The sequence below is a fragment of the Aeromonas sp. OTU364 genome, from assembly GCF_038440395.1.
Classification (GTDB): Bacteria; Pseudomonadota; Gammaproteobacteria; order Enterobacterales; family Aeromonadaceae; genus Aeromonas.
This window is the reverse complement of the sequence record NZ_JASATR010000012.1, coordinates 54,569-135,502: the sequence shown is the minus strand read 5'-3', so window position 1 is coordinate 135,502 and position 80,934 is coordinate 54,569. Positions and strand designations below refer to the sequence as shown.

The window sequence follows — 80,934 nt, the reverse complement described above, 5'->3', positions numbered from 1 at the left end:
CTGTATCACCACATCCAGACTGGCGCTGGTGTTGTCACCGTCGCTGTCCGTCAGCGCGACGTTGAAACTTTCGGTCAGGGCAGTGTCATTGGCAGGCTGAGTGTGAGCCTCGTTATCGCTCAGGGTGTAGCTGTAAGTCACAGTGCCAGCGCCTGTCACCGGGTTGTAACTGATGCCTGTCACCAACAGTTGATTGCCCAGAGGGCTCGGGATCGCCTGCGGGAAACTGCTGATGACCTGGCCGTTACTGATGAGTACCACGCCCCCCAGAGCCAGGCTCTGGATACCATCTGCCGCATTGAAGGTGAAAACGCCACTCTTGGTCAGGCCTGCAGCATTCGGGCTACTGCCATCGGCCAATGCGGCGTCACTCAGAACAAGCTCGCCCCCTTCGACCTGCAGCCCGCCCAAGGAGACTGTCTCATCCGTGGGGGTAATGGTGATAGTCAGAGTGGAGTTATTGGTGTCGTCGCCATTGGTCACTATGTAGTTGGCCGGCGGTACAGGGCCTGTGTAGTTGAGTGCCGGAGTGAAGGTGTAGGAGCCGTCGGCATTGATGATGAGGGTACCTATCCCGTCCAATGAGCTCTCGACACCGGCCAGAATGCCGATGTTGCTGCCCCAGCTATAGGAAACAATGGATGTGTCTTGAGGACCATCCGAGTTGCTGCTGTTGATCAGCAGGTTGCCACTGATGGCTTGGTCTTCCTGGGTGACTTCAGATTCATCCAGATCATCGAGCTCATTCTCTGGCAGGAGATCGTCTTCCTGCAGCACATTCTGATCGAGCAAGGTTTCATAGCTGGTATCGAATCCGGCCTCGGCTATGGTCGCATCACCGATACGATCGATGACGACAAAGCCGCCGTTGCCACTGGCCCCCGCGACCCCGCCGATGCCGCCGCCCCCACCTGCGGCAGGCGCCCCGCCGGCTGCGGCGGCTTCAAAGTTCTTGGTCGGGTCGACCCCTTGCAGGATGGATTCTTGCAAGGCCGCTATTTCTGGAGGGAGGTTGCTGTTCTCGGCCGATGATGAGGGTTGCCCTTCGGCCGGTGTATCTGTCTCGGCGGGGGCGGCTGCGGCCTGTCCGGGGTTGTCATCGTAGGGTGCCAACATCAATTTCGCATCGTCGGCAATATTGAGCTTGGCGCCCGGTTGCAATATCTCGCCAGGCTGGAGAGGACGGCTGCTGCCATCGGCAAGCAGGATCTGAACATTGCCTTCCACGGAAGAGACGACGACGGTTTTGTCGATGATTTGGGTGCGCATATCCATTGCTCCAGGGTGACAGATCTTGATGCCTACACTCTAGATGCGCGTTCATCGGGCTTCAGTTGCAAAAATGTACAACATTGAATCTGTTTGGCTTCATCCGATGCAGCGAATCGAATGAATAATTTTTACATAGACAAATCAATAAACTAACAACTCGCCTTTCAGGCTTTCTGTATCGCCATTGCAGCAAAGCACCTTCATATATTCTAAATGGATATAAAAAAGGGCCCTCATTGGGGCCCTTTTCAATATGATCGCCTGATTCACGGCAGTGGGAATGCCGGATGAACGAAGCCCTGGTAACCGTCTATGTGCAGGTTGGCCAGCACCTCGACCTGCTGCTGATCTTCCACTCGGGTGGCGATGGTCGTGACACCCGCATTGTGGGCTGCCCGGCAGACCGCAGCCAGGAAGGAGGTATCGGCGCCCGGCTCCATGACCTGGCTGGTATAGCCATGATCCACCTTGACGTAGGCAGGAGCCAGCTCCTCCAGATACCCGAGGGACTGGAAGTGGCGACCATAGTGATCGACCCCCCACAGGAAGTCCTGCTCTCGCAGTACGTCGACCAGGTTGGTCACATGCTGCTTGTGTTTCATGATGGCGGCCTCAGGGATCTCGAACAGCAGTCTCTCCTTCAACTCGCCGTTCACGGCCAGATAGCCTCTCAGCCAGGTCAGGAACTCATCCGAGCAGAGCGACCCGGCGGTGATGTTGACCGCCAGCACCAGCTCGGGTTGCTGCCTGAACAAGGGCACGCAGGCTTCCAGTACGGCCTTGTCAAACTCGGCGCCCATCTGGAACTGCTCTATGGCGGGCAAGAACTGGCCAGCGAAATAGTCGGTACCATCGCGCGAGATGGAAGCAAACAGCTCCGCATGCAGGCGCGTGCCATCATCGAAGCGGCAGGCAGGCTGCGCCTTGAAGCGCCACAGGTTTCGGGCCATTGCATCCTGTACCAGATCACGCCAGGCCAGACGCCCCATCAATCCCTGATCCGAGCCCCCTTCCATGACGACGGCACCCCGCCGCTCGTTGCGCGCCTTGCCCAGCGCATTGTCCGCCTTGGTCAGCAGGGCTGAGAGATCATCATCGCCATCACGGCCGGCGATCCCGACGACCGAGAGCGCTCCGCTCTCACCCATGGGATTGACCACCAGATCGGCGATACGGCTATTGATAAGCTCCGCCAGATCCTTGAGCTGCGACAGATCATCCGTAGGACAGAGCAGGGCATATTCGGTGGCCGAGATCCGGGACAGCGCCGCACCATCCCAGCCGTCCAGCAACTCCCTGAGCACCTGGGCGATGGACTTGACCATGTTGTCCCGCGCGGCATAGCCCTCCTCACGATAGAGATCGTCCAGCATGTCGACGGCCACCAGCATGACGCCCCCCTGTCCCGCCTCGGCGATCCAGGCATTGACCTGCCCCACGAAGTAGGAGCGGTTGCCGAGCCCGGAGACCGCATCCACATAGACGCGGGCGCGCAGGTTTTCGGCTTCATCGGCCTGCTCCTTGAACTGCACCGCCAGCTTGCTCGAGAGGGTGTTGATGGCCTGCACCACCTGTTTCAACTCGCGGCTCTTGGGCTCGGGAATGGCGTGCCCGAAGTGGTGCAGCTCTATCTCGACCGCCTGCTCGCAGATGAGCTTGAGCGGTTTGAGCAGGTAGTTGAGTGCCCGCATCAGCAGTATGGTGGTGATCAGGAAGCCCACCAGAAACCAGGTCGCCAGCTCGCTCATCCCCTTCCAGAGCTCGTAGTAGGCCTGTCCCGGATGGCCCACTATCTTCAGCTTGCCCAGTTGCAGCCAGCCCGAGGTCAGAATGGATTCGTTGGATACCTCAGGGAAGAGACCCAGCCCGATAAACCACTGCGGCACCCCCTGAATGTCGCTGCTGTTTTCCAGCTCGATGACATCCTTGGAAGCCAGCAGATCGAGGCGGACCAGCCGATAGTAGCCACCGTCGAACACGGCCTTCATGACGGATTCGGCACTCACCTTGTCCCCGTTCTCCAGATAAGGCGTCAACGCCAGACCCAGGGCGGTGGAGGTGTTGATGACTGTGGTCTCCTGCTGCTGTGCCAGATAGTTGCGAGTCGAATTGAACTGTACCCAATAGGTGGCGGCAAACAGCAATCCGAACAGTAACAGCATGGTTGCCAATAGTTGTCTGTAGAGCGTCATAGGTTAATCATCCAAATTCACCACAGGCCGAGCCAATCGCCCTGAAGTCATGCGATTGCGTAAGTCAGTCCATAATCCCAAGCGGGATGATTGCCCGGCCAGTTCCCCTTGACCACGCGCCTTCATCAACCACAAGTGACTACCGTTAAAGCTGTAAATTGGCACCAGATCCGCCCGCTGACTGGCCGGGCGAATGGCGCCGACAAGGTTGTCCAGAATGAGAGGCACTGATGCGGGCGTCTCATAATAGGCAACAACCATATGAAACTGGTTATAATCCAATGCCTTGACATATACCATCCGCATTTTTTCATCCGGAATGCCAAGTTCCAGCAGCGTAAAGTATTTGGAAATGCTGAAGTCTTCACAATCTCCGCCAGCCGCCCCCAAAAACTCCAGCGGGGTCGCCCAGTAATCCTTCTTGTGCCACAGCTTGATGTCATCGATAAACCGCATCTGATTGAAAAACTGGTTCACCTTTTCCAGTTTCTGCCGCTCCGTCAGACCCGCAGCCCGGTTCTGCATGGCCAGCGTGCGCCAGCTGGTGACCCGCTTGCCTGCACGAGAGCCGTAGGTCTCCTCCGCCCGCTTGACCAGCTTCAGATCTTCCGACGACAAGGGCTGGCTGGCGCTGAGCAACAGAGGGATAGACAGCAGCACCAGCCACAACAGCTGGAGCCGCCAACGCTGCGCGGGGCGGATGAGCCATGCTGGCCAGAAGAGCCCGCGGCTCCCAGCCTTGCACCACGATGTCACATGTTTCCCCTGCGGCATGCCATTGCAATCTTCAGTTGAGAGCCAAACGCATAAAAGAATGACTGCAGCAAGCTGCAGCCATTTCTTCTGACTGATATGACATCAGCACGATGACCATCAGTTGTTATTGGCCTGCCAGTCAGCGGGCTGCTGTACATTCATGGCATTGAGCAGTCCCCCGGTGGCATTGAGGATACGGTAATCCGCCAGCAGGGCATCATACTCGGCCGTGATGTAGCTGCGGCGAGCCTCGAACAGTTCGTTCTCCGTGTTCAGCACATCCAGCAAGGTCCGTTGTCCCAGACCAAACTGCTTCTTGTACGCCTGTACGGTGTCGTAGCTGGCGTCCACGTGCTCTTTCAGGAAGACTTTCTGCTTGGCCAGCGACTCCTTGGCATTCCAGGCGAGACGGGTCCCCTCTTCCACCTGACGGAAGGCATTCAGGTGAATGTCTTTTGCCTGGGAATAGAGTGCCGAGGTGGCCTTGCTTTCAGCCAGATCGGAGCCGCCACGGAACAGGTTGTAGCGCATCCGGACCATGGCGGTGAGATCGTCGTTGCGTCCCTTGACCGCATCGATGTCCTCGTTCCAGTTCTGATCCACCTCGAAGGCCACGTTCGGGTAGAACCCGGACTTGGAGCCTTCATGCTGATACTTGGCCTCTTCGATGTCTTGCAGGGAGGAGAGCAGGGTCGGGTGAACCTCGGTGGCCGTCTTCAGCGCGTCCTCCAGGGTGGCAGGGATCAACTGGCTGTTGGGGGCCGGTTGTACCAGATCCTTGGGCACCTCATTCACGACCCGGATGAACTCGCTCTCGGCATCCCGATAGTTGTTCTCCGCGGCCGCCTGGTTGGAGTAGGCCCGTGCCACACGACCATCGATCTGGGTCTGGTCCGCCGTCGAACCCAAACCTGAGTCTGTCCGTTTCTGGATGTCACTGCGGATCTGCTCGTGGGTTTCCAGGTTCTGCTTGGACAGCTCCAGGATCTCCTGCTGGCGCAGCATGTTGAGGTACACCTCGGCCACCCGCAGGGCCGTGTTCTCCGCCTCGGAGATCATGGCCAGACGCTGGGCCTGGGCGGCAGCATCGGTCCGGGCCACGTTGCTGCTGACATCGAAGCCGTCAAACAGCATCTGGCGCAAGCTGATCCCGGCCTCCTTACGGGTCATGGAATCATCGATCGTCTGCGAGTTGGCAGGCGCCGCACGGGTCGAGGGGCTGTCGGTCTTCTCGTAGCCAACGCCGCCACGCAGATCGATGGTGGGATAGTAGCCGCCCTTGGCTCCATCATGCTGGTACAGTCGTGCCTGATAGAGATCAAAAGCTTCCTTGATTTTCGGATGGGTAGCCAGTGACTGTGCCACTGACTGTTCCAGTGTCTGTGCCTGGCTCAGGCCCGGGAACAGTATGGTGCCACTAACCAGCATGGCAACAATCGTCTTCTTCATGGTATCTCCAGTCATGTTGTTTTTAGATTGTTGGCTTATCGTTCTCTCAGTGCCGACTGCTTAGCCCGCAGGATGGGCTTGAGCAAGTAGTCTAGGACACTTTTTTTACCAGTAATAATATCTGCACTGGCTAACATACCGGGGATGATGGGAAGTGCGTTAAGCTCATCGCCCAGATAACTCTTCTCGGTACGCACCCGAACCAGATAGAAGGAGTTGCCCTCCTCATCCTGGATCGAGTCGGCGCTTATCTGCTCAACCTTGCCATGTAAACCTCCATAAACAGTGAAATCATAAGCAGTTATCTTGACCACGGCCTCCAGTCCGGGTCGCAGGAAGGCAATGTCCTTGGGGGAGACCTTGGCTTCCACCAGCAGGGTGTCCTCCAGCGGCACGATTTCCATCAGATCCATGCCCGGCTGCACAACGCCCCCCAGGGTATTGATCTTGAGCTTCTTGATGGTGCCCTTGAGAGGCGCTATCACGCTGGTCCGATCGACCCTGTCCCGCAGACCGACCTGGCCCTCGGACAACTGACTCAGCTTGCCCTGGCGTTCATTGAGCTCGGTCTGGGAGTCCGCTCTGAACTTCAAGGCGATGTCATTGCGCTTGGAGATGGTCTCCCGCAGCACCGAGTTGAGTTTGGGGATGAGCAGGCGGTTGGCTTCCAGCTCGCCCTGCATCTCGTTGACCTGCCGCTCCAATTTAATTAGCTCCACTTGAGGAACTATACCCTCTTTTGCGAGAGGCCGGCTGATGTTCAGCTCCTGGCGAGCCAGATCCACGCTGCGACTCACTGTCCTTATCTTGGCATTGAGCTCTATGGTCTCCTGCTCCTTCTGCTCGATCTGCTGACCGAGTATGTAGAGCTGGTTGTTCAAGTTGTTGAGCCGCTCGTCCTGGACCGACTTTTCACGGGCCACGTATTCCGCAAAGACGTTCTCGAACCCTTCGGGGAAGACGATGGGCTGCTTGTCGATGACCACCTGTTCACGCCAGCCGAGGTTGGGTTCTCTCTTGACCACCACACTGCGGATCTCGGCACGCAGACGGGCGATGTCGCCCTTGAGGATCACCAGCTCCTGTTCACGCTCGCGAAAATCCGACTTGAAGCGGGTATCGTCTATGCGCAGCAGAGGCTGCCCCTTTTCGACTATGTCCCCCTCCTTGACGAAGATCTCCTTGACGATCCCCCCTTCCAGGTTCTGGATCACCTGCAGCTGGCGAGATGGAATGACCTTGCCCTGACCGACGGTGACCTCGTCAAGCTCCGCCCAGGCGGCCCAGATGATGGCACTCATGAAGAACAGGAAGCAGGCCCAGAGCAGCACCTTGGCGCGGGTTGGCGTGCTCAGCAAGACGGCGGCGGCACCGTCGTCGACATACTCGAGGTGCTCGGAGGCGGGCAACACTGTGTCTGGTGCCGTTTTCTTGAACCAGTTGTTAGCCATTGGCCGTCTCCTGTACCCGCACCTTGCCTTCCTTCAGTTGTTGCAGCACCGTCTCCTTGGGGCCGTCAGCCACTATCTTCCCCTGCTCCACGACGATGACCCGGGAGGCCACATCCAGCATGGAAGTCTTGTGGGTGATGAGGATCAGCGTGGTTTCAGGCCCCAGCCTGGCCAGCTCCTGCTTCACATGCATCTCTGACTGGTTGTCCATGTTGGATGTTGGCTCATCCATCACCAGGATGGGCGGATCGTTGAGCAGGGCACGGGCCAGCAAAATGGCCTGACGCTGACCACCTGAGAGCTGACGCCCGCCCTCGCCTATCTGCCGGTCCAGCCCATTGGGATCCCGATTGGTAAAGTTGGTGACACCGGCCCGCTTGGCGGCGCGCACGACCCGGGCATCATCCACCAGCGGGTTGCCCAGCATGATGTTGTCCCGTACCGAGCCAAAGAAGAGGGTCACATCCTGCGGCACACAGCCGATGTTGCGGCGAATGGCGGCCGGTGGCAGCTGATCCAGCTCGAAGCCATCGAGGCGCACCAGACCGTCTGTCGGTCGGTAGAGTCCCATCAGCAACTTTTCCAGCGTGGTTTTACCCGCGCCGATGCGGCCTATGATGGCGACCTTTTCGCCCGGCTCGATGCGCAGGTTGATGTTGTGCAGGGTGCTGCTTTCCATGCCCGGGTATTTGAAGGAGACGTTTTCGAACTCGATGCGGCCCTGGATGATGGGGTGGTGAATGTACTGTTTGCCCTCCTCCTGCTCGCCCGGCGTCATCATGATCTTCTCCAGGATCTCCAGGGCGGACTTGGCCTGGTTGTAGCGGGTCGACAGCACGGAGAGCTGCACCATGGGCGCGATGGCGCGGCTGGACAACATGACAGCGGCGATCATGCCCCCCATGGTCACCAGCCCTTCCGATATCTGATAGACACCTACGATCACCAAGCCCACAGTCACCACCTGCTGGATGTAGCTCGCCAGGGAAGACATGGAGTTGGTGATGCGACGGGTCTGCACGCCCCAGGTAGAGATGTGGGACACCGCCTGCTCCCAGCGGTGCTGGAACATGCTCTCGGCGCCGAAGATCTTGACGGTCTCAAGGCCGGAGATGCTTTCGATCAGGTTGGCGTTCTTCTGGGAGGCCAGACGGGAGCCCTCCTCGATGGACTGCTTGAGCGGTGCCTGGATATAGAAGCTGTAGGCCACCAGGATCAGCATGGCGACGATGGGCACCACCACCATGACGCCGGCAAACAGCCAGATGATGAAGAGGAAGAACACCGCAAACGGCAGATCAATCAGGGTCGATACGGTGGCGGAGGTGAAGAACTCCCGCACCGATTCAAACTCCTGCAGATGCTTGGCGAACGCCCCCGTCGAGGCCGGGCGGGACTCCATCTTCATCCCCATCACCTTGGCAAAGATTTTGGCTGACAGCAGCACGTCCGATTTCTTGCCGGCAATGTCGATGAAGTAGCTGCGCAACTGGCGCATCACGAAGTCAAAGGTGAACACTACCATGGCCCCGACCGCCAGCACCCAGAGGGAGTCGAACGCCAGGTTGGGCACGATCTTGTCGTAGACATTCATGGTGAACAGGGGACTGGCCACCGCAAAGAGGTTGATGAGAATGGAGGCAATCAGCACATCGCGATAGATGCCACGGGATTCAAACAGCGTGCTCCAGAACCAGTGACCATCCCGGGTCTCCAGCACCTTGGGGGAACGTTCATCAAACTTGAACTGCTTCTTGACGAAGAACAGCCGGCCGTTGTACTCGTCACCCAGCCGGGCAGTGCTGACCCACTGCGCCGCATCACCGGCCTGGGGGAAGATGACCTTGGCCTGGCTCCTGTCCTTGTTCCACTCCAGCAGGATGCAGGCGCCGCCCTGCCGCGTCTGCAAGACGCAGGGCAGCAGCAGGGGAGAGATGTTTTCGAGTGGCTGGATCACCTCACGGGCGGACAAACCGCCACGCTCGGCAGCGCGGCTGAAGAGCGCCGTACTCAGACGGCCCGAGACCAGTGGCAAGCCCGTGGTGAGGGCATCCTGACTATTGGGTACGCCATAAAAACGGGTCAAAAAGACCAAGCATTCCAATAGTTCATCTATATGGCTGGTTTCTGCTTGCATAGCATCCTGTCAAAACATGATTCAGACGGTTGTCGCAGGGAAATCATCACCCGGAACCTGGTGGCGACCTGTGAATGCAGAGCAGATCCCATCATCGCGAACCGACAACCCAATTAGCGCACTGGGCAGTGGCATCGAATGCCATCGCCAGACTCACACATCGTCAAGCCGGGGAGAGAGGAGCCACGCACGTCATCTGATGACGGCAAGGAGTGCGAGATATCCTGCCCGGTCCATTAATTACTAAAGATTTATTGATAACAATATCTTTTTCAAGCCGACCATCTTATCAAGGTGACTTGAACGAAACTATACTGCAAAGACTGAATTTCATCTAATAACCCTCTGTTTTTTTAATGAAATTAGAGTCGTCACTCATTAAAAGGAGCGAGCGAGAAGGGTCGGCCTAGGGCATGCCCCTGGGGGCCTGAACGAGTCAGCTCAGCGGCGATCTCGGCCATGGCGGTCCAGCGATTCTCGCACCAGGTTGGAGCCAGCAGGGTCGGACGGCGCGCCGACGCCGAGATGCGGTGATAGACCACCTCGGGGGGCGTGTGCTGGATCATGGCCACCGCCGCCTCCACATAGTGTTCCAGGGTCAGCACCTCCAGCCGCCCTGCCTGCCACGCCTTGCCAAGGGTGCTCCCTTCCACCACGTGGAGCGGATGCAGCTTGATCCCCTCGACCCCGGTCGCAACGATGCGATGCAGGGTCTCCAGGCTATCCATGGGCACCTCGCCGGGCAGGCCAACGATCAGATGGGCACAGACCTTGATGCCGCGCCTATGGGCCCGCTCGACCGCATCGGCATAGGCGGCGTAGCCGTGGCCCCGGTTGATGCGCTGCAGCGTCTTGTCATGGGCGCTCTGCAGCCCCAGCTCCAGCCACACCTCGTAGCCACGGGCCTGATAACCCACCAGCAGATCCAGCACCGCATCCGGCACGCAGTCGGGCCGGGTCCCGACACAGAGCCCCACCATGTCGCTGACCGACAACGCCTCCTCATACATGCGTTGCAGGTATTCCACCTCGGCATAGGTGCTGGTATAGGCCTGAAAGTAGGCGAGATAGCGTTTGGCGCGGGTCACTTCGTCCCGGCGTGCCCGCAGCTGTTGCACGACAGAAAGCTGTTGGGTCGATTCGTCGGCAAAAGAGGAGACATTGCAGAAGGTGCAGCCGCCGCGGCCCAGGGTGCCGTCCCGGTTCGGGCAGGTGAAGGCGCCGTGGATGGAGAGTTTGTGGATCTTCTGGCCATGACGCTGCTTGAGATCCTGGCCGAATGTATTGATGAGTTCGTGTAACTGCATGACACCTCCGATATGAGCTGTCATTGTACTGGCAGAGGCCCGCCCCCAGGCTGAGCTGGATCAAGCCACCCCGCCCCCAAAAATCATATAAATATTCACATTGCGTGCGATAAATACCCACAGACAGGGTTTTAAGGTTACTTTTGGAAACCACAAGCCTTCGGCAAAGAGGGAGAAGTGGAGCAATTCCTCCTCTCTAACCGGCTGTTAGCACTGCAAAAATCTCGCTTAGCCCGCATCCGGATAAATGCAAGGCTCAGGATTCTGAAATGTGATCCCCGCCCGCCCCCGACGGAATGGATTGGTAAAATTACTACAGTCAGGTGACGCGAAGCAGTCAACCACCAAAACCACCATTATCAGTTTAATCAACTTAATAAAATTAACTTAATAGGTTTTTATATAGCAAAAACCGAATTGAGTCTCTGAAACCCGCATTTTGTTATGGCGGTGTAACATTGAAAACAAGCGGGATGTCCAATTGACCTTGCTCGAAAATCCCATTAGTTTGGAGATTCGCCACCTCAGGCGGACGGAACCACAAGAGCCAATCGCAATTTATGCAATCTGTTGATGACAGTGCGATGGAAGGCCGAGCAAGGGAGAAATGCAATGTCACTATATGATCCAAAGCTGGAGAGGGATAACTGTGGCTTCGGCCTGTTGGCCCACATGGAAGGGGAAGCCAGCCACAAGCTTGTCCGTCTCGCGATGTCAGCCTTGGCTCGCATGCAGCACCGCGGCGGCATCTCCGCCGACGGCAAGACCGGCGATGGCTGTGGTCTGCTGCTGCAAAAACCGGACAGCTTCTATCGCGCTGTCGCCGAAGAGAAGGGATGGCACCTGGGCCGCAACTACGCGGTGGGCATGCTATTCCTCAACCCGGACCCCGTATTGGCCCAGCAGACCCGCGACATCATCGACGAGGAGCTGGAAAGAGAGACCCTGAGTCTGGTCGGTTGGCGCAAGGTGCCCATCGATACCAATGTGCTCGGTCCCATCGCCAAGGCGTCCCTGCCAAGCATTGAACAGGTCTTTGTCAACGCGCCGCCCGGCTGGGTCGACAAGGATCTCGAGCGCCGCCTCTATATAGTGCGTCGCCGCATCGAGAAACGCATCAGCGACGACTACTTCTATGTGGTCAGCCTCTCCAACCTGGTCACCGTCTATAAAGGGCTGTGCATGCCGGTGGATTTGCCGCGCTTCTATCTGGATCTCGCCGACATCCGCATGCAGGCCGCCATCTGCGTGTTCCACCAGCGTTTCTCCACCAATACCAGCCCGCGCTGGCCGCTGGCGCAGCCATTCCGCTACCTCGCCCACAACGGCGAGATCAACACCATTGCCGGCAACCGCCAGTGGGCCAAGGCGCGTAGCTACAAGTTCGCCACCCCGCTGATCCCCGATCTGCAAGAGGCCGCCCCCTTCGTCAACACCACGGGGTCGGATTCTTCCAGCCTCGACAACATGCTGGATCTCTTCCTGGCTGGCGGCATGGACCTGTTCAGGGCCATGCGTCTGCTGATCCCGCCTGCATGGCAGAAGCACCCGAACATGGATGACGACCTGCGCGCCTTCTATGACTTCAACTCCATGCACATGGAGCCCTGGGACGGCCCGGCCGGCATCGTCATGACCGACGGCCGCTACGCCACCTGCGCGCTCGATCGTAACGGCCTGCGCCCGGCCCGCTACGTCATCACCAAGGACAAGTTCATCACCCTCGCGTCTGAGGTCGGCACCTGGGACTACACCCCGGACGAAGTGCTGGAGAAGGGCCGGGTCGGCCCAGGGGAACTGTTCGTGGTGGATACCAGCAACGGCAAGGTGTGGACCAGCTTCGAAATCGACGACGATCTCAAGAGCCGTCACACCTACAAGCAGTGGATGGACAAGCACTGCAAGCGACTGGTGCCGTTCGAGCAGATGGATGACGCCAGCACAGGCGCCCGCGAGCTCCCGGACGATCAGCTCAAGACCTATCAGAAACTGTTCGGCTACTCCTACGAGGAGCTGGATCAGGTGATCCGCGTGCTCGGCGAGAACGGCCAGGAGGCGGTGGGCTCCATGGGGGATGACACCCCGATGGCGGTGCTCTCCTCCAGCCAGCGTACCCTGTACGACTACTTCCGCCAGATGTTCGCCCAGGTGACCAACCCGCCCATAGACCCGCTGCGGGAAAACCACGTGATGTCGCTGGCCACCTGTATCGGCCGTGAGCAGAACGTCTTCAACGAGACCTTCGGCCACGCCCACCGAGTGCTGTTCCAGTCGCCTATCCTGCTCTACTCCGACTTCCACCAGCTGCTGGCACTGGAAGGGGAGCACTACCGTCACGCAGTGCTGAGCCTCAACTACCAGCCCGCAGAGGGGCTGCAGGCGGCCCTGGAGCGGCTCTGTGCCGACGCGGCCGACAAGGCGCGCAATGGCACAGTGCTGCTGGTGCTGTCTGATCGGGACATCAGTGCCGACACCCTGCCCATCCCGGCCGCCATGGCGGTGGGGGCGGTGCAGCGCACCCTGGTGGACAACAACCTGCGTTGTGACGCCAATATCCTGGTGGAGACAGCGAGCGTGCGCGACCCGCACCACTTCGCGGTGCTGCTGGGCTTTGGCGCCACCGCCATCTACCCCTATCTCGCCTACGAGACCCTGGCCAAACAGGTCGAGGAAGGGGTGCTGAAGATGAGCCTGCGCCAGGCCATGCTCAACTACCGCAACGGCATCAACAAGGGGCTCTACAAGGTGATGTCCAAGATGGGCATCAGCACAGTGGCCAGCTACCGCTGCTCCCAGCTGTTCGAAGCCGTGGGGCTGTCCAGCTCCGTGGTCGAGCTCTGCTTCCGTGGCGTCTCCAGCCGCATTCAGGGGGCCGATTTCACCGACATCCAGCAGGATCAGGTCAATCTGGCGCGCCAGGCCTGGCTCGGTCGCAAGCCGCTGACCCAGGGCGGGCTGCTGAAATTCGTCCACGGCGGCGAGTACCATACCTACAACCCGGATGTGGTGCAGACCCTGCAGGTGGCGGTGCGCTCTGGCAACTATGCCGATTACAAGGAGTACGCCCGCCTGGTGAACGAGCGCCCGGTCGCCACCTTGCGCGATCTGCTCGTCCTCAAGCAGGGCACCACCCCGGTTGCGCTGGAGCAGGTTGAACCCGCGGCCAAGCTGTTCCCCCGCTTCGACTCCGCCGCCATGTCCATCGGTGCCCTCGGCCCCGAGGCCCACGAGGCGCTGGCGGTGGCCATGAACCGCCTCGGCGGTCAGAGCAACTCCGGCGAAGGCGGTGAAGATCCCAAGCGCTTCGGCACCGAGAAGAATTCGCGCATCAAGCAGGTGGCCTCGGGGCGCTTTGGCGTCACCCCCCACTACCTGATGAACGCCGACGTGGTACAGATCAAGGTGGCCCAGGGCGCCAAGCCCGGCGAGGGTGGCCAGCTGCCCGGTGACAAGGTGACGGCCCAGATAGCCAAGCTGCGCTATTCCGTGCCCGGCGTGACCCTGATCTCCCCACCGCCCCACCACGACATCTACTCCATCGAGGATCTGGCCCAGCTCATCTTCGACATCAAGCAGATCAACCCGGACTGCCTGGTGTCGGTGAAACTGGTTTCCGAGCCCGGCGTCGGCACCATCGCCTGCGGCGTGGCCAAGGCCTATGCGGACTTCATCACCGTCTCCGGCTACGACGGCGGCACAGGTGCCAGCCCCCTCACCTCGGTCAAGTACGCCGGCTCCCCCTGGGAGCTGGGGCTTGCCGAGACCCAGCAGGCCCTGGTGGCCAACGGCCTGCGCCACAAGGTGCGCCTGCAGGTGGATGGCGGTCTCAAGACCGGCCTCGACATCATCAAGGCGGCCATCCTCGGCGCCGAGAGCTTCGGCTTCGGCACCGGTCCCATGGTGGCACTCGGCTGCAAATACCTGCGCATCTGCCACCTGAACAACTGCGCCACCGGCGTCGCCACCCAGGATGAGAAGCTGCGCCGCGAGCACTTCACCGGCCTGCCGGAGATGGTGATGAACTACTTCAAGTTCATCGCCGAAGAGACCCGCGAGCTGATGGCAGAGCTCGGCGTCACCCAGCTGACCGACCTCATCGGTCGTACCGATCTGCTGGAAGCCCTGCCCGGCCTCACCGCCCGTCAGGCCAAGCTGGACTTGTCCGGCATTCTGGCAAGCCCTGTGGCACCGGCAGGCTCCAGCCTGTTCAGCCAGCAGCACAACCCCACCTTCGACAAGGGGCCGCTGAACCTCAAGATGGTGGACGACCTGCTGGAGGCGGTAGAAAACATGAGTGGCGGCGAGTTCCGCTACGACATCCGCAACACCGACCGCTCCGTGGGGGCGCGCCTGTCCGGCGAGATAGTCAAACGCCACGGCAACCAGGGCATGGCGGCCGATCCGGTCAAGGTGCACTTCAACGGCACCGCAGGCCAGAGCTTCGGCGTCTGGAACGCCGGCGGCCTCGAGATGATACTCACCGGTGATGCCAACGACTACGTGGGCAAGGGGATGACAGGCGGCAAGCTGGTAGTCAAACCCCACGTCGGCGTGGCGTTCAAGTCCCACGAGGCGGCCATCATAGGCAACACCTGCCTCTATGGCGCCACAGGCGGCAAGCTCTACGCTGCAGGCACCGCGGGCGAGCGCTTCGCGGTGCGCAACTCCGGGGCCCTCGCGGTCGTCGAGGGGATTGGCGACAACGGCTGTGAATACATGACCGGCGGCATCGTCACCGTGCTCGGCACCACTGGCGTCAACTTCGCGGCCGGCATGACTGGGGGCTTTGCCTACGTGCTGGACGAGTGCGGCAACTTTGCCAAGCGTACCAACCCCGAGCTGGTAGAACTGCTGGACGTGGCGGACCTTGCCATCCACCAGGAGCACCTGCGCGGCATCATCACGGCGCACCTCAACGAGACAGGCAGCTCGCGCGCCGAGGAGATCTTGGCCAACTTCGACTCCTATGTGCCCAAGTTCAGGCTGATCAAGCCCAAGTCCAGCGACGTCAAGTCCCTGCTTGGTCACACCAGCCGCTCTAGTGCAGAACTCAGAATCCAGGCGCAATAAGGAGGGAACCCTATGAGCCAGAACGTATTCCAGTTTATCGATGTCCAGCGGGTCGACCCGCCCAAGAAGCCGCTCAAGATCCGCAAGATCCAGTTTGTGGAGATCTACGAGCCCTTCAACCAGGCCCAGGTCGGCATGCAGGCGGATCGCTGCCTCGACTGCGGCAACCCCTATTGCGAGTGGAAGTGCCCGGTTCACAACTACATCCCCAACTGGCTGAAACTGGCCAACGAGGGGCGCATCCTGGAGGCGGTGGAGCTCTCCCACCAGACCAACAGCCTGCCGGAGGTGTGCGGCCGCGTCTGCCCGCAAGACAGACTCTGTGAGGGTGCCTGCACCCTGAACGACAGATTCGGCGCCGTGACCATAGGCAACATCGAAAAATACATCACCGACAAGGCGTTTGAGATGGGCTGGCGCCCGGATCTCTCCAAGGTGGTGAAGACCGGCAAGCGGGTCGCCGTCATCGGCGCCGGCCCCGCCGGCCTCGCCTGTGCCGATGTGCTGGCGCGCAACGGCGTCACCCCGGTGGTGTTCGACAAGTACCCGGAGATCGGCGGTCTTCTGACCTTCGGCATCCCCTCCTTCAAGCTGGAAAAAGAGGTGATGCAACGCCGCCGCGAGATCTTCGAGGGGATGGGGGTGGAGTTCCGTCTCGAGACCGAAGTGGGCCGTGACGTCACCTTCGCCGACCTCCTTGGCGAGTTCGATGCGGTCTTCCTCGGGGTCGGCACCTACAAGTACATGAAGGGCGGCTTTGCCAACGAAGAGGCACCGGGAGTCTATGACGCCCTGCCCTACCTCATCTCCAACGCGAACCGCTTGCTGGGCTTCGAGAAGGCGCAGAGCGATTACATCGACTTCGCCGGCAAGCAGGTGGTGGTGCTGGGTGGCGGCGATACCGCCATGGACTGCGTGCGCACCGCCATCCGCCAGGGGGCCGATCGGGTGATCTGCGCCTACCGCCGCGATGCCGAGAACATGCCGGGCTCCAAGCGGGAGGTGAAGAACGCCCAGGAGGAAGGGGTGGAATTTATGTTCAACCTTCAGCCCATCGGTGTGGAGCTGGACGCCCAGGGCCGCACCTGCGGCATCAAGGTGGTGAGCACAGAGCTTGGCGCCCCGGATGCCAACGGCCGTCGCAATCCCGTGGTGGTCGAGGGCTCCGAACAGGTGCTGGCCGCCGATGCCGTGGTGATGGCCTTCGGCTTCCAGCCCAACCCCCAGCCCTGGATGCGTGATCACGGTATCGAGCTCGACAGCCGGGATCGCATCAAGGCTCCCGAGCAGGCCGAACATGCCTTCCAGACCAGCAACCCCAAGGTGTTTGCCGGTGGCGACGCGGTGCGCGGCTCGGATCTGGTGGTCACCGCCATCTACGAGGGCCGCAAGGCCGCCGAGGGGATCATGGACTATTTGTCGGTGTAAGCTGCCGACCAAGTCTTCCCAGGCAGACAGCCCCGCTTATGCGGGGCTGTTTTTTTATGCCTGACTCTCGGTGATGCGCCCTAGCGTCTCACCACCAGAAACTCACCCTTGCCCACCGGCACCAGCGAGGTCAGAAAATCGGGATCACGCCTCACCTGCGCCATCCAGTCCCTCATCTCGCTCTCATGGGAGATGGCATTGTCCACCACCAGCAGGCCGCGAGGGGCAAGCAGGCGCCGTATTTCGGGCCACCATCCCTGATAGTGCTGGCGATCGGAGTCCAGAAAGATGAGCTGATAAACCGCCGTCGGCAGGCTGGGGAACAGGCTGCCGGCCTCCCCCGCCAGCAGGGTGATCCAGGAGCTCAGTCCCGCACGCTGAAAGTTGGCCTCTGCCAGAGAGATCTTCTTCTCATCCCGTTCTATAGTGGTGACCCGTCCATTCAGTCTCTTCACCGCCTCCGCCAGCCAGAGGGTGGAGTAACCGTTTGAAGTCCCTATCTCAAGCACCGCCTGCGCGCCCCTCGTCTGCACCAGCAGCGCCAGCAGTTCGCCGGTGTCACGGGTGATGTTGAGCATCTTGCCGCCCCGGGATGGCTGCGCCTCGTCATGCTGTTCGCCAAAGCGCTCCAGCTCCCGTTTGAGTTGTTCCAGTTCCATGTTTCCTCCTTGAGAGTCATCCAGGCTGACCCGGCACTGCCCATGGCCTGCGCGGTTCAATCGATGGCGGGGGGCAGATCCCCCAGCAAGTAACGAGGGCCGCTTCCCTGGCCCGCGGCCCTGTCCTCCGGGTTGTAGAGGGCGCAGTGCTCCAGCGACAGACAGCCACAGCCGATGCAGGCTGTGAGCTTGCGCCTCATCAGTTGCAGGGCGGCTATGCGGCTGTCCAGCAGCGCTTGCCACTGACCGGCGATCCACTCCCAGTCGCCGCGATCCGGCGTGCGGCCATCGGGTAACCCGCTGAGGGCCGCCGCTATTTCGTCGAGGCTGAGGCCCATCCCTTGCGCCACCCGGATAAAGGCGATGCGCCGCAGCACATCCTGGGGGTAGAGACGCCGGCCGCCTTCGCTGCGCAGGCTCTGGATCAGCCCCTTCTGCTCGTAGAAGCGCAGGGCGCTGGCGTTCACACCGGCACGTTTGGCTATCTGGCCTATGGCCAGCCATTTGCGATCCATCTTCGTCCTTGATCTCAAGTTAACTTCAACTTGCATAATCCTGTCTCCCCCGACAAAAGGAGTCAAACGCTAATGGATCATCTCTACGCCCTGCTCGATGCCAACCAGACCTTCGCCCTCAATGGTCGCGGCACCACCAACCACTGCCCCATGGCGTTGCACGCCCTGCACGAGATGGGGGCCAGCCCCCGGCAGTTGCAGCACTTCTTTACCCATTGGCAGACCACTCAAGCCTTGCCCGCCGGGGAGAACAACCATGGCGAAGAGGAGGAGACCCGCTTCGTGGCACTGCGCCAGCAACTGCTGGCCCGATTCGCCGAAGAGGGCTGGCTGCCATGCTTCGAAGAGCTGTTGGCGCAGCGTTTCTCCCCGGCAGGAAGTGCCTTTCATCCCCTCATCCGCTTCGCCTGTGCGCTGGAAAACGGCCACTTGGGGGAGCAGGCGGCGGCGCTGGCCGCCTGGCAGTGCAAGGCCCTGATCCTGCCTGTCGGAACGAGTGCCCCCTGCCGGGACGTCACCCACCTGCTGGCGGGGCTGGCGGCCCATTGGGAGGGGTCGCGCTGGGAGGGAGAGTGGATCACCGCCCGCCTGCGGCAGGTGGCGGCCGATCCCCGCTGGCCGGACGCGCTGCCGCAAAGCCTCGATAACGGGGAAGATGGGCTGGCACAGCTGGCCGAGGCCGCCCTGCCCCTCTACTGGCAGACCGGCAATTTCACCGTCTTGCATCTGGTGACCGGCAGCCGGGCCGCCGCCATCGTCGCGCGCCACCTGCCAGCGGTGCTCAAAGCGCCCTGGCAGAGCCTGATGTGGCAGGCGGTGGCCGCCGCCTACATCACCGTCGGGGCGCCAAGGTTGCAGTTCCAGCGCTGGCCGGATATGACCGGGCTGGATTGGGCGCAGGTGCTGCCGCGGGCAATCGAGAGCCTGGACGACCATGTGATCAAGCTGGTGCACTGCTGCTGGCGGGAGCAGGACCGCTCGCCCCATTATCTGGCGATCGCCGCCCGCACTGTGGGGTTGCTGGATGCGGCGTCTCGCCCTCAACGTCCCTAAGGCGCCACTACCCGGGTAAAATCGATGGTGGGACAGCTGGGCGCCAAACCCCGGGTCAGCCTCAGCGGCTGGACACGGTAGCTGAGCCGGTAGCTGCCCGGCTGCGACAGATCGTAGGCCTGCGCCAGATCCGCATCGGCATGGCTCTGCTCCCCCGGTCCCAGCAGGAGGAAGTCGCCATCACCGGGCGCGCCACGCTTGGCAAGCGGTCCCCGGTAAGGCAACGGCCTGCCATCTCGGGTGAGGTCGATGGCATCGGCAAACCACCCCTCGAAGGGGGTGAACCAGGTCAATACCTCGAGTGGCCCCTCCCCCTTGTTGGTCAAGGTCATCACCAGGGGCAGTGGCTCGTTCACCCCGCTCTCGGCGCTGACCGACAGTTCGCACTGCAAGGGGGCCAGCGCCAGGGTGGTGAGCAAGAGTGTCATCATGGTGCCTCCGTCAAAAAAGGGGCCATCCGGCCCCTGCTTACGACTCAGTTTTCGCTCGGGGTATTCTCGGCGAAGTACTCGTGGTTGTCGGCGTTGTTCAGCGCCTTGACCGGGTCCGTGCTCGCCAGATTGCGGGCATTGGCCTGACCGTAACCCAGATCGTCGGTGCCCGCCACCACGTTGAAGTGGCTCAGTTCGTGGACTATGGTGCCGGCGCGGGAATCTGTCCCGGTGACGGGTGCCGTCCAGAAGCTCTTGCACAGGTAGACCTTGTAGGGCTGATCCGGATAGACGTAGGCAAAGTAGCTCTGCTTGCAGCCGCAGTCGAAGGTGAGCGGCTTGTTGTCGATGGCATCCTTGATCTTGCTGAAGTGGGTCTCGGCCTGGTTCCAGCGAGAGGTGTCATAGGCGCCAAACCAGCTGCGGTAACGCTGGCCATCGGGCTTGTCCACCGCCAGATAGCTGCTGGAGTTGTTGGTGATGCCGCTGGCGGCATCGAGCGCGGTGAGGATGTCGCTCTTCTGGGTGTTGCTGCAGCGGCCGCTGAAACTGACCGAGGCGGTCACCGCCTGGGGCTCGGCCACCGCCGCCTTGGCGAGCACCCGCTCGTCAGCCATCCCTTCCACCCACAGGGTCACGACATTGGATTCGCTCCCCTGGGCCTGCTTGGCCTTGGCGGCCTTCGCCTCCTGTGGCAGCGTCGGCAACCGGTAACGGATGCTGTACTGGCCCTGGGCACTCATGTCGTAGAGACCGGAAACCTCCGCCTGCAGCGTCAGGCTCTGGCCAGCCTTGAGCAACTGGAAGTCCTTGTCGGTTGGCGCCGCCCGCTTGATCAGAGCCCCCTCGTAGCCGACCTTCTCGCCGTCGCGCTCCACAAGGAACAGAGGGGCATCTTCGCTGCCCGGCAGCTGCCACTTGAGCAGGCGGATGGGCTTGTCACCCGTGTTGGTCAGGGTCAGGTTGACCCGCACATCGTCGGTGCTGCCATCCACCAGGGTGAGCCTGGCGTCGAGCCCGGCGGCGCAGAGCGGAGAGGCCAGCACGCTGGCCAGCAGCAGGGCAAGGGGGGTTGCTTTCATCATGTTTCCTCATTCATTGAGTAGCGCCATCAGGCGGTTTGCTTCCATATGGCCCTCTTTGGGGCCAAACCACCCTAGAGCAGAACGTCTGCGTCACCATCTCACCATATGGGTGACGTCCCCCATCAGAGGGGGACAGCCGGACAAACCATTCAATTGCGACGAAAATAGCCGAGGCAGCACACCGGAACGGGCCCCCTTCCCGTCGTTCATCCTGCCGACACAGCCATTCTCGCTGGCGGCCGGCCATCAAAAACCCCGGCACTGGGCCGGGGTAATGAGAGAGGCATGAGCCTCAGGGCTCAGATCAGGCTCAGCCTTCGGCCAGGAGCGCCAGGGCGGGCTGGGCATTGCCCGGCACCAGACGGTAGGCCTTGTGGTGCTTGACCAGGGTGCTCTTCTTGTCACCCTGGCTCAGCAGCAACCCCTGCTTGAAGGCCGCCTCGGCCAGCTGTTTTTCATCCCCGCGCACATAGAGGGTAAGAGGCTTCACCAGCTCTCCCCCCTCGATATGGCCCTGATACTCGCTGGCGGAGATGACCAGGCTGGACTGGCCCTGGCTCAGCAGCCGCTGCTTGGCGCTCAGTTCACTGTCGGTAAACACCAGCCAACCCGCGCTCTCCAGCTCGGCGACCAGGGTGGCGAGCCTGGCGCCCAACTGCCCGGGCTCTGCCATGGCCCGGCCATACTGGCAGACGATGCGCGACAGCAGTCCCTTGAGATCGGCCCCGGCCCCCAGGGTGCGACCCAGCTGCACCCAGGTTTTCAAGTCCTCCATCACCAGGCGGGAGAAGCGTTTCTCCTTGAGGGAGTCCGCCATCCAGGTGCAGAGGAAGTGGCTCTCTTGCGCCGGGGTACGCTTGCCCGCCTTCTGCTCTGCAGTGCGGGCCAGCTCGGCCAGGCTCTGGGTGGCCATGTCGAGCAGGGCCTCATTGTAATCTTGCGGGTTCTTGACTGGCGGGGTCATCGCACGTCCTCTGGGTGATCGGTAAACAGCATCAAGGCGCCAACGGCGCCTTGAGTCGGGAGCCAAGGTTCCCCTGCATCATCTTGTCCGCTTACTTCGACTGACGAGGCTTCTTGGCGGCCGCCAGACGCTTGAGACGCTGGCCCTGCAGCTTGGCCTCGGCCATCACCTGGGCGGCGGCGTTGTCTTCCCGCTGCGGGCGCTTGCCGAAACGGCGGCGCTCCTGCAACTGCTTGATCAGCTCGTCACGGCTGCTCACCTCGTAGCCCGGCACCATGATGCGGCGGATCTTCTGGCCGATCAGCGCCTCGATCTCCAGCAGGGTGCGCTCCTCCTCGCGGCTGACGAAGGAGACGGCCATGCCGCTCTTGCCGGCGCGGCCGGTGCGGCCGATGCGGTGGACGTAATCTTCCGCCAGGAAGGGCAGATCGTAGTTGACCACGTACTGCAGATCCGGGATGTCCAGACCACGGGCGGCCACTTCGGTGGCCACCAGCACCCGCACCTTGCCTTCCATGAACTCGCGCAGGGCGCGGCGACGGCTGCCCTGGGCCTTCTCGCCATGGACCACGGCGGACTTGATGCCGTCGAGGTTCAGCTCTTCCACCAGCACGTCACAGCTCTCGCGGGTACTGGCGAACACCAGCACCTGTTGCCAGTTCTGCTTGCCGATGAGCTCGGAGAGCAGCTCGCGCTTGCGCTTCTGCTCCACCGGATAGACGGTGTGGCTGACGGTATCGGCGGTGGAGTTCTGCTTGTTGACGCTGATGATCTGCGGTCTGTCCAGCATCAGGTTGGCCAGCTTCTTCACGGCGTCGGAGAAGGTGGCGGAGAACAGCAGGTTCTGACGGGTCTTGTTCACAGCCTGCAGGATCTGCTGCACATCGGCGCTGAAGCCCATGTCGAGGATGCGATCCGCTTCGTCCAGCACCAGGGTCTCGACACCGGAGAGGCTGAGGTTGCAGGCGGTCAGGTGCTCGAGCAGGCGGCCCGGGGTCGCCACTATGATGTGCGCACCCGCCTTGAGTTTGCGAGCCTGCACATCCTGCTTGCCACCGCCGACCAGGGTCAGCACGCTGATGTCCAGATACTTGGCGAAGTCGTTGATGTTGCTCGCCACCTGGGCGGCCAGCTCACGGGTCGGGGTCAGGATCAGCACCCGGGCGTTGGAAGGCTGGGCCGGGGCCGGGTTATCCACCAGACGTTGCAGTATGGGCAGCGCAAAGGCCGCCGTCTTGCCGGTCCCGGTCTGGGCGCTGGCCAGCACGTCGCTGCCACGGCGAATGGTCGGGATCGCCTGGTGCTGCACAGGGGTCATCTCCTGATAACCGCACTCTGAGACGGCACGCAAAATCTCGGGGGCAAAATCGAACGATTCAAATCTCATAATGGGTTCCTGTGTTCCAGCTGAGCTGTAGTTGGCTTAAGTGGCCTGGGCCGGCGTGTGGCACGGCCTCGGCGAGGCTTGGGGCCAAGGACGGCTGGGTCTGACATGACGTCAGAAGATGAGCCGGAAAATGGCGGGCGCGAAGTGTAACAGATAGGCATCAGGATTTCCGCCTCAAATGGCCTGTATTTTTACGCCACCGGGGCGAGCCGCCTGACCGGGCGGCTCGGGGAGAAGGGACGGGCGGCAGGCCCGTCCCCCTCTCAACTCAGCGCGCTCTCTTGGCCGAGCGCCTGAACAGCCGCATGCCGATGGCGGCCACGGCGATGACGAAGAGGGCGAAGGAGGTCACCAGCAGGCACTTGGTCAGCAGTTCATGGTGGTCAGCCAGCAGCGGCGTCGCCATCATGAACTTGCCGACCATGCTGAGGGCCAGGGCCCAGAGGAAGGCGCTGGCAAAGCTGCTCATGGCCACCCGCAGCAGGTTCAGGCGGGAGATCCCCATCAGCATGGGCGTCAGCACCCTGACGAAGGGGATGAAACGGGAGACGAACATGGCCCAGAAGCCATAGCGATCGAGCAGCCGGGAGGCGCGGGGCAGGCTGCCTTCCGGGATCACCCGCTCCACCTGTCCCATGAAGCGTGTGCCATGGAGCGCATGGCCCTGCCAATACGCCATCACGCTGCCGATGCCGGCGGCCAGGGGTAGATAGAGGAACACCACTTCGGGCCCGAGCACTCCCATGCCCACCAGACCACCGGCCAGCAGCACCAGGCTGTCCCCCGGCAGCGGCAAAAAGACGAAACTCGATTCCAGAAAGAGGATCACCACCAGACAGGTGACGAGCAGACCGACCGCCTGCAGTTGTATTAATTGCTCAAAGTCCTGATGCCATATGGCAAGCAGCATGTCCTGCATCTGGTATGACTCCCATCATCGTAATGCGCATCCGTCATGACGGCCCAAAGGCCCGGTCTGGCCACCCCTCCCTGGTACCACCCCCATAAGTTCCTGCGGGAGGCCCGTTATACACCCGGGGAACTGAACAATAAATTAATGTCTGCCATTTATGTGGATACGCCGTCATCCGGCACCGGCAACCCGGTGCGCTGGCGGCAAGGTTGCCTCGCCACCAGAGCCCCCTCGGGTCTGCACCGTAAAATGGCAAAGAATATAGTCAGTTGGCACCAGGGCGGGCTGCCATGACGGTAGAAAAACCGTTACAGTGTAAGGACTCCTCAGTGGACGAGGAGGTCCATGGAGCTAGGTATGGCGCATCCCCCCTCTTCTCATCTTCATGCAGGCATGCTTCTGCTGAGCGGGCTCGGACTCTTCAGCCAGACCGCCCAGGCCAATGACGGGGCCCTCGTCCAGCAGCGGGCCAATGCGGTCGTCTCTCTGATGAGCTTCACTGTGGTGCCGGACATCACCGCCAGCAACCTGGACATAGGGGGCGGCACCAACGAAAGCTCGGCCCTGACCATCACCCAGCTCGGCGGCGGCGCCACCATGAGCGAGGGCTTCCCCATCTATCTGGAGGGCACCCTGGGCTACAGCCGCTACGATCCCCAGTTCGTGTTTACCGACGGTAACGAGAGCCGCACCATCCCCACCAAATGGAACAGCCTGAGCGCCACCGGCGGCATCGGCTGGGACTTCAGCCTGCACCGCGACCGCTTTGGCGGCAACCTGGTGCTGCGCCCCATCGCCAACTTCACCCTGGGCACGGTGGCAAGCGATCTGCGCATCGGTGCCGCCTTGCTCCAGTACAGGACGGGCAGGAACCTCGACTTCCTCGACGGCGGCCGGCTCAATGTGTATGGCCTGGGGGGATCCCTGATGCTCGACTACGAGCTCTTCTCCAAGCCACAGGACATAGATGTCGAGCTGCGCTACTCCTATCAGCATCTGCAGAGCTTCACCGGCACCGCCGACAGCATCACGGGGCAGGCCGAGGCGGAGAACCTCGGGCTCTACCTGCGTCGCCGGGCTCCACTCTTCACCTGGACCCTGATGGATCGCCCGCTGCGCTATGTGCTGGAGGGCGCCAGAACCGAGTACCTGGGAGAGCAGCGCGGCCTGCTCGGCTTCAACAGCCTCAACTCCCTGGGCCTTGGCCTCGAGCTCGACAGCAGCAAGTACGACATCTTTATCACCCGGACCCGGCTGGTGGCCCGCTATATGTTCAGCCACAACACCAGCGGCTACTCCCTTGGGCTGGCGATGAGTTTCTAATGGCGCAGGATCCCGCGAAGGAGACAGCATGATGAACCTGACCCAGGAGCAGATTGACGACCTGCTCGCCACCTTGCAGGCCCGCTTTGAGCAGCACCCGCAGCGTCACGAGGGGATCCCCTGGTCACAGGTGCGCACCAGGCTGGACACCAACCCGCAGTCGTTGCCCTCGCTCCATGAGATGGAGCGCAGCGGCGGTGAACCCGATGTCATCGGCCAGGACACGCGGACCGGGCAGTTCATCTTCTGTGACTGCAGCGCCGAGAGCCCAACCGGGCGCCGAAGCCTCTGCTATGACAACGCCGCGCTGGAATCCAGGAAGGAGAACAGGCCGGTGGGCTCTGCGACCGAGATGGCCGAGCAGATGGGCATCACGCTGCTGACGGAAGCCGAGTATCGAGCGCTTCAGACGCTCGGCTGCTTCGATGCCAAGACATCGAGCTGGATCGAGACCCCAGAGGCGATAAGGGAACTCGGAGGAGCCCTGTTCTGCGATCGCCGCTACGACAGCGTCTTCCTCTACCACAACGGCGCCCAGTCCTACTATGCCGCCAGGGGCTTTCGCGGCAGCCTGCGGGTCTAGGCATTCCAGATGCTGTGGTGCCTTGGTGTTGCGCACGGCGGGTAAAGGGGACAACAAGGGGAACCGGTTTTGGGGATGCAACCGCTTCCCCAAATACCAGGGCATCATCTCGGTGTGAGCATCAGACTCCCTCCCTAGAAAACCCATCCACCGGTACTCAATCACCGCACAAACAGTTTGGCGACGACTTTCAATCACGAAAAAGGGCGGCCCATTGGCCGCCCTTGTTCTCTCTGATTGTCAGCGAATGGTCGCCATCTTTCTGACGCAGGCCTGTTCCCTGTCATCCACCCGCTTGGCGAACCAGGCGGTGGTGAGGTTTCGGGTGATCTTGGGACTTTTCAGCTGGATGCCGGGCAGTACGGCGCGGGGTTGGCGCTTGCCCGCCTGCTTGTCGGCCAGGGTAAAGACCCTGTGATAGAGGTCGGTCTGGGCAAAGTCGGCACTGTCCCCCTTGAGCAGGCTCTGGTGGATGGCCTGCTTGCTCATGTTGACGCGGCTGGCGATGCTGTGCACCGCGAGCTCGGTCTTGCCGGGCAGGTCGGAGTCGTAGCGAACCAGATCCCCGTCCAGGGCCAGGGGCTTGCCGCTGATCCGGCTCACCGCGGCCTGGAAGGCGGCGTTGCGGCTCGCATACCAGCCTGCATTGAAGTCGGCAAAACGGTAGAGGGTGTCCGGGTAGTCGGCGGGATAGCCGAAGATGTGTTTGGTGCCAAACCAGATGCCGCCGCGACGGGTGAACACCTCGTGGCGGATGGACTCCTTGACCGGATAGGGGTAGCCGCGGGCGTTGGCCTCGGCGAAGGCGATGCTCACCTGCATGGGGCCGCCGGTGCGCACCGGATTGAGGTTGCCAAAGAGCTGCCTGCCCATGGGCACGGCCCCTATCATGTCCTCGAAGATCTCGCTCATCTCCCGCTCGGTGCGAAGGGCATCGATGCGCGCGGCGTAGGATTTGCCAGTAGGAGACTTGATGGAGAGGGCGGTGCGTACCACGAACTCGGGGATGAGCAGCTTGGCCGCCCGGGCATTGATCTCCTTCCAGGCTATCTTGCCAAGGCCGGGCACCACGGGATCCGCCTGATAGGTGGCCTCCTGCTCCGCCACCGCCAGCACCGAGCAGACATTGTGATCGCTCACCGTCAGCCCCTGGGTGCTGAGCGCCGTCACCACGTCGTTGGCCCAGCCCGGCTTGTCTTGTACCTGGCGCGGCAGGAAGCGCACTATGCGGCTCTTCATGTCCGCAGGCTTGCGCGGCTGCATGGCCCTGGGTTGCTTGGCGATGACGGCGGCCTCCTCGGCTGTAGGAGCGGTCGGTTCACTGGCGCAGCCCGCCAGCACGGCGGCAGCCAGCAGTGCACAGAGGCGCCAGGGGGCGAAGGATAAGGGGTGAGAGGGGATCATGAGGGCTTCCGATAAAGTGCGGGTGCGGGCCCCTCATCCCGGATGAGGGGCCCCGAATGCAAACAGGTGGTCATTGTAGTGGATGGCACGGGCAATCTGAAGGCAGCAGGACGGCCGGGGCCCAGCGCTGCGGCACCCTCTGGCGTCATCACGCCAGCTCGACCCGGTTGCGCCCCAGGTGCTTGGCCCGGTAGAGCGCGAGATCGGTGCGCTTGACCAGTGTCTCGACCGTCTCCCCCGCCTGGCCGATGCCGACGGCGATGCTCACGGTGAACCTCACCTCCTCGCAGGCGACCAGGGCCTCGGTGGCGACTCTTATCTGCTCCGCCAGTGCCCGGGCCTTGTCGCTCAGCATGCCGGGCAGCCAGATGGCGAACTCCTCGCCTCCCAGGCGCGCCACCACCCCCTCCGGCGGGCAGTGCTGACACAGCAAGGCGCTGAACTCCTGCAGCACATTGTCACCTATGCCATGGCCGTAGCGATCGTTGATCTGCTTGAAGTGATCGAGATCCAGCAGCAGCAACGGCGTCCCCTGATCCAGATGGGCCTCCAGCACGGCGCGAAACGCACGGCGATTGGAGAGGCCCGTCAGTTCGTCGGACATGGCGAGCGAGGCCAGCCGGGTCTGGACGCCATACATCTGTTGCACCATCAGCAGCACGCCCCAGGCCGTGGCCAGCATGCCGAGGGTGCGCAGGCTGTCCTCGACGGTGGAGAGCCACCAGGGCTGGAAGTAGGCCTCGTCCACCAGATCTATGGTCCCCGACACCAGCCAGCCTCCCAGACCTGCGCAGAGAAACAGGTAGGTACGGTTCGAGATCTGGGCACACTGCACCACCCAGAACATGAACAGCAGGGTCAGTACGTTGATGGCCTCGGCCAGGGCGCCGATGGTGTAGAGGTGATGTTCGGGCAGGCGCGCGAAGCTCGCGGCATCCAGGCCCCCCGTCAGCAGCAGCAGGCAGGGCAGGATCAGCAGGGCGAGGCGGCGGCCAGGGGAGAGCGAGAAGAACCGGGCGGGGTGTACGGATAACCTGAGGGGAGTCTTCATCATTGTTATGGCTCCAAACCTGCACTTCCTCTGTCCCAGACGGCTGCACCCAGCCGCCAGCTCCCGATGAACCGCAAGGCCAATCCTGGTTGCGCGGCGCTCGTATTGTGAACCGACTTTTCCATAAAAAACAATCCCCTCACCACATTGGTGAAGGGATCAAGATATCAATTTGCGCTGTGCGCCGCTGGCTAACTCCCGGCACAGGCTGCGTGGAGGGCGTCCTTCACGGGGCAGACCTCATCCTAGTCCCGCCCGCCCCTCAGGCACTCTGGCGCAGGGCGCGGATCTGGGCGGCGCCATTGATCACCGCCTGCAAGGAGGCGTTGACCACGTCACGGCCTATGGCCACCCCGCACATCCGGGTACCGTCGACGCTCAGCAGCACATAGGCGGCGGCGCGGGATTCGGTGCCGGCGCTTAAGGCATGTTCGGAGTAGTCCAGCACGTCTATGTGCATGCCGGTCTGGCGCTCCCAGCCGTTGACCAGGGCCGTGATGGCCCCCTCCCCCTCACCGCAGAGCTGCAAGCTGCCGTCCGGGGTCTGCAGCTCGAGGCGCAGGGTCTCCTGGCTGTCGTGGCCGAGCTGGAAGCGGCCGATGCGATAACCGTGCAACGGCTCGAGGTAGTGCTGCTCGAACAGGGCGCGGATCTGCTCCGGGCTGATTTCGCTGCTGCTCGCCTCGGCCTGGGCCTGAACCCGGCGGCTGAAGTCAATCTGCAACCAGCGCGGCAGTTGCAGGCCGAGGTCGCGCTCCAGCAGATAGGTGACCCCTCCCTTGCCGGACTGGCTGTTGATGCGGATCACCGCCTCGTAGCTGCGGCCAAGATCGGCGGGATCGATCGGCAGATAGGCCACATCCCAGTAGTGATCGGGCTTCTCTGCCGCCAGGGACTTGCGGATGGCGTCCTGGTGGCTGCCGGAGAACGCCGTGTAGACCAGCTCGCCGGCATAGGGGTGACGCGGGTGCAGGGCAATCTGGGTGCAGGCTCCCACGGTCGCGACTATGGCGTCCATGTCAGAGAGATCCAGCTCGGGATCGATGCCCTGGCTGTAGAGGTTCATGGCCATGGTGACTATGTCCATGTTGCCAGTGCGCTCGCCATTGCCAAGCAGGGTGCCCTCGATGCGATCCGCTCCCGCCAGCACCGCCAGCTCGGCGGCGGCCACCCCGCAGCCCCGATCGTTGTGGGTGTGGATGGAGATGCTCACCTCGGGGCGCGCCTTCAAGTGGCGGCAGAACCACTCCACCTGATCCGCGAACACGTTGGGGGTGCTCACCTCCACAGTAGCGGGGAGGTTGAGGATCATGGGGCGGCAGGCCGATCGCCACTGGTCGATGACGGCGTCACACACCTCCACCGCAAACTCCACCTCTGTGCTGCTGAAGCTCTCCGGCGAGTACTGGAAGCTCCACTCGGTGCCGGGGTTGCGGGCCGCGTACTCCCGTACCCAGCGCGCCCCCTGCACGGCGATGGCCTTGACCCCTTCCCTTCCTGAGTTGAACACATAGTTGCGCTGGGTCGGGTTGACCGAGTTGTAGACGTGGACGATGGCCCGCTTGGCCCCCTTGAGGGATTCGAAGGTGCGGGCGATGAGATCCTCCCGGGCCTGCACCAGCACCTGGATGGTGACGTCGTCGGGAATGAGATTGCGCTCGATGAGTTCGCGCACGAAGTCGAAGTCCGGCTGGGAGGCGGCGGGGAAGCCCACCTCGATGTGCTTGAAGCCGATGTGCACCATCAGCGCCCACATCTGCAGCTTCTGGGCCACCGTCATGGGCTCGACCAGCGCCTGGTTGCCGTCCCGCAGATCCACGGCGCACCAGAGCGGCGCGCGCTCAAGCACCCGGTTCGGCCACTGTCTGTCCGCCAGAGCGATGACGGGGGCCGGGCGGTATTTGCGATGATCGAAGCTCATATTCAGATTCCCTTGGCAGATATGCTGAGGCGCCAGGCGACCGGGCAGGTAACAGAGGGGCAAGGAGGGGGAGCGGGCTGGCGCGATAACGCTGACCCTGACTGGCGGTGCGGCGGTTACCCCACAGCCGGTTTCCATTGGTCCCTATCGGTGGAAGGGGCCTGCCAGGCTGGCGCGATAACGCTGGCCCTGATCCTCTCGCAACCCTCTGGCACTGAATGCTTGCCGGTGCGGACGACCTTGTTTGCTCACGCATGTGATGAGAAACCAGTATAGGGAGGCGTTCGGGGTGAGTGATTGCGAAGATTGTTGTCAATGGCATCAAATAGGAAACTTATGATTACATTTAGCCAATTTAAGGGTGTTAATCACCCTTGCTTCTCGCTGTTTACGCCACCCCGTGCATGAGGTGGTGATGCGCCAGGGATCCGCCGCCCCCACCAAAAGAAACACCCCGCCATCGCTGGCGGGGTGTTGTCAGGCTTGCATCCAGGGCTGGAAGCCGCCCTGGCCGCGCGCACCTTAGCGGTGCTTGACCTTATGGTGCAGCTCCTGCACCGAGTTCACGTTGGCGGTGGCATCGACGCTGATGGCCATGCAGGTGGCGAAGGCCGCGTGCAGCGTGGTGGTGTAGGCCACCTTGTGCTGCAGGGCGCCGCGGCGCAGCTGCTTGGAATCCTGAATCGCCTGACGGCCCTCGGCGGTGTTCACTATGTAGGTGTACTCGCCATTCTTGATGCGATCCAGAATGTGCGGACGGCCTTCATGCACCTTGTTCACCAGACGCGGGTTGATGCTCGCTTCACCTAAGGTCACCGCGGTGCCGTGGGTGGCGTCGAGGTCATAACCCAGCTCCAGCAGCTTGGCGGCCAGGTTGACCACCCGCTCCTTGTCGCCGTGGCGCACGGAGAGCAGGGCGCGGCCTTCGCTCGGCACCTGGTGGCCGGCACCCAGCTGCGCCTTGGCATAGGCCTCGGCGAAGCTGCTGCCCACCCCCATCACCTCGCCGGTGGAGCGCATTTCCGGCCCCAGCAGCGGGTCGACACCCGGGAACTTGGCAAAGGGCAGCACCACCTCTTTCACCGAGTAGTAGGGCGGGATGATCTCGGTGGTGAAACCTTGATCCTGCAGGCTCTGACCGGCCATGACCCGGGCGGCGATCTTCGCCAGCGGCGCGCCGGTGGCCTTGGAGACAAAGGGCACGGTCCGGGCGGCACGGGGGTTCACCTCGATGAGGTAGATCTCGTTGTCCTTGACCGCGAACTGCACGTTCATCAGGCCGACCACGCCGAGCTCCAGGGCCAGCTTGCGCACCTGCTCGCGCATCTCGTCCTGGATGGCCTTGGACAGGGTGTAGGGCGGCAGGGAGCAGGCTGAGTCACCGGAGTGGATACCGGCCTGCTCGATGTGCTCCATGATACCGCCGATGACCACGTCCACGCCGTCACAGATGGCGTCCACGTCCACCTCGGTGGCGTCGTCCAGGAAGCGGTCCAGCAGTACCGGCGATTCGTTGGAGACGCTCACGGCTTCCGCGAAGTAGCGGCGCAGATCCTGCTCGTCATAGACGATTTCCATGGCGCGGCCACCCAGCACGTAGGAGGGGCGAACCACCAGCGGGTAGGTGATGCGGGCGGCTACCTGCACCGCCTGCTCCAGGGCAGTGACGGTGCCGTTTTCCGGCTGCTTGAGGCCGAGGCGCTCGACGGCGGACTGGAAGCGCTCGCGGTCTTCGGCGCGGTCGATGGCGTCCGGGCTGGTGCCGATGACAGGCACGCCGTTCGCTTCCAGGGCACGGGCAAGCTTGAGCGGGGTCTGGCCGCCGTACTGGACGATGACGCCCTTGGGCTGCTCGACCCGCACGATTTCCAGCACGTCCTCCAGGGTCACCGGCTCGAAGTAGAGACGGTCGGAGGTGTCGTAGTCGGTGGAGACGGTCTCCGGGTTGCAGTTGACCATGATGGTCTCGTAACCGTCTTCGCGCAGGGCCAGGGCCGCATGCACGCAGCAGTAGTCGAACTCGATGCCCTGACCGATGCGGTTCGGGCCGCCGCCGATGATCATGATCTTGTCGCGATTGGTCGGCGCCGCTTCGCACTCCTCGTCATAGCTGGAGTACATGTAGGCGGTGTTGGTGGCGAACTCGGCGGCGCAGGTATCGACCCGCTTGTAGACCGGGAAGATGTTGTGGCGGGCACGGGCCTTGCGCACCTCGCCCTCGGCCACGCCGAGGATCTTGGCCAGACGGGCGTCGGCGAAGCCCTTGCGCTTCAGGGTGCGCAGGAAGTCTGCGTCCAGGCCAGCCATGCCGCGCTCTTTCACCTGCTCTTCCAGCTTCACCAGCTCTTCAATCTGCACCAGGAACCAGGGGTCAATCTTGGTCAGCTTGAAGATGCCGTCCATGGAGAGACCGGCGCGGAACGCATCGGCGATGTACCAGATCCGGTCACAACCGGCATCCTGTAGCTCGTGGCGGATGCGGGTCAGGGAGTCGGGGGTATTGAGATCCACCATGGGGTCGAAGCCGGTCTTGCCGGTCTCGAGGCTGCGCAGCGCCTTGTGCAGGGACTCCTGGAAGTTGCGGCCAATGGCCATCACTTCACCCACGGACTTCATCTGGGTGGTGAGACGGTCGTTGGCACCGGCAAACTTCTCGAAGTTGAAGCGCGGGATCTTGGTGACCACGTAGTCGATGGCCGGCTCGAAGGAGGCCGGGGTACGACCGCCGGTGATGTCGTTCATCAGCTCGTCCAGGGTGTAACCGATGGCGAGCTTGGCGGCGATCTTGGCGATGGGGAAACCGGTCGCCTTGGAGGCGAGCGCGGAGGAGCGGGACACCCGCGGGTTCATCTCGATGATGACCATGCGGCCATCTTTCGGGTTGATGCCGAACTGGACGTTGGAGCCGCCGGTCTCGACGCCGATCTCGCGCAGCACCGCCATGGAGGCGTTGCGCATCAGCTGGTACTCCTTGTCGGTCAGCGTCTGGGCTGGCGCGACCGTGATGGAGTCACCGGTGTGGATGCCCATGGGATCGAAGTTTTCGATGGCGCAGACGATGATGCAGTTGTCGTTGCGATCCCGCACCACTTCCATCTCGTACTCTTTCCAGCCGATCAGGGACTCATCGATGAGCAGCTCCTTGGTCGGGGAGAGATCCAGGCCACGCTCGCAGATCTCGACGAACTCTTCGGTGTTGTAGGCGATGCCGCCGCCCGAACCACCCATGGTGAAGGAGGGACGGATGATGCAGGGGAAGCCGACCATCTGCTGTACCTTCCACGCCTCTTCCATGTTGTGGGCGATGCCAGCACGGGGGCACTCCAGGCCGATGCTCTTCATGGCGATGTCGAAGCGACGACGATCTTCCGCCTTGTCGATGGCATCGGCAGTGGCACCTATCATCTCCACACCGAACTCCGCCAGCACGCCGTGCTTCTCCAGATCCAGCGCGCAGTTGAGCGCGGTCTGGCCACCCATGGTGGGCAGCACGGCATCCGGACGCTCTTTCTTGATGATCTCGCGCACCACTTCCCAGGTGATGGGCTCGATGTAGGTGGCGTCCGCCATCTCGGGGTCGGTCATGATGGTGGCCGGGTTGGAGTTCACCAGGATGACGCGGTATCCCTCCTCGCGCAGAGCCTTGCAGGCCTGGGCTCCGGAGTAGTCGAATTCGCAGGCCTGACCGATGACGATGGGGCCGGCGCCGAGGATCAGGATGCTCTGTAGGTCGTTACGTTTTGGCATGGCTCTCTTTATCCTCTTAGGCGCGATACTGCTTAATCAATTCAATAAAGTGGTCGAACAGACCGGCACAATCGTGGGGGCCCGGGCTCGCTTCGGGGTGACCCTGGAAGCTGAAGGCCGGACGATCGGTGCGGTGGATGCCCTGGAGCGACCCGTCGAACAGGGAGACGTGAGTGGCACGCAGGCAATCCGGCAGGCTGTTCTCGTCCACCGCAAAGCCGTGGTTCTGGGCGGTGATCATGACGGTGTTGTCGTCCAGGCTCTTCACCGGGTGGTTGGCACCGTGGTGACCGAACTTCATCTTGACTGTCTTGGCGCCGGAGGCCAGACCCAGCAGCTGGTGACCCAGGCAGATGCCGAACACCGGGGTATTGGTGCCAAGGAAGGTCTTGATGGCCTCGATGGCGTAGTCGCACGGCTCGGGGTCACCGGGGCCGTTGGAGAGGAAGATGCCATCCGGGTTCATCGCCAGCACTTCGGCGGCCGGGGTCTTGGCCGGCACCACGGTCAGGCGGCAGCCACGGTCCACCAGCATGCGCAGGATGTTGCGCTTGACGCCGAAGTCGTAGGCCACCACATGGTACTTGAGCTCATCGGCCGCCGGGGTGACGTGCCCCTTGCCGAGCTGCCAGCTCCCTTCGCTCCAGTTGTAAGACTCGGAAACGGTCACTTCCTTGGCCAGGTCCATCCCCTTCAGACCGGGGAAGGCGCGGGCCTGGCTCAGGGCATGGGCTTCATCGAGTTGCTTGCCGGCCAGGATGCAACCGGCCTGGGCACCCTTCTCCCGCAGGATGCGGGTCAGTTTGCGGGTGTCGATGTCGGCGATGCCAACGATGTTGTGGGACTTGAGGTAATCGGAGAGGGATTGCTGATTGCGGAAATTGGAGGCAAGTATCGGAAGGTCCCGGATGATCAATCCCTGCGCGTGGATTTGACTGGACTCTTCATCTTCGCTGTTGGTGCCGGTGTTGCCTATATGGGGGTAAGTGAGGGTGACTATCTGACGGGAATAAGAGGGATCGGTGAGGATTTCCTGATAGCCCGTCATCGACGTATTGAAAACCACTTCACCAACGGAACATCCCTCGGCGCCTATCGACACGCCTTTGAACACAGTTCCATCTTCCAGCACTAGCAATGCAGTGTGATTCAAGACAACCTCCAGTTATTTAGCTTTAAATTCAGCAATTTACCTGGGTGTTGCGGGTCCGGACGCTGTTTGAAACAGGGCTCAAACCCGGCAGATTTCTGGCAAATTGGGCGCATTCTACTTAAAAACGATCTCATTTCAACGTCTTTATCTCGTTTGAAATGCATCTAAATTCAATAAACAAGCAACATTACCCATTATCTATGCACTAAGGCGCTTTGCAACCCCCTCCCCAAAAAGAAAAGCCAAAACCCGAAACAAAAGCACCCACCCATGCCACCTGGCAGACAAAAATCGATATTTTATCTTTAATAAACAGACGAGTATGAATTTAAAAAACAAACAACGAAAGCCAAAAAGTGCCATTTGGCGATAGAAAGCTGACTCCAAAAAATAGAAAACGTTTTTCTTTGATTGCATTTTTAGTCTGTTTGACCGGGTGTGAAAAAAGCGGGCTACAGGGAAGATTGAGACCCGTTCCCGTTACCCTCTGATGACATTTTTGTCGCAGGAGTGTGGCGAAGAAATGGGAAGGGGGCGATTTAGGCAGGTTCGCCACAAAAGTGGTGCTTAACGCTTGTTTTTACAAAAACCATAAACAAAACCCCGGCGAGCCGGGGTCTGACAACCAGATCGGGGAGAGGAGAGTCCTGGTCGGGCTCCCGCTGTGCCCTATTTGAGGTCGAGTACGTCCTGCATGTTGTAGAGACCCGCCCCCTGCTGGCCGAGCCACTTGCCCGCCCGCACGGCGCCATTGGCAAACGTCAGGCGGCTCGAGGCCTTGTGGCTTATCTCCACCCGCTCGCCGATGTCGGCAAACATGACGGTGTGCTCCCCCACCAGATCCCCGGCGCGGATGGTGGCAAAGCCGATGGTGTTGCGATCCCGCTCCCCGGTGATCCCCTCGCGGCCATAGACGGCGCACTCCTTGAGATCCCGGCCCAGGGTTTTCGCCACCACTTCCCCCATGGAGAGCGCGGTGCCGGACGGCGCATCCACCTTGTGTCTATGGTGCCCCTCGATGATCTCGATGTCGGTGTAATCCCCCATCACCTTGGCGGCCTGCTCCAGCAGCTTGAACACCAGGTTGACGCCAACCGAGTAGTTGGACGCGAACACGATGCCGATCTGCTTGCCCGCCTCGTGCAGCGCGGCCTTGCCTGCGTCATCAAAGCCGGTGGTGCCTATCACCATCTGCTTGCCATGGGCCAGGGCGAAGGCCAGGTTGGCCAGGGTCACCTCGGGGCGGGTGAAGTCGATGATGAGATCAAACTCGTCCCGCACCTTGTCCAGGCTGTCACTGATGATGACCCCAAGCCGGCCCAGGCCATTGAGTTCACCCGCATCCAGGCCTATCACGGCAGAGCCGGGTCGCTCCAGCGCCGCACCGACCACCACGCCCTCGGCGTTGGTGATGGCTTCCAGCAGCACCTTTCCCATACGACCATTACAGCCCATCACGGCCACACGGATCGGATTGTCCATCTCCACCCTCTCATCTCTTTATTATGGAAAGAGACCGTTTTACCAGCCCGCGCCGGCTTTGAAAAGCCCTCCGTGACCGTCGTCTCGGTGCCGCCATATCAACAATAAATTATGATTAACTCCGAATAATTGACGGATTTAATCAGCACATCAGAATCACAAAAGAAAAAGGCCCATCCATCTGGACGTCTATCTTGACCAGATGCCCCCGACTCACTACTGTAAGCCCCCCATAGCGGCAGGATGCCTACCCTGTGTCCGAACATATCCGGGCCAACACAGGCTGCGACAGGAGGTCATTGTTCAAGTTTCGAGGAACACATGATCCAGACCCAACCCAGTGCCAGAGCCCTGCTGCCCCTTCTGGTCTTTCTTGCTCTCTTCATCGGTACCGGCACCTGGCTGACCCTGCAGGGGGTCGAGTTCGCCTTCTACCAGCTGCCCGCCCCCGTGGCCGCCCTGCCCGCCGTCATGCTGGCGCTGATGCTGGGCAAGGAGGGCTTCAACAAGAACCTTGAGACCTTCTTCAAGGGGGTGGGTGACAGCAACATCATGGCCATGTGCCTCATCTATCTGCTGGCGGGCGCCTTCGCCACCGTGGCCAAGGCCACCGGCGGGGTGGATGCCACCGTCGCCCTCGGCCTCTCCCTGATCCCGGGCTGGTTCCTGCTGCCGGGGCTGTTCCTCATCTCCGCCTTCATTGCCACCGCCATGGGCACCTCCATGGGCACCATAGGGGCAGTGGCCCCCGTGGCCCTCGGTGTCGCCCAGGCCACCGGCATCGATCCCGTGCTGATGGCGGGCACCATTCTCTCCGGCGCCATGTTCGGCGACAACCTCTCCATCATCTCGGACACCACCATAGCGGCGACCCGCAGCCAGGGCTGCGAGATGAAGGACAAGTTCCGCGAGAACGTCAAGATTGCCGCCCCCGCCGCCGTGCTGGTGATCCTGCTCTACCTGCTGCTGGGCTCCACCGGTGAGGCCCCCGCCGCCAACGCCAGCGCTGATCTGCTCAAGGTGATGCCCTACCTGCTGATCCTGGTACTGGCACTCGGTGGCATGAACGTCTTCGTGGTGCTCGGTCTTGGCATCCTGGCCGCCGGTGGCGTTGGCATGATCGGAGGCTATCCCCTCGGCCAGTTCAGCAAGGACATCTACCAGGGCTTCACCAGCATGCAGGAGATCTTCCTGCTCTCCATGCTCATCGGCGGTCTCGGCGCCCTGATGGAGCGCCAGGGAGGCCTTGCCTGGATCAGCGCCCGCATCGCCGCCCTCATCGCCCGCTTCACCCGTGCCCACGACGGCGAGCAAAACGAGAAGGCGGCCGAGCTCGGCATCGCCGGCGTGGTGGGACTGACCAACCTCTGCACCGCCAACAACACGGTCGCCATCATAGTGGCGAGCAAGGTGGCCAGGGATCTCGCGGATCATCACGGGGTCACCCCGCGCCGCGCCGCCTCCATGCTAGACATCTTCTCCTGCGTGGTGCAGGGCCTCATCCCCTGGGGCGCCCAGGCGCTGCTGCTGGGCTCCATCTTCGCCCTCTCGCCGCTGGCCGTGGTGAGCATGAGCTTCTACCCCATGGCGCTGGCCCTGGCCGCCATCGTGGCCGTCTTCCTCAAGCACCAGACGGGCGCTGTGGCCCCCGCCGCCCAGCGCGTCTGACATCTGACCTTCGGGGCCGCCTCGCCGGCGGCCCTGCTATCGACTTTTCATCCCGTCAGCCCCTTGCTAAGGTAGCCCCAGCCCATCCTCGCCAAGGAGTCCCCATGCCGGATACCCAACCCGAACGCCAAAGCCTGCGCCAGCTCATACGCCAGCGCAGAAAGAGCCTGAGTCAGGCCGAGCAGCAGGCGGCGGCCCAGCAGCTGGTCCTTCGCTTCCAGCAGCATACCGAGATCCTGGCGGCCAGGCGCATCGCCCTCTATCTGGCCAATGACGGCGAGCTCGATCCCCTGCCCGCCATTCACTGGCTCTGGAGCCAGCGCAAGGAGGTCTACCTGCCGGTGCTGCACCCCTTCACCCCGGGTCACCTGCTCTTCTTGCGCTACACCGCCACCAGCCCCATGACCCGCAACCGCTATGGCATCGCCGAGCCCGAACTCGATGTGCAGCAGGTGCTGCCCCACAGCATGCTGGATCTCATCTGCACCCCGCTGGTGGCCTTCGATGCCGAGGGCAACCGGCTCGGCATGGGGGGCGGCTATTACGATCGCACCCTGGCCTGCTGGCACGAACACGGGCTGGGCCCAAGTCCCCTGGGACTCGCCCACGACTGCCAGCAGGTGGACGCCGTGCCCCAGGCGCAGTGGGACGTGCCGCTGCCCCAGATCATCACCCCCAGCCGCAGCTGGCACTTTGGATGACCCTGACGGGGAGCTCGGCCCCCCTCGGTTCAATAAACAGGCAAACGATTTACATCTTGGGGCTTTTTGCCCCGGAACGTGACCGCCATGGTCGCTCTGGACAGGATGCTTGGATATAATGCGCCCGCTTTTTCCATAAGGATCCATCATGACTCAAGATGAAATGAAGAAGGCGGCCGGTTGGGCTGCGCTCAAATACGTGGTACCCGGCACCATCGTCGGGGTGGGCACCGGCTCTACCGTCAATCACTTCATCGACGCACTGGCGACCATGAAGGACGAGATCAAGGGCGCGGTATCGAGCTCCATCGCCTCCACCGAGCGCCTCAAGGGGTTCGGCATCCCGGTGTTTGATCTCAACGACATCGATGCCCTCTCCGTCTACGTGGATGGTGCCGACGAGATCAACGGGACCCGCGACATGATCAAGGGGGGCGGCGCCGCCCTGACCCGCGAGAAGATAGTCGCCGCCGTGGCCGACCAGTTCATCTGCATCATCGACAACACCAAGACCGTCGAGGTGCTGGGCCAGTTCCCGCTGCCGGTGGAGGTGATCCCCATGGCCCGCGAATACGTGGCCCGCGAGATCAGGAAGCTGGGTGGCAACCCGGTCTGGCGTGAGGGTGTGGTGACCGACAACGGCAACATCATTCTGGACGTTAAGGGCATGGCTATCACAGACGCCAAAGGGCTGGAAGTGCAGCTCAACGCCATCGTCGGCGTGGTCACCAACGGCCTGTTCGCCCACCGCGGCGCCGACGTGGTACTGATCGGCACTCCGGATGGGGTCGTCACCCAATAAGGCATCTGCCATGGTTGGCGTGGTCACCAACGATCTATCTTCCGCCCACCGCGGCGCCGACGTGGTACTGATCGGTACTCCGGATGGGGTCGTCACCCAATAAGGCATCTGCCATGGTTGGCGTGGTCACCAACGATCTATCTTCCGCCCATCGCGGCGTCGATGTGGTGCTGATCGGCACGCCAGAGGGCGTAGTCACGCAATAAGGCTGACTGCGGGGTCACCAGACCCCCATTTTTGCCCCCGCAAATGGACAACGGCGCCTGATGGCGCCGTTTCTATTTATGGCTCAATGGGTTGCACCAAACAGGCTGCAAAAAACGTTGATAACTTCAAAGAATTTGACTTTCGTCACAAATATTCCCTCTCCCAAACGTTTTTGCTACTTTACGGTTTTCTTCACACTGCAAGCCTGAACGCATTTTTCAAACAATAGAGGGAACGTCATGACAGCCAAGTTTTCGCTGGACAAGGATAAGATCAAAGTACTGCTGCTGGAGGGAGTGCATCCCAACACGGTAGAGACCTTTCGGGCAGCCGGCTACACCAATGTTGAGTATCTGAAGACCTCACTGTCGGAAGAGGAGCTGATCGAGCGCATTCGTGACGTGCATTTCGTGGGCCTGCGTTCACGCACCCAGATCACCGAGAAGGTGCTGGATGCCGCCGGCAAGCTGGTGGCCATCGGCTGCTTCTGCATCGGCACCAACCAGGTTTCCCTGGATGCCGCCCATGTGCGCGGCATTCCCGTCTTCAACGCCCCCTTCTCCAACACCCGCTCCGTGGCCGAACTGGTGCTGGGGGAGATACTGCTGCTGCTGCGCGGCATCCCCGAGAAGAACGCCAAATGCCATCGCGGCGTCTGGGAGAAGCTCGCCAACCGCAGCGTCGAAGCTCGCGGCAAGAAGCTCGGCATCATAGGCTACGGCCACATCGGCACCCAGCTTGGCATCATCGCCGAGATGATCGGCATGAAGGTCTACTACTACGACATCGAGAACAAGCTCTCGCTGGGCAACGCCATCCAGGTGCCGAACCTGGTGGAGCTGCTCAACATGTCTGACGTCATCAGCCTGCACGTGCCGGAGACCGCCTCCACCAAGGATCTCATCGGCGCCGAACAGCTGCGCATGATGAAACCGGGCGCCATCTTCATCAACGCCTCCCGCGGTACCGTGGTGGACATCGATGCCCTGGCCGACGTCATCAAGAGCGGTCACCTCTCCGGCGCCGCCATCGACGTCTTCCCGAGCGAGCCCAAGTCCAACGACGAGGAGTTCCTGACCCCGCTGCGCGGCCTGGACAACGTGATCCTGACCCCCCATATCGGCGGTTCGACGCAAGAGGCCCAGGAGAACATAGGTCTGGAAGTGGCCAACAAGCTGGTCAAGTACTCCGACAACGGCTCCACCCTCTCCGCCGTCAACTTCCCGGAAGTCTCCCTGCCGGGCCACAAGGGCTCCAGCCGCCTGCTGCACATCCACCGCAACCAGCCCGGCGTGATGAACCAGATCAACCAGATCTTCGCCGACGAGGGGATCAACATCGCCGGCCAGTACCTGCAGACCAGCAGCGAGATCGGCTATGTGGTGATCGACGTGGAAACCGAGCACAGCGAGAAGGCGCTCTCCCGTCTCAAGGAGATCAACGGCACCATACGTGCCCGGATCCTGCACTGATGCCCTGAGCCCGGCGCCAGGCCAGCAAAAAGCCCGTCTCGATGACGGGCTTTTTTATGTCAGGAGAAAGGTTGCTCTCGCAAGCTACCACCAGCCCAGCAGATTGCGGCCAATCAAGGCGCCCCACACCAGGGCATTGAGGGCCAGGGCGATGAAGACGGCGGCGGAGCCGAGATCCTTGGCGCGCCCCGACAGCTCGTGATGCTCGGAGCCAATGCGATCCACCACTGCCTCGATGGCGGAGTTGAGCACCTCGACGATCACCACCAGCCAGCTGATGCAGATGAGCAGCAGGATCTCGTTGAGGGAGTTGCCGAGCCAGCCGGCCAGCGGCATCAGAGCCAAGACAAGCACCAGCTCCTGACGGAAGGCTGCCTCGTTAATCCAGGCCGATTTGAGACCCTTCATGCTGTAACCGGTTGCGTTGATGATGCGGGTAACCCCGGTCGCGCCTGGCTTTGCCACGATAACTACCTCATTTGAAATGGCTTTTAGGCTCACATCCTATCAGAGCCTCCCAAGGTTTCCATCGGGGGATTTTTGCTTTATTTTATCCCCTTGCATTTTGGCATCCCGCCCCCCTTATTCACTCGAGAATAGAGTCGTATGTCCATTCACACCGATGAATTGCGCACCCGTCGCCTGGAGTCCCTGATCACTCCGAGCGAGCTGGCGCACGCCTTCCCGTTAAACGACACCGTCGCCCAGAACCTGCTGGATGCCCGCCACGATGTAGAAGCCATTCTGGCTGGTGAGGATCAGCGCCTGCTGGTCATCGTCGGCCCCTGCTCCATCCACGATCCGGCCGCCGCCCGCGAATACGCCCAGCGCCTCAATACCCTGCGTGCGCAATACAAGGAGAGTCTGTGCATAGTGATGCGCACCTACTTCGAGAAGCCGCGCACTATCGTCGGCTGGAAGGGGCTGATCAACGATCCGCGCCTCGACGGCAGCTTCGACGTGAATGAAGGGTTGAAGCTGGCCCGCCAGCTGCTGGTGGACATCAACGAGATGGGCATGCCCACCGCCACCGAATTCCTCGACATGGTGACCGGCCAGTACATCAGCGACCTCATCACCTGGGGCGCCATAGGCGCACGCACCACAGAATCCCAAGTGCACCGCGAGATGGCCTCCGCCCTCTCCTGCCCGGTGGGCTTCAAGAACGGCACCGACGGCAACACCCGGATCGCCATCGATGCGGTGCGCGCCGCCCGCCACAGCCACATCTTCTACTCCCCGGACAAGGACGGCAAGATGACCATCTACCGCACCGCCGGCAACCCCTATGGCCATGTGATCCTGCGCGGCGGCCACAGGCCGAACTACGACACCGCCAGCATAGACGAGGCCTGTGAAGCCCTGGCCGACGTGGGCCTGCCCGAGCGCCTGGTGGTGGACTTCAGCCACGGCAACAGCATGAAGGATCACCGTCGCCAGCTGCTGGTGGCGCAGGATATCTGCGATCAGCTGCGCCGCGGCCGCACCGGCATCGCCGGCATCATGGCCGAGAGCTTCCTGGTGGAAGGGCGGCAGGATGTGGAGAACGGCTGCGCCGTCACCTTCGGCCAGAGCATCACGGATGCCTGCCTCTCCTGGGCCGACACCGAGACCCTGCTGGCCATGCTGGCCGAGGCGGCCCAGGTGCGGCTGGACAAGCAGAAAGCCTGAGCCACCGCTCAACGCGCTATCTACCCATTCAAAGAGCCAGGCATCACGGATGCCTGGCTCTTTTCATTTCCACGGTGACTCCCTCGCCCTTGGCTTCACTCAGCCCTGCAGGTTATCAATGCTGTATCCGCAGCATACGGAGCGGCTCCCTTCTCCCACTTATTTTAAAAGAGTGGGAGAAGGGCTGGGGATGAGGGGGAAGCCCGCCTCACAGGCTCGGCATAAACCAGGTGCGGCCGGCCGCCTCGACGCGATCCGTCTTGATCTGGAACACCCGCTCCAGCAAGGCTTCATCGATGACCTCCACGCCCCCCTCGCTCACCACCCGACCCTGTTGCAGGCAGAGGATGCGATCCGCCCAGTCGATGGCCAGGTTGATGTCGTGGATGGCAATCACCACCAGCAACCCCTGCCCGGCCAGCTGCTTGAGCAGCCGCAGCAGGGCCAGCTGATGGTGCAGATCCAGCCCCGCCAGGGGCTCGTCCAGCAGCAGCACCCGCCCATCTGTGTTGAGACCTGGCCACAGTTGCAGCAGGGTGCGGGCGATCAGCACCCGCTGCTGCTCCCCGCCGGAGAGACGGCTGAAGTCCCGCGCCAGCAGGGCATCCAGCTCCAGCGCGGCGCAGATCTCGGCCACCGCCCTGCCCTGTGCCTCGGGCAACCCCTCCTCATCCAGCCCCAGGCTCAGCACCTGGAACACCGGAATATGGAACAGCTGGGGCTGACGCTGGGGCAGCATGGCGCGGCGCCTGGCAAGCTCCGGCCAGCTCAGATCGGTGAGCACGTCCCCTCCCAGCAGCACGGCCCCTTCGGCGGGCAGAATGCCGGCCAGGGCGCCGAGCAGGGTCGACTTGCCGCTGCCGTTGGGGCCGAGCAGGGCCACCAGCTGGCCCCCCGCCCAAGCGAGATCCAGGGGGGCGAGCCGCGCGGGGATCCCGAGGGCCCGCGCCTCCAGCAGCCAGAGGGGATCGGGGGAGGAGTTAACGGGAGACATCGGCATCTTGCCTCAGCAGCAGGTAGATAAAGAGCGGCGCCCCGACCGAGGCGGTGATGACGCCGATGGGCAGCTCACCGGCATGAAGGGCCGAACGCGCCACCAGATCGGCGCCAAGCAGCAGGGCGCCGCCCCCCAGCGCCGAGGCGGGCAGCAGGAAGCGCTGATCGCTGCCGCCGCACAGCCGCAGCAGGTGAGGCACCACCAGGCCGACGAAGCCGATGACACCGCACAGGGACACAGCCACCCCGGTGAGCAGGCAGACCGCCAGCACCAGCCGCACCCGCATGCGGTCCACGTTCATCCCCATCAGCCTGGCCTGGGTCTCCCCCAGCAGCAGCTGTTGCAACGCCCGGCCCTGCCAGCAGAGCCAGCCGAGGGTCAGCGGCAGCACCAGCCACCACCAGGCGAGCTGCTGGCTGCCATAGGAGAGGCTGCCCATCATCCAGAACATGAATTCCCGCAGGGAGCCGTCGTCGGCAAAGTACATCAGCCAGGTCATGGCCGCATTGGTGAGGATGCCGATGGCCACCCCGAACAGCAGCAACCGGGTGTGGCCGAGCCGGGCCCGGCGCGCTAGGTGGATCAGCAGCATGGTCACCACCAGGGCGCCGCCGAAGGCCGCCAGCGACAGCCCCCAGCCCGGCAGGTAGACCCCGAGGGACCTGGCCACCGCCATCGCCACCATGGCGGCGAGGCCAGCCCCGCTCGAGACGCCGAGCAGGCCGGGTTCGGCCACAGGGTTGTGCAGCATCACCTGCAGCACGGCGCCGCCACAGGCGAGTGCCGCACCCGCCAGCAGGGCCAGCAGGGCGCGCGGCAGCCGCAGCTCCAGCAGGATGCGCAGCTCCAGCTCCCCCAGGGGTTGCCAGGGCAGCAGCACGAACTCCCCCAGGGCGAGGGAGAGCAGGAAGAGAGAGAGCACGAGCAGCGACAGGGCGAGCAGCCAGTGGCGCTGCCAGCGCTGCTGGCGGTGGATGAGAGCGAGATACACGCGGGATCCCCGAAATGAGACAGGTGCCGCCCCCGAACCGGGGGCCAGCAGGAAAGCTGCATGATAACAGCGCGTTACCACCCAAGGTCAAGGCTGGTAAGGCTTGGCCAGCGTCGCTATCTCGCCGCTCTCCACCATGGTCTGCAACGCCTGCGCCAGCGCAGGCCCGAGCGCATGATGGGGTGAGTGCTTGCTCATGCCCAGGTAGAGCACCACGGGGTGGGGCGGGCGGTAGTCCGCCTTGATGAGGCCGGCGTCGTTGCGCTGACTCAGGGCGTAATCCACCTGGCAGTCGGTGCCTATCATCAGGGGCAGATGACCCCGCTCCACCATGCGCTGCAACTGATCCTCGGTGGGCACCCCGTGCTTGTCGAGCCGGCCGTCGTCGTCGAAGGGGGCGAAATAGGCGGAGTTGAGCACATAGCCTATCTCCCTGCCGCGCAGATCCTCGTAGGTTTTCAGGGTGGCCACCGCCGCCGCCTTGCCGTAGAAGGCAGGCCTGCACTGGTAATAGGCCGGTTGCAGGTAATCGATGAAGGCCGCCCGCTCTCGCGTGTGGGCCAACCCTATCATCAAGTCCGCCTGACCTGTCTGCATCTGCTTGAGTGCCCGTCCCCAGGGCACCCGCTTGAGGGTGAGCACTATGCCGCTGCGAGCCTGCAACTGGCGCAGAATGTCGATATCCAGACCATGGAACTCGTCGTTCTGCGCGAGCATGCGAAACGGGGGCCAGACATCGGTCACCACCGTCAGGGTTGGCGCTCCGTTCGCCATCGCGGTAACGGGCGTCATACAGGCAAACAACAGACCAAGCACTCCCCAGCTTGTCTTGCCCATCCAGTTTCAACCTTCTGTTGCCACATCCTTGTGGGTTAAAAATACCCTCAAGCCCCACTTATGGAAACCCGTGGAGTCGAGATAAAATGCATTGATTTCAAAGGAGAACCTAATGAACCCTATCATCACCAGTATCGGTCTGCTGATCTGCAGCAACGTCTTCATGACCTTCGCCTGGTATGCCCATCTCAAGAGCATGAACCACAAACCCTGGATCATCGCCGCCCTGGTGAGCTGGGGGATCGCCCTGTTCGAGTACCTGCTGCAGGTGCCCGCCAACCGCATCGGCCACACCGTGCTGACCGTCGGTCAGCTCAAGATCCTGCAGGAGGTGATCACCCTCACCGTGTTCGTCCCCTTCTCCATCTTCTATCTGAAGGAGGACCTGAAGTGGGACTATCTGTGGGCCGGCCTGTGCATCCTGGGCGCGGTGTTTTTTGTTTTTCGCGAGAAACTGACCGGTGCCTGAGGCTGTACACTCAAGCACATTGCTCCCCCTATTTCTTTGAGTGACGAGGCAACACATGGAATTGCGAGACATGCTACAGATCCTGGCCAAGCAGGATGGCTCCGACCTCTATCTCTCCACCGGCGCCCCCCCCTGCGCCAAGTTCAACGGCGCCCTGCGCCCCCTGAACGAGGTGCCGCTCGAGCCGGGCGTGGTGGCCAGGATAGCCGCCGAGCTCATGGACTCGGAGCAGAAGCAGCAGTTCGAGAAGGAGCTGGAGATGAACCTCGCCATCTCCCTGCCCCAGATAGGCCGCTTTCGGGTCAACATCTTCAAGCAGCGCAACGAGGTCTCCCTGGTGGCGCGCAACATCAAGACCGAGATCCCCCGCTTCGAGGACTTGAAGCTCCCCCCCGTGCTGCTCGACACCATCATGGAGAAGCGCGGCCTGGTGCTCTTCGTCGGCGGCACCGGCTCTGGCAAGTCCACCTCGCTCGCGGCCCTCATCGACCATCGCAACCGCAACAGCGGCGGCCACATCATCACCATCGAGGATCCGGTAGAGTTCGTCCATCGCCACCGCAAGAGCATCATCAACCAGCGGGAGGTGGGGGTGGATACCCGCAGCTTCCACGCGGCCCTGAAGAACACCCTGCGCCAGGCGCCGGACGTCATCCTCATCGGGGAAATTCGCGACCGCGAGACCATGGAACATGCCCTGGCCTTCTCCGAGACCGGTCATCTGGCCATCTCCACCCTGCACGCCAACAACGCCAACCAGGCGCTGGATCGCATCATCAACTTCTTCCCCGAGGAGCGCAGACCCCAGCTGCTCAACGATCTTGGCAACAACCTCAAGGCGTTCGTCTCCCAGCGGCTGGTGAAGACCACGGAGGGCGGCCGCCGGGCGGCGGTGGAGGTGATGCTCGGCACCCACACCATTCGCGATCTCATCAAGCGCGGCGAGTTTGGCGGCCTCAAGGAGATCATGGAGAAATCCAGGGCCCTTGGCATGGTCACCTTCGACAGCACCCTGTTCGATCTGGTGGTGGAGGGGGTGATAGACGAAGAAGAGGCGGTCAAGAACGCAGATTCCCAGAACAACCTGCGCCTCAAGATAAAACTCTGGCGCGAGAAGGGGCAGATAGGCAACAGTGCGGCGGCCAGCGGCTGGAGCCTGGAGCCCACCAAGGATGATAACAACGATCTCTTCTAGTCAGGTGCGGCCCTCCCCCGCCACACCCGGCCGCCGTCGCGGCCGGGTGTTCAACAAGAGCACGGCGGGTCCCTCTCCCTTCGCGCAGCCCTCTGCCCTCTGACCTTCATTCGACCACACACCGAGCCCTCCCCTGATTGGCAATGGCGCGCGCTCACATAAATGACAAAAAAATCAGTTTGAATCCCCACCCGGGTTGAAAACCCTTTCAAGAAGGCCTCAAAGGAGGCACCATTGAGGAGGTATATCAATAAAGGGGTATTCAATGTTGTTACAACCAGCCAACACAGCAAGGTCCAGACAGTTATTGAACGAGACCATGGCGTTGGTGTTAGCCGGGGGGCGAGGCAGTCGGCTCCAGCAGTTGACGGACAACAGGGCAAAACCGGCCGTTCATTTTGGCGGCAAGTTCCGCATCATCGACTTCGTCCTCTCCAATTGCATCAACTCCGGGATCCGCCGGATCGGCGTGGTCACCCAGTACAAGTCCCACAGCCTGCTGCGTCACCTGCAGTCGGGCTGGTCCTTCCTGCGCTACCAGATGAACGAATTCATCGAGCTACTGCCGGCCCAGCAGCGCATTGACGAGGTCAGCTGGTATCGCGGCACCGCCGATGCGGTCTACCAGAACATGGACATCATTCGCGAGCACGGCCCCAAATATGTGGTGGTGCTGGCGGGGGATCACATCTACAAGATGGATTACGCCGCCATGCTGCTCGATCACGTCAACCTGGGCAGCCGGGTGACGGTGGCCTGCATCGAAGTGCCGCGCCAGGAGGCCAGCGCCTTCGGCGTGATGGCGGTGGACGAGAGCCGCAAGATCAACGCCTTCGTCGAGAAGCCCGCCGACCCGCCTGCCATCCCGGGCAAACCCGACACAGCGCTGGCCTCCATGGGGGTCTACATCTTCGACGCCGACTACCTCTATCAACTGCTGGAAGAGGATCTCGCCAACCCGCAGTCCCACCACGATTTTGGCATGGACGTGATCCCGCGGGTGGTCAAGGAGGGCACCGCCTATGCCCATCCGTTCAGCCTCTCCTGCGTCGGCTGCTGCCCGCAGAAACGCCCCTACTGGCGCGATGTGGGGACGGTGGACTCCTTCTGGGAGGCGAACATGGATCTCGCCTCGGTGACCCCCGAGCTCGACATCTACGATCAGGACTGGCCCATCTGGACCAGCCAGAAGATGACGGCCCCCGCCAAGTTCGTGCAGGATCAGAACGGCCAGCACGGCATGACCATCAACTCCCTGTTCGCCGGCGGCACCATAGTCAGCGGCTCCTTCATCGTGAGCTCTGTGCTGTTCAACAACGTGCGGGTCGACTCCTTCTGCACCCTGGATCAGGCGGTGATCTTCCCCGGGGTCGAGATAGGGGCCGGTTGCCGGTTGCGCCGGGTGGTGATCGACAAGGGTTGCCGGTTGCCGGAAGGGCTGGTGGTGGGGGAGAACGCCTGCGAGGATGCCCGCCGCTTCTATCGCTCCGAGCAGGGCATAGTGCTGGTCACCCAGGCGATGCTGGCCAGGCTGTGATGGCCCAGCAACCCTCCCGCCATGTCGGCAACAGACAAAAAAAGAGACCCGCACTGGCGGGTCTCTTGTTGTCAGCCGACGCTCTCTGGCGGCAGCGCGCTCAGCGCTGCTGTACCAGGCCGATTCGGCCGGGTTCGCACCACTCGAACATCACCTCCTCGCTCTTGCCGCAGCAACTGCCGCCGCACACCCGGGTCTCCCGCTTGGTGACGCGGCCCTTGCGCATCCAGACGCCGAGCATGGCCTCCACCGCATCCTCCGAGGTGTGGAAGTGGCGGGCCAGCTCCCGCCGGCTCACCCTCTGCTGCGCCGCCAGATAATCACCCAGCTCTCGCAATATCATGGCGTGACCTCCTCTTGATGGGGACATCCCCTCGCTTGAGCCGTCACAGGGTCACCACCTTGCGGGCGACTATGTCCCCGTGGCGGCGACCGAACCACCACAGCAGCGCCAGGGAGAGCCCGTAGCTCAGGGTCCAGAGCAGGCTCTGCTCGGGGTGAGCGGCAAAGGTCGCCAGCTGGTAGAAGAGGGTGGCGCACATGAAGGCCATGTAGTTGCACCAGGCGGCGGTGAACAGGGCCCACTGACGACCGGTCTCCCGCACCAGGGCGCCCATGGCGGCGGCACAGGGCATGTAGAGCAGCACGAACAGCAGGTAGGCGAAGGCACCGGCCGCCCCGTCGAAGTGGGTCTGCATGTTGCCATAGGTGGAGGTATCCACCTCCTGGGCCTCGGCGGCCGCCTGCTGATCGGCCAGCTCCCCGACCTTGAGCCCCATGGGATCGGCGGGGTCGATGTCCGCCAGGTTGGCGGGAATGGTGGCCAGCGCCTCCTTCAGGCTGCCGAGCAGGGAGTATTCACTCTCCTCCTCGTCACCGGTGCTGCCGGCATAAAGGCTGTTGAGGGTGGCGACCACAGCCTCCTTGGCGAAGATGCCGGTGAGGATGCCGACCGTGGCCTGCCAGTTCTCCTCCCGTATCCCGATGGGGTGCAGTACCGGGGTCACCGACTGGCTGATCTTGCTCAGCACCGAGTCTTCCTGATCCTGGTTGCCGAAGCTGCCGTCGGTGCCCAGCGAATTGAGCACGCTCAGCACCGCCACCATCAGCACTATGGTCTTGCCCGCGCCGAAGATGAAGGCCTTGAGTTTTTGCCAGGTACGCAGCCCCACGTCCACAGGACGGGGCCACTCGTAGTCCGGCATCTCCATCACCATGGAATCGCTCTTGCCCGGCAGCAGGGTGCTGCGCAGGAAGAGGCCGGTGAGCACCGCCACCAGTATGCCGAGCAGGTAGAGGCCGAACACCAGGTTCTGGCCCGATTCGGGGAAGAAGGCCACCGCGAACAGGGCATAGACCGGCAGCCGGGCGCCGCAGGACATGAAGGGCGCCATGGCCGAGGTCATCAGCCGCTCGCGCTCCGACCCCAGAGTACGGGTCGCCATCACCGCGGGCACGGTGCAGCCAAAGCCCATCAGCATGGGGACGAAGGCCTTGCCGGGCAACCCGAGGCGGCGCATCAGGGCATCCACCACGAAGGCGGCGCGGGCCAGATAGCCCGAGCTCTCCAGCACGGCGAGGAACAGGAAGAGGCAGCCCACCACGGGGATGAAGGTCGCCACCGTCTGCAGACCGGCGCCGACCCCGTCAGCGAGCACGGCTCCCAGCCAGTCGGGGGCCGACACTAGCCCCAGCAGGTGGTGCACTCCGTCCACGAACAGGGCCCCCCCCAGGATGTCGAAGAAGTCGATGAAGGCGCTGCCCACCTTGATGGCGAACATGAACATCAGGTACATCACCAGCAGGAAGAAGGGGATCCCCACCCAGCGGTTGAGCAGCATCCTGTCCAGCCGCTCGCTCTGGGCGACGGTGAGCTTGCCCTGATGGCGGCACGCCTGCTGGCACCAGTGGTGGATGTGGCCGTAGCGCAGATCTGCCAGTTGCAGATCGATGTCCTGGGCGTGGTGGGCGCGGCTCACCACGTTGTCTGCCGCCGCCTGCTGACCCGCCGCCAGGGTCTCCTGCATGGCAACGTCCTCCTCCAGCAGGCGCAGGGCACGGCCGCGGTCACTGAGGTGGTGAGGGGCGAGCAGGGTCTCGAGCTCGGCGATGTCGGCTTCCAGCGGCTGACCGTAATCGAGCACCAGGGCGGGCTGGGGCTGGCCGATGAACCGGTGGATCTGCTCCTTGAAGGCCGCCACCTGCTGGCGATTGTGGGCCGAGAGCGACACCACAGGGCAACCGAGCGCCTGGCCGAGCAGCCCCTCGTCTATGGTGATGCGGCGCTTTTGCAGCAGATCCATCTTGTTGAGCACCACCACCATGGGCAGGCCCAGCTCCCGCAGTTGCAGGGTGAGATAGAGGGAGCGCTCCAGGTTGGCGGCATCGATGACGTTGAGCAGCAGGTCCGGCTGCTGGCCCTGCACGAAGCGACTGGCGATCTGTTCGTCCAGGCTCGCCTCCTGATTGGCCAGGGAGTAGATACCGGGCAAGTCCATCAGGGTGTAATCCTGCCCCTTGGCGGAAAACTCGCCCATCTTCTTGTCGACGGTGACCCCGCTCCAGTTGCCCACCTGCTGGCGGGCACCGGTCAGGGCGTTGAACAGCGAGGTCTTGCCGCTGTTGGGGTTGCCTACAGTTACCAGGGAGTAGTTCATACCGGTTCGACCTCGATTTGCTGGGCCAGGCTCTTTTGCATGGAGAGGCAGATGCCCTGGCACTGGATCTGGAGCGGATCCCCCAGGGGGGCCGCCCGCAGATAGAGGATCTCGGTCTGGGGCAGGAGCCCCATCACCATCAGCTTGCGTCGCAAGGCGCGGCCAAGCTGGTTCATGTTCTTGATACGAGCACGCTGCCCCGGCGACAACTCTGTGAGTACCATGACGGGCTCCTGAAGTTAAACAAGAATAATTCGCTTTTAGTGGGGAGGATTATAAGCTGTGCCCTCAACATTTATTTGCGTAAAATCAAACTCCGCTTAGCTAACCGACAAAGTATTGCCATGAGTCACGACAACAACAGCCGCCTGGTCTACAGCACGGACGGCGGCATGATCAAGGAATCCGCCCCCACCCAGAGCGCCTCCCCCTTCCCCGCCGACGGGGTCGTGCGCATCCGCCGCGAGACCAAGGGGCGCAAGGGCGCCGGTGTCATCACCATTCACGGCGTGCCGGCCGAACAGCAGAAAACCATCGCCACCCTGCTCAAGAAGAAGTGCGGCACCGGCGGCGGCCTCAAGGAGGGGATCATCGAGATCCAGGGGGACAAACGGGACCTTATCAAGGCCGAGCTGGAGAAGGCCGGCTTTCAAGTCAAGCTGGTGGGCGGCTGATCCCCCTGCCACACGCCTTGCTTCGGAGGACGTTTTTCCCTAGAATGCCGGCTCCCATCGAGGGGGAGTAGTCTCGCCACGGGTGCCAACCCGGTGCGCGATCCTGATCAACATACTTGGTGCCAACTCACCATGGTCAGGGTGATCCGGGCAATGCCGGATTTGACAAGACCTTTGACGGGCCAGTGCCAATACCGGGGACGGATGGCGCAGGCTTGTCTCTGGTTTATAACAATTCCGTCCCCCGGTCATTTTTATGGAAGCCTTGTTAACCTCAACCCTGAGCGTGGCCATCGCCGAAATCGGCGACAAGACCCAGCTCCTGGCGTTGCTGCTCATCTGTCGTTTTCGCAAACCCTGGCCCATCATCGCCGGCATGCTGGTCGCCACCCTGCTCAACCATGCGGGGGCCGCCTGGATAGGGGAGTTCATCAGTCGCTGGATGGATCCCAAGGTGATGACCTGGCTGGTCGCCGGCGCCTTCATCGCCATGGCTGTCTGGATCCTGGTGCCGGACAAGATGGAGGATGAAGAGAGTTCGCTCGACAAATACGGCCCCTTCATGGCCACCTTCGTGCTGTTCTTCATCGCCGAAATCGGCGACAAGACCCAGATAGCCACAGTGCTGCTGGCGGCCAAGTACGACTCACTGACCCAGGTCATCACCGGCACCACCCTCGGCATGATGCTGGCCAACGTGCCCGTGGTGCTGCTTGGCAAGCTGGGAGCCGACAAGCTGCCCCTCCAGGGGATCCGCATCGCCTGCGCCATCCTCTTCGTGGGTCTGGGCGCCAGCACCCTGATCTTCGTCTGACCCACCAGCAACGAGGGGACGGGATGGGCGTGAGCACCCATCCATGTCCCCGTCTGCCCGTCATCAGAGCCCCCTCCTCCCGGTCGGGGCTTTTTTGTTACTCATGCCCTGCCCCTGTCGCATCAGCACCACCGGGGTCTGCCCCGGGACGCGGCGCCGTGCCATAATGCCTTATCTCTCAGGCACGACGGCTTCAGGAGCCTCGCCATGCACCTCACCTCAAGACAGACCCTGCTCGACTGGGTCAGACGCGGTCGTCTCCCCCGGGAGTCATTGCCCGCCGCCCTCACCCTCTGCGATCTGCCCCCGGCCCCCGTGCGCTGGCAGTGGCTGTTCGACAGGCTGCTGCTCTGGCTCGGCTGCCTCTGCCTGGGGGCGGGCCTGGTGTTCTTCGTCGCCTTCAACTGGCAGGCCCTGGGCCGTCTCTCCCGCCTCGCCCTGCTGGAGCTGCCCCTGCTCGCCATGCTGCTGGTGCTCTGGCGCAAGCCCCTGGCCGACACCCCGCGCCAGGCCTTGCTGCTGGCCCTGGCCCTCAACATAGGCGCCCTGCTGGCCCTGGTGGGCCAGACCTACCAGACAGGAGCCGATCCCTGGCAGCTCTTCGCCACCTGGGCCCTGTTGCTGCTGCCCCTGGCGGCGCTCGGCAGGAGCCCCCTGCTCTGGACCCTCGCCTGGCTGCTCGGCCAGCTGGCACTGGTGCTCTACTGGCGCCTCGGCCTCATCGACCTCTTCTTCTCCTTCAACGAGGAGGCCCTCGGCTGGTGCCTGACCCTTTTCAACGCCGCCCTCTGGGGGGCTCTCATCCTGGCCCCAGCCCGGCTCGCGCTCATGCCCTCCTGGCTCCCGGGGCTGGCCGCCGGGCTCGGGGTCACCCTGCTGGCCCTGCTGGCGCTGTTCGATGCCGCCTCCCCCTGGGTCTGGCCCGCCTGGCTCGCCTGGCTGGGCGCCGCCTACCTGCGCTGGCACCACAGATTCATCGCCGGGCTCGCCATGGGGTGCCTGAGCCTTATCGCCGTCACCCTCGCGGCGCTCGGCAAGTGGATGGAGCCGGACATGAACGGCTTTTTGCTGCTATCCCTCATCGCCATAGGTCTCTCCGTGATGGCCAGCCGCTGGCTGCAACAGCAACGGAGGCAGCATGTCTGATCTGATCCCCTGGCAGCACCTGCCAGCCGAGGCCCCTGTCGCCATCGGTCTCTCGGTCTTAACCAACGGCTGGCTGCAACAACAACGGAGGCAGCATGTCTGATCTGAGCCCTTGGGCAGCACCTGCCAGCCGAGGCCTCTGTCGCCACCGGTCTCTCGGTCCTCACCAACGGCTGGCTGCAACAGCAACGGAGGCAGCATGTCTGATCTGAGCCCTTGGGCAGCACCTGCCAGCCGAGGCCCCTGTCGCCACCGGTCTCTCGGTCCTCACCAACGGCTGGCTGCAACAACAACGGAGGCAGCATGTCTGATCTGAGCCCTTGGGAGAGGCTGCGGGCCGCCCATCTGGTGGAGGGCGACGCCCCCCGGGACGAGCAACCGCACTGGTCGAGCCGTTTCCTGCTCGGCATGGTGGGCTGGCTGGCCGCCCTCTTCCTGCTGTTCTTCCTGTTCATGGCCTTCGAGAGCCTGGTCCGCGAGCCGAACCACGCCCTCGTCATGGGCACCCTGCTGATGGCCGCCGCCCTCGGCCTCAACCGCCTGGCCCGGCGCAGCGATCTCTGGGATCAGTTCGTGCTGGCGCTCGCGCTCGCGGCCGATGCCTGGCTGCTCTATGGCCTCATCGACCAGATTGACCCCCACTCGGCCCCGCTCTGGCTGGGACTGGCCCTGCTGTCGCTGGCCATCGCCGCCCTGTTCGAGCACTGGCTGGTTCGCCTCTTCCACAGCTTCGCCGCCGCCATCCTGCTGACCATGGGGCTCGCCTGCCTCGGCCTGCAACTGCTGGCCCTGCCGCTGGTGATGGCCGCCCTCACCTTCTGCTGGCTGCAGGCCGAGCGCGACCCAGAACGCCATTCGCTCTATGAGTCCCTCACCCTGGGGTTGGCGCTCTCCCTGCTGGTGCTGGGGCGACTGCACCATCCCCTCTGGGACGGCGGCACCAGCGCGCTCGACGAGCTCGGGCTCTCCCGCTTGCCACTCTGGCTCAATCCCCTGCTCTGCGCCGCCCTGCTGCTCGCCGTCATGGTGAAACTGAAACTGCCGTTGCTCTATGGCCTGCCCCTGGTGGTGATCAGCGCCATCATCCCCGGCATGGGGGCCGGCGCCCTGGTGCTGGTGCTCGGCTTCTATGCCGGCAGTCTCGGGCTCATGACCCTGGCCGGCCTGCTGCTGCTCGGCTTTGGCTCCCTCTACTACTACGATCTCGGGCTGACCCTGATGACCAAATCCTGGCTGCTGCTGGGCTCGGGCGCCCTGCTGCTCGGCACCCGCCAGCTGTTGAAAATCCTCGGCAAGGAGATCGCCTCATGAGCCGTCTTGAACTCTTGCTGGCCGGCCTCGCCACACAGCCGGGCTCAGGTTCCCTGTTAGTCGGCGACAACCAAGGGCTCAAACACCAGCATGGGAGTATCCCCTTATGAGACGTCTTGCCCTATTGCTGACCGGCCTCGCCATCCTGGTGGGCATCAATGTCACCGTCTGGCGCTTCGAGCACGCCATCAGCAGCGGCGAAACCGTGCTGCTGGAGCTGGCCCCGGTCGATCCCCGCTCCCTGATGCAGGGGGATTACATGCGCCTGAGCTACGCCCTCGCCCGCCAGCTGGGGAGCCCGCACCAGGAGGGCGCCGCCACCCAGACCCTGGTCATCCGCCTCGATGAACAGCAGGTGGCGCAGCGAGTAGAGGGAGGCGCCCCCGACGCCCTGGCTCCGGACCAGCGCCTGCTGCAGGCTCGCTTGCAGCAGGGTCAGTGGTGGATTGGGCCGGATGCCTTCTTCTTCGAGGAGGGGACGGCCGCCCAGTACGAGCAGGCGCGCTATGGTGAATTCAGGCTGCAACCGGACGGCGCAACCCTGCTGGTCGGCCTGCGCGATCAGGCCCTCAAGCCCATAGGCCATACCCGTCCGGCCTGGTGATGGCGCGCGCTGTCGCCCCCCCTGTTGCGCCACGCCCTGGCATGACAACGGCGATTGTCCGCCCCTTCGGCTGGCGAAACCCCGTGGCTTGGCAACACTTGAAGCTGGGCACTCGGCAGCAGGACGGTCAGGATGAGAACAGGGATAGGAAGGATCAGGAACAGAACCGCTCTCCTGGCCACACTTTTAGCCACACTCTGGGGCGGGCCGGGGGAGATGGGGCAGGCCAGCGCCAGCCCGGCCCTTGGCAAGCTTCACTACCTCACCGAAGAGTACAAACCCTATAACTTCACCGGGGAAGATGGCTCCCCCAGCGGCTTTGCCATCGAGCTGCTGCACCAGGTGTGGCAGAAGACCGGCACCCCGCCCCAGGCGATCAGCATCCTCCCCTGGGCCCGGGGCTACTACCTGCTGACCCAGAAGCCCAACGTGGTGCTCTTCACCACCGCCCGCACCGAGGCGCGGGATCCCCTGTTCAAGTGGGCCTGCCCCATCGGCTATGCCGAAATCGTGCTGATGGGGCTGGCCAGCCATCCCCTCAAGCTCGCCCGGCTGGAGGATGCCCAGCAGCACACCATAGGGGCCGTGCGCGCCGACGTGGGGGAGCAGCTGCTGCTCAACAGCGGCTTCGACGAGCAGAAGATAATGACAGCCAACCGCCTCTCCCAGGCCCTGCGGATGCTCACCTCGGGCCGGGTCGACCTCATCTCCAGCAACAAGGCCACCCTGATGGATCTCATCCAGGCCCAGCAGCTGGATCCCGCCCTGTTCGAGGTGCGCTGGGTGCTGAGTTCGGAGCAGTTCTGCTTCGCCTTCAGCCATCCGGTGGACGATGCCCTGGTCAAGGAGTTCCAGCACGGCCTGACCCAGGTGCTGGCCAGCAGCGAGTTCCAGCGGATCCAGCACAAGTACTTCCCGGCGCCCTAGTGCCCTTCGATGCCAGCAGAGAGGCCCGTCATGGGCCTCTCGATTTCAGGGCCCGGCTCCCCTTGCTCAGCCCCTCCCTTGCCCGTCAGCCGCTTGAACTCCCTCACAAACACCATTGAATATCAGGTACTTGTCACCACTAGGGGTGACGCCAAGCCCCCGGCTCCGTAAAATGGCACCGGGAGTCTGTTGGCCCTCACTTCGGGCAAGGGGCTGCGCACCCTGGTGGTCCGGCCTTTACGGCAAGGCCCCTGAAGGCGCGCAGGACGGCAGGCCGCCGGCCCCCCTTCCCCAGGCGCTCTCTCCCAGCACTCCGGCGCCCATGGCACCGGCATCTCGTTTGAACAGCTCAGGATTGAACATGCAAGGCACAGTGAAGTGGTTGATGAGTATCTCGGTTTGCGCCCTGCTGATGGCGTGCGGCGGCGACAAGACCACGGGCAAGGCCTGTCTTGGCGCCAACAATGACTCTCTGGTGGAGGGGATGCAGGACAAATGCAAGGCGGGCGACACTGTGGCCACCAAGCACCCGGCCTATTTCTGCGACTTCAACTACGCCGTCGCCTACAACAGTTACAACTCCGCCATCTGCGTCTACTCGGGGGCATTGAAACCGGAGCGCACCACCGAGAAGTCATGACCCGGGCAACCCCGCCAGGAGTGGCCATCAGGTAGCGGGGTGAGTGGCCCGAACCTTGTGGCTCTGGCCCTTCGGGCCAAAATCGGGACTTTGGCCCGCTATTTGACCCGCATCAGGCGGTGGCACTGCCCACCGAGCTCCAGCTGGACCACCTGGGAGCGGGCCATGGCATCGACCCGGGCCAGCATCTCGGCGCTGTAGCCCTTGCGGTGCATCCACTGCATAGGCTCCTCGAAACTGCCTTCGTTGACGATGAAGGTGTCGGTGTAGGCATCCTTGATGATGCTGACCACCCAGATGCGCTGCTGAAACTCACAGATCTCCGCAAAGAGGGTGGCCACTTTCGCCGCCAGGGCGCGGTAATGGCCGATAACAGGGTTTGCCATGGTAGAGAGTGCCTGTGTTGAGGGAGACGCATCCTAGCATCCCCGGCGCGGGGGCAACAATGCGCGGCATCAAGGGCGCGGCGCCTGGCCTCACTCCCATGAATCGGGGCGCCCTGGATGCCAGGTGCCCCTCACCCCAGCGCGCGGCGCTGGCGCTTGACTTCATACATGCGCGCATCGGCCTGGCGCAGGGCCTCGTCGACGCTGGTGTGCGCCGGGTCGACCGCCACCACTCCCACGCTGGCCCCGGGGTAGTGCAGCACCCGGGACTGGATCGGCAACTGCAGCACGCTCTGCTCGAACAGCCGACGCCCGAAGCGCCGCACCGCCCCCTCGACCGTCTCCTCCCCCGGGATAGGGCCCATGCCCACGGCGACGAACTCATCGCCCCCCATCCGCGCCAACATGTCGCCACTGCGCAGGGCCGAGCCCAGTTGACGCGCCATGGTGGTGAGCAGCCGATCCCCCGCCTCGTGACCGTGGATGTCGTTGATCTGCTTGAAGCCATCGAGATCGATGAAGGCGATGAGCACAGGGTGCCCGGCCCGATCCGAGAGGGAGAACAACCGGGTCAGCTCCTGCATCAGGGCCCGGCGGTTCGGCAACCCGGTCAGGGGGTCGCAGAGGGCCTGGCGCGACAGCTCGTCGTTGGCCCGCTGCAACTGCTGCAGCAACTGCTCCCGCTCCACATGCTCGGCGATCAGCCGGGCGAAGAAGCCGATGAGCTGCTCAGAGCCCGCCACCATGGGCTTGCGCTCGGCGCTGGCGGCACACAGGGTGCCATAGAGGGAGCCGGACGAGGTACGCACCGGGCTGCTCAGATAGGTGCGAATGCCCATGATCCTGGCCGCATCCGAATCGCCCCAGCACTCGGCCACGTTGTCGGTAAACAGGCGCCCCTCATCGATGGCCCGCCGGCACAGGGTATCGCTCCAGTCCACCGCCGCCCCCTCCGGGATCTGCAGCCCGGCCACGTTGCGGGCATAGCGAATATGCTGGGTGCTCTGCCCCTCATCGATCTCGGTGAGATAGGTCGACTCCAGCCCGGTCACCGCCTCCAGCATCTCCAGCAGGGGCCGGGTCAGGCTCTCCAGATCCCGCGCCTGGGTGACCCGCTCCGACAGGGTCTGCAATATCTTGTCCATGCCGCTCTCCACTACCTGCATGTGATGGGCGACCACCTTAGCCAACTCGGGGCACGCCAGACAAGTGCGAGAAAGGGGTAGACCGGGGAAATACCACCCCGTTCACACTTTGGCGCGCCCCCCACCAGGGCCTGTGGCCCCGCACCACCCCGGGCGTGGGGCCATAACTTTGAACCAGCGCAAAAAACCTGTCGATTCTGACACTTGAGTCAGCAATATCCATGGATCGGGCCCCCTCGGCTCCGTAGGATGGGAGTGGGTGCCCGTTGGCCCCTTTTCCTAAGCCAGGGTCAGCGGCGCATTGTGGTAGCGACAGCCAGGGGCGGCAGCGACGGAATTTGGCCGGCTTCCCGGTTCTCGGCGGATGCCAGCCCGGCATCCCGCGCCTCGGCAAGGGGCGAGGATTCCATCCTCGATGGGGTTTCCGACGGCCCCGGGACAAGCAGGGTCGATTAGCGAAGCGTAATCGTCCACGGTAACCATCCCCTCCCCCCAACGGGAGAGGCGTAGGGTGCAATAAGCGGAGCGCATTGCACCAGGGTAACCATCCCCTCGCCCCTTGGGGGAGAGGGCTAGGGTGAGGGGTCGCCAACCTCTTTGGCATGGCTTCACCAGTAGGGTCGAGTAGGGTCGATTAGCGAAGCGTAATCGTCCGCGGTAACCATCCCCTCTCCCCTTGCGGGAGAGGGTTAGGGTGAGGGGTTGGGTAACTTGGGCATGGCTTCGCCATGCAGGACACGAGGGCGCTGCCCTCGACGGGGTTTCGCCCGCCCTTCGGGCTTGGGCGAGTGACTTTTCTTTGCGTGGCCAAAGAAAAGTCACCAAAAGAAAGGCCACCCCGCTTGTTCGCCCTCCTGCGTCGGGTTCCCTCGGTTCAGGCAAAAGGTCTGGCGGAACGACGCAGACGGTACATCCCTGTACCGCCTGCGTCTGCGCCGTCGTCCATGACGGCGCTCCTGACCTTGTGCCTTCACCTCGGCGAACAACAGGGGGGCAACACCCAACCCGCAACCCCGAGGCCAGCTAACCAAACCCAATGTATTCGGGACCATGATCGGGAGGGTTGTTATCTCTGATCCGGCCCCTCACCTACCGTATGGCAAGACCAAATTGTCGCACCTATGCAACAAGCACAATCGACATGGCAAAAATTAATATGAGTACAGCAACAAGCGGTACACCGTCCTATCGAGGAATGACCTTATATTAAAGGCCCGATAGTGAGTGTTTCGCAGTGACATAACCTTATTTGTTTCAAATATCCAATTACGCTTTACTGATTTAATCTCCATCTTTACAGACAATGCTAACAGGATGAAAACAAACAATGATTAACGTAACAGATACAACTAGAGAGCTGATACTTAAGATCTGGGATGATGATTATTACATTGTTGCGGCAGGAGATCAGGCTCCCACAAAAAATGATGTGATAAATCTTGGAGAGAAGTATGGAATTAAATTTCCGGATGACTATATTTCTCATGCTGTTGGAGAGTTGGGTGGATTCTTTATAGAGGTTAAAGAGGAATTGTGGCCATATGCAGAAGCTCTGGCTGTGGCACCATTTTGGGAGTTTTTGCGAGGTGTTTATTCTTACGCTTATAGCGAGGATGCTCCTGAATGGATGAATATTCATATAGCAGCAGAACAGTTCAAAGAATTGGGGCACAATGTAATTCCAGTTCTCAAGGTTTGGGCTGATGCCAATGTCTATTGTTATGATGAAGAGGGCAAAATAGTAAAGTATTTGCATGAAGAGGATGCCTTTGAGCACGTAGATAAAACCTGGTTTGAATTGATCGAACATGAACTTAATGAACTAGCTGAAAGGAAAAATAGAAAGCTTAAGAAATAGACCATCAGCCAGCACGTATTCATAGTCATTAAATTAATTCAATGCCATTTCTGATAACCAGGATTTTGGGACAAGCTTGTTGCCGTTAGTCTTGAACAAGCAATGGCCGTCATCCTTACCTTGTACCCCAATCTCGGAGAACAACAGGGGGACAACACCCAACCCGCAGCACCGAGGCAAATATCAGATATAGGGTGCATGCCGATCAGAGTTAGAGGTGTAATTCACTTCGTTCATTACATCCTACGATATATACCGCTTTCTATGAAATTATTTTCCACCAGCAATAAGTATTTTCTGGATTTATATGAGCAAAAAATTAATTGAAAACCTGAAGTTATTTAACCGTAAAGAGCGGTTTTATTTGGTTGGCCAAATGCTGGGCAATCCTGATTTTCGTATGGATGACAAACAGCTTGATAAAATATCCGAGTTAATAGATACACAAATCACCAGAGAATACTTTGCAGCGATGGATTATCACCTTGACTGGATCTATGCCAGCTTGTTTCTCACCCAAAACCACGACGAAAAACCATTTCCACGTAACTTCATCGATAATAAAAAGGTAGACTTGCAAATATCAGGCACTCAAGAGGATGTCGACTTTCTTATTGCCTTTGTTGACCACGAAAACACAACCCATATTGTGATGGTTGAGGCTAAAGGAGACAGCTACTTTAGCAACTCTCAGTTAGACAGTAAAAACAAACGATTCAAGGCTATTTTCGGCAACGAAAATACATGGCCCAATATCAAACCTCACTTTTTAATTTGCAGTCCTAAAGAGCCACAAAACGTAAGCGTTGAAGATCCCGCCTATTTTATGCTTACCAAAGATCATAATATTATTTGGTTCCCGCTTGTAATGGATACAGGGAAAAATAAAGTGACCCGATGTATGGGGAGCGAGGAAAACAACAAACCATCTAGTGAAGGCGACCATTGGAAGGTTGAAAACCGCTCTTAGAAATTGCGGTAAAATCTTCTTTATTCATTACCCCTGTCCTTTCGAAGTAGCGATTGGGGAAATCCTTATCTCAGAGCCAACCCCTCGCCCATCCCATAGCAAACCAGATTGTCGCACTTAGGCAACTAGGCAACTAGGCAACTAGGCAACTAGGCAACTAGGCAACAGGCATATCGACATGGTTGCATAGGTGAAAAAATCATTGTGAACAGAGCAGCAAGTGGCATGCCGCTCTCTCGTAAAATAACTTTATGTTGAATGGATCACATTAAGCAATTTATCCACGGAAATATTTTCACGAACATCAGAATATGCCCCAAATATAATCAACGCTCCATTTCACATATCAAAAAACCCCTCTCAATATAGATAATTAATATTCTAAAGACAAGGATTATAAATGAACTTTAACAGCAAGGAAGATTTAATAACTGCACTGACATATGACATTAAGCGAAATAAAAATATAACTTTTCTCTTTGGCTCAGCCATTAGCATAGATGGCAATGGTGTTGGTGTCCCATCTGTTAAAGGAGTAATTAATATAATACAAGATTTCATTTCTGAAGTTGGATTAAAAGAACAATATGAGTCTAGATTATCAAATTGCGATTCCACCTCTGTTTATCAAGAAAGCTTTGATTTTCTTTTCAACATTTGTGGTGCTGATGACGTACAAGAAATAATGAAGAGAGTAATGGATAAGGCTAAAGATGAAAATGGTTCTTGGTTAATAACAAAGACTATTCGATCTTTAGCGAAAATAGCAAGCAAGTCTAAAATAAGAAACATTTTTACAACAAACTTCGACCCACTTATTGAAGAATCGTTTAGTGAGATTGGATTAGAGTTTATTTCAATATTTGCCACAAATGACTCTCACATAGACAATTTCACTCATTACAGCAATGACAAGACAAACATTGTTCATCTTCATGGCTTTTGGGATGGTGATACTATGCACACACCAAACCAATTAAACTCTCAAAGAGAAAGACTGAAAGCATCTCTTAAAAAGTTTTTTTCTAAAACCAATTTATATATAATCGGATATGGTGGATGGGATGATATTGTAAACCAAACACTGATAGAACTTGTCAACGAAAGGACAGCACCTGTAAATATAAAATGGTGTTTTTATGAAAGTGATCGAGACCTTATTATAAACCATAACAAGAATATCTTAGATAAATTTAATCCACTTATTTCACAAGGTCGCTTTACTGCTTTTTATGGTATTGATTGCGAAGACACTTTATATCAAGTCTGCAAAGCAACTTCCGAAATACCTGAGGTAAATACAAAACAAACAAAAATAATTCCTCTCGAAGAGATATTCAATAAAAATAAATCCAAGAAAAAGACAGCAGAAATAAAAATTTTTAACAATCCGATTGATATATCACATAAAAATATCAGAGTTAAAGAGCAAGGGTTAGCCTTAGAGTATTTAAACCTTCATGGTGGATTTATATTAAATTGTAAGTGGGGATATGGAAAGCTAGGATTTATTGCATCATTCTTATCCGATGCATTCAAGCATAACTTACTCAGAGTAGATCTCACTGACTCAAAAACTAAGGATGATATTGAGCAAAAATTCAAGTCAGATATTGGTGTTGACTTCACATATCTTGTGGCAGCAGGTTTAAATCAACCAGCAGTAATCATGTTTGACAATATTAATTCACTAGAAGATAGCGGCAAAGTTTATTTAAATGAAATCCACTCTATTTGCAGTGAAAATAAAGAGTTTGTCAGTGCTATTTTTATAACATCTAGTGAATTACACATTAATGCGAAAGAAATCATATTAGACTATTTAACTCCTAATGATGTGTATAACTATATAAATACAGGTGATAGTCCAGCAAAAATTAATGGTGAGCAATTAGAACGTCTACGACACCTGACTTCAGGCTTGCCATTCAAGTTAGATATGATCAAGTCTTACATGAAGGTCACATCAATAGATGAAATACTTGATGATGGCAGCCAAGAAATTAGAGACACATTTGAGCATATTCCTGATGATGTACCTAAAGCATACGTTGCTTCGATTAATGAGCTTGCAGCATCAGAAAACCAAACTAAAAAACGTCAATATGAGCTCTTGAAAATATTGAGTGTCATTGAATACGGAGAAGAAACGAAATCCATAAAAAGAACCTTTTCTCAATACAGGTTTAAAATTAACGACTTTGTTAATCTAGCTGAGCGAGACTTAATCTATAGCGTTCACATTGATGACATCGCAAAAATAATAATTAACAAAATAAATCCATTAATAAGGGATTATGTCTTATCAAAAATACATCATCAACAATTAATTGATATTAGAAAGCAAGCTGTAGGCCTGATTCTTGGTGATACTTGGCATGGAGGAAAAGTTCAAGTAAAACTTCCAGCAATGTCACTACTTAATAATATAGAGTTTCATCCTGGTAATACACATGCCATGTTAGTAAACCTGTTAAAGGAATGCGAATATGATGAGGATGAATGCAATGCAATTATCAGGGCAGCGGTATCATACTGTATGATACTAAATAGAGAGAGCCGATATAAAGAATTGGTTTATTTTTCGAGAAGCATACATGACATCACCTGTAGCATGGGGATATACTCGTCAGATAACAATAAAATAAAATATTATCTTGCAGATGGTTATAGAATGTTAAGCAAACATGATGAGTCGACATCCCTTATAAATGAATACTTAGCTAGTACGCCTTCTTCGTCCTCGCAATACAATAAAGAAATCCACTATGACATGTTATCAACCTTGGCAAGGATTTATTCCAGCAATAATGATGACAGAGCATATTCAATAGTACGCGAAATAAAAAAAGGCTCCGCAAAGAATTCTCATAGACGATTATTAGCCGACTCAATACTGGCAGAGAAATTACCAAGAGAAAAACAAATTGAAAAATTAAAAAGAATAGAGAAAACAGCAAGAGGACATGACTATATAATTCTAGCTAATAATATCACTCTGTCACTATCATCCTTAGAACCAGCAAAAGAAAATGAATATTTAACGAAGGTTCTGGAAACAGAACAAAGTACATATACATTAGTCAGAGCTATGCTAAGAAGACTGAAGATATTTTTAACTAAATCACCAAATGCTACATTAACGGAAAAGGACCTAAGTAAGTTGTTTGATGCATATAACTATCTCTTCTCACAAAGAATTGATGGGTTATTTAATGACTGTCATGATTTAATATGGAAGGTTTTAACAAACAGAGGTGAGGTTGATGACCTATTCATATTTTTTGACAGAAGCTCATTAGTATGGCGAGTCAGTGGCAACCAAGATAAAGAAATAACGTATTTATTGAACATAAAAAATATTATTGATGAGGAACCTCAACGATTTAACAGAATTAGAGTTGAGCATGTTCAAAATCGTTTGGTGCTGTTAAGCCAAAAATAATATATTTTCTTCTTCATTACACCAACTATAAAATGCAGCTTTGAACTGCCAAACAATATTTATGCTCAGATGATAACTGATACCCTAGGCAGGCACGGTATTGGTTCCCCCTGCAAACCGCCGAGTCGAGTTCAACGGGTCAGGAGCGCCATCAGGGATGATGGCGCAGCCGCAGTCGGCATAGGGGCAAAATCGGATCAGGGCGAGCACTGCTCGACCCGATTTGGCGCAAGAACAGGGAGGTTCGAAGCGGGCTTTGGCCAAAGCCAGGGATGGCGTAGGCCAAAGTGCCGTCTGCGGCGCTCCGTCCGACCCATTGGACGAGACGAGGGACCCCGCGAAGCGGGCGATTTGCCGGGGGAGAAGACCTTTGGTGTTATTTGCCAATAAAGAGCGGGTCTTTCCAAAGTCACTCGCCCCAGCCCGAAGGTCGGGCGAAACCCTGTCGAGGGCTGCGCCCTCGCGTCCAGCATGGCGAGGCCATGCCATTCAAGCGTGGGACGACATTCAGCCGAGGAATGACATGAGCTCCCCTCACCCTAACCCTCTCCCCCAAGGGGAGAGGGGATCAGAGCGCAGGCCACCGAGGCTCAAGAGGTGTCGAAGGAAAAGCCACAAACAAAAACCGCAGCCCAAGGCTGCGGTTTTTTTATTGGGTCAAGCTGTTGGCGCGAGCAGCGCCACCGGCCTTAGGCGCGGCGCCAGCTGGTCTTGCCGGCGCTGTCTTCCAGCACGATGCCCATCTCGGTGAGACGGGCTCTAGCGGCGTCGGCCGCGGCCCAGTTCTTGTCGGCACGGGCCTGGTTGCGCTGGGCGATCAGTTGCTCGATCTCGGCCACTTCGTCGTCCGCTTCGTTGCCCTTCAAGAAGGCGTCCGGGTCTTGCTGCAGAATGCCGAGCACGGCGCCCAATTCCCGCAGGCGGGCACCCAGGCCAGCGGCGACCTGGATGTCTTCGGCCTTCTGGCGGTTGATCTCGCGCACCAGGTCGAACAGGGCGGAGTAGGCTTCCGGGGTGTTGAAGTCGTCGTCCATGGCATCGACAAAGCGGGCCACCTGCTCGTCGCCACCGGCGGCGGCAGCCACCGGCAGGTCGCGCAGGGCGGTGTACATCCGCTCCAGGGCGGCGCGGGCCTGCTTCAGGTTCTCTTCCGAGTAGTTGAGCTGGCTGCGGTAGTGGCCGGACATCAGGAAGTAGCGCACGGTTTCGGCGTCAAAATGGGCCAGGACGTCGCGGATGGTGAAGAAGTTGCCAAGGGACTTGGACATCTTCTCCTTGTCCACCATCACCATGCCGCTGTGCATCCAGGTGTTGACGTAGTCGCCACCGTGGGCGCAGCAGGACTGGGCGATCTCGTTCTCGTGGTGGGGGAACTGCAGATCCGAGCCGCCGCCGTGGATGTCGAAGTGGTTGCCAAGGTGCTTGGAGTTCATGGCGGAGCACTCGATGTGCCAGCCGGGACGGCCCGGGCCCCAGGGGCTGTCCCAGGTCGGCTCGCCGGGCTTGGACATCTTCCACAGCACGAAGTCCAGCGGGTTGCGCTTGGCTTCGACCACGTCGACCCGGGCGCCGGCCTGCAGCTGCTCCAGATCCTGACCGGAGAGCTTGCCGTAGTCGGCGAAGGACTCGACGATGAACATGACGTCACCGTTGTCCGCCACGTAGGCGTGCTCTTTCTCCAGCAGGGTTTCCACCAGGGCGATGATTTCACCAATGTGCTGGGTGGCGCGGGGTTCGATGTCCGGGCGCAGCATGCCGAGGGCGTCGAAGTCCTGGTGCATGTCGCCGATCAGGCGCTCGGTGAGGTCGTCACAGGTGACCCGGGTCTCGGCGGCGCGCTTGATGATCTTGTCATCCACGTCGGTGATGTTGCGCACATAGGTGAGATCGTAACCGGCGTAACGCAGGTAACGGGCCACCACGTCGAAGGAGACGAAGGTGCGGCCGTGGCCGATATGACAGTGATCGTAGATGGTGACGCCACACACATACATGCCCACCTTGCCCGGGTGGATAGGTTTGAATTCTTCTTTTTGACGAGTGAGTGTGTTGTATATCTTCAGCATCTTATGACCACTGCCTGTGAGTAAAATGGCCTGACATTCTAACCGCATCCGGTGGAGAAAACGAGGCAGAAAAAGCGCCGGATCCCCCATGCCATCTATGCCGCAGCCCCTCGATGGGCTAGAATTGCCACCACTTTAGGCCATAGCCCATGCAACAGCCGCGAGCGGCTTCGTGCTCGCGCAACATTTGAAAGGACATATCATGGTTACTCTGCACACCAACCACGGCGACATCACCCTGACCCTGAACGCGGAAAAAGCCCCCGAGACCGTGGCCAACTTCCTGCAATACTGCCGTGACGGTCACTACGACAACACCATCTTCCACCGCGTCATCGACGGCTTCATGATCCAGGGCGGCGGCTATGCTCCTGGCTTTGAAGAGAAAGAGACCCGCGCCTCCATCAAGAACGAGGCGGCCAACGGCCTGTCCAACAAGATTGGCACCATCGCCATGGCCCGCACCAGCGAGCCGCACTCCGCCAGCGCCCAGTTCTTCATCAACGTGAACAACAACGACTTCCTGGACTTCAAGTCCCCCACCACCCAGGGCTTCGGCTACTGCGTGTTCGGTGAAGTCACCGCCGGCATGGACGTGGTCAACAAGATCAAGGGCGTCAAGACCGGCAACTACGGCCGCATGCATCAGGACGTGCCGACCGAAGACGTGGTGATCACCAAGGTGACCCTTGCTGAGTGATTGTCGCCTCCTCGGCACTGACACAACTGCGGCCCCGGCCGCAGTTTTTCCATCTGCGCAGGGCACCCCGGTCAACTGGCGCCGCCTCGACTACCTGGCCCGGGGCAATCCCCGTCAGCGCTCCGCCCACGCCCTGCTAAGCAGTGGTATGTGGGATGCACTTGAGCGCCTGTGCCAGGACCTGGCCCTGGTGAGCACAGTCGCCATCGGGCTCGATCGGCCCGGCAGCGATCTCGATGTGCTCTGCCAGCACCCTGAGCCCGCGCGCCTCGCCGCCCTCTTGCGCGAGCAGGGCTGGACGGCCAGCGACAAGGGGAACCAGGTGTGGCTGATGGAGCAGACCCTGACAGGCCCGGACCAGGCGCGCTGGCCGGTGGAGCTCTATGTCACCCCGGCGCGGCTCGAGACGCTCAACGGCTGGCGTCACCTCAGCCTGATGGCCGCCCTGCTGGGGCACTTTGGCCACGACTTCTATCAGGCCGTGCTGCGCCTTCGCCTCGAGGCAGGGCTCAAGGGAGAGGCCGCCATCTGCCGTCTGCTTGGGCTTGGCGGCGATCCTTACGCCGCGCTGCTGACCCTGGAGGGGCGCGACCTTGCCGCGCTCCACTGGCAGGCCCCATCCCAGTGCGACTCGCCCACGCCGGCAGGCTCCCCTGCCCCCCTCAGCCCGGACCCCATCAAGAGCACTCATCCCACATCATGAGCACCCTTTTTATCAGTGACCTTCACCTGTGCGCCCAGCGGCCCGACATGACAGCCGCACTGGTGCGTTTTCTCGAGCGCGACGCCCCCAAGGCCGATGCCCTCTATGTGCTGGGTGATCTGTTCGAATTCTGGATTGGCGACGACGATCCCAACCCGCTCCACCGCCAGGTGGCCGAGGCTTTCCTCGCCCTGAGCCGACAGGACGTGCCCATCTACTTCATCCACGGCAACCGCGACTTCCTGCTGGGCAAGGCCTTCGCCAAACGGGCGGGCATGACGCTGCTCGGCGACCCCTGCGTCATCGATCTCTACGGCGAGCGGGTGCTGCTGAGCCACGGGGACCTGCTCTGCACCCTGGATGAGGGTTATCAGAAGTTTCGCCGCATCACCCAGCTCAAATGGCTGCGCTGGCTCTTCCTGCGCCTGCCGCTGGCCCGCCGCCAGATCATCGCCTGCAGGATGCGGGGCCAGAGCCAGATGGAAAATGCCGGCAAGCCACAGACCATCATGGATGTGACCCCGGCGGCGGTCGATGCCCTGCTGCGCCAGCATGGCTGCCGGCTGCTTATTCATGGCCACACCCACAGGCCCGCCGTCCATGACTTCGTGCTGGACGGCAAACCGGCACGGCGCATCGTGCTGGGAGACTGGTTCGAGCAGGGATCCGTGCTGAGCTGCTCCCCGCAGGGCCAGCGGCTCGAGAGTCGCCCCCTTCCCGAGTGACGCTCGCCCTCAGGATGAGGGATGCCCATATGACAATGTCTGTCCCCTCCCCGGGCAGGATGCAACGCCGAACCCTGCATATACTCTGTGTCTGTGCACACAAATGAGGACGAAATGATGGGATTTCTGACCTGGGTTGTATTGGGATTGATCGTCGGCATCCTGGCCAAATGGATCATGCCGGGCAAGGATGGGGGCGGTTTCTTTATGACGGTGATCCTGGGGGTCATCGGCGCCATGGTGGGTGGCTATGTGAGCACCCTGCTGGGCATGGGGACGGTCACCGGCTTCAACCTGCCGAGCATCCTTATCGCCACCGTGGGTGCCTTGATAGTGCTGTTTGTCTACAACAAGATCCGCAGCTGAGCGGCTGAGCCCGCTTCTTTCAGCACTCTCTGTGTATGCCCCCGGGCCAGGATCCGAAACCTTGGGTTTCGGATTTTTTTATGGGCGAGCCGCGCCTTTCGCCCCAGGCGCCCGCTAACAGGACAAGTCGCCCTGCCAGGCGCCGAAGTTCTGGCGCGAGGCGCTGACCAATCGAGGTCGGCAGCTGCGGCCCTGCGGCCGATCTCGCACTGCCGCCTATGGCATCCCGTTATTGCCATACAGACAGAAACCGGGGCGCTCGCTCAAGCGCGCGTAGTAATCGCTCACCGCCGCGAGTGGCGGGCGATCGAAGGGCGTATGGAACCAGCGATTCACCGACAGGCCGATGGGAATGTCCGCCAGCGAGAAGCGGCTCCCGGCCACATAGCCGCCGGTGGCCTCGAGCTGTCTGTCCAGGATCTGCATGTATCCGGACCACTCGGCACAACTCGCCGCAATCGCCTGACTGTCCTGATGGACGGGGGAGAGCCTCACCAGCGACATGAAGGCGTAGCTCCAGGCGCGGTTCAAATCCGACGACTGCCAATCCATCCATTGATCGACCCTGGCCCTCGCCCGCGCCTCGGCGGGATAGAGCGAGCCGTCACCATAGCGCGTCGCCAGATATCGGATGATGCTGTTGGACTCCCACAGGGTGAAGTCCCCATCCCTCATGACCGGCACCATACCGTTGGGATTCAGCCCCAGAAACTCGGCGCTCCGGGTGGACTGAAAACCGCTCTCCCACTCCTCCCGCTCGAAAGGGAGATCCAGCTCGGCGCAGCTCCACAGCACCTTGCGCACATTGATTGACGACGCCTTGCCCAGGATCCGTACCATATCTTCATCCTTGTGTGAGAAGGGCCCAGCTTCCATCAGGGGGACGGCGCCGGTCAAGGGGCAGAGCCATGACCACGGCAGCCCCATGGAACGAACCAATGGGGCCGCACGGGAACCTGGCACGAGAGGGGTGAGCCACGAATGAAAAAGAGGTGGTGGACTAAACTCATGCTTGCGTGTCCGGTTTGACCGACGCCTTCAGAGCGGCCGCGGGACAGGCGAAGCAGTAAAGGACAACATCATGAAAATATGGAAAATCTGCCTGATAGCAGCGCAGCTCATGCTGGTTGCCTGCGCCTCCTCCAACGGTGCAGGGCCTCCCCCGACCGGGGACGATGGCAGCAACGCCGGCGGCAAGAGCGGGGGTGGCAGCAGCTACCTGACCTATTAGCCGGGCCATCTCCTGCAAACCGAGGCTCAGCCAAGCCCCAACGTCGAATACGACAAGACCAGACAGCGCCGGTAACCCGCCGGCGCTTTTCGTCTCGCCAATCGGTGATGCCCTGCCTGCCAACCACGGGCACTGTGACCCGGGAGGCGCACAACAGCGCCATCTGGATCAAGGGTAAACACGGAGGAAAAACAAAAAGGCCACTATCGCTAGTGGCCTTGGTAACTCTTTGATTGCTTTCTTCAATAACTGGTGCCCGAGATGCCCTGCCCGCCGACCACGGGCACAGTGACCCAGGGAGAGGCAGAACAGCGCCATCTGGATCAAGGGTGGACACGGAGGAAAAACAAAAAGGCCACTATCGCTAGTGGCCTTGGTAACTCTTTGATTGCTTTCTTCAATAACTGGTGCCCGAGGCCGGAATCGAACCGGCACGACGCGAACGTCGAGGGATTTTAAATCTGATATGCCCCCTTGTGAAAACAGTCACTTACATAAAAATCAACGAGTTATAAAACCAATGATGGTTAAAAACGACCACCCATTAAAAAATATGTCGCCACTCTGTCGCCACTTTTATCCCTTCTCCGCCAGCAGCGCCGACAGCCTGCGCCACTCTTCCGCAAACAGCCGCCTCAGATAAAACTGCCTGAGCCTGATGGACAGTTTCTTGGCAAACCCGGCCTTGGCCTCTCTTGCCAGCAAGCTCTGGATCTCTGCCCAAAGTGAGTCACGTTCAAAACCGGTCCAGATCGGCGGCACGGGTGCCAGGGTGTTGGTGTAACAGACCGGCGCCACCCATTCGAACAAGACTCTCTCCACATGAGTAACAGGAAAAGCCCTCGCCACCCTGGCGATGTAGTCGTAATCGACCTCGTTATCGACGAAGAGGTCCGATAGCGCTTCGCACAGATCGATGTCTGACAATAGCTGTTCCACTCTCAAGCTCCACAGGGCCAAGTGGCTTCAATTTACACCACAGACGGCCAACGGGTTCAACCTCACCGCATCTTCCAGATGGTCGGGGGCGAAATGGGCGTAGCGCATGGTCATGGCGATGGTGGAGTGGCCGAGTATCTTCTGCAGCACCAGAATGTTGCCGCCGTTCATCATAAAATGGCTGGCGAAGGTGTGGCGCAGAACGTGGGTATTCTGCCCCGGTGGCAGCTCCAGCCCTGCCCGTTCGACCACCATCTCGAAGGCGCGGTAGCAGTCACCAAACAGGCGGCCTCGCTTTCTCGGCAACTGGGCATACAGCTCGGGGCTGATGGGCACGCTGCGGCTCTTCTTGCTCTTGGTGCGGGTGAAGGTGACGCGATTGGGGGATACCTGGGACTGGGTCAGCTCTTCCACCTCAGACCAGCGGGCGCCGGTAGCGAGGCACAGCTTCACCACCATCAGCAGATCGGGGTTTGGGCTCTCGGCGCAGGCGGCCATTAGGCGCTTGAGTTCGTCAGGGTAGAGAAAGGCCAGCTCGGCCTCTGCCACCTTGTAGGCCCGCAGCCCATCGAGGGGGTTTTCCCCCTGCCACTCCCCTAGCCTTTTCAGCTCGTTGAACACCGCTCGCAGGTAGGCATGTTCGCGATTGACCGTGTTGGGGGTGACGCCCTGCTTCTCTTGGTTGATGGCGCGTCGGTCGGTGATATCACCCGAAAGGCGGGCTTCACGGTAGGCGGCAAAGTCGCGGGCGGAGAAATTGACCGCCAGCGGATCCCCCAAGGCATGGCATATCGTCAGCAGCTTGGACTTGCGGGCCTCGCCATCACGCAGGCTCTGACCATGGCGACCAAACCAGAGTTCGACCAGATCGGAGAGATGCCGTTCATCGCTGGGCGCCATCTGCCCTTCCAGCCAGGGTTTGCTCTTGTCCGGATCCAGCATAAAGCGCTCGAACGCTAGCGCTTCGCCCTTGGTAGCGAACTGTTTGCGGATCCGTGGTGCGCTGGGGTTTGCCTTGCCAGGCCGTCCCTCTGGATAAATTTCGACCAGCCACTTTCCCGATGTTTGTTTTCTTACTGCCATAGTCCCCCTCTCACAGATAACTGTAATTATATACAGCACATAAGCAACTGTTAGCAGGGTTTGAGCGAAGCTGCAATAAACATAAAGGAATGAACTTAGGCCAAACTCTGCATTCAAATCGACCGATCTGTCCAGTCCAGCCGCTGCTCGGCAATACAGCAGAAGACATGGGCCTGAAAATGAGGGCATTACCCTGATACCAGCCCAATTATTGTTGGCCGCTAGTTCACTCCCTAGGAACTCAAGCTCCCACCCAACTGGGGATGGTGGGAGTAATAGAGCAGATAGCGATAATTTATTTATAAAACATTAGATAGGTATCAGTTTTTAACTGATACCATCTCATTTATCAACTGACATAAATTATAATGTTAATATAAGACAACATCTAATATCACTCAGACTTACCAAGCATTGGATTGGACGAACTACTTGGTAGTTCTTCCGCCCTAGCCTGAGTTTTCCAAGCTATTTCAGCAATTTCTTTAATTCTATCTACTATTGGTTTTGCATCAGTACCTAGCTTACCAAGCACAACCCCAGCATCTCCAACCAGTCCCCAGAAACGATCAAGGTCCGATATCCGTTTATGCAGCTCAGATTGTAAATGCTCTAGCCTTTTTAAAAGACGCTGACGATGCTTTTGCTCTAGGCTGTTACTTTCAGATATATGTGTTCTCAACTCATTTATTAACAACTGCACTCTTTCCAAGTCACCTTGAGAGAACTCATATGCGAATACTTTCTTAAAAACATCACTATAACGTTGGGTGTATTCACTTATTTTATCTTTCAGTAAATACTTGTTGTATTTACTTTTTACTTCACCGAGGTAAGATTTAAGATTTACACAATTCTCGTTAATGTCAGATGTAGCTTCAGGAAAAGTAAGCCCTTCATCATCATGCCCTTTTTCTTGTATAACCAAGTTAATAAATGATGCCCCCTCCCATAAGACCTCATGTTCTTCCTCAGTCCAAATTTCAGGATTATTTATTATTTCAAGTTGATTTTCAATTTCCTTACAAGCTTCAGGAATGCCCACATATGGATTATCTAAAACATGTTCAATGAAATCGCCATCAAATAACATACTATCCCCTCAATAATGTAAATATTAATCTACTAGCGATACCCTGATACGTAACCACTCTTCTTCATTAATGATTTGAATATCACATCCTTTTTCCTTCGCCTTGATGGCGGCTTCAATCTTGCGTCCATGGCTGGTGAACATCCAATCACGGCTGGCGAGACTTCCGACGATCAGTACATTAAGATGCGTAGTAACCCCCTTCACTGGTGAAGCGCCAAGCATCTTTGCTTGTTGCTCAAGGTTGTGACGGGTATCGGAGAGGAACTTACCGGTGAAGCAGACTGTTTTTCCTCGAAGACTCATCACACTTCCATCGGCAAAGAACTCGGTCGCCATTCCCGCTGCAAGGCCTGATTCTGTGAAGCGTTGGCCGGAGATCTGCTTGACCAGCTCCAACAGATCTTCGCGCTCGTCTTCAGTGATCTTACCGTCGGCCAGAATATCGTTGAGACGATTGAACAGCAGACTACCCGGCCATGAGGCAAGCAGGTCACGATGCTTGAGCAGCAGCGAACTGAGCGCGAGTATTTCTTGCTCAACAATGTTGCTATCAGCGCTGATGCCCTGCAGGAAACCAAGCAGCATGTTAACCAACGCATCCATGTTGTCGTGCTCAATTTCGTTGTACTGCAACACATCGTTGAGTAGGTTCAGCAGGTCTTCTTTCTCATCTGCAGTGATAACACCGTCTTCGAGAACGTCATGGATGAGATCTTGAATATCGAGGAAATCACCATCTTTTTTGAACTCGGAATCCGATTTCAACCAAGTTGCCATAAAGAGGACTTCAGTATCGTTGAGACGCTGATCGGCAGTGATACCGCTCAAAATGCCGTGAAGGCTGATCAGGGCTTTCTGCTTATTGCGCTTGTAACCAAATGACATCGGCACATCATTGAACTCTGGCATGTTTTCTCCCCAAAACGTTTTTGCAGCCCAAGCATGTCGTCCAATGTTATTTTCGTCTTGGCGTGGCTATAAGCTGGCAACGGATACAAAAACAGGGCGCATTAGCGCCCTGTTTATCTTTTTCTAAAAATTCGGTGTTCTACCATGACGCCGATGATTTCGATGTGCTGCCGGTCGGAGTGCATGGTGGGGAAATCGTCGTTGAGGGGCACCAGTTCGAAGACATCTTGCCCACTCTCATCGATGCCGCGGGGCCGGTACTTCTTGAAGGTGGCTTCTTCGCTGCCGTTCTTGGCGACGACATAGTCGCCCGGCCGTGGTTGTTCATCGGGGTCGATGATGACCAGGTCCCCTTCGTTGAACATCGGGGTCATGGAATGGCCCCGGATCCAGAGACCAAAGCCACAGGGCCCGATATCGACGCTGGCCGTCACATACTCGACATTGCCATCAAAGGTGGTGGCCTGCTCACAAATCTCGCGCCAGTTCCCAGCCTGAACGTAACTGAGGATCGGGATGCGATTCCCCTGGGGAATCACCGCTGGCTCGACGTTGTGATAACCAGCCAGGTTTGTCCCTGCCCCCCCAACTGCATCTCCCCCGAAGAGCAACCATTCTGGCTTTACGCCGAGAATTTCAGCAAGCCTAACCAGGTTGTTACCTTTGGGTGAGGTGTCCCCCCGCTCCCATTGGCTTACAGAGACACGGTTTATCCCCAGCTTTTTAGCCAAGGATTCTTGGGTCAAGCCGTGGACTAGTCGTTGTGATTTTATGCGCGAATGTATGTTCATGTAAGTTATCTTACAGAACGACTCCGGAGTTTTTACTTCCTTTTTTGGTAAGTTTTTGTTGCTTTCGCCAGTAGGCGAGCTTACATTCTCTTCCATTAGGTAAGTCAACTCATCTGGGAACGTAAGAAAATGAAAAAGAATGAAGCCATAAAACACTACGGTGGCGTTGTTCAGTTAGCTGCCGCCCTCGGTATCAAGCCTCAGTCTGTTTCTCAGTGGGGTGACACCATCCCCCAAGGCCGCGCTTACCAGATTGAGCTACTGACCGGCGGCCAGTTGAAAGCCAATCAGCCCCACGCCGCGCAAGGCCGCGCGTAATTCATACCGCAGGAGGCAACCATCCATGATCATCGCCCCCATCCATATCGATACCCCGGTTTGCACGGTCGAGAGCTTCTCCGAGCGCACCGGCCTGACCCAGCGCACGGTGGAGAACTACGTGCGGGCCGGGCGCATTCCCATCATGCCCAAGCAGGGCCGCGCTGAAAAAGTGCTGATCAATCTGGTGCTTTACACCCAGCAGGCCATGAATCAGCCGGGTCTGGAGCCTGTTCCTGCCCCTGTGCGTCGTCCCAGAGTGTCGCGCAAGCAGAAGGATGAACACCATGTTTGAACAGGCAAGCAGCAAACACCCGCACTTCGACTCCGCCTGTTCGCGCTTTGCCGCCAGCCATTCCCTGGCTGAGGTGGCCCGTGCGGCTGGCATCAACGTTCAGATGCTGCGCAACAAGCTCAACCCCGAGCAATCCCATCAGTTGACCGCCCGGGATCTGGTGGCTCTCTTCCACGCCACCGGCGACGAAACCCTGCTCGACGGGTTGCTGTTTGAGTGTGGGCTGACGGCGATTGCCATCCCCGAACGAGAGAAAGCCCCCAGCCTGGCCCATCAGGTGATCGACACCACGGCCAAGGTGGCCGGGCTCGGCGCACAGGCGCTGACAGTGGTGGAGAGCGGCCGCGTGACCAAGGGACAACGCAATGCGTTGGTCGGTGCGGCGACGGCGGCCATGGGCAACCTCGCCATTCTGATCACCGAGATCGAGCACAAATACCAAGCCATCCCCTCTCTGTCTTGTGCGCTGGATATCGCGCGCATGGCGGCCGGGGCTTAGGAGATTTCATGAGACTGATATGCCCCCACTGCGGATCCCGCGCCAGTACGCGTACCTCTACCCGGATGAGCCCGCTGTGCGGGATTGCCACTTACCAGTGCAGCAATGTGGAGTGCGGCCACACCTTCAAGGCGGGGTTCGAGATCATCGCGACCATCAGCCCCAGTGCCATGCCCAACCCGGCCATTGTGCTGCCCATGGTCCCCCGCAGGGTGAAGGCGGTGGCCCAATGAGCAGACTTCGCGCCGAACAAGCGGGGCTGATCCCGCTGCCGTTTTTGCTGTTCACCCGCGCCACTGTCGTTGCCAGCGGCGACGAGCCGGTGATGCGCAACACCACCCGTTTCGACGGCAGTTATCTGGAAGACAGCCAGGGCCGCCGTGGCGCGCTGCGCTTCCAGCCGTGTCGCCAATCTCGCCCGCGCTGGCTGACCAGGCTGCTGCAGGCATAACCGGAGGGCCACTCCATGAACACCGCACAGGTTTTCGAGCTCGTTCAGCAACCCAGCGCCGCAGACCGGGCGCTGGCAGAGATGCGTGCCCAATTCGGCCGCAATGGGACGGCCAGCCGCTGGTCACGCCTGCCGACCCGGGCCCGCGCCGTTATCTGTTACGCCGCCGGGTTATCGACCACCTTGGCCGGGCGCGAGCTGGATCAGTTCGATTTTGAGCAGCAAGAGGCCATCCGCCTTGCCCTGGGGGAGCTGCTGGCGACCCTGCGGGAATTCGACGGGTCTGTGCTGCACCGCCAGGAGTGGCACCGTACCACCCGCCGCAGCGAGGGGCCGACCCGCAGCGAGCAGGAACAGGCAGAACACGAGAACAAGCGCCGGGCCGAGCTCAACGAGCAGGCCGGCATATTGGAGGGCCGCATCGCGGCACTGAGAAAGGCAGCCGGGAACGGCCAATAAAAAAACCCCGCTATCGGTGTTGGCGCACCAGCGGGGCTTTCAATCAATCAGCGAGGAAAACCTCATGAACAATCTTACAGCAGAACAGGCGATCCGCAAAGTCGCGAACAGCCTCATTAATACCCATCGCCCCCAGCTCGGGGCATGTCACAGCCTCGCCATCGAGGCGAGCCTTGAGGCGCTGGCCGAACTGGCCGACGAGCTTGCACTGCTCGACCTCTACGCCGAGCTGACCAAGCGCCTTGAGATCCTGCAGGGTGGCAGTCGTCCGCACATCATCGGCGTGGACATGGCGGCCCCCGGCCATGACGTCACCGTGATATTCCAGCAGTCCTTCGCTGCCGCCCATGAATTGCTGGCAGCACTGGAGGAAATCGCAGGATGTGATCCGTTCCACCAGTCATCGGCAGGAATCATAGCCAGAGCGGCCATCGCCAAGGCCAAGGGAGTAGCCGCATGAGCAACATGAAATGTGAACAGTGCGGACGCTACCGCCTGCCAGACCCCGCCGCCTTTCGCTGCGGGGACAAGGTGACCTTCAAGCGTGTGATCCAGCGCGCCAGAACCACCCAGCTCAAAGCTGTCGATGGCCTCATCGTCGAGGAAGGTGTCGCCACTGTGACAATCCGGGTTCGGGGTGGTGACAGGGTCCAAGTCGCTCGCACCGGCATCACTATGCAGGGCGCGCCGGGTCCGCTGACCTATGAACTGTTCGGCATCTGCCATTGCAACGGAGGTGCCCTGTGACTGACGACCTGTTCGAGCTTGAAGCCCCGCAAGATGCTCTGGGCACCATAGAATGGGGTCCCGCCCATATGCAGCCGCCGGCGCCGGTCAGCCCACTGACCAAGCACTGGGAAGCAGCGCAGGAGGAGTTCAACACCTCGGGCAGTGATGCCCGCCGAAACCGCAACATCGCCCAGGAGCTGCTGGCCCTGGGCGCCATCCGCGCCGTGTATTGGCTGGCGCTGGGTGGCGGTGAAGTCGCGCTGGCCACAGAGATCGCCGAGTGGTGGGCCGAGTGTGAGCCACTCCACGGATTGGGGGAGACCATCAGATGATCCACGACTTCTGGCTCGATGCCTTGTTGAGCGACGCCGCGCGCCGCCGGGAATACCAACTCGAGTTACTGGATGCCCGTCGCCGTCCCTGCCGCCCCCACCGATATATCAAAACCCTGCTGGTCATGGTGCGCGCGGCCCGCCGCTGCGAACACCAATCTGCCGCCCGTCTGCGCCAGTCATACAACGGAGGCGCCATCTAATGACTCACCAAAAACCAGCCGGGCTTGCCCCGGCTTTGGGCGTCGTGCGCCCTGCAAAAAGCAATATCGTGACGCTGGAGCCCTGCACCAAGTGCCGCCAGAACGCGGTTTGCATGCCAGTGGCTGGCCGGCACGGTCGCCGATCCTACCCCTACTGTGTTGAACGCTGCTGGCCGCTGGCCCGCGCCGCCAGTGAAACCGTGGTGAAGGCAGCCCCTGCTGCTCGCCCCTCGATGCGCTGCAGTTGCTGCGGCGAGTTCGGCCATGTGCGCCCGGTCATCCTGGTCGGCAACCGGCTCACCAGCCTGTTTTTCTGCGAGGCCACCTGCTGGTCTGATCGGCTCGCCACCCTCGACATGGTACCGACCTGCTCCACCTGCGGCCGCTACCTGCAACCCAACGAGTATGTGAACGGCAAGTGCGGGGTGTGCAAATAATGGACGCCATCACCAACCTGCACGGGATCCAGCTGCCCCAGCACTATCTGGTCGGGCACCACGCCATCAATATGGCCGGAGCTGCCGAGCAACTGGCACGCATCGAGTGGCATGTCGCCAAGCCGCTGGCCGCGACCTTCCTGCGCCGCTACCCGGCCAACCCCAAGACCGCCAACATCTGGCTGCGCCGCATGGTCGATGCCTGTGCCGCCGCACAGAGCCGGTTTCCGGTACCGGTGATTGATCTTCGCAACGATGTGCGCCGCGAGCTGGTTGCCGCCGAGTGGGCCCGTCGCTGCCAACAATTGCTGACGGCGGTGGGCCATGAGCGCACCGCCGCCGAGCTGCTGGCCGATATCGGGGCCCAGGCCAAGGCCTGGCACTTCTGCCCTCCCCTACCAACTCACCCGCGCACCAAGGTGGAGCGCCTGCTGGGCCGCCCCCTCAGCCAAGAAGAGCGGGACGACCTGGCAGACGAGGTGGACAAGTTCGAAGGGGCCGCCGCCAGCCTGCTGGTGCGCCTGCTCGATGAATCCTGGTGGCTGCGCAAGATCAACCGTGCCTGGGCCATCTACTGTGAGTTGATTGCCATCCTCACCGGCCAGGTGCGAAAGGGGGTTAGCCCCTACGCCAGCGCCCACGCGGTACGTGAGTTCACCCAGCGCAAGGCAGCACAACAGGCATGGATGGCAGGCATGAGCGCCGTCAACGAAGAGCTGGGACAAGAGATCGACTTGGCTGACGC

The 80,934-nt window shown here is 60.2% G+C and carries 76 protein-coding genes (1 of these 76 running past the window's edge); 40 read left to right on the top strand and 36 right to left on the bottom strand.

Annotated features, from left to right (window positions below; genetic code table 11):
• From AAHB08_RS13435 to AAHB08_RS13405, 7 genes are all read right to left on the bottom strand, one after another.
• The coding region (locus AAHB08_RS13435; RefSeq protein WP_342059207.1) for a retention module-containing protein at positions 1-1,269 on the bottom strand (1,269 nt) is incomplete at its 3' end.
• A 269-nt stretch (positions 1,270-1,538) separates the two neighbouring features.
• On the bottom strand, positions 1,539-3,464 hold the full coding sequence (locus tag AAHB08_RS13430) for an EAL domain-containing protein (protein WP_342059206.1): 1,926 nt from the start codon (positions 3,462-3,464) through the stop codon (positions 1,539-1,541).
• A gap of 3 nt (positions 3,465-3,467) precedes the next feature.
• Positions 3,468-4,238 carry a transglutaminase-like cysteine peptidase gene (locus AAHB08_RS13425; RefSeq protein WP_409241611.1) on the bottom strand — a complete coding sequence of 257 codons (771 nt, stop codon included), beginning with the start codon at positions 4,236-4,238 and terminating at the stop codon, positions 3,468-3,470.
• A gap of 99 nt (positions 4,239-4,337) precedes the next feature.
• Positions 4,338-5,669, bottom strand: coding sequence for a TolC family outer membrane protein (locus AAHB08_RS13420; RefSeq protein ID WP_139436708.1), 1,332 nt, complete (start codon positions 5,667-5,669; stop codon positions 4,338-4,340).
• Between the two features lie 35 nt (positions 5,670-5,704).
• Positions 5,705-7,120, bottom strand: coding sequence for an HlyD family type I secretion periplasmic adaptor subunit (locus tag AAHB08_RS13415; protein ID WP_202046047.1), 1,416 nt, complete (start codon positions 7,118-7,120; stop codon positions 5,705-5,707).
• The gene (locus AAHB08_RS13410; RefSeq protein ID WP_342059205.1) at positions 7,113-9,257 is read right to left on the bottom strand and encodes a type I secretion system permease/ATPase; all 2,145 of its coding nucleotides are present in this window, start codon (positions 9,255-9,257) and stop codon (positions 7,113-7,115) included. The genes AAHB08_RS13415 and AAHB08_RS13410 overlap by 8 nt, the downstream gene beginning before the upstream one ends.
• Before the next feature lie 371 nt (positions 9,258-9,628).
• Positions 9,629-10,564, bottom strand: a complete 936-nt coding sequence (locus AAHB08_RS13405) for a TIGR01212 family radical SAM protein (protein WP_342059204.1) — start codon at positions 10,562-10,564, stop codon at positions 9,629-9,631.
• Between the two features lie 612 nt (positions 10,565-11,176).
• Between AAHB08_RS13405 and gltB the strand changes: the two genes are divergently transcribed.
• Positions 11,177-15,634, top strand: a complete 4,458-nt coding sequence (gltB, locus tag AAHB08_RS13400; RefSeq protein ID WP_342059203.1) for a glutamate synthase large subunit — start codon at positions 11,177-11,179, stop codon at positions 15,632-15,634.
• 12 nt (positions 15,635-15,646) lie between these two features.
• Entirely contained in the window at positions 15,647-17,062 is a 1,416-nt protein-coding gene (locus AAHB08_RS13395; RefSeq protein WP_265436280.1) for an FAD-dependent oxidoreductase, read from the top strand.
• Between the two features lie 80 nt (positions 17,063-17,142).
• Here the strand turns inward: AAHB08_RS13395 and AAHB08_RS13390 are convergent, their stop codons facing one another.
• On the bottom strand, positions 17,143-17,721 hold the full coding sequence (locus tag AAHB08_RS13390; protein ID WP_342059202.1) for an O-methyltransferase: 579 nt from the start codon (positions 17,719-17,721) through the stop codon (positions 17,143-17,145).
• A gap of 56 nt (positions 17,722-17,777) precedes the next feature.
• Positions 17,778-18,236, bottom strand: coding sequence for a redox-sensitive transcriptional activator SoxR (gene soxR / locus AAHB08_RS13385; RefSeq protein WP_342059201.1), 459 nt, complete (start codon positions 18,234-18,236; stop codon positions 17,778-17,780).
• Between the two features lie 72 nt (positions 18,237-18,308).
• Between soxR and AAHB08_RS13380 the strand changes: the two genes are divergently transcribed.
• Complete coding sequence (locus AAHB08_RS13380; RefSeq protein WP_342059200.1) at positions 18,309-19,289, top strand: questin oxidase family protein; 981 nt, start codon at positions 18,309-18,311, stop codon at positions 19,287-19,289.
• Here the strand turns inward: AAHB08_RS13380 and AAHB08_RS13375 are convergent.
• The 5 genes from AAHB08_RS13375 to AAHB08_RS13355 form a co-directional block, all read right to left on the bottom strand.
• Positions 19,286-19,720, bottom strand: a complete 435-nt coding sequence (locus tag AAHB08_RS13375) for a protease (protein ID WP_342059199.1) — start codon at positions 19,718-19,720, stop codon at positions 19,286-19,288. The two genes, AAHB08_RS13380 and AAHB08_RS13375, sit on opposite strands and share 4 nt — an antisense overlap.
• A gap of 44 nt (positions 19,721-19,764) precedes the next feature.
• Positions 19,765-20,805, bottom strand: coding sequence for a M35 family metallo-endopeptidase (locus AAHB08_RS13370; protein ID WP_342059198.1), 1,041 nt, complete (start codon positions 20,803-20,805; stop codon positions 19,765-19,767).
• Between the two features lie 310 nt (positions 20,806-21,115).
• Entirely contained in the window at positions 21,116-21,769 is a 654-nt protein-coding gene (locus AAHB08_RS13365) for a DUF2913 family protein (protein WP_342059197.1), read from the bottom strand.
• Between the two features lie 91 nt (positions 21,770-21,860).
• Positions 21,861-23,156 (bottom strand): DEAD/DEAH box helicase, encoded by a 1,296-nt coding sequence (locus AAHB08_RS13360; RefSeq protein WP_342059196.1) that lies wholly within the window; start codon positions 23,154-23,156, stop codon positions 21,861-21,863.
• 268 nt (positions 23,157-23,424) lie between these two features.
• On the bottom strand, positions 23,425-24,075 hold the full coding sequence (locus AAHB08_RS13355) for a DedA family protein (RefSeq protein ID WP_139436690.1): 651 nt from the start codon (positions 24,073-24,075) through the stop codon (positions 23,425-23,427).
• Between the two features lie 351 nt (positions 24,076-24,426).
• On the opposite strand from AAHB08_RS13355, the gene AAHB08_RS13350 reads away from it, so the two are divergent.
• On the top strand, positions 24,427-25,392 hold the full coding sequence (locus AAHB08_RS13350) for a hypothetical protein (protein WP_342059195.1): 966 nt from the start codon (positions 24,427-24,429) through the stop codon (positions 25,390-25,392).
• A 28-nt stretch (positions 25,393-25,420) separates the two neighbouring features.
• On the top strand, positions 25,421-25,975 hold the full coding sequence (locus AAHB08_RS13345) for a DUF4256 domain-containing protein (protein WP_342059194.1): 555 nt from the start codon (positions 25,421-25,423) through the stop codon (positions 25,973-25,975).
• A gap of 240 nt (positions 25,976-26,215) precedes the next feature.
• On the opposite strand, the gene AAHB08_RS13340 is transcribed toward AAHB08_RS13345, so the two are convergent.
• The 6 genes from AAHB08_RS13340 to dapB all read right to left on the bottom strand — a co-directional run bounded on the left by AAHB08_RS13340 (position 26,216) and on the right by dapB (position 36,733).
• Positions 26,216-27,379, bottom strand: coding sequence for a DUF1615 domain-containing protein (locus AAHB08_RS13340; protein ID WP_342059193.1), 1,164 nt, complete (start codon positions 27,377-27,379; stop codon positions 26,216-26,218).
• A gap of 148 nt (positions 27,380-27,527) precedes the next feature.
• Complete coding sequence (locus AAHB08_RS13335) at positions 27,528-28,433, bottom strand: GGDEF domain-containing protein (protein ID WP_202046060.1); 906 nt, start codon at positions 28,431-28,433, stop codon at positions 27,528-27,530.
• 259 nt (positions 28,434-28,692) lie between these two features.
• Entirely contained in the window at positions 28,693-30,351 is a 1,659-nt protein-coding gene (gene leuA, locus AAHB08_RS13330) for a 2-isopropylmalate synthase (RefSeq protein ID WP_342059192.1), read from the bottom strand.
• Between the two features lie 522 nt (positions 30,352-30,873).
• A complete protein-coding gene (gene carB / locus AAHB08_RS13325) occupies positions 30,874-34,098 on the bottom strand; it encodes a carbamoyl-phosphate synthase large subunit (RefSeq protein ID WP_139436677.1) in 3,225 nt (1,074 codons plus the stop codon).
• 16 nt (positions 34,099-34,114) lie between these two features.
• Positions 34,115-35,251: a glutamine-hydrolyzing carbamoyl-phosphate synthase small subunit gene (carA, locus tag AAHB08_RS13320; RefSeq protein ID WP_342059191.1), complete on the bottom strand. Its 1,137-nt coding sequence runs from the start codon at positions 35,249-35,251 to the stop codon at positions 34,115-34,117.
• A 669-nt stretch (positions 35,252-35,920) separates the two neighbouring features.
• Positions 35,921-36,733, bottom strand: coding sequence for a 4-hydroxy-tetrahydrodipicolinate reductase (dapB, locus tag AAHB08_RS13315; protein ID WP_319918091.1), 813 nt, complete (start codon positions 36,731-36,733; stop codon positions 35,921-35,923).
• Between the two features lie 321 nt (positions 36,734-37,054).
• On the opposite strand from dapB, the gene AAHB08_RS13310 reads away from it, so the two are divergent.
• From AAHB08_RS13310 to serA, 4 genes are all read left to right on the top strand, one after another.
• Positions 37,055-38,401 (top strand): Na+/H+ antiporter NhaC family protein, encoded by a 1,347-nt coding sequence (locus AAHB08_RS13310; protein ID WP_139436671.1) that lies wholly within the window; start codon positions 37,055-37,057, stop codon positions 38,399-38,401.
• Positions 38,402-38,505: 104 nt separating this feature from the next.
• Positions 38,506-39,102 carry a 5-formyltetrahydrofolate cyclo-ligase gene (locus AAHB08_RS13305; protein WP_342059190.1) on the top strand — a complete coding sequence of 199 codons (597 nt, stop codon included), beginning with the start codon at positions 38,506-38,508 and terminating at the stop codon, positions 39,100-39,102.
• Positions 39,103-39,250: 148 nt separating this feature from the next.
• Positions 39,251-39,904 (top strand): ribose-5-phosphate isomerase RpiA, encoded by a 654-nt coding sequence (rpiA, locus tag AAHB08_RS13300; RefSeq protein WP_025327396.1) that lies wholly within the window; start codon positions 39,251-39,253, stop codon positions 39,902-39,904.
• 446 nt (positions 39,905-40,350) lie between these two features.
• A complete protein-coding gene (gene serA, locus AAHB08_RS13285) occupies positions 40,351-41,583 on the top strand; it encodes a phosphoglycerate dehydrogenase (protein ID WP_025327397.1) in 1,233 nt (410 codons plus the stop codon).
• Positions 41,584-41,667: 84 nt separating this feature from the next.
• On the opposite strand, the gene AAHB08_RS13280 is transcribed toward serA, so the two are convergent.
• The gene (locus AAHB08_RS13280; protein ID WP_005328065.1) at positions 41,668-42,048 is read right to left on the bottom strand and encodes a diacylglycerol kinase; all 381 of its coding nucleotides are present in this window, start codon (positions 42,046-42,048) and stop codon (positions 41,668-41,670) included.
• 141 nt (positions 42,049-42,189) lie between these two features.
• On the opposite strand from AAHB08_RS13280, the gene AAHB08_RS13275 reads away from it, so the two are divergent.
• Positions 42,190-43,254: a 3-deoxy-7-phosphoheptulonate synthase gene (locus AAHB08_RS13275; RefSeq protein WP_342059189.1), complete on the top strand. Its 1,065-nt coding sequence runs from the start codon at positions 42,190-42,192 to the stop codon at positions 43,252-43,254.
• A gap of 208 nt (positions 43,255-43,462) precedes the next feature.
• Here the strand turns inward: AAHB08_RS13275 and AAHB08_RS13270 are convergent, their stop codons facing one another.
• The 3 genes from AAHB08_RS13270 to AAHB08_RS13260 form a co-directional block, all read right to left on the bottom strand.
• Entirely contained in the window at positions 43,463-44,248 is a 786-nt protein-coding gene (locus tag AAHB08_RS13270) for an ATP-binding cassette domain-containing protein (RefSeq protein ID WP_342059188.1), read from the bottom strand.
• Positions 44,235-45,242, bottom strand: a complete 1,008-nt coding sequence (gene btuC, locus AAHB08_RS13265) for a vitamin B12 ABC transporter permease BtuC (RefSeq protein WP_202046068.1) — start codon at positions 45,240-45,242, stop codon at positions 44,235-44,237. The genes AAHB08_RS13270 and btuC overlap by 14 nt, the downstream gene beginning before the upstream one ends.
• Positions 45,243-45,329: 87 nt before the next feature.
• Entirely contained in the window at positions 45,330-46,079 is a 750-nt protein-coding gene (locus tag AAHB08_RS13260) for a substrate-binding periplasmic protein (protein WP_202046069.1), read from the bottom strand.
• Positions 46,080-46,191: 112 nt separating this feature from the next.
• Between AAHB08_RS13260 and AAHB08_RS13255 the strand changes: the two genes are divergently transcribed.
• The 3 genes from AAHB08_RS13255 (at position 46,192) to glgC (ending at position 49,280) form a co-directional block, all read left to right on the top strand.
• Positions 46,192-46,548 carry a DMT family protein gene (locus tag AAHB08_RS13255; RefSeq protein ID WP_042654692.1) on the top strand — a complete coding sequence of 119 codons (357 nt, stop codon included), beginning with the start codon at positions 46,192-46,194 and terminating at the stop codon, positions 46,546-46,548.
• 55 nt (positions 46,549-46,603) lie between these two features.
• Positions 46,604-47,743, top strand: a complete 1,140-nt coding sequence (gene tapW, locus AAHB08_RS13250) for a type IVa pilus ATPase TapW (protein WP_342059187.1) — start codon at positions 46,604-46,606, stop codon at positions 47,741-47,743.
• Positions 47,744-48,008: 265 nt separating this feature from the next.
• Positions 48,009-49,280 carry a glucose-1-phosphate adenylyltransferase gene (glgC, locus tag AAHB08_RS13245; RefSeq protein WP_342059186.1) on the top strand — a complete coding sequence of 424 codons (1,272 nt, stop codon included), beginning with the start codon at positions 48,009-48,011 and terminating at the stop codon, positions 49,278-49,280.
• Positions 49,281-49,380: 100 nt separating this feature from the next.
• Here the strand turns inward: glgC and AAHB08_RS13240 are convergent, their stop codons facing one another.
• From AAHB08_RS13240 to AAHB08_RS13230, 3 genes are read right to left on the bottom strand one after another with little or no spacing between them, the layout of a single operon-like run.
• Positions 49,381-49,623 carry a FeoC-like transcriptional regulator gene (locus AAHB08_RS13240; protein WP_139436654.1) on the bottom strand — a complete coding sequence of 81 codons (243 nt, stop codon included), beginning with the start codon at positions 49,621-49,623 and terminating at the stop codon, positions 49,381-49,383.
• A gap of 43 nt (positions 49,624-49,666) precedes the next feature.
• Complete coding sequence (gene feoB / locus AAHB08_RS13235; RefSeq protein ID WP_342059185.1) at positions 49,667-51,937, bottom strand: Fe(2+) transporter permease subunit FeoB; 2,271 nt, start codon at positions 51,935-51,937, stop codon at positions 49,667-49,669.
• Positions 51,934-52,161: a FeoA family protein gene (locus tag AAHB08_RS13230; protein WP_171273620.1), complete on the bottom strand. Its 228-nt coding sequence runs from the start codon at positions 52,159-52,161 to the stop codon at positions 51,934-51,936. Before AAHB08_RS13230 ends, feoB begins: the two co-directional genes overlap by 4 nt.
• 120 nt (positions 52,162-52,281) lie before the next feature.
• Between AAHB08_RS13230 and AAHB08_RS13225 the strand changes: the two genes are divergently transcribed.
• From AAHB08_RS13225 to AAHB08_RS13195, 7 genes are all read left to right on the top strand, one after another.
• Positions 52,282-52,611, top strand: a complete 330-nt coding sequence (locus AAHB08_RS13225; protein ID WP_180345012.1) for a translation initiation factor — start codon at positions 52,282-52,284, stop codon at positions 52,609-52,611.
• 256 nt (positions 52,612-52,867) lie between these two features.
• Complete coding sequence (locus tag AAHB08_RS13220; RefSeq protein ID WP_139437384.1) at positions 52,868-53,425, top strand: TMEM165/GDT1 family protein; 558 nt, start codon at positions 52,868-52,870, stop codon at positions 53,423-53,425.
• Positions 53,426-53,632: 207 nt separating this feature from the next.
• Positions 53,633-54,571: a DUF2157 domain-containing protein gene (locus AAHB08_RS13215; RefSeq protein WP_342059184.1), complete on the top strand. Its 939-nt coding sequence runs from the start codon at positions 53,633-53,635 to the stop codon at positions 54,569-54,571.
• A 303-nt stretch (positions 54,572-54,874) separates the two neighbouring features.
• Positions 54,875-55,882 (top strand): DUF4401 domain-containing protein, encoded by a 1,008-nt coding sequence (locus tag AAHB08_RS13210; protein WP_319914223.1) that lies wholly within the window; start codon positions 54,875-54,877, stop codon positions 55,880-55,882.
• A gap of 106 nt (positions 55,883-55,988) precedes the next feature.
• Positions 55,989-56,486: a GDYXXLXY domain-containing protein gene (locus tag AAHB08_RS13205; RefSeq protein ID WP_342059183.1), complete on the top strand. Its 498-nt coding sequence runs from the start codon at positions 55,989-55,991 to the stop codon at positions 56,484-56,486.
• A 153-nt stretch (positions 56,487-56,639) separates the two neighbouring features.
• Positions 56,640-57,413, top strand: a complete 774-nt coding sequence (locus AAHB08_RS13200) for a substrate-binding periplasmic protein (RefSeq protein ID WP_446699533.1) — start codon at positions 56,640-56,642, stop codon at positions 57,411-57,413.
• A gap of 385 nt (positions 57,414-57,798) precedes the next feature.
• Positions 57,799-58,053, top strand: coding sequence for a hypothetical protein (locus AAHB08_RS13195; RefSeq protein WP_041204490.1), 255 nt, complete (start codon positions 57,799-57,801; stop codon positions 58,051-58,053).
• A 98-nt stretch (positions 58,054-58,151) separates the two neighbouring features.
• On the opposite strand, the gene AAHB08_RS13190 is transcribed toward AAHB08_RS13195, so the two are convergent.
• The gene (locus AAHB08_RS13190) at positions 58,152-58,439 is read right to left on the bottom strand and encodes a hypothetical protein (RefSeq protein WP_139437392.1); all 288 of its coding nucleotides are present in this window, start codon (positions 58,437-58,439) and stop codon (positions 58,152-58,154) included.
• Positions 58,440-58,570: 131 nt separating this feature from the next.
• Positions 58,571-59,584 (bottom strand): sensor domain-containing diguanylate cyclase, encoded by a 1,014-nt coding sequence (locus AAHB08_RS13185; RefSeq protein ID WP_202046078.1) that lies wholly within the window; start codon positions 59,582-59,584, stop codon positions 58,571-58,573.
• A gap of 1,327 nt (positions 59,585-60,911) precedes the next feature.
• On the opposite strand from AAHB08_RS13185, the gene AAHB08_RS13180 reads away from it, so the two are divergent.
• The 3 genes from AAHB08_RS13180 to AAHB08_RS13170 all read left to right on the top strand — a co-directional run bounded on the left by AAHB08_RS13180 (position 60,912) and on the right by AAHB08_RS13170 (position 65,857).
• The gene (locus AAHB08_RS13180; RefSeq protein ID WP_342059181.1) at positions 60,912-61,442 is read left to right on the top strand and encodes a hypothetical protein; all 531 of its coding nucleotides are present in this window, start codon (positions 60,912-60,914) and stop codon (positions 61,440-61,442) included.
• A gap of 307 nt (positions 61,443-61,749) precedes the next feature.
• Complete coding sequence (locus AAHB08_RS13175; RefSeq protein WP_342059180.1) at positions 61,750-62,412, top strand: hypothetical protein; 663 nt, start codon at positions 61,750-61,752, stop codon at positions 62,410-62,412.
• A 400-nt stretch (positions 62,413-62,812) separates the two neighbouring features.
• The gene (locus AAHB08_RS13170) at positions 62,813-65,857 is read left to right on the top strand and encodes an SIR2 family protein (RefSeq protein WP_342059179.1); all 3,045 of its coding nucleotides are present in this window, start codon (positions 62,813-62,815) and stop codon (positions 65,855-65,857) included.
• Between the two features lie 689 nt (positions 65,858-66,546).
• Here AAHB08_RS13170 and cysS read toward each other — a convergent pair.
• Positions 66,547-67,923 (bottom strand): cysteine--tRNA ligase, encoded by a 1,377-nt coding sequence (gene cysS, locus AAHB08_RS13165; RefSeq protein WP_319914215.1) that lies wholly within the window; start codon positions 67,921-67,923, stop codon positions 66,547-66,549.
• 202 nt (positions 67,924-68,125) lie between these two features.
• On the opposite strand from cysS, the gene AAHB08_RS13160 reads away from it, so the two are divergent.
• The 4 genes from AAHB08_RS13160 (at position 68,126) to AAHB08_RS13145 (ending at position 70,417) form a co-directional block, all read left to right on the top strand.
• Entirely contained in the window at positions 68,126-68,623 is a 498-nt protein-coding gene (locus tag AAHB08_RS13160) for a peptidylprolyl isomerase (RefSeq protein ID WP_025327420.1), read from the top strand.
• Complete coding sequence (locus tag AAHB08_RS13155; RefSeq protein ID WP_342059178.1) at positions 68,613-69,326, top strand: DUF4269 domain-containing protein; 714 nt, start codon at positions 68,613-68,615, stop codon at positions 69,324-69,326. The genes AAHB08_RS13160 and AAHB08_RS13155 overlap by 11 nt, the downstream gene beginning before the upstream one ends.
• Entirely contained in the window at positions 69,323-70,051 is a 729-nt protein-coding gene (gene lpxH, locus AAHB08_RS13150) for a UDP-2,3-diacylglucosamine diphosphatase (RefSeq protein ID WP_342059177.1), read from the top strand. Before AAHB08_RS13155 ends, lpxH begins: the two co-directional genes overlap by 4 nt.
• Positions 70,052-70,168: 117 nt before the next feature.
• Positions 70,169-70,417 carry a GlsB/YeaQ/YmgE family stress response membrane protein gene (locus AAHB08_RS13145; RefSeq protein ID WP_139437507.1) on the top strand — a complete coding sequence of 83 codons (249 nt, stop codon included), beginning with the start codon at positions 70,169-70,171 and terminating at the stop codon, positions 70,415-70,417.
• Positions 70,418-70,633: 216 nt separating this feature from the next.
• Here the strand turns inward: AAHB08_RS13145 and AAHB08_RS13140 are convergent, their stop codons facing one another.
• A complete protein-coding gene (locus AAHB08_RS13140; protein WP_342059176.1) occupies positions 70,634-71,257 on the bottom strand; it encodes a glutathione S-transferase family protein in 624 nt (207 codons plus the stop codon).
• A gap of 241 nt (positions 71,258-71,498) precedes the next feature.
• On the opposite strand from AAHB08_RS13140, the gene AAHB08_RS13135 reads away from it, so the two are divergent.
• On the top strand, positions 71,499-71,648 hold the full coding sequence (locus AAHB08_RS13135) for a hypothetical protein (RefSeq protein WP_342059175.1): 150 nt from the start codon (positions 71,499-71,501) through the stop codon (positions 71,646-71,648).
• Between the two features lie 576 nt (positions 71,649-72,224).
• Here the strand turns inward: AAHB08_RS13135 and AAHB08_RS13130 are convergent.
• The 5 genes from AAHB08_RS13130 to AAHB08_RS13110 form a co-directional block, all read right to left on the bottom strand.
• On the bottom strand, positions 72,225-72,587 hold the full coding sequence (locus AAHB08_RS13130) for a DUF7079 family protein (protein WP_342059174.1): 363 nt from the start codon (positions 72,585-72,587) through the stop codon (positions 72,225-72,227).
• 27 nt (positions 72,588-72,614) lie between these two features.
• A complete protein-coding gene (locus tag AAHB08_RS13125; RefSeq protein ID WP_342059173.1) occupies positions 72,615-73,670 on the bottom strand; it encodes a site-specific integrase in 1,056 nt (351 codons plus the stop codon).
• 394 nt (positions 73,671-74,064) lie between these two features.
• Positions 74,065-74,763, bottom strand: a complete 699-nt coding sequence (locus AAHB08_RS13120; protein ID WP_342059172.1) for a hypothetical protein — start codon at positions 74,761-74,763, stop codon at positions 74,065-74,067.
• 24 nt (positions 74,764-74,787) lie between these two features.
• Positions 74,788-75,675, bottom strand: coding sequence for a BRCT domain-containing protein (locus AAHB08_RS13115; protein ID WP_342059171.1), 888 nt, complete (start codon positions 75,673-75,675; stop codon positions 74,788-74,790).
• A 113-nt stretch (positions 75,676-75,788) separates the two neighbouring features.
• Positions 75,789-76,466 (bottom strand): LexA family protein, encoded by a 678-nt coding sequence (locus AAHB08_RS13110; protein WP_342059214.1) that lies wholly within the window; start codon positions 76,464-76,466, stop codon positions 75,789-75,791.
• Between the two features lie 129 nt (positions 76,467-76,595).
• Between AAHB08_RS13110 and AAHB08_RS13105 the strand changes: the two genes are divergently transcribed.
• The 12 genes from AAHB08_RS13105 to AAHB08_RS13050 form a co-directional block, all read left to right on the top strand.
• Positions 76,596-76,784 (top strand): Cro/CI family transcriptional regulator, encoded by a 189-nt coding sequence (locus AAHB08_RS13105; RefSeq protein WP_139437422.1) that lies wholly within the window; start codon positions 76,596-76,598, stop codon positions 76,782-76,784.
• A 25-nt stretch (positions 76,785-76,809) separates the two neighbouring features.
• Positions 76,810-77,079: a regulator gene (locus AAHB08_RS13100; RefSeq protein ID WP_139437424.1), complete on the top strand. Its 270-nt coding sequence runs from the start codon at positions 76,810-76,812 to the stop codon at positions 77,077-77,079.
• Positions 77,072-77,578, top strand: coding sequence for a phage regulatory CII family protein (locus tag AAHB08_RS13095; protein WP_342059170.1), 507 nt, complete (start codon positions 77,072-77,074; stop codon positions 77,576-77,578). Before AAHB08_RS13100 ends, AAHB08_RS13095 begins: the two co-directional genes overlap by 8 nt.
• An 8-nt stretch (positions 77,579-77,586) precedes the next feature.
• Entirely contained in the window at positions 77,587-77,811 is a 225-nt protein-coding gene (locus AAHB08_RS13090; protein WP_025327433.1) for an ogr/Delta-like zinc finger family protein, read from the top strand.
• Positions 77,808-78,029 (top strand): hypothetical protein, encoded by a 222-nt coding sequence (locus AAHB08_RS13085; RefSeq protein WP_025327434.1) that lies wholly within the window; start codon positions 77,808-77,810, stop codon positions 78,027-78,029. Before AAHB08_RS13090 ends, AAHB08_RS13085 begins: the two co-directional genes overlap by 4 nt.
• A gap of 15 nt (positions 78,030-78,044) precedes the next feature.
• Complete coding sequence (locus tag AAHB08_RS13080) at positions 78,045-78,488, top strand: hypothetical protein (RefSeq protein WP_342059169.1); 444 nt, start codon at positions 78,045-78,047, stop codon at positions 78,486-78,488.
• Positions 78,489-78,552: 64 nt separating this feature from the next.
• Positions 78,553-78,948: a hypothetical protein gene (locus AAHB08_RS13075; RefSeq protein WP_342059168.1), complete on the top strand. Its 396-nt coding sequence runs from the start codon at positions 78,553-78,555 to the stop codon at positions 78,946-78,948.
• Entirely contained in the window at positions 78,945-79,235 is a 291-nt protein-coding gene (locus tag AAHB08_RS13070; RefSeq protein WP_342059167.1) for a hypothetical protein, read from the top strand. The genes AAHB08_RS13075 and AAHB08_RS13070 overlap by 4 nt, the downstream gene beginning before the upstream one ends.
• Positions 79,232-79,549: a hypothetical protein gene (locus tag AAHB08_RS13065; protein ID WP_342059166.1), complete on the top strand. Its 318-nt coding sequence runs from the start codon at positions 79,232-79,234 to the stop codon at positions 79,547-79,549. Before AAHB08_RS13070 ends, AAHB08_RS13065 begins: the two co-directional genes overlap by 4 nt.
• On the top strand, positions 79,546-79,752 hold the full coding sequence (locus tag AAHB08_RS13060; RefSeq protein ID WP_342059165.1) for a hypothetical protein: 207 nt from the start codon (positions 79,546-79,548) through the stop codon (positions 79,750-79,752). Before AAHB08_RS13065 ends, AAHB08_RS13060 begins: the two co-directional genes overlap by 4 nt.
• A gap of 113 nt (positions 79,753-79,865) precedes the next feature.
• Positions 79,866-80,189 (top strand): hypothetical protein, encoded by a 324-nt coding sequence (locus tag AAHB08_RS13055; RefSeq protein ID WP_342059164.1) that lies wholly within the window; start codon positions 79,866-79,868, stop codon positions 80,187-80,189.
• A protein-coding gene (locus AAHB08_RS13050) for a replication endonuclease (RefSeq protein ID WP_342059213.1) crosses the window boundary here: on the top strand, positions 80,189-80,934 show its start. It continues 1,636 nt past the right edge of the window; only the first 746 of its 2,382 coding nucleotides appear in the window; its start codon is at positions 80,189-80,191; the stop codon falls past the right edge of the window. Before AAHB08_RS13055 ends, AAHB08_RS13050 begins: the two co-directional genes overlap by 1 nt.

What these genes read in the sequence shown, in the direction of transcription:
- AAHB08_RS13080 (WP_342059169.1), top strand. Translation starts at nt 78,045, where the DNA reads ATGAACACCGCACAGGTTTTCGAGCTCGTTCAGCAACCCAGCGCCGCA.
- AAHB08_RS13310 (WP_139436671.1), top strand. Translation starts at nt 37,055, where the DNA reads ATGATCCAGACCCAACCCAGTGCCAGAGCCCTGCTGCCCCTTCTGGTC.
- AAHB08_RS13240 (WP_139436654.1), bottom strand. Translation starts at nt 49,623, where the DNA reads ATGATATTGCGAGAGCTGGGTGATTATCTGGCGGCGCAGCAGAGGGTG.
- AAHB08_RS13405 (WP_342059204.1), bottom strand. Translation starts at nt 10,564, where the DNA reads ATGCAGTTACACGAACTCATCAATACATTCGGCCAGGATCTCAAGCAG.
- tapW (WP_342059187.1), top strand. Translation starts at nt 46,604, where the DNA reads ATGGAATTGCGAGACATGCTACAGATCCTGGCCAAGCAGGATGGCTCC.
- AAHB08_RS13230 (WP_171273620.1), bottom strand. Translation starts at nt 52,161, where the DNA reads ATGGTACTCACAGAGTTGTCGCCGGGGCAGCGTGCTCGTATCAAGAAC.
- feoB (WP_342059185.1), bottom strand. Translation starts at nt 51,937, where the DNA reads ATGAACTACTCCCTGGTAACTGTAGGCAACCCCAACAGCGGCAAGACC.
- AAHB08_RS13055 (WP_342059164.1), top strand. Translation starts at nt 79,866, where the DNA reads ATGCCAGTGGCTGGCCGGCACGGTCGCCGATCCTACCCCTACTGTGTT.
- AAHB08_RS13270 (WP_342059188.1), bottom strand. Translation starts at nt 44,248, where the DNA reads ATGTCTCCCGTTAACTCCTCCCCCGATCCCCTCTGGCTGCTGGAGGCG.
- AAHB08_RS13085 (WP_025327434.1), top strand. Translation starts at nt 77,808, where the DNA reads ATGAGCAGACTTCGCGCCGAACAAGCGGGGCTGATCCCGCTGCCGTTT.
- dapB (WP_319918091.1), bottom strand. Translation starts at nt 36,733, where the DNA reads ATGGACAATCCGATCCGTGTGGCCGTGATGGGCTGTAATGGTCGTATG.
- AAHB08_RS13415 (WP_202046047.1), bottom strand. Translation starts at nt 7,120, where the DNA reads ATGGCTAACAACTGGTTCAAGAAAACGGCACCAGACACAGTGTTGCCC.
- AAHB08_RS13190 (WP_139437392.1), bottom strand. Translation starts at nt 58,439, where the DNA reads ATGGCAAACCCTGTTATCGGCCATTACCGCGCCCTGGCGGCGAAAGTG.
- AAHB08_RS13430 (WP_342059206.1), bottom strand. Translation starts at nt 3,464, where the DNA reads ATGACGCTCTACAGACAACTATTGGCAACCATGCTGTTACTGTTCGGA.
- AAHB08_RS13100 (WP_139437424.1), top strand. Translation starts at nt 76,810, where the DNA reads ATGATCATCGCCCCCATCCATATCGATACCCCGGTTTGCACGGTCGAG.
- AAHB08_RS13175 (WP_342059180.1), top strand. Translation starts at nt 61,750, where the DNA reads ATGAGCAAAAAATTAATTGAAAACCTGAAGTTATTTAACCGTAAAGAG.
- gltB (WP_342059203.1), top strand. Translation starts at nt 11,177, where the DNA reads ATGTCACTATATGATCCAAAGCTGGAGAGGGATAACTGTGGCTTCGGC.
- AAHB08_RS13110 (WP_342059214.1), bottom strand. Translation starts at nt 76,466, where the DNA reads ATGAACATACATTCGCGCATAAAATCACAACGACTAGTCCACGGCTTG.
- AAHB08_RS13365 (WP_342059197.1), bottom strand. Translation starts at nt 21,769, where the DNA reads ATGACCCCGCCAGTCAAGAACCCGCAAGATTACAATGAGGCCCTGCTC.
- AAHB08_RS13125 (WP_342059173.1), bottom strand. Translation starts at nt 73,670, where the DNA reads ATGGCAGTAAGAAAACAAACATCGGGAAAGTGGCTGGTCGAAATTTAT.
- AAHB08_RS13070 (WP_342059167.1), top strand. Translation starts at nt 78,945, where the DNA reads ATGAGCAACATGAAATGTGAACAGTGCGGACGCTACCGCCTGCCAGAC.
- glgC (WP_342059186.1), top strand. Translation starts at nt 48,009, where the DNA reads ATGTTGTTACAACCAGCCAACACAGCAAGGTCCAGACAGTTATTGAAC.
- AAHB08_RS13410 (WP_342059205.1), bottom strand. Translation starts at nt 9,257, where the DNA reads ATGCAAGCAGAAACCAGCCATATAGATGAACTATTGGAATGCTTGGTC.
- AAHB08_RS13375 (WP_342059199.1), bottom strand. Translation starts at nt 19,720, where the DNA reads ATGATGACACTCTTGCTCACCACCCTGGCGCTGGCCCCCTTGCAGTGC.
- AAHB08_RS13060 (WP_342059165.1), top strand. Translation starts at nt 79,546, where the DNA reads ATGATCCACGACTTCTGGCTCGATGCCTTGTTGAGCGACGCCGCGCGC.
- AAHB08_RS13170 (WP_342059179.1), top strand. Translation starts at nt 62,813, where the DNA reads ATGAACTTTAACAGCAAGGAAGATTTAATAACTGCACTGACATATGAC.
- AAHB08_RS13350 (WP_342059195.1), top strand. Translation starts at nt 24,427, where the DNA reads ATGGCGCATCCCCCCTCTTCTCATCTTCATGCAGGCATGCTTCTGCTG.
- AAHB08_RS13370 (WP_342059198.1), bottom strand. Translation starts at nt 20,805, where the DNA reads ATGATGAAAGCAACCCCCCTTGCCCTGCTGCTGGCCAGCGTGCTGGCC.
- AAHB08_RS13145 (WP_139437507.1), top strand. Translation starts at nt 70,169, where the DNA reads ATGGGATTTCTGACCTGGGTTGTATTGGGATTGATCGTCGGCATCCTG.
- AAHB08_RS13420 (WP_139436708.1), bottom strand. Translation starts at nt 5,669, where the DNA reads ATGAAGAAGACGATTGTTGCCATGCTGGTTAGTGGCACCATACTGTTC.
- AAHB08_RS13075 (WP_342059168.1), top strand. Translation starts at nt 78,553, where the DNA reads ATGAACAATCTTACAGCAGAACAGGCGATCCGCAAAGTCGCGAACAGC.
- AAHB08_RS13305 (WP_342059190.1), top strand. Translation starts at nt 38,506, where the DNA reads ATGCCGGATACCCAACCCGAACGCCAAAGCCTGCGCCAGCTCATACGC.
- AAHB08_RS13105 (WP_139437422.1), top strand. Translation starts at nt 76,596, where the DNA reads ATGAAAAAGAATGAAGCCATAAAACACTACGGTGGCGTTGTTCAGTTA.
- AAHB08_RS13380 (WP_342059200.1), top strand. Translation starts at nt 18,309, where the DNA reads ATGGATCATCTCTACGCCCTGCTCGATGCCAACCAGACCTTCGCCCTC.
- soxR (WP_342059201.1), bottom strand. Translation starts at nt 18,236, where the DNA reads ATGGATCGCAAATGGCTGGCCATAGGCCAGATAGCCAAACGTGCCGGT.
- AAHB08_RS13425 (WP_409241611.1), bottom strand. Translation starts at nt 4,238, where the DNA reads ATGCCGCAGGGGAAACATGTGACATCGTGGTGCAAGGCTGGGAGCCGC.
- AAHB08_RS13345 (WP_342059194.1), top strand. Translation starts at nt 25,421, where the DNA reads ATGATGAACCTGACCCAGGAGCAGATTGACGACCTGCTCGCCACCTTG.
- carB (WP_139436677.1), bottom strand. Translation starts at nt 34,098, where the DNA reads ATGCCAAAACGTAACGACCTACAGAGCATCCTGATCCTCGGCGCCGGC.
- AAHB08_RS13185 (WP_202046078.1), bottom strand. Translation starts at nt 59,584, where the DNA reads ATGGACAAGATATTGCAGACCCTGTCGGAGCGGGTCACCCAGGCGCGG.
- AAHB08_RS13195 (WP_041204490.1), top strand. Translation starts at nt 57,799, where the DNA reads ATGAGTATCTCGGTTTGCGCCCTGCTGATGGCGTGCGGCGGCGACAAG.
- AAHB08_RS13225 (WP_180345012.1), top strand. Translation starts at nt 52,282, where the DNA reads ATGAGTCACGACAACAACAGCCGCCTGGTCTACAGCACGGACGGCGGC.
- AAHB08_RS13335 (WP_202046060.1), bottom strand. Translation starts at nt 28,433, where the DNA reads ATGATGAAGACTCCCCTCAGGTTATCCGTACACCCCGCCCGGTTCTTC.
- rpiA (WP_025327396.1), top strand. Translation starts at nt 39,251, where the DNA reads ATGACTCAAGATGAAATGAAGAAGGCGGCCGGTTGGGCTGCGCTCAAA.
- AAHB08_RS13140 (WP_342059176.1), bottom strand. Translation starts at nt 71,257, where the DNA reads ATGGTACGGATCCTGGGCAAGGCGTCGTCAATCAATGTGCGCAAGGTG.
- AAHB08_RS13120 (WP_342059172.1), bottom strand. Translation starts at nt 74,763, where the DNA reads ATGTTATTTGATGGCGATTTCATTGAACATGTTTTAGATAATCCATAT.
- lpxH (WP_342059177.1), top strand. Translation starts at nt 69,323, where the DNA reads ATGAGCACCCTTTTTATCAGTGACCTTCACCTGTGCGCCCAGCGGCCC.
- AAHB08_RS13355 (WP_139436690.1), bottom strand. Translation starts at nt 24,075, where the DNA reads ATGCAGGACATGCTGCTTGCCATATGGCATCAGGACTTTGAGCAATTA.
- AAHB08_RS13255 (WP_042654692.1), top strand. Translation starts at nt 46,192, where the DNA reads ATGAACCCTATCATCACCAGTATCGGTCTGCTGATCTGCAGCAACGTC.
- AAHB08_RS13360 (WP_342059196.1), bottom strand. Translation starts at nt 23,156, where the DNA reads ATGAGATTTGAATCGTTCGATTTTGCCCCCGAGATTTTGCGTGCCGTC.
- AAHB08_RS13135 (WP_342059175.1), top strand. Translation starts at nt 71,499, where the DNA reads ATGAAAATATGGAAAATCTGCCTGATAGCAGCGCAGCTCATGCTGGTT.
- AAHB08_RS13275 (WP_342059189.1), top strand. Translation starts at nt 42,190, where the DNA reads ATGTCCATTCACACCGATGAATTGCGCACCCGTCGCCTGGAGTCCCTG.
- AAHB08_RS13260 (WP_202046069.1), bottom strand. Translation starts at nt 46,079, where the DNA reads ATGGGCAAGACAAGCTGGGGAGTGCTTGGTCTGTTGTTTGCCTGTATG.
- AAHB08_RS13090 (WP_025327433.1), top strand. Translation starts at nt 77,587, where the DNA reads ATGAGACTGATATGCCCCCACTGCGGATCCCGCGCCAGTACGCGTACC.
- AAHB08_RS13220 (WP_139437384.1), top strand. Translation starts at nt 52,868, where the DNA reads ATGGAAGCCTTGTTAACCTCAACCCTGAGCGTGGCCATCGCCGAAATC.
- AAHB08_RS13205 (WP_342059183.1), top strand. Translation starts at nt 55,989, where the DNA reads ATGAGACGTCTTGCCCTATTGCTGACCGGCCTCGCCATCCTGGTGGGC.
- AAHB08_RS13160 (WP_025327420.1), top strand. Translation starts at nt 68,126, where the DNA reads ATGGTTACTCTGCACACCAACCACGGCGACATCACCCTGACCCTGAAC.
- AAHB08_RS13395 (WP_265436280.1), top strand. Translation starts at nt 15,647, where the DNA reads ATGAGCCAGAACGTATTCCAGTTTATCGATGTCCAGCGGGTCGACCCG.
- AAHB08_RS13340 (WP_342059193.1), bottom strand. Translation starts at nt 27,379, where the DNA reads ATGATCCCCTCTCACCCCTTATCCTTCGCCCCCTGGCGCCTCTGTGCA.
- AAHB08_RS13390 (WP_342059202.1), bottom strand. Translation starts at nt 17,721, where the DNA reads ATGGAACTGGAACAACTCAAACGGGAGCTGGAGCGCTTTGGCGAACAG.
- AAHB08_RS13215 (WP_342059184.1), top strand. Translation starts at nt 53,633, where the DNA reads ATGCACCTCACCTCAAGACAGACCCTGCTCGACTGGGTCAGACGCGGT.
- AAHB08_RS13210 (WP_319914223.1), top strand. Translation starts at nt 54,875, where the DNA reads ATGTCTGATCTGAGCCCTTGGGAGAGGCTGCGGGCCGCCCATCTGGTG.
- AAHB08_RS13180 (WP_342059181.1), top strand. Translation starts at nt 60,912, where the DNA reads ATGATTAACGTAACAGATACAACTAGAGAGCTGATACTTAAGATCTGG.
- cysS (WP_319914215.1), bottom strand. Translation starts at nt 67,923, where the DNA reads ATGCTGAAGATATACAACACACTCACTCGTCAAAAAGAAGAATTCAAA.
- AAHB08_RS13095 (WP_342059170.1), top strand. Translation starts at nt 77,072, where the DNA reads ATGTTTGAACAGGCAAGCAGCAAACACCCGCACTTCGACTCCGCCTGT.
- AAHB08_RS13115 (WP_342059171.1), bottom strand. Translation starts at nt 75,675, where the DNA reads ATGCCAGAGTTCAATGATGTGCCGATGTCATTTGGTTACAAGCGCAAT.
- serA (WP_025327397.1), top strand. Translation starts at nt 40,351, where the DNA reads ATGACAGCCAAGTTTTCGCTGGACAAGGATAAGATCAAAGTACTGCTG.
- leuA (WP_342059192.1), bottom strand. Translation starts at nt 30,351, where the DNA reads ATGAGCTTCGATCATCGCAAATACCGCCCGGCCCCCGTCATCGCTCTG.